This is a genomic window from Diplocloster modestus (assembly GCF_019042245.1).
Lineage (GTDB): Bacteria > Bacillota > Clostridia > Lachnospirales > Lachnospiraceae > Diplocloster > Diplocloster modestus.
In genome coordinates, this window is the sequence record NZ_JAHQCX010000008.1 from 115344 (window position 1) to 205685 (window position 90342).

A 90342-nucleotide genomic window follows, 5' to 3' on the forward strand; every position below is an offset into this window, starting at 1 on the left:
AACAACCAGGAATACATGATATTCTCTTCGCCTTCCGGAATCAAAAGGTGGGCTTTTACCATGAATTCAGGATCCAGTCCTACATATGCCTCTGCATGATACATTTTTTTCCATCTGGTATCATATACAGCGTCCATGGTCATTTTATCTAGTTCATCACAGTTCACATTGGGTTCGCCGGCAATTCTTCTTGCAGCAGCGTAACGTCCGGTAATGGAACCGTCATTAAATAACAAAACCTTAGCGTCGGGCTCAAGGCCGAATTCTTCACCTCTGTAAACCGGCATGTCTGTAACAACGGTTCCAGGAGAATTCTTGGCCAGATTATAAGCCTCTTTTAAGGTGTTAACCTTAATCACATTGTTCCCATAGAAAGCAGCTTCGATGATGGACCTGGTTTTCGCAAAGCCAACCTTGCCAGCGCCGATTTCGTTTCTGGGATAAAACGCTTTTGTTGACATATCTTGTCCTCCTTTAGTTCTATAGATCCGGCATCTTTTCATTCTTCCCGGCCGGAATATGCAACTGCGATAAGATTCGCAATTTGGATCTATTATCTCATTTCACAGTTTAAAAGTCAAGCTATTCCGCGGGGAATTGTGAAATATTTGACAAGTAATAGTTACTATTCACGGCTGATTTTTGTGGAAAAATGGGGATTTAGTTTACTAAGGTCCGGGCTGAGAGGGAAGGGGCGGACCTTGGGGCGCGGGCGGCAAATCTCGCGGGGCCAAATCACATCGGCCGGATCTAAGAACGGCTAACTCCGAAGGCGGGAGAACCTCTTATTGGCAGGGTCCGGAACAAACTCGCCAAAGGGCGGCTCGGACAGTGTTCCGGGCCCTGCGAGGTTCTCCCGCCTTCTGCGTAAGCCGTTCTAAGGTCCGGTCTCAAGTGATTTGGCCCCGCGAGATTTGCCGCCCGCGCCCCAAGGTCCGCCCCTTCCCTCTCAGCCCTGCTGTACGAAAAGCCTTTTTCCATGTTCCTACAGTCTGCGTGGCGTCATATACCGCAGATCGACTGGCGACTGTTTGGAAAAATTAGAGGTTCTTAGCTTTCACAATGGATAAGACCCTTGTATAGACCCTTGAAGGCAGTGACGGTTTGTAACAGCTTACCATTTTACCAGGGCAGACAGGTATTACAGCTATTACAGGTATTCTGAGAGACGGGAGCAGCGCTATAGTATCTGACACCCTGCGAAAAAGCCTTTCGTAAAATAGGGATGAGAGGGAACAAACAAGGGTTGGTATAACTTCCCCTTGAGCCGCTCAGCCTGATCCGGATTTTTGATCAGATTCCAGCCTAAAGGACTTCACACTCCCGCCAACGCCAGAATTCGATACTTTAAATACTTAACCCGGATAAACCGGAACTAAAATTTTGCCTTTTTGCGCAAGATTTCATGGATAAGGTTCTAACAACCTGTCAGAACATGGAAAAAAGCTTATTATAAAGCAGGGAGCAAAGGGGCGCGGGATGCAAAGCCGGGCGGAAAATCTCGCGGGGCCAAATCACTTGAGGCCAGGCCTTAGAACGGGTTACGCAGAGGGCGGGAGAACCTCGCAGGGCCCGGAACACTGTCCGAGCCGCCCTTTGGCGAGTTTGTTCCGGGCCCTGCCAATAAGAGGTTCTCCCGCCTTCGGAGTTACCCGTTCTTAGGTCTGGCCGATGTGATTTGGCCCCGCGAGATTTTCCGCCCGGCTTTGCATCCCGCGCCCCTTTGCTCCCGGAGTCCCGTGGAAATAGACTGCATAAAAATGCTGCCCCGTGTACAAAGGGCAGCACAACAATTTTTACTCAGGTGCGCGTGTTATAGTCCGCCTGGTTCCCGGCTTATATAGATTCCGAGCTCGGGCTGGAGGAGCTTGCCATCGCGGAATACTTCCTGACCGCGGAGGAATACGGTCTGGGGCTTGCCCAGGATCTCAATTCCCTCGTAGGGGGTGTAGTCTACGTTGTGATGCTGGGCCGCGGCGGTGATGGGTTCCTGGCAGTCCTGCCAGATCACGATGTCCGCGTCGCTGCCGGGAGCGATAACTCCTTTTTGAGGGTAACAGCCGAATATCTTGGCATTGTTGGCAGTCAGGATCTCGCACATTTTTTCTTTGGTGATGCGGCCGGTTTTGACTCCGTAGGTATAGATCAATTCCGGACGGTGCTCGATGCCGGGCAGGCCGTTGGGAATCTTGGAGAAGTCGTCAATTCCTAAGTCTTTTTGGCCGTGGAAGTTGTAGCTGCAGTGGTCCGTGGCTACGGTTTGAATTTCTCCGTTTATGAGGCCTTCCCAGAGGGCTTCCTGGTCTTCTTTTTTGCGGACTGGCGGGGAGCAGACGTATTTGGCTCCTTCGAAATCCGGCTGGCTGTATACACAGTCGTCCATGAGCAGATACTGGGGGCAGGTCTCAACGTAGACGGTCTGCCCGTTGGCCCGGGCTTTCCGGATTTCTTCCAGTCCCAGTTTCGTGCTTAAGTGAACGATGTGGACGGGGCAGTCGGCTAACTTCGCTATGTACAGGAGGCGGGATATGGCTTCGGCTTCCACTTCTGCCGGCCTGGAGGCCGGATGGGCTGCGGGACTTGTGTTGCCTGCCGCCAGCTGTTCGGCTACCAGCTCGTTGACCAGATCACCGTTTTCACAGTGAACGCCGACGATTCCACCCAGTTTCTTCATGTCACACAGGAGTTCGTAGAGCTCACGATCGTTGATCCGCAGATTGTCGTAGGCCAGATATACTTTAAAGGAGGAAACTCCGATCCGGAACATATTGGTCAGTTCCTGTCTGGTTTCCTCATTCCAGTCTATGATGGCCATGTGGAAAGCATAGTCACAGGAACACTTCTGCTCAGCTTTCGCCATCCACTGATAGAATGCCTCTCCCATCAGATGGCCCTTATCCTGGGTCGCAAAATCTATCAGCAGGGTCGTGCCTCCCGCGATAGCCGCCCGGCCGCCGGACGCGAAGTCATCTGCGGTTACTATTTTACCGTTATCCATATCCATATGGGTATGGGCATCGATAAATCCGGGAAATACTAGTTTTCCCTGGGCATCATAGACCGTGTCTTCTGCGGATACCGGCAGGTTCTCCCCCACCTGCGCGATTTTTTCTCCTTCAATACGGATATCCTGCATGGCACTCTGGGTTGGTGATACAACCGTACCGTTTTTGATGATAACTGCCATTGTTATAACCTCCCTCTATCCTTCTTATATTGATGAGATTATCTTTCTCTCATATCACTATTTTTACTTATATAATCTGGTTGAACAGTTGATGAACAGCTTCTTTTTTTATGGGTCATTTCTTAGCTGCAGGCTCTTTTGGTACGGCTGGCTTTTTGGCTGCTGACTGTTCCTTGATGCACAGCCTGTGGTTTACCGCTTCCCGAAACAGGCAGTAAAGGACCGAACAAAGTGGAACGAATACCAGCATACCGATAACGCCGAACATGCTGGCGCCGATCGTAACCGCCAGAAGCACCCAGATTCCGGGCAGTCCCACGGAAGTGCCCACCACTTTTGGATAGATCAAATTTCCCTCGATCTGCTGAAGCACCAGGAAAAATATAATGAAAATCAGGGCTTTGATCGGGCTGACGATCAAAATCAGGAACGCGCCTACCGCACACCCAATGAATGCGCCAAAAATGGGAATCAACGCCGTGAGACCAACAAGGGCACCGATAACCAGCGGATAGGGCAGCTGTAAAAGGAGCATACCCAGCCAGCACAGTGTTCCAAGAATTACCGCTTCCGTACATTGTCCGCTGACAAAGTTACCGAAGATCCGGCTGGACAGGCTGCATACATAGAGAAATTGATCCGCTTTTTTCGTGTCGATAAACGCCCGGAGAAATTTGCGGATCTGTCCGCCCAATTTTTCTTTCGCTGCCAAAATATAGATGGCAAAGATAACCGCAAGGAAAAAATTGACGACTCCATTTACGATGGAGGTGGTGACTCCTATGGTTGTATTCAGCACAGTAGTCGCCCCATCCTGCAGAAACGTGACCGCCGTACTGATCATCTTATCCCAGTCAATGGATATATTCTGGATGGTGTCGGCGGATATGTCAAAATCTTCCGCCAATTTTATGAGCCAGTTTTGTACATCATTCACAAAGGCCGGGATGCTTCTGCTCAGTATGGTAAAGGTTCGAATCAGTTCCGGCAGCACCAGGAACATGACAAAGAATACAATCGCCAGTATAATGACCATGGATAAAACCATACATACCGGACGGCAGATTTTATTCCATGTTTTTTTTCCCTTCAGGCCCGCAAACACTCTTTCTTCCAGAAAGCGCATGGGAATATTTAAAATAAAAGCTATGCAAAGGCCCAGAAGAAACGGCCAGAACAGACCCAGGATCCAGCCTGCAGCACCCGCAACAGCGCCCAGATTTTCCATTGCGACAAATAGAATGATTCCAAATGCAATAAATCCAAATATCTTTCGGGAATTTTTTTTGTTCAGGTCCATACGCAGACTTCTCCTCATCCTTTTATCGATGTTATAATTACTGCTATCATACTACAATCTATTTCATTTCGCAAGAATAGCCGGATTACATTTATTTCTTTATAGTTCCTGATATTATTTCATCCAGTTCCCTGTATTATTTCATTCCAATTTTCTGCAGTCTACAGCTGTAAATACAAAAACTGCTGACCAATAAATTCATCCCATCTCTGTAATATTACACAGCGGGCGAATGCATTGTTCAGCAGTATCCGATCTCAATATTATTCTTTATATGATATGATTCTTCTATAATAGATATATATTTCCTATGGAACAGGTAGATAGATATGTGCTATACATAGATCAGAATACCAGCCGAAGCCAGTCTCTTCCTGAGTATTGCCCCAACAACATAAGCTAATACAAGTGAAATCACGTCCTTGATCAGATAGGGGACAGACGCGATTAACAATGCCTGACCTATGGATGTGGAAGTGATCATGGAAAACTGCAGCGCTCCGGCCAAATGACAGACAGACAGTCCAAGCAGGCTGAACAGGATTGCGAGGGGTTTATCTTTTTGTCTTCCTCCAAGCCCGCACAGTACGGCCATACCAAGGAAGCCAAAGATAAAGCCGCCCGTCGGCCCCACGAGGACCTGAAAACCTGCTGTAAAATTGGCAAAGACCGGAACGCCGACTGCTCCTAGCAATACATATACGACTACCGCCCCCAGTCCCCGCTTCCACCCCAGCACATATCCCGCCAGTGCGATTGCAAATGTCTGAAGCGTGATCGGCACCTGTGACGGCATGGGAACAGATATCTGTGAAAGGACTGCAATCACAGCGGCAAATACTCCCACGGCAACGATAGATCTGGTTGATATCTTCTGTTTCATCATTCTTTCCTCCATTTTATGTATCCATTAGTTTCAGCAATTGTTAACCATATATCTTATGGGTTGATTTTATTATATAGATTCACCGTCAGATTGTCAACCTCTATTATTTTTAGTTAACTTTATAGTGTAAAAAACAGCGCACATGATCTGTCCATTCCATGTATCTCCATTACACATCTGTCCATTTCATGAGCACTGCTGCAATAAAAGCACAATATGAACCATTATAGATTCTCATCCATAAATTTGCGCAGAGCCTCTTCGGCTTCATCCTCATCCTCGCCTTCAACCTTTAACTTGATCTGCTGTCCCTGTTTTACACCTAAACTCATCACACCCATAATCCTTTTTACATCCACTTCTCTGTCGTTACAGCAGATCAATATCTGGCTTTTATATCCGGCTGCCAGCTTAGCCAGCATCCCCGCAGGTCTGGCATGAATCCCTAATTCATCTTTTACCGCATACACAAATTCTTTCATTCGTTCCTCCAGTACTGATTGTTACGTAAATATTTACCGATCCTCTGTGTTTTCCTCAACTCATTCAGGAAACACAGAGGATTTTTCCTGTTTCCCGTAGTTCTTATTCAGTATCCCCCAATTCTTTCTCTTTTATTGACAGGACTGGAACATTTTATCCTTTACTGAACCGTTTTTTATTTCACAGGAGCACTTTCCTGCGAAATAAAAAACCGGCCGGCCCAGACAGTTATCCTGTCCGGCCGGTCGGTTCCTCTATGCACAAACACAAACAAACCTAAATTAAAGTACGTACAAATTCTTTGGAAGGGCTCGGTATCACTGCATAATCCAGTACCAGGCCTTCCTCTTTTATCATTGAAACGCTGGATTCCACAGCCTCTGTCACTGCCGCCACGGAACCGGTCAGCAGCACATAGGATTTTCCGCACATACCTCTGGCGATCCGGATCTCGAAGATATCCACTTCCGCCGTCTTGGCCGCGTGATCGGCCGCTACGATCGCAGAAGCACCTGTGAAAGTTTCCACAATGCCCAGCGCATTTACATCATCGATCTGTGCTGTGCAGGACAGTGCCTTAAAGATGGAGTCATGAGGATTACCCAACACGAATTTGTCTATCATGCTCTCCGGGAACTGACGTTCTGCCGCATCCACAGCCACGCGGACCGCACTGATATCACCGGAAAATAAGATAATGAATTTACCGGGACATACGGTCTGGGCCTCAATCAGCGTCACATCCGATGTCTTCACGATCAAATCCGCCGCCTGTATACCGGAAGAAACCGTTTTGTATTCTACCATTCCTATTGCTCTATTCATCGCTTTCATCTCCACACTATGCCTTAATGGTTATAAATTGATCCGTAACTGCCGTAACTTTACCGCCGATACTTGCATGCAGGCAGGTACCTAATGCTTCCTTCGGTGGTCTTGCGACGGTCTGTCCTTGTGTTACGGAATCTCCCACCTTAACCTCCGGAACACAAGGGGCGCCGATGTTCTGACGGAGCATCAGTTTCACCTCTTTGAATTCCTTCTCGCATTTTACCAGTGGTGCCGGAACATCAAACTGGTGTAATCCCAGACGGTGAACCAGACGATGCTCGGGGACTCTTCTCTCTTCCCGAAGCGGGCTTGCCACACCTTTTCCTGCTTTGTCCGGAATCTTAATTCCTTTGGCGCGCATCTTGCCTTTGTACTCATCCATCAGTCTTCTGGGGGACAGGTCCTGGTGGCAGGAATACATCTCACACAGGCCGCAGGAGCAGCAGAAGAATGTATTCAGATACGGTTCCACATTGTCCGTCAGGCCGTTTGCGATGGACCGCATAAACTCATGAGGCTTAATGGACTGTCCCAGAAGGTTTCTCGGGCACAGGCTTGTGCACATGGAACACTGGGAACATACAGACATCGCGTTACGGATATCCAGACGGCTCTCACGACGTCTCTTGGCGATCGGAGGGCAGTCAGGGGGCAATATAAGAATTGCTTTTGTAGTCTTGGTCACGATGTCGTGGGCAGAACAGATCCGTCCCGTCATAGGACCACCCATTAAGATGGCGTAGTCTTGTGTTGACACTCCGCCGGCCAGATCGATCAGTTCCTGTACTGTGATGCCTACCGGAACTTCAACGGTCAGGGGATTGTTTACCAGACCGGCTACCGTGACGAACTTGGATGTAACATCTTTATCACTTGTTACCTTATTATATAGATTCAGCACTGTCTCCACATTGACGACAACACAGCCTACCAAGATAGGAATTTTACCCTGCGGGACGATCTTACCCGTGGTCTCATAGATCAGCACCACCTCATCCCCGGCCGGATAGATGTCCGGCAGTATATGTAACCGCAATTTCGGATATCCACCGATGCGGCTTTGCACTGCCTCGATCGCCGCCGTATAAGATTTCTTCACTGCCAGAATGCCTTCTTCTGCTCCCATGGTGTCCACCAGCATCTGCATACCGGAAAGAATCTCTTCTGCATGGGCCATGATCAGCTGCCGGTCAACTTTGATCAACGGTTCGCATTCCGCACAGTTCAGGATTACGGTTTGTGCTTTGTCCGACAATTTTGCGTAGGTCGGGAATCCTGCTCCGCCTGCACCTACGACACCGCCTTCATATAGCGCTTCCTTCATCTGTACCAATTCCATGTTATTCACACCAACCTATTCTACAATAACGATTTTCTGCGGATCATCTACGATACCTACGACGCAGGCATCTACGGGAGAGTTCTCATCCCCACAGCCGACACGCGCCGCACTGCCTCTGGCTACCAACACAATTTCACCGATACCGGCTCCCACATTGTCCACTGCCACTATTCTGGATTCCATCTCAGATGCCATTTTCTCCATGGGATCTATTATGAGGAACTTATTCCCAACCAGATGATCATTTTTTCTGGTACAAATAACCGTACCTACAACCTTACCAATTATCATGTCATCTGCGCCTCCCCGGCACTCTTCGCTTTCAAACTCTTATTTTATCAGAATTCCCATTTGCTTTCCAATCCCCAGTCCGTTTGCCTCATCGGTATCGATATGCATTTCCAGCGTAAAGGTCGGATGCACCCGGATCAATACATCTTCAAAAATCCCCCCGCGCTCGCTGCCGAAACGTACCTTGACAATCTGCCCGTTTTCCACTCCGAACTTCTTAGCGTCATCCGGAGACATATGGATATGACGCATAGCTACGATACAGCCCTCACTTAAGTAAACCACACCTTTGGGGCCCACCAGGGACACCGGTGCGCTTCCCGCGATCTTACCGGACTCCCTGACCGGAGGATTTAAACCTAAGCGGATCGCATCGGTCTTGGATACTTCCACCTGTGAAGCCTTTCTTTCCGGTCCGAGGATACGGACATTTTCAATGGCACGCAGTTTCGTTCCCACCAGAGTCACACACTCGTTGGAAGCGAACTGGCCGCCCATCAGATCTTTTTTCTTTGTGAGCTGATAACCCTTGCCAAATAATATATCGATATGTTCCCTGCAAAGATGCACATGTCTTGCGGATACGCCGATGGGAACTTTGTTTTCTTCATTATACACGTCAACGTTCTGAAGCTGTTTTAATACGTTCTGGGTAATTTCCTGTATAAATTGTTCTTGCATGGTTTCCTCCAAACGTGCATTTTTCTGCACATATAGGTATGGATGAACATTCGTTCAGCCTTTCCTCCAAACGTGCGTTTTTTCTGCACATATAGGTATGGATGAACATTTCGTTCAACCCTTCATCCCTTCCTTAGGGTTTAGTTACAATCCACAGAGAAGAAGGAGCCCTCCTTCTTCTCTGTTTCGTAACAATTGTCTTATCGATTATTTGATCTGGGGAAGAATTTTCTCCACATCCGAATGAGGTCTCGGGATTACATGTACAGCAATCACTTCACCTAATTTTGCAGCGTTGGCGGAACCTGCTTCTACAGCAGCTTTTACAGCACCTACGTCGCCGCGGACCATAACACTTACCAGTCCGCTACCGATTTTCTCGGTACCAACTAATACTACGTTTGCAGCTTTTAACATTGCATCGGCTGCCTCGATCGATGCTACCAAACCTCTGGTTTCTACCATTCCTAATGCCTGAAGATCCATTCTTTTTTCCTCCTTAATTTCGATTTGTTTTGCCTGTCTCGTCTTTGTCTGTGCCATTTTGTTTCCTCGTGAACCGCTCTGAAATTTCATCTTTGACGCTTAATCAAATTTGAATTTATATTTCCTGCGGCTAGTCTCTACCAGCTTCATTGTTTCTTCATGAGGGTTTGCGATTACCGCGGAAGCAACGACCCGGCCTGTACCGCAGTTCTTAGCCCGTTCTACAGCTTCGGTGACGGCGGATACTTCCCCCTGGACGAAAATGGTCACTAACCGGCCGCCCAGTTTCTTTTCCCATGTAAGAAACTTCACATTCGCCGTTTTCAACATCTGGTCTAACACGACGATTGCGTCCGTACAATTCGGTAATTCCACCAAACCTAAAGATTTCATACGCATTCCCTGCTTTTATTATTTAATGATCGGTAAAATTTTCTCAACGTCCGTATGAGGTCTCGGGATTACGTGTACAGCTACTAATTCTCCAAGTCTTGCAGCAGCTTCTCCGCCAACTTCTGTTGCAGCTTTTACCGCACCTACATCGCCGCGAACCATAACGGTTACCAGTCCGCTTCCGATTTTCTCAGTTCCGATCAGAGTAACGTCTGCAGCCTTAACCATTGCATCGGATGCCTCAATTGCTGCTACTAAACCTCTGGTTTCTACCATTCCTAATGCTTCCTGTGTCATAATTAAAAATCCTCCTTAAGGGCGTTTGCTTTTCATTTACTATACATTCTATTTCAACATCATATCTTATATTGCACTGATTTTCAACATCTTCTCCGTATTCTCATCCGGAGCCGGAATAATATATTCGGTAACTACCCCGGTGATGCTGCTGGCTGCAGCCTTGGCCGCCTCCATGGCAGCTCTTACATCTGCAACCGGACCGCGGATTTTCAGGCACATGATCAGCGGTACGGGTAGTGCGTCTGCATTGGCCGGTTTGTTCTTATCCAGTGATTCAATGGAAACATTGCCCGCCTTTGCCGCTGCATCTGCCGCTACAAAAGCCGCTACACAGCCAAATACTTCTAACAATCCAACTGCCTGACCTGCCATAGCTCATCCCACCTTTTTTATTCGTTGATGATGGCGATCTTAAGTCCTTCCATCCTCAGGTTCGTGTGATGTGCCTCATTGATCTGGTCTAACGGGAACTTGTGGGTGATCAGCTTGTTGATCGGAAGGCCGATCTGTTTCGCACTCTTTAAGAAATCGAAGGTGGTCGCGTAATCTCTCAGGGTATATACCCAGGAACCAACCGTTGTGATCTCTTTGGAGCAGATATCAAAGTGAGGATTGATGGTAGCGTCTCCACCGTTGATGAAGAAGCCCAGCTCACAGAGTCCGCCGCCGTTGCGGATGAATTTGTAGATGTTCGCATGAGCCACCGGAGATCCGGTACACTGGAATGCAAAATCTGCCAGGTATCCGCCGAAAGCATCCTTCACAGCCTCGGTCAGCTCTTCAATTCCCTTGTGATCCTTGAAGTTGACGCTGGCGGAAGCTCCCAGTTCTTTTGCGAAGTCCAGACGCTTCTGTTCTCCGTCGATGGCTACGATGTTCTGGATTCCCATAGTCCTCAAGATCGCGATGCAGATCAGACCGATCGGTCCGCAGCCCTGTACGGCTACTCTGCTGTTGAATCTTAAGATTCCGGTGGTTTTCGCACGCTCTACCGCGTGGATCAGAACGGCGCAAGGCTCGATCAGGATTCTGGAATCCAGATCCAGGTCGCTTACATTGAAGATACTGGATCCGCCTCTGACTACCAGGTAGTCGGCAAACCATCCGTTCAGATGGATATCATCATCGGGAAGTAATCCGTATACATCGGCTCCGCCCACATTCTGCTTGTTCAGGTCGAACATGGTGATGTCCGGGTTGTCTTTGAAAATCATACAGGTAACAACCTTGTCACCCAATGCCAGAGGTTTTCCGGCGCTGTCCACTTTCACATTCTTACCCATTTTCACGATCTCGCCAGTACCCTCGTGTCCTAAGACAACCGGGATCAGTCCGAAGGGATCTCTCTTAAATTCATGGGCATCGGTACCGCATACGCCGCAGCCTTCCACTTTAACCAGGATATCGTCGTCACCCAGTTCCGGGATCGGATATTCCTTGATGTCGTAGTTTTCCAGGCCGGTCAGCATCGCTACTCTGGAGGTTTTCGGGATGGCGCCTGCAGGTGCTGCACTCCTGGCGGGAGCGGCCGCCTGGCTGCCTGCGCTTCCTTTCATCTCAGATAATACCTGTTTTACGATTTCTTCTATATTTACCTGTTCCATATCTGTTTTTCAGCCTCCTATCGTATGCACAGTGCATCACACATAACACAGCGTCTTATTTTGGTAAAGGTCTTGGCGGATGTCAGTCCTTCACCGGTTCTGCTGGCGATCGTAAAGGTCGGATATCCTTCTCCTCCGAAGCCTAATGCCGCGTAGGAAGGACCGTTCTTTACGAAGATCGCGGTGTCGATCGCTTTGCCGTATCTGGTCAGGTTCACGACACTGGTGGAATGCATATGTGCGGAATGACGGTTGCCGTGTTCCAGTTCCACTGCGATGGCGATTCCCTCATCCACGTTCTTCACACGGACTATTCCAAGGATCGGCATCATCAGTTCTTCCCAGATCAGCGGATTGGTCTTTTCCCCTTCGAAGATGATGCAGCGGATCTCATCACCCACCGTAACACCGATCTTCTCCAGCAGTACCTTTGCGCTTCGGCCAACACATTTTCTGTTCAGAATCTTTCTTCCGTTTTTCTCGATGAATACGGTCTCGATTAACTTCTGTACTTCTTCCGGACTTGCTTTGTAGCATCCGGCCTGCTCCATATGGTAAATCAGTTCGTCTGCGATCAGATCCACGGCGACTACTTCCTTCTCCGCGATACAGGGCAGATTGTTATCAAAAGTACATCCGTTTACGATATCTTCGGCTGCTTTCTGCACATTTGCAGTTTCATCTACCAGAACCGGAGGATTTCCGGCTCCTGCTCCCAAAGCCCTCTTTCCGGAGGAAAGAACGGTGGTAACTACGCCGGGGCCACCGGTCGCTACCAGAAGCTGAATGTCCTTGTGTTTGAAGATGACCTGGCTTACTTCCATGGAAGGCTCATAAACCGCCGTAGCCAGATTCTCCGGTCCGCCTACTTCCACGCTGGCTCTGTTTACCATGTCAATAGCCAGATTGGAGACCTTCTTAGCCGCCGGATGAGGAGCGAATACAACCGCGTTTCCGGCTGCCAGCATTCCGATGGAATTACAGATGACGGTTTCCGTCGGGTTCGTGGAGGGAGTTACCGCTCCGATGACACCCCAGGGCCCCTGCTCGATCAGAGTCAGGCCTCTGTCCCCGGACCATGCGACTGTGCTTAAGTCTTCGGTTCCCGGTGTTTTCTCCGCTACCAGCTGGTGCTTCAATATTTTATGTCCCACATTGCCCATACCGGTTTCTTCTACGCCTAATTCTGCAAACAGCTTCGCATTTTCAAGCGTTTTCTTACGGATATTGGCAATGATCTTTTCCCGAAACTCTAAAGGCATCGGCTGAATTTCTTTCTGAGCTTTCTTCGCCGCTGCGATAGCATCTTCTACATTCTCGAAGATACCCATGAGCTGTTTGGGCTGTGTGGTATGTACCGGCTCCGGATTCACAGTTTCTGCTGCTCCGGACATACTGCGCAGTACACCGCGTACAATGTTTTGGATCTCCTGTTCACTTACAGCCACGGGAACACCTCCTTTATTTTATATTTTTAGAATATTTCTGCGGAATCTTATTGACCTGCGGTCAATAAGCATCGAATATTTGCTCGCTAATCGCGCTCGCAAACATTCTCTATTTCATCTGTTCGAGGATTTTTTTGGTTACTTCTGCTACGATCTTTTCCACATCTGCAGTATCATCTTTCTTTTCTGCGCCGCAGCTGCATGCGCCGTGGCATCCGCCGTCACATTTGCCGCCTAATTCTGCACACAGGTTCGCGGGATGTTTGCCGGGCAGACCCATTTTTCTTCTGATCTCGTACAGTTTCGCGATCTGATCTTTGTCGAATTCCTTCGGTCCTCCAAGCATTCTAGACTTGTACAATAATTCCGCATAGAACTCTACGGATTCCATCTTTAAGTATGCGCTTAACAGATCTCCTGCATAGCTTAATGCACCGTGGTTCTCAAGTAATACTGCGTCATAGTAAGGCAGGTATTTTTCAACAGCATCCGGGATCTCATCGGTAGAAGGGGTGCCGTACTCAGCGATCGGTACACAGCCAAGTGCGATAACAGCTTCCGGCATGATCGGCTGGGTCAAAGGAATGCCAGCGATAGCGAAGGAAGTCGCAAAGGTAGGATGAGCATGTACTACAGAACCTACATCAGGTCTTAATTTGTACACTCTCATGTGCATCTTGATCTCAGAAGAAGGACGGAAGTTTCCGTTTGCCTGCAGGCAGTTACCATTTTCGTCTACTTTACAGATATACTCAGGGGTCATGAAACCTTTGGATACACCGGTAGGGGTACACAGGAACTCATGATCGTTCAGCTTTACGGAAATATTACCGTCGTTTGCTGCAACCATATTCCGGTTATAAATTCTCTTACCGATATCACAGATTTGTTTTTTAATTTCATACTCGTTAGCCATGAAATAAATCCTCCTTAATATGTTTGTTTGTGTTGTTTTGTTTTGACTTTAAGCTTATTCTACCACTTGTTTATTCAAAAATCAACACATTTATAAAGAATTTTCGGGTTTTTCGTATGAAAATATTGGCATTGTGTCATACTCTAAGCGAGGTGACTTACATGGACTCTCTTTGGATAAAAAATTCTGGGAAATCAAAAAAAGATTTTCCAGTTCTGGATCAGGATCTGGATACGGAAGCAGTCGTCATCGGTGCCGGCATCGCCGGAATACTGACGGCCTATCACCTGGTGAAACAGGGCATCAAGGTGGTGGTTCTGGAAGGGAATACGGTAGGCAGCGGCACTACCTCCCACACCACCGCCAAGATCACCGCGTGCCACGGTCTGATCTATGACCGTCTGCTGCACCAGGCCGGAAAAAAACTGGCCGGCTGTCACGCCATAGCGAATCAAAAAGCGATTCTTGCCTACCGGGATCTCATCGACAGTGAACAGATCGACTGCGGATTTGAAATGTTACCCTGCTATCTCTATACAACCGGAGATACAACCGCCCTGGAAGCGGAATATAAAGCCGCCGCTTCTTTCGGCCTTCCCGTATCTATGGTAACCAGCACCGAGCTGCCCTTTCCTGTAACAGGGGCGATCCGCTACGAGGATCAGGCTCAGTTTCATCCGCTGCAGTTTCTTTGGCAGCTGGCTTCACACCTGAACATCTATGAACATACTATGGCCACAAAGGTCAAAAAAAATACGGTATATACTTCTTCCGGATTTCAGGTACATGCCAGACATATCATTGCAGCTACACATTATCCGTTTAAAAATATGCCCGGACTCTATTTTACAAGAATGCATCAGGAACGCTCCTATGCGCTGGCCATATCCGGTCCCCCTGCCTTGTCGGGTATGTACGTGAACACATCCAAGAATGGCTGTACGTTCCGTTCTTATGGGGATTATCTGATCATTGGCGGCGGGAATCACCGTTCTGGAGAAAATAACCAGGGCGGCTACTATGACAGGCTCCGGGCGGAAGTAAGGAGACTCTATCCGGAAGCCAGGGAGCAATTTCACTGGTCCGCCCAGGATTGTATTACCCTGGATGGTCTCCCTTATATAGGAAGATACTCGATCTTCACTCCCGATCTTTATCTGGCCACAGGTTTCCAGGAATGGGGAATGACTTCCTCCATGGTTGCCGCCAGGCTTCTGACGGATCTGATCATCGGGCAGCCCAACGACTGCCATGACCTGTATTTACCAAAACGCTTTGATGAACTTTTTGAGTTTGGAAATTTTGCCAATGAGATCGGCCACGCGGTCCGCGGTCTGATCGGACGTAAGGCCAAAAAGAATGCATTAAAAATAGAAAATTTGGAAAACGGACAGGGTGGTGTAGTGGAAAAAGACGGTGAACTGCTTGGGGCATACCGGGATGATGAGGGCAATGTATCGCTGGTTCATCTTCGATGCCCGCATCTTGGCTGCACCCTCAGTTGGAATCCTGACGAAAAGTCCTGGGATTGTCCGTGCCATGGAACCAGGCTCGATTGTAAGGGAAACATTATCAGTAATCCTGCAATAGAGGATCTGAACCATACAGAGAAGCATTTCTCATAATTGTTTCGCAATATTCTATAGAGTATATCTAAGTACTCTATAGAATATTTTTTAATTAACTTTTTTTGTTACACTATATATGATGACAGGAACAAGCAAGGAGCGATCACGTGGAGATAAACAAAGATTTTAACTTACTAGTTGGACTCCGAATACGGGAAGTCCGCGAAGCTCTGCAAATGTCAAGAGAACAGTTTTGCGAGAAATGCGATATTTCAGAAAGTTTTCTGGCTGCAGTGGAGAGTGGAATAAAAAGTATCACTTCCAAAACAATTTATAAAATATGTTCCGGGTGCAATATATCTGCCGATTACCTGATCTTTGGTAATCACGCCGGGTATCAGAATGATATGATTCTGGAATTACTGAATTCGCTAGATGATGCCTCCCGGGAATCTGCCATACGCATATTAACCGAGTTTATTAATGCAATACGCAGAAAGCCTTCTCCGTAAACATCATACAAATTATACTATATTATAATGAAACCTTTCCTTATATAAATAGCTATACAACGTATATATTTCATTCCACCTATATTCAGCTCTTAACCCTCTTTTGTGCGCTATATCTTACTATCAAAATTATCTTCCATAAATTTTTTGACAAGTTTTAATCGGTTTCTGCTCACCGGTACTTTATCAGCGTTTTCCATTTCTATATAAGAGGTCTGTACCTCTTTCATTTTCTCCATGTTAACGATCCAGCTCTGATGGCACCGTAGAAAATACCATGGGAGACGTTCCTTCAGCTCGTCCAGCTTACCGTAACACTTCCATATACTCTCTCGGCCATAGATCGTGATCGTATGTCTGCAGCTCGCAATGTTCTGAATCTCCTCACAAGGGATAATTTCGATTCCCGATTGATTTTTAACCAGCAGGGATTCCCTGTATTTCTCCTTCGTCCGGCTCATCAGACGTTCCAGAACGCCTGCAACTTTTGCCGGCTGAAATGGCTGCTTCAAGCATGCGGCGGTATTCACCTGAAAAACTTTCCCCAGTTCATGATTGAAATCCATGAGAAAAATGTATTGGATCTTCTCATATGTCTCCTGAATCTGCTTCGCCGCACGGATACACTCGTCCATATTACCGGTTATATTTAAAACAGCAATATCCGGTGGCCAATGTAAAAGCAGTCCTACCCGGAATTCCTCGAGATCCGTATAGCCCCTGACCGCAATCTGGTAACCATATCTCAATCTTAAAGTGTACAGAATCCGGTTTACTGCATCTGCCTGTTGATCATAAACCGCAATTTTTACCATCTATTCTCCACATTTTCCACTATGGTTATTTCTACTGATTATTAGTAAAATTATATACCCATATTTTAAGGTTGTCAACTCTATAGAATATATTATCACACTCTATAGAATCAATTTATTTGCTTTCGGTCAGAAATTATACCCGTTAATTTGACAACCATAAGTAAGTGAATTAAACTATAAAAAGGGATCGCGAGAGGAAATCATTTAAGGAAGAAAGAAAAGAACTGGAACTTTTAGAAACCGGAAAAGTCTAATCAAATCACCGGCCAAACCGGATCGTTTCGGCAGAATCGTACGAAAGACGAGGTACCTCATGACACCAATATCGTATCCACGGACATACAAATTAAAAATCCAGGTTTTCAACGAACAGCCTGACTTCGGGCCAGGGGTAGCGACCATACTCTCCCTGGTAAAAGAGACCAATTCCCTTCGCCAGGCTTGTGCAGCCATCCATATGTCCTACAGCAAAGGCTGGAAAATAATCGGCCGCGCGGAACAGGACCTGGGATTTTCACTCTTGGAGGGAACCGCCGGCGGCAGCCAGGGCGGAGGCTCCCATCTGACCCCTGAGGCGGAAGAAATGCTGGAACGCTACAGCGCTTTTATGGCCGAAGCCCAAGGCAGCGTCGACGCGCTGTTTCATAAATATTTTACTTGATTACTAATTAAAATAGGTATCTACCATCTAATAAATAAAATCCTGTATCGACAAGTAATACAATAGCAATCATTATTAGTATGCCATAGAGCGCATAAGTGACAGGCCTTATATTTTTCTCTTTAGATTTAGGCTGTTGGCGGCATAGACCCATTCTATCATTCCACAAGGCATAGTAAAAGCGGGAAAGAAGTCATTGACCTCTTTCCCGCTTTACCTCAAACGATTACAAGTTCGGCCGTATGATCTTCGGCCGGTAACCGTTTTTCTCCAGGGCCTTGACGATCTGGTTCTTGTGATCCGTGCCGAAGGCTTCCATGGTTATTTTTAATTCCACTGCAGCATTCCGGTTCACGGCCACGAACTGGTTGTGATCCAGTTTGATGACGTTCCCCTGCTCTTTGGCGATAATACCGGCTACCTGGACCAGTTCGCCGGGCTTGTCGGGCAGGAGTACCGACACGGTAAAGATCCGGTCTCTCTGGATCAGGCCGTGCTGGACGACAGAGGCCATGGTGATCACGTCCATGTTGCCGCCGCTTAGGATGGATACGACTTTTTTCTTTTTGGAAGGCAGATGTTTTAAGGCAGCTACGGTCAGCAGACCGGAATTCTCCACGATCATCTTGTGGTTTTCCACCATATCCAGGAAGGATACGACCAGTTCGTCATCCTCCACAGTGATAATATCATCCAGATTCTGCTGTATAAAAGGGAAAATATTGCTGCCGGGGGTCTTGACCGCGGTACCGTCTGCGATGGTGTTCACAGCAGGGAGGCTTACTACTTTGCCCGCCTTGATGGATTCCTGCAGACAGTTGGCTCCGGCCGGTTCCACGCCGATTACCTGGATCTTCGGATTCAGCAGCTTGGCCAGGGTGGATACGCCGGTGGCCAGTCCACCGCCGCCGACAGGTACCAGAATATAGTCCACTAACGGAAGTTCTTTGACAATCTCCATCGCGATGGTTCCCTGTCCGGTCGCCACGGCCAGATCGTCGAACGGATGGATAAAGGTATAGCCATATTCCTCCGCCAGCTCATAGGCCTTGGCGCAGGCTTCATCATAGACATCCCCAGCCAGCACCACTTCGGCCCCATAACCTTTGGTGCGGTTCACTTTCATAAGCGGTGTGGTGTTTGGCATCACGATGACCGCTTTACAGCCAAACTCTTTGGCCGCATAAGCCACCCCCTGGGCGTGATTGCCGGCGGAAGCGGTGATCAGCCCCTTGCTTCTTTCTTCTTCCGTAAGCGTGCTGATTTTGTAGTAGGCGCCGCGGATCTTATAGGCTCCGGTCACCTGCATATTTTCCGGTTTAAAATAAACCCGGTTCCCGGTTCTGGCGCTGAAATAATCGCTGTATACCAATTCCGTGGCAGTTGTGACCTTCTTGACGACCTCTGATGCTTCCTCAAAACTTTCCAATGTTAACATAGCTTATCCTTCCTGCGCTTCCACATGGAATAACGCGTTTACAAATTCATCCGGGTTAAATTTCTGTAAATCGTCGATGCTCTCTCCCACACCGATATATTTCACCGGTATTCCCAGTTCGGACTGGATCGCCACCGCGATTCCGCCTTTCGCCGTTCCGTCCAGTTTTGTCAGAATAATACCGGTAATATTTGTCACGTCCCTGAACTGCCGGGCCTGAGACAGGGCATTTTGCCCTGTAGTGCCATCCAGTACGACTAACGTCTCCCGGTAGGCGTCCGGGAATTCTTTGTCTATGATCCGGTCTATTTTCCGCAATTCTTCCATCAGGTTTTTCTTGTTGTGCAGACGGCCCGCCGTATCACACAGCAGCACGTCCGCGTTTCGGGCCTTAGCCGCGGCAATGGCGTCATACACAACCGCCGCGGGATCTGCCCCTTCTCCGGCGCTTACGATGTCCACTCCGGCCCGGAAAGCCCACTCTTTTAGCTGTTCTCCTGCCGCGGCCCGGAAGGTATCCGCTGCCGCCAGAACGACTTTCTTCCCCTGATCCTTTAATTTACCGGCCAGTTTTCCGACGGATGTGGTTTTCCCCACACCGTTGACTCCAATGACCAGCACCACGGATTTGCGGTTCTCAAATTCGTAAGCGGTATCTCCCACGTCCATCTGCTCTTTAATACTGTTAATCAGCAGCTGTTTACACTCGGCCGGTTCCTTGATCTTGAGTTCTTTCACCTTCTCCTTCAGATTTTCAATGATGGATGTGGTCGCATTGATACCCAGATCTCCCATCACGAGTATCTCTTCTATCTCTTCATAGAAATCCTCGTCAATCGCTGAAAATCCACTGAAAATATTGTCAATTCCAGCTACAATATTATCTCTGGTCTTGGACAGTCCGTTGACCAGACGCTTAAAAAATCCTTTTTTTTCTTCTGCCATATCATTCTCCCTCCTGTAACAGCCTTTGAGGCACTTCTCTATTTATCCAGGTTCCCTTCGATCAAATCTACAGAAACCAGAGTGGATACTCCCTTTTCCTGCATCGTGATTCCGTACAGCCGGTCGGCGGCTGCCATGGTACCACGTCTATGTGTAATAATAATAAATTGCGTGTTCTTTGTCAACTTATGCAGATAATGGGCAAATCTGCCCACGTTGGAATCATCCAGCGCAGCCTCGATCTCATCCAGCAGACAGAACGGCGAAGGCTTCAGGTTCTGGATCGCAAACAGCAGGGCGATGGCGGTTAACGCCTTTTCCCCACCGGAGAGCAATACCATGCTCTGAAGCTTTTTCCCCGGCGGCTGCGCGATAATGCGGATACCGGCTTCCAGGATATCCTCATCCTCCGTCAAAGCCAGCGATGCCTTGCCGCCGCCGAACAGTTCCTTAAAAGCTTTGTCAAATTCCAACCGGATCTGTTCAAATTTTTCCATAAACTGCCTGCGCATTCCCTCGTCCAGCTCGGCGATGATTCCCATCAGGGATTCCTCCGCTTTCTCAAGATCATCATGCTGGGTTTTCAGGAACACATACCGCTCCGACAGATTTTTAAAGTCTTCAATGGCGTTTACATTGACATCCCCAAGTTTCCGGATTTCTTCCTTTAATCGGTTGATTCCCCGCTTGATCTCAGCCGCTGACTTAAGCTCCTCGTCGCGCATCGGCGCCGCCATACCATAGGTCAGTTCGTACTCCTGCCACATATAGTCCGATTGCTGAAGAGACAAATCCTCCAGCTTCTCTTTCTGGCTGCCGAGCCGGTATGTCTCCTTATCTAACAGGCTGATCTGCTCGCTTAATTCCTCCCGTTTTACAAACAATGCTTTGTGCTGCTCATTCTGCTGTTCTTTTTCCCGGGTCAGCGTTTCTATTTTCTTATCATATTCGTTAAAAGAGCCTTCCGTCTGCATGATCTTCTGCTGCAGCGTTTGGATCCGTTCTTCCTTCTCCCTGATACCGTCCGCGGTCTCGCCCACATTTCGTGAGAGTTCGGATTTTTCAGCCAGCAGTTTCTTCATTTCCGCATCGATACGGCTGATATTCTGGGTGATAAATTCATCCTTCTGCTTTAAACTTACGTACTCCAGACGGATTGCTTCCGCCTTTTTGCTGCGCTGTGCTTCCTGTTCATGGAACGACTCCAGACGGGCCTGGCCTCCCAGGGTCTGCGCCTCCAGTTCTTTTTCCCTGGCTTCTGATTCCGCGATCTCTTTCTGGATCTCCCGTTTGTTTTCCTGGATTTCCTGCAGCTGTACTTCGATCTGCTCACCTTCGGACTTCAGAGACAAATATTTGTTCTGCAGCTCTTCTTTTCTGGTCTCAGCCTGGCTCTTATTCAGTCCCGCCGTATTGCGCAGGATATATTGCTCCTGGATCTGCCCTTTGATCTCATCGATCTGTGTATACAAAGAAGCCCGGTTCTTTTTTGCCTGCTCAATCTCCTGGCCCGCTTTCTCCAGGTCTGCCTTTAACAGCTTAACATTGGCCTCCAGCTCCTCGATCTCCCGGCGTCTTCCCAGCAGATTGCTGCTGTTTTTAAAAGCACCGCCGGTCATGGAGCCTCCCGGGCTTAAGGACTCTCCTTCCACCGTAACGATCCGCAGGGAATAGTGATATTTTCTGGCCAGCGCGATCGCATGGTCAATATGGTCCGTGACAATGGTGCGTCCCAGCAGATATCCCGCCAGTTCCCGGTATTTTTCTTGCGTATGGACCAGATCACTGGCCAGTCCGATGACACCGGGTTCTTTCAGCGCCCTCTCATTCTGAAACTGCTCACGCCGTTTTATGCTGGTCAGAGGCAGGAAGGTGGCCCTTCCGTATTTATTCTGTTTTAAATATTCAATCATCCGTTTAGCGGTTTCCTCGTCATCGGTCACGATATTCTGGATACTGCCGCCCAATGCCGTCTCAATGGCTGTCTCATAGGTTTTCTCCACCTTGATCAAATCAGCCACAACGCCGTGAATTCCCTTTTCCCGGTCTTTTTGCTCCATGACCCGGCGGATACTGTTGCCGTATCCGTCATAGCGCTCTGTGATGTTGCGGAGTGCTTCCAGACGGGACACTTCCCGGTGATACGCGCTCTGCCCGACAGCTTGCTGCTCGTTCTGCCTGCTCAACTGCTCCTGGAGCCGCTCGATCTGTTCTTCCGCTTCCTGACGCCTTGCATTTAACTGCCCGATCACACCGGTTACCTGATCCAGCTCTTCCTGAAAACTATGTATCAGACTGTCCTGCTCTGTCTTATGGCTCCGGTTGCGCAGTAATCTCTGGTTTAACTCAGCCCTTCTGATCTGGATCTGCTCCGTCATGGTATCATAACGCTGCAGCTTTCCCTTCGTGGAGGCCCGCTGGTTCAAAAGCTCGATCACTTCACTTTTCCCCGCGTCGATCAAAGCAGTTGCCTGAGCGATCTGCTCCTGGACCTCCAAAAGAGCCGCCTCCGCTTCCGTGCGTACCTGTCCGGCCTTTTGCAGCTGCTCATCCATCCTAGTCTTGTCCTCTGCAAATTCAGACCGGGAGGCTTCCCGCTCCCCGATCTCCTTTTCAATCGCTCCTATCCGATTCTGCAAATGCTCGTCGTTCATCCGGTCCGTGTTGATCTGCTCTTTCAGGACACCGATCTGCCCTTCCATCTGCTGTTTTTCCAGATGAGCCGTCCCGGCCTGTTCCTTTAAGGTTTCGATTTCACCAGCGATCTGCTCGATCTTGGTTTCGATCCTCTCATATTCCTGTTTGCTGCCCTCATACCGGCTTCTGGACTGCTCCAGGTTGGTCTGGGCATTTTTCAGATTTTCCTCTATTTTTGAAAGCTCCCCGCGAATCCGCTCGGACTCCATCAGGAACATATTCACATCGTATATTTTTAACTCTTCTTTTTTCTTCAGATAGGCCCTGGCGATCTCAGACTGTTTCTCCAAAGGCCCCAGCTGCTTCTCCAGTTCAGACAGAATGTCACATACGCGGACCAGGTTCTGTTTCTCATCCTCCAGCTTTTTCTGCGCCGTAGCCTTTCTCCGTTTAAACTTCACGATCCCGGCCGCCTCATCGAACAGTTCCCGCCTCTCCTCCGGCTTCCCGCTTAGGATCCGGTCGATCTGGCCCTGTCCGATGATAGAGTACCCCTCTTTCCCGATACCGGTATCATAGAACAGCTCATAGACGTCTTTCAGACGGCAGCCGGAACCGTTGATCAGGTATTCGCTCTCCCCCGAACGGTACACCCGCCTGGTAACCGTCACTTCCTCGTACTCGATCGGCAGCTGATGATCGGCGTTATCCAGCGTGATCGCCACAGAGGCGAATCCCAGAGGCTTACGGTTCTCGGTCCCGGCAAAGATAACGTCCTGCATGTTAGAACCCCGCAGCTGCTTCGCCCGCTGCTCACCCAGCACCCAGCGCACCGCGTCGGCCACATTGCTCTTACCGCTTCCGTTTGGCCCGACGATTCCGGTGATCCCGTTGTGGAATTCTAACACGGTTTTATGGACAAAAGATTTGAACCCCTGTACTTCAATACTCTTTAAATACATAAGTCACCTACTTATTTCCCTTTAGTTTTACGATCGCCAGATAGGCTGCTTCCTGTTCGGCGGCTTTTTTGGTACGGCCCGATCCCTCGCTGATCACCTCATCACCGATCTTCGCCCGCACTACGAACTTCTTATTGTGATCCGGCCCCTCTTCCGCGACCAGTTCATAGGAGAGACTCTGCGTGTAATTGCTCTGTACAATCTCCTGCAGGATAGTCTTGCTATCAAAAAAGAGCTGCTTATGTTCGATATCCGTTACAATAAACCGATGGATAAACTCTTTCGCATTAGCAAAACCACCATCCAGATATATCGCTCCGATCAATGCTTCCATCGCATCGGAAACGATAGAACTTCTCTCCCGTCCGCCGGTCATATCTTCCCCTTTGCCCAGCAGCAGATACTTACCCAGTTCAATCTCCCTGGTACAAAAAGCCAGCGTCTGCTCGCAGACGATACTGGCACGCATTTTCGTAAGATCCCCTTCCGGCAGCGTATCGAACTTTCGATACAAAAATTCACTGGTAATAATCTCCAAAACCGCATCGCCCAAAAACTCCAGCCGTTCATTATTCGTCAGACGGTTTAAGCGGTGCTCATTGGAATACGAACTGTGGGTCATTGCCTGCCGCAGCAGCGAAGCATCCTGAAAATGATAACCGATCCTTTCTTCCAGTTCCTTGAAATCTTCCTGATTCATAGTTACCTCCTTTTCTTTGTGAGAGTGTTGGGTAATCAGCCCCCGGGATAAGAGACTCCTGTGGGGGGATTGTGTAGGGGCCCCGGGATGAGAGGGACACGGCGGCGGGCTGGCGGTCTCTGGGCGCTTACGGCTGGGACGCATGGGCGGTTCCCGGGGCATGTTTCCGGCGGCCGGGTCCTTTTGTGTCTCCCTGGGAGAGCATAGGGCGGCTGAGCATCAGCTTAGTGAAATCGGAAAGTCGGGTTCAGGATGCACGGCGGACTTCACGTCCGACGGACAAGAGCCTCTGAACCGGGAACACTTCATGTGTTCCTGGTGAATAGGCTCGGTTCCTGAACCCGGCTTTTCGATTTCATTTAGCTGATGCCAGCGCAAGCCCTTTGTTCTCCCAGTGAGACACAAAAGGACCCGGCCGCCGGAAACATGCCCCGGGAACCGCCCATGCGTCCCAGCCGTAAGCGCCCAGAGACCGCCAGCCCCCAGCTCCCTCCGTCCCTTTATTAAACCATCTAATTCACCGCATTCTTAATCTGCTCAACCGCATCGCTGACTGTAACGATCTTCTCCGCATCCTCGCTGGCGATCTCGATATCGAACTCCTCTTCGATCCCCATGATGATCTGGAATACATCCAGGGAATCTGCACCCAAATCATCTACGAATGTGGTTTCCATCGTGATCTCATCCGCATCCACATTTAATACTTCCGCGATAATCTGCTGTAATTTTTCAAATTCCATTTTTGTTACTCCTCCTTATTTTCCCTCAACACGATTTTTTCTTTGATTTTCTCGTTGATTCTCTGTTCTTTAAATACGACACACTGAATGATGGAATTCGTTACTTCCTTTGCCTTGGAACTGCCGTGTGTCTTGACAACCAGGCCTTTTAATCCTAACAGCGGCGCACCGCCGTACTCCGAAGCGTCAAAGGATTTTAACACCTTTTTCAACGAAGGCTTCACCAGGAGAGCCCCGATCTTGCCTCTTAATGAGGACAGCATGGCGCCTTTGATCTTACTGATCAGCGTGGCTCCCACTCCTTCGTAGAGCTTCAGTATCACATTTCCGACAAAAGCCTCACAGACGATGACGTCTGCGCCTCCATGGGGAATTTCTCTTGCTTCAATGCTTCCGATAAAGTTGATATCGTCGCATTCTTTCAGCAGCGGAAATGTCTCTTTGACCAGCGCATTTCCTTTTTCCTCTTCTGCACCGATGTTGACTATCGCAACCCGGGGGTTCTTAATGCCCATCACATGTTCCATGTATACCGAACCCATTTTGGCAAACTGCACCAGATGGGAAGCTCTGGCGTCTACGTTAGCACCGCAGTCGACTAACAGGGATACTCCGTTTTGCGTCGGGATCAACGGCGCAAGAGGCGGTCGTTCCACTCCTTTGATTCTTCCCACAAGCAGCTGTCCGCCTACCAAAATGGCACCGGAACTGCCTGCTGAGACAAAGGCATCCGCCTCCCCTTTTTTAACCAGATTCATGCCAACAACGATAGAGGAATCCTTTTTCTTCCGTATAGCCATAACCGGCGGTTCCGCCGTATCAATGACCTCTGCGGCAGGAACGACCACTATCTGCTCTTTCTCATAAGTATATTGTGCAAGCTGGCCATTCACTACCTCTTCCTGCCCTACCAGTAACACTTGTATATCCTTTCTGGTATTGGCAGCATCCACAGCGCCTTTGACGATCTCGCCCGGCGCATTGTCACCACCCATGGCGTCTACCGCCACCTTGATGAATTCCTGCATTTGTCTTCCTCCTTGCATATCTATTGTAAAATATACTATATCTGTTTCTATAAATCAATATGTAATTTCGTGCCGTGGTGGAAAGTGATGGGGAAGATAGTTACTATAGGATACTATTGTAAATTTTCTCTGATAAGTATATAATTTATTCTAACATTTATTTATAGAGATGCATTAATTTGTATACTAAGGAGGATTCTATGGAAAGTGAAAAAAAGATGCCCAGCTGCCCCGTGGAGATGACGCTTCAGTTGATCGGTGACAAGTGGAAGGTTCTGATTATCCGTGATCTGATGGAGGGTACAAAGAGATTCAATGAGCTCATGCGCTCTGTAACCGGAATCTCGCAAAAAGTTCTGACCAGCCATCTGCGCGCTATGGAAAAGGCGGGGCTTGTGAACCGGAAAGTTTATGCGGAGGTCCCTCCCAGGGTGGAATACTCGCTGACAGAAACCGGGTTTAGCTTAAAACCGATTCTGGATTCTATGGTGGCCTGGGGGATGCATTATAAAGAGACTTTGGAAAATTAGGTTGATGTTATTTCTCCTAAAAATCCTTTAGAAGAATAAAGAATGGATTTATGCGAGAGAACCATTAACTTATTACAAAAAAAATCAAGTATTCAATTTTTATTGAATGCTTGATTTTTTCTGGTTTTTTAATTAATCCTGAGCAATGATCTCTTTTTTGTTGTAAGAACCACAGCTCTTGCATACTCTGTGAGGCATCATCAGTTCTCCACATCTGCTGCATTTTACCAGATTGGGAGCGCTCATTTTCCAGTTAGCTCTTCTTTTATCTCTTCTAGCTTTGGAAGATTTATTCTTCGGACAGATTGACATAGGTTACACCTCCTCATCATCGCGATTCTATCGTGAATTATTGAAAATATCAAATATTTTGGCCATCCTGGGATCCAACTCCGTCATGTCGCAATCACAGGCGCCCTCGTTTAGATTTTTTCCGCATTTGCGGCAGATCCCCTTGCAATCCTCCCTGCACAGAATCTTCATCGGCCAGTTCAGTATGATCTCATGAAAGATCATAAGATCCACATCCAGCTTATAACCATCCAGAAAACCGCATTCATCTAATTCCCTGCGCCGGGTTTCTTCTTCTACCTGAAGATCAAATCCTCTGCTGATGCTCAGATGAAATCTCCGATCCACATCCGCCAGACACCGGTCACATGGAATACGAACCGTTACATCTACCGCTGCTTCAATCAGGACTTCCTTCTTACCGACGTGGGTTACCGTCAGTGAAACAGGGGTTTTCGCAACAACCTGAAATTCTTCCCGCTGATACGTAACCGCGTTCAGCTCTAACGGGATTTCTTTCTGAATAACTTTATTTTCACCGGATAGTACTTCTGTCAAGTCAAATAACATGGTTATCTCCTACACACCTACACAATTATACATAGCCCTGCTTCGTTTGTCAACATAATTTTCCAGTCGTTGACAAACAAAGAGGCTGTTTTTGTTTTATTTCTGTACCAGGGCCAGAGTTTCTCTTGCGATGGCAAGTTCTTCATTGGTAGGGATGACCATAACCTTCACCTTGGAATCGGGAGTGGAGATCACCAGATCCTCGCCTCTCTTGGCGTTCTGCTCTTGATCCAGCTCGATGCCCAGATATCCCAGATATGCGCAGATGTCGTTGCGGACATAGCGGTTATTCTCGCCCAGTCCTGCGGTAAAGCAGATCACGTCTACACCGTTCATAGCCGCCGTATAAGCGCCGATGTATTTCGCTACACGGTAAGCGAATACCTTCATGGCGCGGATCGCATCCTGATTTCCTGCCAGATATGCATCCTCCAGATCCCGGAAGTCGCTGGTCATCTCAGAGACACCCAGAACACCGGATTTTTTGTTTAATACGTTCATCATCTCATCGATATCCAGGTTTTCCTTCTTCATGATGAATTCCATGATAGCCGGATCGATGTCTCCGGAACGGGTTCCCATGATCAATCCTTCCAGAGGGGTCAGTCCCATGGAAGTGTCTACGGATTTGCCGTTCTTTACTGCGGATACGGATGCTCCGTTGCCCAGGTGGCAAACGATAGTCTTTAAGCCGTCATAAGATTGCCCCAGGACTTCAGCAGCCCGTTTGGATACATAGCTGTGGGAGGTTCCGTGGAAACCGTATCTTCTGACTTTATATTTTTTATAATATTCGTACGGAAGTCCATACAGGAAAGCTTCTTCCGGCATGGTCTGATGGAATGCGGTGTCAAATACACCAACCATGGGAGTATTGGGCATGATCTCCTGGCAGGCTGCGATACCGATCAGGTTTGCGGGATTGTGTAAAGGAGCCAGCTCGTTGCACTCTTCCACTGCTTTGATTACTTCGTCATCAATGATGGTGGAACAGGCGAACTTCTCGCCGCCGTGTACCAGACGGTGTCCTACCGCTCCGATCTCGTCCATGTTTTTCACTACACCAGTCTCGGGGTTCGTAAGCGCGTCGATTACCATCTTGATTGCCTGGGTATGGGTCGGCATCGGGGATTCTGTCACGGTCTTCCCACCGCCCGCCGGCTGATAAACGATCCTGCTGCCGTCGATTCCGATTCTCTCGCAGAGACCCTTGGCGATTACTCCCTCGGTATCCATATCGATCAACTGATATTTTAAAGAAGAGCTTCCGCAATTGATTACTAATATTTTCATTCTATCTTCCTCCTGGAATTCAGATCCTGTTTTTTTAATCTCTATCTTCTGTCCCTATTTATAAGGAGACCTGCTCTGCCGTCCGGTTTCTTATTTTACCTGTGCCTGTACGGAAGTAATCGCTACAACCCCTACGATATCCTCCGCGGAGCAGCCTCTGGACAAATCATTGACCGGTTTCGCTATCCCCTGGGTTACCGGGCCATAAGCCTCCGCTTTCGCCAGCCGCTGCACCAGCTTATATCCGATATTTCCGGCATCCAGATCGGGGAATACCAGAACATTCGCTTTTCCCGCCACCTCGCTGCCGGGCGCTTTAGAAGCCCCTACACTTGGAACGATGGCTGCGTCTAACTGAAGTTCTCCATCCAGTTTCAATTCCGGATGTGTTTCTTTTGCAATTCTGGTCGCTTCCACTACCTTGTCCACGTCCGCATGCTTAGCGCTTCCCTTGCTGGAATGAGAAAGCATCGCAACGACAGCCTCTTTTTGTACCAGCAGTTCAAAAGACTCTGCGGAGGAAGCAGCGATCGCCGCCAGCTTCTCAGGATCCGGATTCTGCTCCAGGCCGCTGTCCGCAAATATAAAAGTGCCGTCCGCGCCATATTCACAGTTGGGAACAACCATCAGGAAGAACGCGCTGACCAGTTTCGTTCCCGGTTTTGTCTTCAGGATCTGAAGGCTAGGGCGCAGAGTGTCTGCGGTAGAATGACAGGCACCGGAAACCATTCCGTCTGCATCTCCCATTTTAACCATCATCACTCCATAATATAAGTAATTATTCAATAATAATTTTTCTGCCTCTTCTCTGGTCATGCCTTTTGCCTGTCTTAGCTCAACCAACTTGTCAATATATGCGGGCGTCTTATCCGACGTGGCCGGATCAACAATCACAGCACCGGTCAGATCCAGACCTTGTCCCACTTCTGCAACCGCTTTTTCGCTGCCAACCAGAATCAGGTCTGCAATCCCCTCTTTTAAAATCTGAGCAGCAGCTTCGTAAGTACGCCGGTCTTCTGTCTCCGGCAAAACGATCGTCTTTTTGTCCGCCTTTGCCCTCTCTTTAATCGTGTCAATAAATCCCATAATCAATATGGCTCCTTTCCTTCGACCCCCATCACAGGGCCCCTTTTATCACAGTTATCAATATTATACCCCTTTTAAAATAGAACGTAAAGGCAAAACCTTGTATTTTTCGCAGTACGCTATAGGATTTACTGCTTGATATTTACTGCTTGGTAAATTTGCTGCTATAGGGGCGGGAAGAGGGAGACGCGGCTGCGGACTGGCAGGGAGGGGCAGATCCCGCGGGGGCATATCGCTTCGGCCGGACCTAAGAACGGATAACTCCGATGGCGGGAGAACCTCTTATTGGCAGGACCCGGAACAAACTCGCCAAGGGACGGCTCGGACAGTGTTCCAGGCCCTGCGAGGTTCTCCCGCCATCTGCGTAATCCGTTCTAAGGTCCGGCCTCAAGCGATATGCCCCCGCGGGATCTGCCCCTCCCTGCCAGTCCGCAGCCGCGTCTCCCTCTTCCCTTGGGCCTTAATGGCTAAGTTTCATGGTCAAATGAATCCCTTTATCTCATGCTTCATTAACGTAGGAGCGTGCAGGCGCAGGGAGCGGTTCCGGGGGCCGGACTTTGCAAGTAATGGAAGCCTGATCGCTTGAAGACAGGCCTTAGAACGGGTTACGTAGATGGTAGGAGAACCTCGCAGGGCCTGGAACACTGTCCGAGCCGCCCTGTGGCGAGTTTGTTCCGGGCCCTGCCAATAAGAGGTTCTCCTGTCATCGGAGTTATCCGTTCTTAGGTCTGGCCGATGCGATTAGGCTTCCATTACTTGCAAAGTCCGGCCCCCGGATCCGCTCCCTGCGCCTGCACGCTCCGGCCCCCTAATGATAATAAAATCATTTAATCCATCTTATCCTGGAAAAGAGTGTTCTCCACAATCTGGGCTGCCATGGCGACTAACTCTGCGCAGGGACGTTTCTGGTAGTATTGGGGCGTACGTTCTTCGGGGGTGGCGCTTGTTTCCGGCTTGCTCAGGCCCAGGAGCTCATGACAGACGATAGAACCGTTTTGCTCTTTGAATTCTTCCGCCATGCGGCGGACCAATTCGTAATTTTCTTTTTTGGCCTGCTGATTTTTGCTGTCGGGATTGCCGTTTGACATGCCGGCCAAAAGGGTCATGCCTGAGACGGTTCCGCAGACTTCCCGCATGCGGCCGAAGCCTCCGCCGAAGCCGCAGGATATCTTAAGAGCGGTTTCCTGGTCTATGTCGAAAAGGTCTGCGTATGCTGCGAAAACTGCCTGGGAACAGTTGTAGCCTTCCTTGAACAGACGGACGGCTTCGTTGACTCTGCTTTTCATTTGTTTCCTCCAGTGACGCATTTACAGCGTCATTTATTCTTATATTTATGCGGCATCTTTTGCATCTTTTTTTGCAATATATAGGCAGTGTTGAACATTAGTACCGGGTTGATATGGTTACATGTTGCCTGCGAGTTTGTCTTTGATGACGCCAAAGCACTCGCGAACCATGTAGTTGATCTGCAGGATCGGATCTCCGGGAGCGGGGATACCACTTATTTGGGTCAGTCCCTGTTTTCGGCCGATGCTGACGGCCCGGTAGATATGGAAGTTGTTTGTAACGACGGTTGCGGATGGATTTTCTCCCTGCATGAGCGCTATGCTGAATTCCAGGTTTTCGGCGGTGTTGGTGGACCGGTTTTCCTGCAGCATGTGGGACGCCGGGATGCCTCTTTCATATAGGTAATCGTACATGGCCTGGGCCTCGGAGATATTTTCCCCTGTCCCCTGTCCGCCGGAGAGGATCAGGATAGTGTCCGGATGCTCCTGGTAGTAGGCGTAGGCCGCATCCAGACGGTGGCGGAGGGCTTTGCTGGGAACGCTGCCTCTGACCTGGGCCCCCAGCACTACGGTGTAATCCACGGTCTCTGTGGTCTCCTGGCTCATTCCTCCAATGATAAAACCTTCAATGATGCCGAAGATCAATAGAATGGCAACGATGAAGGTTATGAGGCTTATGCCCGCCCAGTTTGGAAGCTTTATGGATAGAGCATGGTGTTTTTTGTATTCCAGCAGCGCGTATATGCCGATGAAAATGATTCCGCCGGCCAGCCAGAGCCAGGAAAAAGAGGCCCGCCAGCCGGCGTATATAATTATAGTAATATAATATAGAAGAAACACGATTCCGGATAGGAGAAAGAAAAGTCCCATCTTATCTTCCGCAGCATTTCTTGTATTTTTTACCGCTTCCGCAGGGACAGGGATCGTTGCGGCCGACTTTGGGGCCTTCCCGCCGGAATGTCTGGGCTGCCTTCTGCTCTTTATAGTATTGCTTTAATTGTTCCTCTGTGAAGATTTCTTTCCACTGAGGCAGTTCATAGAGCCAGTCTGCTTTGGCGTCTACCATATTTTTATAGAGCTTTTCTTTGTCGAATTCCAGACTGACCCGGGTGTCCTCTTCCATCTCCTCAATCGGATTAGGGTTCTTTAAGCTATCGTTGATTCCATCCAGGAATCCTACCATAGTCATTACATCGATCTCGTATTTTTCTGCCAGCTCTTTGACTGTTCCGGTTACCGTAGTGTCCGGGTCATTCAGGAGCTGCTCATAGATTCCTTTTTCAATCTGGAAGTACTCGGTCCAGAAATCCTGTAATTTTGCTTTGTCGGCATTCTGATCATATGCCCTGTCTCTCCATTGATCTAATAATCCCATATTTCTTACTCCTTCGTGTCTCCTATGAGCAGCCAGACGGCAGTCATAAGATTAGATTTTGATTAACGGTTATAGTATATACCATTTTACTTTATTTTTCAAAAGATATTTCACGGTTCAGTTCACCTCGGAAATCTTTTCCGTATTTATCCGTGACCGCGGTGTAGTAGACATCGGATGCCCAGATGTCCTGTTCCAGCATCCGATAGAAATTTTCATCCATCTGACTCCTGGCTCCAGACAGTTTGGTAACCATGGGGATCTCGCTTTTTTCCTTGATGGCCGATAACAGTTCCCCGGCGGAACGGCGCAGTCCAAGGACTTTAGCGTAACCAATGTAACCATTCTGCACCCACTCTGTCACATCGTCCCTTCGGATCTCCAGCAGGATATGAAGGAGTGAACGGCAGACACGGGTATAGGTAAGCTGCCTGGTTTTGATGTGGTCCGCAAAGGAACTAAAACTTTTATAACGGTTTAGTTCATTTTGAATACGGTATGACAGATCGCCGGAAATATCCTGATACTCACTGATGGGAGTCTGTCCTCTTAAGAGCAGCTTGTATTTTAACATGGAGGAAAAGTCATCCTCGTAGATCGGATAGGTGCTCCTGTATTCCTGCCCCAGGATTTCAAATACAGATTCCGGAACCTGGCCTCTGAAATCTTCGGGTATTCCGCCGCTGTGCAGGGTTTCGCGGATAGCGGTGGCGGAACAGACCGGCTGGTCTATGGACCTGTCGTGGTAACCGGCGCAGATGCGCTTTACCGATATGGGAGTGATCGAACTCTTTCTATTATATAGTGCTTTCCGGTATTCCAGGGCCAGAATATTGTTCGGCTGATCCAATATACAGGCAAGCTGTGGATTATCCAGGCAGGTGGTAAGGGCCTGGCTTCTTGCAGCCGGATAAGTCAGTCCCTCCTTTAACGCGGATCGTATGAGGCCGGAGATTTCTTCCGGTTCATCTGCCAGGATGGCAGCCGCTTTGCTTAGAAGGGTATCCTCCTCCGTCTCGCAGCCAAAGCACAGGTAGTCCACCACGTGCAGTTTGTCCAGAAGCGCAACAGCGCCGGATGCAAAATATTCGGCACTGCCGGCAGCGTAACAGACCGGCAGCTCAATCACCAGGTCTGCTCCGTTTAACAACGCCATCCTGCTGCGGGCATATTTATCTATGAGCGCAGGAACTCCGCGCTGCAGAAAGTTTCCGCTCATGATTACGACTACATAGTCGGCCCCGGTCTTTTCTTTAGCTGCTTGCAGGTGGTACAGATGGCCGTTATGAAACGGATTGTACTCCGCGATGATTCCTACTGTTTTCATGGTTACCTACTCCGTTTCTCTCCGATTGACTTAGGGTGCAATTATCCTGAACCGTGGAAAATGATCTAAGATGTTATTATCTTATTTCTTTCTATTTATGCTGTCAACGCGGGGAAAAATAAATTTTTTAATTTTTTTTACAACTTTTGTATAAAAGTCAAAAAATCTTCCTATAATATGATTAATCTCACAGATGATTTGACAGCGAAGTCAGGTTGTTTGTAGATTAACAATTGCGTATGCTCTTTGCCGCTGCCGCATCCCCCCCTTAGGCAGCGGGAAATACGAAAGACAAATTAATACTTATCCTCCCCTTTTTTTAGCGGAACCCTTGATTTATCAGGGGTTTCGCTGTTTGTACGGGCAAAAGTGCGACCAAAAGTGTAAGTTCGATCTGATACTTTCCTTATCCTTCTTATCACTGCGTTTATAATAGAAATCTAAGGTAACCCTGACATCCATAATTATGCTTCGTAAGGCCGTCAAACCGAAACTTCTTGTCCTGTTCATCGGTATCTGTACCGTGGGCATCTTAATCGTTGGCTATCTGTTTCATGCGTTTCAATTTTTGTTAATCTAAGGAGGAATCTACAATGGGACTGTTCGGAAAAAACAAAGAAGGGAAAAGGGCGTGCTGCTGTGATATCACCTGTGATGCTAACACTTCAAGATGAACGTTGGAAAAAGTATTCTATACGATATCGCCTCTGTATGGAAGGACAATCGCTGCTGCTTCCCGCATCCCCAGTCTGCTTAAATATCGTGCGACATACCCGGTCTCTGCAATCTGTAACTCCTCCAGGCAGGCGGAGAAGCCGGCCGTGTCAGCACGGGCCAGGAAATCGATCAGCGACTCCAGATAAGGAAGATAGTAGCTGTTGGTCTGCTCCCTGTCCCCATGCAGATTCCGCAGCGGGAAGCCCCATAAAAGCTGGCGGGTCAGCTCGGCATATACCGCACAGATTGCCGGATAGGGGGCGTGAAGAGAAATAAATTCATAGTTAGTATATATCAGATTGTCATAGATATCGGATTGCTTGATCTTCTCCAGCTTTTGAAGCCACTGCCCACGGGAACGGCCGCTGATGGAATCTAAGGTAATTTGGGCGCAGTCCCGGCAGGAAAATGCTAAAATATGGAGGCTCTGAAGAAACTCCAGCAGACGTTTTTGAATCAAAGGGTCCATAAAGTCGCAATTTTCAGCACCGTTCAGAGGCGGCAGCACCTTTGTTCCCACTCCATTGACAGACATCGTGGCACCGAGCTTATTGAGCAGTGCTATTGTCCGGCGGACAGTATTGAGGCTGACCTGCTTTTCCGCGGCTAGTTTTTTGGGGGAGGGCAGGTAACTTCCGACAGGATAGACCCCCTCATAGAACGCCAGCAATAAATCCATGCACAGTGAATAGCAGACCTGAGAAGTCTTTTTATAAATACTCCAGCTAAAATCAATTTGTTTGCAACTGCTATGTTGAGGGATATATTTATTATAAAATATGCGCAGGCCGTCAGAATACTTCTCCGTGCTCAATTTCACAGCATCCCAGAGTGATTCCCAATCGTTTTCCCGAACCGAGCTGATCATATTGAGGAAAGGACTGGTGCCCGCGTTTATTGGTTGTAAGTTTTGACTGATGCTGACGAGAGGCGCTTGAAAGTACAGGAACATCTGCCACAAAAGCTGCAGAAGCAAATCGTTGCCCAGTGGACTATAAAGCAGCTGCAGCTGTCGTGACATTCTGTATATCGGTGATATATCTTTTTGTCTGGAGAGCCGTTCTAACTCATCGAGATTCTCCCGGGTGGCAATCTTTAACGCAAACCACTGTGCAAAATTAGCCAGTATCCCTACCGACTGCGAAAAAACCAGTAGTGACTCCTTCCGGCAGGAAAAGTAGTAACCGAAATTCTGCCGGATTTCCTCGTCCGTGTACTGAATCTTTACCGTGGCTCCCACACAGGTTCTCAGGGTAATATATCCTTCTTCCTTCAACCGCAGGTATGCAAGACGTACGGTATCAATCGAAGCCAAAAAATAGGTGCTCGCATCTTTAATCGTTGGAAGAGAATCTCCGTATCTATGCATCCCGAACTCGATCTGCGTCTTCAGCAGCTCATAAATAATTTGCTGTAACTCTCTACCTTTTGACAAAGTAATCTCCTCCCTTTGTTTAAATCAAGGAAATTATACCATACTTAACTACCTTTTTGAAGAATTTTAGGTATATTCCCGAACCCAAGGAAGAATCCTGCTGCATGGTCATGATCCTTTTTTTTAACCTATATTTGTACAGTTGCTATTTGTATCCTGATTTGTTATACTTTATTGGTAAGTGAGTAAGGAAAGCGTATACCGATTTCCTTTTAAGAGCTTTTGCCCATATCACCAGCAGGGGTCTTTGGGGAATTCTAACATAAGGAGGCTGCATATGGCTCAACCATTGAAAAACAACTGTGGGGTGGAACTGACCGGCGGTGATGTATCTGAGGACTATGAGCTGCTGATGAACACCATGCAGGTGAGTGTCAGTAAACATATTCTGGATGAACATTTTACTGCTATCTGGAGTAACGCCTTTTACTATCAGCTCATCCGTTATCCCAAGGCGGAATATGAGGCTTTATTCCATAACCGTCCGGACCTCTATTATCCATACCATCATTACGAGGAGGAGCTGCATAAAATTCAGGAAGTCGTACTGGATGCCATTGAAACGGGAAAAACAGAGTACGGCCTGACTACCCGGATGCCGGTCAAGGGAGGCGGGCACATCTGGGTACAGCTGCACGGTGTAATTACCAAAAACATGTACGACGGCTATCCGGTTGCCTATTCCGTACTTGTTAACATTGATGACACGGTAAAGATGCAGCAGGCCCAGTCTATCACCTACAACAATATTCCCGGCTTCGTGGCTAAATATCTGATCAGGGATTACCTCCATATAGAGCTTCTGGAGGCAAATAAACAATTTACAGAGTTTTTTGGGACTACCCAGACCCGTTCTTCGGACGATCAGCTCTTTCGGATGAATGTGGAGTCCAACAGGGAATCGATCATCCCACAGATGGAACAGGTGAAGCGAGGCGAACACGTCCGGTTTCTTGCCATCCTCCAAAACCAGAAGGGAAAATCTCTCTTCATGCAGGCCAACGGCGACTGTGTAGACTGGATTGATGGCTCTCCGGTCTATTTGCTGACCTATATCGACGTGACCGACCTAACGGAGCTGCGTCAGATGCAGGAGAAGCTAAAGGAACAGAAACAACAGTTGCAGGACGCCCTGTTCAGTGCGCAGAAAGCCAATGCCGCCAAACGGGATTTTCTGTCCCGGATGTCCCACGAGATCCGTACACCGATGAATGCCATCATCGGTATGACAACCATTGCCGCAGTACATCTGGATGACCAGCACCGCATTGAGGATTGCCTGGAAAAAATCAGTTTCTCCTCCAAACATCTATTGGCTCTTATTAACGACATTTTGGATATGTCCAAGATCGAGGACGGTAAGCTGACCATCAGTCATGCTCCTTTTTATCTCAAGCAGGTGTTAGATTCCGTCTCCACGATCATTTATCCTCAGGCGGCTGCGCGGGGGCTCGGCTTCAAGGTATCTGTGCAGGATATGGCGGAGGAAGAACTGTTGGGAGATTCCATGCGGGTCAACCAGATCTTAATCAATCTCCTGTCCAACGCGGTGAAATTTACGCCGGAGCATGGAAAGGTACAACTGGAGGTAAAAAGACTTAAGCGGCACGACAACAGCATAAAGCTGAGCTTTACCGTCAGTGACACGGGCCGGGGCATGAGCGAAGAATTTTTAGAACGGCTCTATCAGCCATTTGAACAGGAAAACACCATCGGCGGCACAGGACTTGGGATGCCGATTACGAAGAACCTGGTCGGCCTTTTGGACGGTACCATCTCTGTGAGAAGTGTGTTGGATCAAGGTACTACCTTTACAGTGGAGCTTCCCTTTGGTTTATCCCAAAGACAGCCGCCTCTGACCTATCCCACCATGGGTACTCTGCGGGTCCTGGTGAGCGATGATGATCCGGATGACTGTACCTATGCCACCCTGCTGTTGGACAAATTCGGCATCAAACCCAAATGGGTGCAAAGCGGCAGGGAGGCGGTTGCGGAGATCCGCCAGACTTATGACGCGGGGGAAAACTACGATATCTGCCTCATTGACTGGCAGATGCCGGAGATGGATGGCATCGAAACCACCCGCCAGATCCGGCGGATCGTCGGGTCGGATACTCTCATCATTATTATTACAGCTTATGACTACAGTGAAATCGAAACGGCTGCCCGGGAGGCTGGTGCTAATCTCTTCCTTTCAAAGCCCCTGTTCGCGTCCTCCCTGTATAACGCTCTGATGGCCGCAACCGAGATGGGAGCGCCGCTTCCCAAACCTCATGCATTGTTCAAAACGAATTCGCTGGCCGGAAGAAAAATTCTTGTGGCGGAGGACAATGATCTGAATCTGGAAATTGCTGTGGAGATTTTGAGTATGGCCGGCGCGGCGGTGGACTGTGCTCACACGGGGAAGGAAGCGGTCGATTGGTTTCAAAGCTCTGAAGGGAGAACCGGTGACGCGATCCTGATGGATATCCAGATGCCCGAGATGGACGGTTACCAGGCGGCCAAAGCGATTCGCCGCTGCGCTTACCCCAATGCCGGCACGATCCCGATCATCGCCATGACCGCCAACGCCTTCCGGGAAGATGTGGATGCGGCGTTGGCCGCGGGCATGGACGCCCATGTGGCAAAACCCATTGATGTGGAAGAACTGTACCGGACATTGGGGAAATGTTTGAAAGATATTAGATGACAATGAAATGATCATAGTAAATTTCCATGGGATTATACCCGCTCCTGCATTCCTCCGCCATAAAATATCCCAGCAAAGACCATCCCCAGAATGGGTTCAGTCCCGTCCCTTCTCCGGTTTCGGTGATATAATATTCCCGGTCTCCGGATTTATCAATCAGTTCCCGTGTCTTAACCGCAATCGTCAGCGCAATATCCGGATACCCATATGCCATCAGTCCATGCATAACCATATAGTTTGTGGGTACCCAGGTATCGGCCCGCCAGTTACAGCCGATATCCCCGTCCAGGTGAACCGGACTGTAGCCAGGCTCGGATGCCGCCAGGGCCGGCAGCGGATATGGACGCCAGAATTCCTCCGTATTCAGGATATGCTGCTCAACCAGCCGGCCCGCCTGCTCATGATCAGCGATCCCGGCCCATAGCGGCAGCAGTCCGGATATGGATTTGACCCGGATCGCCTCGCCGGACCGCATATCCCGGTCATAAAAGTAACTGTCCTCTTCGTCCCACATCGAAAGTACCGCTGTTTTTCTAGTTTTTGCGATCCTCTGGTACTTCTCAGCTCTCTTCGTATCCCCGCGGAATGTGCAGATCTGGGCCAACGCCAGACACTCCCTGTACAGGTGGCAGTTCAGGTCCACTCCCTCACAGTAATCAGACCGCCATACACCAGCCCGCTCGTGCTGATCGTCCATACCGGTTTCCACAGAGCTTCTCCAGTATGACAGATTGTTTTTATCCGGGTCCCTTGCATAAAGCCAATAATCCAGGGATCTTTGCAGTTTCCTGTAATTCTCTTCTTCCAGCCAGTCCAGATGCCCGTCATGACGCAGACATAACAGCGTAATCTGGGACAGGAACGGTTTTACCATTTCGAAATCCTCTTCCCCGGAATAACCGTTTTGTATCGCCCTTTTGGTGAATCCATCCTCCTGTTGGAAGGCCAAATAAACCAGGACCGCATTTCTCATACGCACCGTATCCTGCCCCATATATAGCTGTACGATTCCTTCAAAATATTGATCCCAGTCATATAACGTAGTGTTGGCATAGCCCGTATAATACGCAAGCCCTGTTTCCTTATTTACTGCCAAGCCGTTTTCCATCAGTTTCTCAATCCGGATGCGCTCTTTTTCAGTCAGGCCGGACGCTATCTTCTCCATCCTCGTTCGTTCCATTTGCTCCATCGTCTGCTTCATCATCTGCTCCATCCTTTGCACCATCCTTTGCACCATTTTCTTCCCGCGCCAAACGCCATGCCCGCGGCGATTCCATTAACCCCTGTGGCAGCAGTACATAGCTATCCTGCCACTCCTGGCCTTCTGTCAGAAATGTTTCCGGGCCGTAGGCATACGCCCTCCCGGGCAGTCGGTGGAGGGGACCGAATGTATTTCGTCTCGTCAATTCCACCCGCATTCCGGTTAAATCCTCTACCGTTCTGTCATACGGCGGCCAGGCTGCAAGCTGCCTGTCTTTCCCCTCATACACGAGACAGGCCCCTTCAAATTCCGGGCTGCCAATCCTGATACATTCTCCCATAAGATTTGGAATCCGGTAAATCACCCCTCCGGAATAAAAAGGCAGTCCCTGGACAACAATGTCACCGGATTTCAGCTCTTGCGGAAGCTCATCCAGCACCACCTTTGTTCCCTCTTTGATATAGACACCGAATGTACCCAGCAGATATACGGCTTCGATGCCGGAGCCGGCTCCGTAGTATCGTTCTATTCGGATCACATTCCGTCCTTTTCTCACCACATGCGCAGGAATGTCTATTTTTTCAAAACAGATATCGATCCATTTCCCGCATAATATCGATCTGTCTTAGCAGTTCCTGTTCCTCCAGTTTTCCATTCCAGGCCCAGAATGGCCTGGCATAATATTCCTTACCGGGATTCCGGAACTGCTGCAATATCTCTTTTATGTGTGAGGGCCCACCGCTTCCGATGGAATCTCTGCATTCTGTCCGGTCTATGATTGTATGATCTTTTCTTACCATATGACCTCCTATTCCCAGCAGATTCCCGGCATTTTTCGGATCTCGACTTCATCCGGCGCGCTCACACTGGCATGTATCGTACCGTCCTCATCCTGTCTGGCCTGAATGCAGACCTCACCGCAGGGAGTCGGAAAACTTCCTTTCACCCATTTCAGATCGCCCAGTTTTGGTTCGGCCTCGATCAGTCTGCACCCGGGCTCCAGCACTTTCAGGCCCAGGACGTTCTCTGTCAGCCAGGGAGTGACGCCCGACGCCCATCCATGACAGAGGCTGTGCCGGTACCCTTTGTAACAGTATCTCCCGAAGGTCCCGTGAATGTCCACCTCCTTTGGACTATGGAGCAGACTGTCAATCGGAGCCGCATGCTCCATCCATTCCACATCAAAATCCTCCCAGAATGTCGTGGCTCCCAGCCGGAGCATCCCGCCCCAGTAATCCCGGACGCAGTCCAGACATCCCGTAAGATCCCCCGCCATCGCCCGGGCAGTCAGAATATAATATCCCATAAAGGTAGACATTCCCTTTGCCCCGCCTGCCTTTAACAGTTTCTCGTTGGCGGTATTTGCGTCCAGGAGTCCTGCCATGACCAGAAGAGCGGCGGCCTGTTTGGACTCTTTATAATCGGCCGGATATTTTTTCAGTCTCATCAGATCTTCCCCGCAGCGCAGCTCATGCTCTTTTTCTCCCAGGATCTGAAAGATCCTCTTAAGCTTCTGTGCCGCAATCGTATGCAGTGCCTGGAGTCCGGCATCCACCACCACAGTGTCCGCATGGGAGGGCCAGTCCAGGAAACGGATCTGCGGGGTGGTATCTTTGCCGTTTTCATCGATGGACGCCGAGAGCTGATCACTGAGTCCCAGCAGGTACTCACGGTTGGACTTTAAGTATTCCAGGTCATTGGTGTGCAGGAAATAATCATGGAGGATCAGAATCCACCACATGGAGTAGGCCGGGTAACCGTTCATCCATCCCGGCAGCGGTGTCTCTGCTTTTACGAACTCCAGGCTCCTGGTGATACTTTGATCGGAACCAAATACCGCCTGTATCGTAGTGATCTCCGGATGCATGTCTCCGACCCACACCAGCCGGTCCCTTTTAATCCCGTCCCATATATAATCCTGCATGTTCAGATGGACCGTATAAGCTCCTGTGTACCAGATGCGGTTCAGCAGCTCGTCGCTGCTTTGAAAGCTCCCCCTGTACGGAACATCCTTGATAATCAGCACTGCCTTCACGGTTTTTAAGACCAGTTCTGCCTGCTCTTCCATCAGGTCCAGCCGAACGAAGCGGAATCCTGTCTCCCCCACCGGTGTCATGCTCATACTGCTGATATTCGTGATAATATCCCGATTGGCATGATCATTGGTAGCATTCTTGTCATCTCCGATATCGCTCATGGCTTCCATCGCAGATTCCCCGAAGCGGACCCTGACTTTTGTCCCCGCTCCCTTATTCTCTTTCCAAGCGGATATGATGATCCCCCCATGGATCTCCACACCAAAGTCCAGCAGCACACCGGCCTTTTTCCCGTTATTTCTTAGAATACAGGGATTCGTAGCCTCTAAAGAGATCTGCACAGACCGGTCCAGCAGCAGCGCACCGCTGTTTTCCACCTGCGCACCGTCCTCTTCTGTCTGCCACAGTATTTTCCGGGGACACAGATAGATGCGTTTTCTTACATCCACATCCGCAGCCGGCCGGATATTATTATCATTGAAGTCAAAAAAACTTTGACCCCCATTACTTTCCATCTTCATTATTATATTTTCCTCCAGTAGCGCATTTACTGCGCTTTAATTCAGGTATGGATGAACTTCTGTTCAGCCGTTCCTCCAGTAGCGCATTTACTGCGCCTTATTTCCACTTCAGCATCCGGCGGGCATAGCATACGGAGCCCAGAATCAGGATCCCGGAAATGATCATATTGATCTGCATAGAACCAAAGACCATCCTGCCGATCACAAGCGTCACCTGCTCCATCCAGGAAATCAGCCTGGAACCGGTAAAACTCCCGATAAATCCTCCGCAGGCGGTTACCGCGGTGGCCAGTCCCAGATAGGCCATAGCCCGTTCCGGTTTTATATAATCATAGGGTATCATAAACTGAGAGGTAACCAGCCCGGTAGAGATTAGTCCGCTGGTGAGAAAGATCACCAGGATCAGCCCCATTGACTGTGACGTCACAAGAGGCCATATGAAAAACTGGACACCCAGTGCTGCGGTGGTAACCAACAGAATCCGGTTCCAATGAATCCGGTTGGCGATTCTCCCCCATATCGGCGCGACGAGCATCTGTGTCAATACCTGAAGTGATGTCAAAAGCATCACGTGGGTAAATGATAAATGCAGCTGATCCAGCATATATGCGTTATAATATGGATTTGCCATATTGGTGGCAAAGTTTAGCCAGAACATATAAAAAAGGAACATCCCGAACCGCCGGTCCGACCGAAGGCAGCCCGTATACTTTAGAAAAGATTGCTTTTCCTGTACCGGGTGCATTTCCACATAGGGAATCTTCCGGATAATGGCATAATCCGCCGCGGCAATCACCGCAGCCGCCAAAAACACCGCAGCAAACCCAATGTATTCCCTCTCATTTGCTTTCAATTCATCAATCAGAATACCGCCCAGGAAAGACAGCACGGTAGTAATCACAACCACGATCCGGTCCCGCCTGGCGAAAAATGTTCCCTGTATATCGGCATCCACCATATTTACCATCCAATAATTCAAACGGATACCGGAACTGGCGGCGATCGTGTAGGCAAATGCCAGGATTACTCCCGCCATCGCAGTTCGGGCGCTTAGTGAGCCTGCTATCAGCACATCCTGGCCCGGAAGGAGCAAAGGGATCAGGATAATACTCAAGATCAGCATTCTTCCCGTGAATACCAACCGGTTAATGGTCCTGCCGGAGTCCGGAAGCCTCGACCAGATACGTTCCAGCATTAACTGAAAAATATTGGCCAGCAGAGGGATAGACAGCACGACACCTACTTTTGAAGGCGCCACGCCCAGATACAGCAAAAAACCGGTCATCAAAACCCCGGAAACCAGGCTGTTATATACGGATGCCATCACCTGGGAAGCAAGAAACCGTTTCTGTTCCGGACGGAATGGCCCCGCGTCCTTCTGACGCTCACTTTTCATACGCTTAACCCTTTACGGCTCCCACCATCATTCCTTGTACATAATATTTCAGGCAGCTTGCCGTCGCGATCAGCAGAGGAATGGTACCGATGATAAAGGCGGCGGCGATCAATCCCATATCGTTGGTCCCTTTTCCGGCTGCGTTGTTGAATACGATCTGGCAGAAGGTCTTAACATCATCACCACCGGTAATGGCGATGGTGGGCCAGATATAGTCATTGTACATAGCGACTACCGAGGTGATTCCCACGGTAATCAGGATCGGCTTGGACAGCGGCATGGCGATTCTGGCGAACATACCGAACTCTCCCGCTCCGTCGATCCTGGCCGCCTCGAAGATATCACCGGGCAGTTCCCGGAAGAAGGATTCCGCCAGAATAATACCCATCACTTGCTGGCCGGCCACGTAAGGGATGATCAAAGCCCAGAACGTATCCACAATGTGCAGCCCTTTTACAATGTGGAAGTTCGGAATGATCAGCAAAGTATAGGGGATCATCATGACCGCCAGGATCAGGGAATACAGCACTTTTCTGCCTTTGAATTCCATCCGTCCGAACGCGTAGCCGGAAAGTGCCACGATGATAATAATAAAAAACAGGGAAATTCCGCACACATAGATCGAATTTAATACCGGTTTGAAGATAAAATTCATCGCTTTTTCGAAATTAATCCAATACACAGGATTCGGAAGGCCCAGAAAATCATTGGTAATCATGACATTGGGCTTTAAGGACATATTCATCAGCATCAAAAACGGAAATGCCGTAGTAATCAAAAGCAGTATGACAACCAGCCTGGACACGACATAGCCCGGCGTTATTTTTCTCTTTACTCCCACGTCAGTCACCATCCTTTAACAATTTTCTGGAAATCATGGTAAGCAGTATGATCACAAGGAACAAGACCACTCCCAGCGCGGAAGCGTATCCAAAGTTCCCGTCTCCGAACGCTACCTTGTACATCTGAAGGGCGGGTATCATGGTCGCAAAGCCCGGCCCTCCGTTGGTCGTGGCCGCCACCAGGCCGAAGCCCGACAGGCTGTTGATCAGGGAAAGGGTCACTACGATTTTTGTATAAGGTCTGACATTGGGCAGATGAATGTCTTTTACCACATTCCAACTCGTCGCTCCGTCCACGATGGCTGCCTCATAGAGTTCCTCCCCGATCATGTTGATCCCCGAGTGAAAGATCAGGAAATACATGCCGGATACAAAGGGAAACCCGATCAGCACGATGGCGAACAGCGCTGTTTTTTCATCGTTAAGCCAGTTATGTATCCATCCGTCGGCGCCGATTTTCTGCAGAATGGTGTTAAATCCAAAGTTCGGGTTATACAGATATTTCCAGATCAGAATTACCACAATGGAGGGAACCAGCATCGGGATGACAAACGCGGTCCTCAGGAAACCTGATATTTTCTTATGTTTGATAAAAAACAGCAGTTCCGAAGCCAAAAGCGGGAAGAACACGCTGAAGAATACGGCTGCCACTGTAATCACGACCTGATTTTTAAAGGATGTCAGAAACATGTCATCGTGAAACGCATCCACATAATTCCGAATTCCAATAAAATTTGAGCTTTTATCCGTAAAGGAGGTAAATACGGCGTTTCCTATGGCATAGTAAGAGAATACGGCCAGCAGAATCACCGTAGGTGCTATAAACAGATAAGGAATCATCTTTGCACAAAATGTTTTTTTCATAAACTCCTCCAGTGCCGCAGTTCCTGCGGCCTATCTGCATCCGGTATTACCATTTCACAGTATTACCGTTTTCCAGTTGCTTCTTTTTATCGTATTTGCTATAATAAACATGCTGTTCTCTTATGGGTAATCGTTCCACCGGTCCCAATATATTGTGAGAGCAGTTTTTTATAGCTCCTGCCCGCGAAAGGCAGGAGCTATTTTTTATTTCATAGGAAAGTGCTCCTATGAAATAAAAAACGCTCCGCGGGGATCGCACTGCGGCGGAAAGGAAGATGCCGCTTGCGCGGCCCGCCGCAGGCGGAGAGTTTCGCAAGCGAAACTCTTTTTCATTCATCAGGAAAGTGAATCACTTTTTTATTTCGCCGTATCCAGGGTCGCGGGGTCCAGATCAAATCCGGCACTCGCGATGCCCTCATCCGAATACTTGTCATAATAGGGCTTTAACTGCTCCAGGAATTCGCCAGCATCAATTTTTCCTCTGCTCAGGGAATTCACCAGATCATAAAATTTGGGCATATCCGCCTGGGTAACTCTGGTGAATCCGGTCAGGCCGTCCCAGTCCCTCGCGGTTCCCTCCGGTACGAAGCCGTCTAACTTTTCCTGCAGTTCCGCGCTTAAGGTAACCCCCGCAATTACACTGGGGCCCTGGATAAAGTTTCCACTCGCCAGTGTTTCTTCATAGGTGGTCTGGGCCTGCTTCGGAGAATACCAGAATTTGTAGAAATCCTTGACTCTGGCCATATGGTCCTCGCTGTCTTTTTGAACGACCGCCATCTCATTCCCCAGTACGAAGAGTCCCCTCAAGGTATTTTCCAATCCCTGGGGCGCATCTTTGAAGGATGGGAACTGGAAGGTGGACCACTGGAACTGCTTATCCGCCGGCAGCTGGTTGATGTCGTCCAGGATCTTACCCGCATTGAAACTGCCCTGCAGCAGCATAGGGGAGTTCCCCATCTCGAAGTCGGTGATCATCTGGTTGCTGTCCACTCCCACCCAGTTTTCCGGGAAGAATTTTGCAACCTTGCTGAAGGTATCCCAGATCGTCTTGTTCAGTTCCGTGTTCACACTGTTTTCTTTCCGGTACATAGCGATTCTCTCATCGTTATTGACGATGTCTTTATCGCATTTCAAATTGCTGGGATCCCATTTGAATCCCTCGTTGGCTGTCATGGTCGCTTCATCCCACACCGCATCCCCGGGCTGTGTCAAAAACTGATCTTCTATGATCCGGTATCCGGAGTCCGCGATGGAATTCAGGAACCAGCTGGATTCCAGGCCGGCTGCGATCGGATTCTGGTATCCTTTGGATTGGAATGTCTCACAGGCCGCGATCAGATCCTCGAAGGTCTCAGGTACCGCCACGCCTTCTTTCTCAAAGATATCTTTATTGTAGAAGAATGCGACGCCGATTTTATCAAAGGGCAGGATTCCCATTTTCGATCCGCCTGTTTTATTCAGTGCTATGGCCAGGTCGTTGGGGTCAAATACGTCCCGGACCAGTTTGCCGTCGTTATAAGGATTGACTTCGTCCAGCATAGGAGCCAGATCCGTCAGATAGCCTTTTTCAAACGCCACGTTCCAGCTGCTGGCAGTCAATGCATTTACCACAAAGTTACCATGTACGATGTCCGGCGCATCATTCTGATCCGCGCTGAACGCAGTCTGCATTTTGGTCATATAGGCATCGTTATCCGATACTACGTCCACTACGACTTTCGTCTCCGGATGAAGTTCCATATATTCTTCCGCCAGTTTTTTCTGGCCAGCCGTATAGTAGTTGTTGATGACGCTCAATACAATGGTATCTTCCTTCGAGCTGTCCCAGGCTGCATCAGAAGCCTGTGCGGGTGCCCCGGTCTGTTCTGCCGTACCTGCTGTTTCCTTCGGCGTATCTGTGTCAGGCGTTTCACTTTTACTTCCACAGCCCGCGAGCATGGCCGATACGGTCATAGCCCCCACTAACAAAAAAGCTAAGCTTCGGTTTCTTTTTCTCATTTTTCTTCTCCTTTTCTCTTACGGGCCTATCGCATCTTTTCTTTCACTGGCTTACTTGGTAATCGTTCCACCGGTCCCATGATACAGTGCGCGCAGTTTTCACCTCCTTGTGGTATATTTGCCACCCGTTTCTTTTTTATATCATCTGCATTTTGCAGTTGACTGCCCTTCCATCAGTTCCAGATCGTTCTGAAAATATCCTGTGCTGCCGCGGCTCATATTTGTATAGAGCAGCTCGAATGCTTTCTTCCCAAACTGAATCTTATCCATGGACATGGATGTAAGTATCGGCTCCCAGTACTGTCCGTAGGCGATCCCGTCGAATCCCATCACCGATACATCTTCCGGAATCCGAAGTCCTCTCGCCTTCAGCGCCTTCATGGCTCCTAATGCCATCAGGTCATTGACACAGATGACCGCTGTGAATTCCCTTCCGGAGTCCAATAATTCATTCGCATAGTGGTAGCCATCCATCATATCCGTGGAATAAGGGAATTTACCATCGAACAGCAGACTGTCTTTGCAGGGGAGATGTAACTTTTCCACCATCTCCCGGTATCCGATACTTCTTAAGTCATAGGGTAAGTTTCTTCCCAATCCGCTCAGATAAGCGATATCCCGGTGTCCCAGGTCATACAGGTACTGCATCGCGATATGCATAGCCTCGATATGGTTATTTTCTATCGATGACACTTTTCTGAAATCAGCCCCCACATTGCCGCTGACGATCACTTTGATCCCTTTGTCCACCAGATGGTATAGTTTTTCGATCTTGAACTTATATGGTATCGCCGTGACAAACACACCATCCAGCCGCCGGATAATAAAATTATCAAAATAATCGTCCAATTTATTAAAACCGGTACAGATATTTACAAAATATCCCTTCTCATTGGCCGCGCTTTCGAACCCCCTGACAATATCCCCAAAGAATGGATTGGAAATATTCTCCAGTACGATACCGATCTGCATGGTTTTCTTCATTACCATACTCCTGGCGATCATATCCGGCCGGTAATCCAGCTCCTTAATCGCAGCCCGGACCCGGACCGCCGTCTCTTCTTTTACCTTATTGTTCTCGTTCAATACATTTGATACAGTCGCGGAAGATACTCCCGCCAGCTTTGCCACATCCGCTCTCGTCACTTTCAAGATCGTCACCATCCTCCAATAATTTATGCGTGTAAATTATTTTCAAAAAGAAAAGAAGATCTATATTCTCTTCATTCTTTATATCATCCCTATATTTTTCACAAATCATCGTGTTTTTACACGATTTTTAAGTTTAATTATGGATATATTTATGTATTTTTATATTTAACATCGTAATTATCATAGCATTTCACGTAATCTTTGTCAATGCGTTTTTTACACGTGTATATTTTAATTGACTTTTTTCCAGCAGCATGCTACTTTCATCTTATATCGCGGATAAAATATTCTAAAAAAACAGGAGGAATGTATTATGAATCCATTATTACCTATCCGGCATTTTGTTCCGGACACCGAAGCGCGGGTCATGCCTGACGGCCGGCTATATCTTTACGGTTCTTATGACATCAGCCGGGAAACAACCTATTGTTCTGATATCCTGCATGTTTTTTCCACCGATGACCTGGTCCACTGGACAGATCACGGCGCTGCGCTGCGCAGCCAGGATATTCCCTGGGCTTCTGAAGGGCATCTTCTGTACGCTCCGGACTGCATATACCAGGACGGAACCTACTATCTGTACTTTTGTATGACCGGTTCCTATGAAGGAGTCGCCATATCCGACAGCCCGGCAGGTCCTTTCCATCACCCGGTTCCGATCACCCCTGCCGACCGGGACAGCATTGATCCCGCGGTATTTATCGATACCGACGGACAGGCTTATTACTTCTGGGGACAGTTTCATTTACGCGGGTCAAAATTAAATCCGGATATGATAACCCTGGACGTATCCACCCTGAACACCTGCATCATAGATGAGAAAAATCACGGCTTCCATGAAGGCATCTCGATCAGAAAGCGGAACGGCATCTACTATCTGTTATACACTGATATTTCCAGAGGTAAGGCAACCTGCATATCCTACGCCATGTCCGACTCTCCCCTCGGTCCTTACAAGAAAGGAGGCGTCATCATTGACAACATCAACTGTGATCCCAACACCTGGAACAATCACGGCTGCATGGCGGAATACAAAGGCCAGTGGTACGTATTTTACCACCGTTCTTCCCAGAATTCTAAGTTCAACCGCCGTGTATGCATAGAACCCATCTTCTTTGACGAACGAGGATACATAGCGGAAGTCCCCATGACCAGTCAGGGGGCTGAGCCTCCCCTCTCTGCCGGAGTCCCCATATCTGCGGCCCTCGCCTGCCAAATGATGCATGGTCTGTTTATTTCTCCTGCCGCAGATAACACAACGGAAATCCTGAGCCACGCCACCAATGGCAGCTGGGCAGCCTACCGCTACCTTTCCTTTGATGCCCCCAAAAGTTTCTCCATAACAGCGGCCGCCGCCATCAACGGCGGGACCGTAGAAATCTGGGCCGACTCCCTGCTTTTGGGCTCCTGCCTAGTCACCCCCACCGGAGGCTGGGACATTTACCGTACCTTCCGCTGTCCCTTAACCCCCGTCACCGGAGTAAAGACTCTGTATCTGGTCTTTCGGGGAAACGACCTTAAGAGACGGCTTATGGACGTGAAGGAATTCTGCTTTTATGGAGACTGTGGAAGTGGAAATGCTGACTAACACAGTAAACGGCGGTACCGCCCGGCTGGCAGTGGATGACGGAATGCGAATTATCGCTGCCTCCGAGGGCTATTACCGCATGACTGGATATTCCGGGGCCGAAAGCCTGGAAGCTCCATTCTACCGAAAAGGGGTTAAACTTGTTCTGCCACAGGATCTGCCTGTTATCGCATCCGCGATCGAAAATCTTACCCGGGATGAACCTATCCAAATTACATACCGGATTCGAAAAAAGGACGGTACCATCGCCTGGAATATCCCGGCCGGTGTGCTTCGGGCTTCTGTAGACGACGGTATCTGTGTACTGTTCGCCAATCACGAATTTTACCGCCAGATTGGATACACACAGATAGAATTTGCCGGGAAAGATATAAAAAATCAATATCTTTGTTCATGTACTGGGTGATGAAGTGCTGAAGAATATTGCCGCTATCCTGCAGGCTGAATTCCGCTCCTCGGATCTGTTCGCCCGGATGGGCGGTGATGAGTTTGCAGTTTTTGTGATAAATATATCTTCTGCGGAAGCGACCTTTAAGATTGCCGACAGGCTGCGCGTCAAGATCGGCGGTCTGACCGGGCTGACCGGGCTGACCGGTCTTACACGCCAGATTACCATCAGCCTGGGCATGTCCACTTATCCGATGGATGCAGCCACTTTCGAGGAGCTCTATAAGGAAGCCGACCAAGCTCTGTACGAAGTGAAACACAACGGCGGCAACGGGTGTCTGCGTTATTTTTGATACGCTATTCTTTCAGATCCGTTTTCCAGATAAATCACTCCGCAGCGCGTGAAACCATTCTTTTCCAGAGCCCGCTGCATCGGGATATTCTGCCTGTGGGTATCGATCCTTATGCTACCGCACCGTTCACAACACCATCCAATACAGAAGGAGGCTACGCCTTTGGTCCCTTGTTTTGAGGTAATCCGGTGAATGATACCGTAGGGCATTTCATTGAGCCAGCTTCCCTCATAGATCTTCCGGTAAGCTGGCTCCACTCCCTTTTTAAAATAAAAGGTTCCAACGATTTCCCCGCCGTTCTCACATACATAGCTGTTTCCCTCTTTTATATCGGCAATCATCAGTTCCATTGGCGGATAGGCAGTTCCCCATTGATCGGGGTTTCCATTCTCTGCCATGAAGTTTCTTGCTTCCTGGAATAATAATGCAATGGTGTCCAGGTCGTTGATTGTGGCTTTTCGAATCTCCATAAAGTCCTCTTTTCTACAGCTGGGCTGTCTTCGTTTATTCTTCTTATTACTATTTGTCGTTTATCTCAGGGCTTTTGTAATTGAATGTCTTTTTGATTCAGTGTACCGATATAGCGGCCGATTCTCTTAAATTTGTAATTGTTGGTGATATCGATATCTTCCTCCTCGTCGTACAGGGCTTTTAATAGAATCAAATTCTTATTTTTATAAACACGCCGGGCCATGAGATACCCGTCTTTTAGAAACATCCAGATTTCTCCGTGTTTGGGAAAATAATCGTCTATATACTGGAAACACAAAATGGAATCTGGGAAGAAAAAGGGCATAAACTTATCCGTATTCATGTAGACACAGAAGGTCGTCTGCACAGTCAAAGCATTGTAATCCGTTTCAATCATATATAATTTCTTGCCCGAACATTCCGCTAATTCACCCCGCCAGTTCAGGAATTCATAGCAGGTGATCACGGTTTTATCCTTGTTTTTCAAATATATCATGCGGTCGTATTCCACATTAATTAAAAATTTTATGTAATCCTGTCTGTGTTTTGGCAGCTTATTATAACGGTAATAATATTCTTCCAGTTCATAAGGGACACTTGTCTCTCTGTCAAACAGCTCATCCATAGAGCACCGAAGCGCATTTGAAATCGCCTCTATGGCCTGGCAGCCTGGATTTTTCGTAATCCCGCTTTCAATTTTAGCCAACGTACTCAACGGAATTTGACTGGCATGTGACAGCATATCCAGCGTAAATCCTCTCGCTCTCATGATTTCTTTCAATTTTTTATGATCCATTTCCTTTGTCTCTCTTTCTTACGCATCCTCAGTATTCCAAATTTGGACAATTTTTAACAGTTGTAGTCATTGACTTCATTATAGTACTTTTCTTATAATTAAATCTATTCCTACAATAAATCTATAAGTTCCAAAATGAATCTTAATGTCCTATTTTGAATCTTTAAGTCCTATACGTAAGAAGAACGTACGAGAAAGGAGTTTTTGCTATGGTCATTAAAAACATTCAGCTGGTAGTCCCTGAGGATTCTTCCTTGCAGATCATTGTCTTGTGCCAATCGGGAGACCGGCTCACCGTGTTGGAACTTCCGAATACCACCTCAGCAGAACTGCCGGATCATTCGCTACTTCTTTCGAAGGAACACACTTCATCCTTGGAGATTGCCCCCATCATCCGAAAGCTGGGATTGCCGCCCAATTTAAAAGGCTATGGCTATCTGCGCAAGGCAGTCGAAATATCTCTGCATTATCCGGACACTGCTATCAGTATTACAAAGCTGATCTATCCGGAAGTAGCCCATACTTTCCGTACCACGGAGGCCAGTGTAGAGCGTTCGATCCGCCATGCCATACAGGTAATCTGGACAAAAGGAGACCGGGATTTTTACCGGCAATTGTTTCCATACAGTGCGGGACACAAACCAACCAACAGTCAATTCATTTCCCTTTTTACCGAATACTTGAAAAGGCAGGAAGGCCGCACAATTCTAACTTATCAACCATCGGATTTGTAATACAGATTATATACATCATTCATCGTCTATTGACCAAGCTTACATTCTTCAGGCTTTTTATCCATTCTAAGCCCTTTGAAAACGGGCTGCCGCAATCCCCCGCGGGCAGTCCGTTCCATATATTTTACCACACATACCAGCTTTGGTTCAATCCAGCAGGCTTCCTCATTACCTCTGGGAACTCTCATCCCCCGGGGCGGCTCTGACAGCCGTTCCATCTGGCGTATACGGGAAAAATCAGGACCGGACACTCCCAGTGTCACATGCCCCTGATAGATCAGTTCTTTACCCTGAAACTGGCCCAGAACCAGGCTGCTCACATGATCTGATTTATCAATCCAACCGCAGACCACAAAGTCTTCATCCAAAAGATTTTTCATCTTGATCCAGTCTTTTGTCCTTTTTCCGGGAATATAAATACTGTCTTTTAATTTAGCGACGATTCCCTCCAATTGGTTTTCTTTCGCCAGCCGGAAAAATTCCACTCCCTTTTCCTCAATAAATCGTGACAGTGCCACTCTCTCATTTTCCTTCAGATTTTGCGCTAGCAATTCTTTTCTTTCCAGGAGAGGCCGGTTCATGACCGCTTCTTCTTCATAGTAGATCAGATCGAATGCGACAAAACTAGCCGGAAACCTTTTGGCTTCCAGCTCGATTTTGAACTTATTTGACATCAGGCTTCGACGTTGGATAGCGGAATAATCCGGACGTCCGTTCACCATCATCATAAGTTCCCCGTCCAAAATGCACTTTTTTTGCACCTGCTTATACATTTCCGCCAGTTCAGGAACCTTGGGAAGCATTTTCAGATCCCGCTTATTTTTAAGTTCCGTTAATCTGGCAGCCGGATCCAGATAGGCCACACACCGTTCGCCGTCCATTTTCAACTCATAAATATAATCTCTGCTGTCGAAAGCGTCGGCGCTTGCACCGATCAGCATGGGCTTTAAGCTTCTCGTCTCAAACAGGTCTCTCATGCCGGTTCCGCTTTCTTTCTGGTTCTCTTCTTTTTCGGAGAATTATCCTGATCTTCCACCTGGCGGATACTGGCCTGCAGCGCATCCATCAGGTTGATCACATTAGCCGGCTTTTCATCCGGAGGAGTGACGATCTCCTTCCCGGCGATCTTATCCTCGATAATCTGGCGCAGCCGTACCTGATATTCATTCTGGTACTGCTCCGGTTCAAAGGGTTTCACCATGCTGTTGACCAGAGTTTTTGCCATGGTCAGTTCCGCATCGTTCAATTCCGGATGCTCCGGCTCTTTGGGCATTTCCTTAATTTCATCATAAAAAAAGAGAGTTTCCACCAGAATACCGGTATCCGTGGGAATCAGCGCCAGAAGTTTTTCCGTCTGCCCAATCACGGTTTTGGCGATAGCCACCTTCTCTTCCGTCAGCATGGCCTTACGCAGCAGTTCATAGGCCTTATCGCCGCCTGCCTCCGGTACCGCATGATAAGTTTTATCATAATAAATCGGACGAATATTTCTCATCTCCGTAAAATGCAGGATGTGGATCGTCTTATCCTTTTCCGTCTTCGCCTTCTCAAAATCCGCGTCGGTCATAGTTATATACTGGCCGGGAGAAAATTCAAATCCCTTGATTATTCCATCCGACGCCACTTCCTTGCCGCAATTCGCACATACTTTCTTATACTTTACCCGGGAACCGTCCTCCCGGCAAAGCTGATTAAAGTGGATATCATTATTCTGTGTTGCCGTGTGAAGCGCCACCGGAATGTGAACCAGACCAAAAGAAATCGCTCCTTTATGGGATGCTGCCATATTTTATCACCTCGGCCTTAGTATGTGCAGAGGCAGCTTTTTCATTCTGAATCGCTGTTTTTTCTTTTTTACTTTGGAGGGAATGTTGACTAAGGGCCGGGATGAGCGGGAAAGGGCGCACCCGATCGGCACCCGGCGGCAAATCCCCTGGGGCCAAATCACTTCGGCCGGACATAAGAACAGCTAACTCCGAGGGCAGGAGAACCTCTTATTGGCAGGGTCCGGAACAAACTCGCCAAACTACGGCTCGGACAGTGTTCCGGGCCCTGCCAATAAGAGGTTCTCCCGCCTTCGGAGTCAGCCGTTCTTAGGTCCGGCCGAAGTGATTTGTCCCCGCGGGATTTGCTGCCCGGCTCCCAAAGGCACACCCCTTCCCGCTCAGCCCGGCCCTTAGTAAGATAAAATGCTATTTTCCAGATCCTGTTACTATTATTACGGGGAAATAGCTTGTTCTATTGGTTCAATTATGCTAAGATGATGATAAATTTTTTAAAGGAGTCTTTTTTGTGTTATCTGTTTACAGAAATGAACTGAAGTATTTGTTGAGCTGGGAACAGGCCGTGCAGTTGGAGGAGCAGATCAGTCAGGTTCTGGAACCGGATGAATTCTCCAGCGATGGGGTTTATCGGGTAAAGAGTCTGTACTTTGATACTATTTATGACGCGGATTTTAATTCCCGTTATTATGGTGAGTATTATCGGAAGAAAATTCGGCTCAGGATTTATGATGAAAATGAGCCATTTGCTAAATTGGAACTGAAGGAAAAGGAAGACCATTATCAGCATAAGACCAGCCTGACTTTGTCCAGGGAACAGGCCGTTCGTATTATGGACGGGGACTATAGCCTGCTGCTGGATCTGGATGAGGAGGCCGCGCTGCGCCTCTATTCTTTGATGATGGGCGAGGGGTACCGTCCGGCGGTCATCATCGAGTATGATCGCCGGGCCTTTGTGTATCCGTTGTTTCATACCCGGATTACATTTGATTCCGCAATTAAGAGCAGCGAGATGGAACTGGATCTCTATCAGAAAGAACTTCCCTGGACCCAGGTCAGCTCGGAACAGGTCGTGCTGGAGGTAAAATATGACCAGCAGCTCCCGCCCTTTCTGTCCAGTCTTTTCCGCAAATATTCCCTGTCCAGGCTTTCCGTCAGCAAGTACGGAATTGGACGTCCTATCTATCAAGAATATATTTTTTAAAGGAGTGTATGTATGTCAAAAAAAGATATCCTGTCCTGGTTTTATACCAACAGCACAGCCCTGACAGCCCGAGACATCGCGATTATCCTGTGTATCGGCCTGCTCTGTTCCGCGGTTATTTTCCTGACTTATAGATTTACCTATAATGGGGTAACCTATAATCCGAAATTCAATTCTTCCAATGTGATTATTTTGCTGATCACCGTCGTGATCATGCTGATGATCAGCAGTAATATTGTTATATCCCTGGGTATGGTGGGTGCGCTCTCCATCGTACGGTTCCGGACCGCGATCAAAGACCCCAGAGATACGGTTTTTATTTTCTGGTCCATCGTGGAGGGACTTTGTGTGGGTTCCCGAAACTTTAAGCTGGCTTTGATATCCGTATTGTTCATCGCCCTGGTTATATTCGCCTTCCATCTATATGTTCGGAAATGGAATTCTTATCTGCTGGTCATCCGCGGTACTCAAAAGACCATGGATGCCGCCCGGATTCAGGCGGTCCTGAAACCGACGGTCACTTCTGTGCGGGTGAAAGCGGTGAATCAGACGGATTCTTCCTGTGAAATGATTTTGGAGACGAAGGTAAAGGGAGCTCTTACAAAGGAAAATCTGGAGGTTTTACATAGCATCGAGGGAGTGAAAAGTTTCCACTGGATGCTGCAAACCGGAGAAACCATAGGATGATGCATATATGAAGGAAAAACTGCTGAAATTTTCAAATCCCAGAAACAAAAATTGGTGGCTGTTTACAGGTGCCCTGGTTATCTTTGTGCTGGCTGTGGTCTTGTTTACCATGACAGAGGAGAAGGACGCCGACAGTCTTCAGGAATATGTGAAAAACGGAAGTGTGGAATTCAGTGTTTCCGATACATTCCTGTCTGAAGATACCGAATTGGCGCTTACAGCCGATGCGGTTTACAGTTCGTCCTACGATATTTATTATACCCTGGACGGCAGCACGCCTGACCTGGAATCACCTTTATATGAGAAACCGCTTCTGCTGGAAGCCGGGGATACGGTTCGCGCGGTACCGGTAAAAGCCCGGGTATGTTATAAGAATACCTTAAGCGATGTGGTTACCAAGACCTATTTCGTCGGCAAAAACGCGGACCAGCGCTATACAACTCTCATCGCCTCCATTACCACGGATCCGGAAAATCTCTATGACCCGGTCACAGGCATCATGATGGAGGGCCCGAATACGGAGTACGGCTTTAAGAACTTTGATCAGAGGGGCGACGAATGGATCCGCGGCGCTAACGTGGAAATGTTCGACGAGACCGGAAATAAAATCATTGATCAAAAGATCGGGCTGGGAATTTCGGGAGGATACAGTGCCAATTATTTTCCCAAATCCTTAAAGCTGGATGCCAACGAGATCTATGATAAAGAGAACCCCAAATTCGAATATCCTTTTTTTGCCTCGGAAGAAACGGTATCTTTGCAGTCCTCCGGCCGCAAGTTCAACCACCTGGTCCTGCGAAACAGCGGCAATGATCTGTATTCTACTCTGATTCGGTGGAATCTGGCCAGTTCGCTGGCCAAGGAAATCGGAATGGCCCCGGTAATGTCCGCAAGACCCGTGACCGTGTACTTAAACGGCGAATATTACGGCCTGCTGCAGATGCAGGATTCCTATTCCTCCTATAATCTGGCCCAGCAGCTGCATGTGGAAAAGTATGAGGTGGAGAAATTCGAGAGCTCCGAGCGGGAATGCGCCGAAGCCGCCGGCTATGCAGAATATCTGTATTCCGATCTGAACGTGGCTTCGAACCGGGAACATCTGGAAGAACTGGTGGATATGGATAATTTTCTAACTTATTACGCCTTCCAGCTCATGGTAAATAACTTTGACTGGCCGCAGAAAAATTATGCCGCTTACCGGACTAATAAAGAAGGCGCCGATAATCGGATCCGGTTTCTCCTCTTCGACACCGATTATATGTACAACCTCTATGATACCCCCGACCGGGCGCAGGAGCTCTTTGGGGAGATGCTGGTGTACCCGGAAAATGACAACAACGCCCTGTCCAACGTATTAAAGTATCCGGATTATGAAACCCGTTTTGTCAATATCATCACTTCTCTTATGAGCAATATTCTGGATCCGGAGCATCTGTTGGAGCTGATCAACCGTTATAGTCAGGAGATCGCGGTGGAGATCGAATATATGGAAAAAGAAAGTCCGGACGCCGAGATACGAAACGTAGCCGAAAATTGGGATTCCGAAGTAGCCCGTCTGAAGCATTATGCAGAAGTCCGAAACGAGGAGGTAGCCGACTGGCTGGACACGCTGTTTGAAGTGGAAGATCTCTATACCGTGACGATGGCGCCTTCTGAGGGTGCGGATCTCATTTTTGGAGCTGTCCGGCTGACACCTGAAGATCCTGAGTGGAACGGATACTTTTTCCTAAGTCATCCTCTTACGGTGACCTGTGAGACCTACCCGGGTTACGAATTTGATCACTGGGAAGTGAATCAGCAGATTGTCACGTCCAGGGATCTTGTCATTTCTCCTGATTTGATCCTCGAAGGGGATAACCAGATTCGTCTGGTCACCCGCCCGATAAGCGGAGAAGGACCGGTCATCAGCAAGGTGTCCGCAGCCAGCGTGGATGACTGGATTGAGCTCTATAATCCATATACGAATACGATACAGCTTCGGGATTTTTATCTTTCCGATGACCGCAGCGATTTTTTGAAATACCGCTGTCCGGATACGGAACTGGAGCCCGGGGAAACCCTGGTTCTTTACGGTAAAACCAGTCCTGTGTTAAATCATTATCTGGTGAACTTTAATTTGAAAAAAGGTGAGGTTCTGACGTTATCCGATGCCGATGGAACGATCCTGGATCAGGTACGTATTCCAAAGATGGCGGCGGATGAGAGTTATGGGCGTTATCTGTATGGGAATACCTGGAAATTCTTTGTAGAGTTGGTCCAATAAATAATTACCTGATTATATTTGAGGACTTATCCTTTGAGAATAGTTCTTCCCCGCTGCGTATTTCTCTGTTATAATAATGGCTGACAGATATTTTACAGATATAGTGAATGATACATGGGAAAAACAAGGAGGATACGCAAAATGATCATCAAGGGATTTAAGATGAAACTGTATGAGGGTATGGCTGAAGAATATGAGAAGCGCCACAATGAACTGTGGCCGGAGATGAAGGATATGATCCATGAACATGGCGGCCGGAATTATACGATTTTCTGGGACAAGGAGACAAATATCCTGTTTGGTTACATCGAGATCGAGGATGAGGAGAAATGGGCTGAGGGGGCGGATACCGCTATTAACCGTAAATGGTGGGATTTTATGGCTCCAGTCATGGAAACGAACCCGGATAACAGCCCGGTATCGGTGGATCTTAAAAATGTTTTTCATTTGGATTAAGCGAAGTAATGCAATAGAACTTGTTAAGGATAGTTGGCAGTCATAAAGCATGGACTATATTTTGGCTTTACAATGGACCCTGTTGGTGATACGGTTTTATACAGCGTATCACCAACAGGGTCCATTTTCCATTTTTGCTTTTCTTTATTTATTGCGGCTCAATGTTGTGAATATCCCGGTCAAGCCCGCTTTGTTTACTCTGCAGCGGATCTTTTCAGCATCGGTTGTATATAGATCCAGCTTTTTCATACGGGTGAAGTAATAAGAACCGGAGAAAGTGTACTTTCTGCCCATTCCCGCATCGGTTGCCATCTCTTCTTTTACAAATGCTATGGCATCTCCTATCGCCAGTTCACGGGGGAGCTCGAATAGCTCAAGCCCTTCCGCGCATCTCACACTGTTGTAACCCGCCAGCGCTCCTGTAACGATTGCTTCGGTATGGCCCACCAGAAGTCCCGCTTTCTCCCCGGCGCAGAACAGGTTTTCAGTCTCTGTTACTTTCAGAGTATTTTCCCTTGGAGCCATCGCAAAGTACCGCATGGAGTTACCCTTTCCTCCCGCATAGGGGTCCTCGTACCGGGCATTTTGAAATCCCGGAATCTGATGCAGCTTCTCTAATGGATAATAGGGTGTCATAAGTTTCGCGTGCCCTGTGTCCAGCAGAATAATATTGTCTCTGAATTCAGGTAATGCATATTGCTGACAGCATTTCAAGTCCAGGTGGTCATCGATCAAGTCTCTGGGTACGGGAATGATGCAGACGCCTTCCTCATCCAGCTTATGGCTGATTTCGGGGGAGAGGGATTCTTTTAAGAGCTTGCAGGAACCGCTCATGGCGCCGACGGATCCGTCTTTTTTCCTGCCTTTGTACTCTTCTATGCCGGTCAGCCCGGTCAGGGATACTCTTCCACCGAAACTTGGACAGCGCAGTACACACATTGCACAGCCGTTTCCGTATTTTGTGCAGCAGTTCATGGGGCCTGCCGTACCGGTTGCGTCGATGAATACGTCTCCCTCATAGTTTCTGTTTTTGTCATCTGTGGCTTTTTCGATCCTTCTGTTTTCCATTTGGATGTGTGATATACGGGCCTGAAAGACCAACCGGATATCTTGATCTTCGAGATACCGCCTTACAGCGCCCTCGATCCTGCCGATATCGTACAGATCCGCGTGCTCATGGCCCGGAAATCTGATGTTTCTATGTCTGATGTTCTGATCAATCACCTGGAACAGATCCCCGGCACCCAGCGCGATCAGCTCTTCTGTGGCGGTAAAGCGGCCGTTGTTGCGCATAATCCCGCCCGCGAGACCGGTACCTAACAGCATATCTGTACGCTCCAGCAAGGTAACGGATGCCCCCAGCTTGGCTGCTTCCACCGCAGCCGCGCAGCCGGACCAGCCTCCTCCGGCGATAACCACTCTTTTCATAATTTTCTGCCTGCTCCTCTCATTGTTGTCCCAGATCCGGAAACCCTTTTTCTTATATCCGGAAGAGCCTTTACGAATATTATATGAAAGAATGACGGCTAATATTTATGACTTTATATTTGTGACTTTATATTTGGCTTTATGTTTGTGGCTTTTTCTTTATAAAGGCATATTTCGGATCAATTCTACCATAGCCTGCACATTTTCTCCGGTTGTCGCCCAGCTGGTGCAGAAACGTACCGCCGTGTTTTTCTCATCGATGGGCTCCCATATTTCATAGGCCGCGCCTTCGGAAAAATATTTCATCTGAGCCTGACTTAAGATCGGGAACTGCTGATTTGTCCAGGAGCTTACATAGAACGGGATACCCTTTTCTTCCAGCGCACAGCGGATTCTAAGAGCTGCGTCTACCGCGTTTTTACAAATCTTATAGTACAGATCATCCTCAAACAGGACATCGAACTGAATTCCCAGCAAACGGCCCTTTGCCAGCATACCGCCATGCTGCTTGATTATGTAACGGAAATCTTTTTTCAGGCTCTCCCTTGCGATCACGACTGCCTCCCCAAAAAGAGCTCCGCATTTTGTGCCGCCGATATAGAATACATCGCAGAGCCGGGCGATATCGGGAAGAGTAAGGTCGTTCCTGCTGCTGGCCAGTCCGTAACCAAGTCTCGCGCCATCCAGATACAGGGGCAGACCACACTTGCGGCAGGAGGCATACAGACTGGTCAATTGTTCCTTCGAATACAGCGTTCCGCTCTCTGTGGGAAATGAGATATATACCATGCCGGGCTGTACCATATGTTCCCTGCTGGCGCAGGCATCGTGAGCATCACAGTATGCTTCTACCTGATCACCGGTAATGGTGCCGTCTTCGGATGGCAGGGTCAGCACCTTGTGCCCGGCTGCTTCGATAGCCCCTGTCTCATGACATGCGATATGGCCGGTGTCGGCGCTGATCACTCCCTGATGGGCTTTTAAAATGGATGCGATCACCGTCGCGTTCGTCTGCGTACCTCCGACCAGGAAATGAACATCCACATCTTCTCTGCCGCAGGCTTTTCGGATTTTCTCCCTGGCGCTGCCGCAATAGGCGTCATTTCCGTATCCCGGGGTTTGTACAAAATTGGTCTCCGCCATTTTTTCCAGTATCTTGGGGTGGCATCCCTCTACATAATCACTTTGAAAATAGATCATTCTTTCCTCCATACGTGCGTTTTCCGTATCCCCATTATACAACAGGAGAGGGCTTCCCACCACCGGAAAAATTCTAAACCCGGCAAATACTTTTAAAACCAGCGGTAGTGAGGCTTGGCCTCCCGGAAGAACCAGTACCTCAGGTAATCATCCAGTACTATTCCTACGAAAGATAGAAAGAACCACAGAATGGTAAACGGCAGGCAGATCTGCCCCATCAGGTTAAACGGCACCGCACCATAATCCCAGACATTCCAGCCCAGCTTGATATTCAGCAGCCAGCCGGTGATGAATTCCAGTGCTGTTATGATGCCGGCCGAGGCCAGCATCTGCGCCCACACCGGAAAGCGCAGTGAATATTTGGCATCCAGCAGGCCGATCAGCACAAAACAGATCCCGCCCAGAACTGCCATACTCCAATGGGAATACCCACGGAACATAATTTCCATCAGATAATACACGCCTCCGCCAATGCCGAATAAAAATGGCAGCTTTGAAATTTGTCTCCACATTGCCTGTTCTCCTCCTTTTTAATCATTTTCTCCCTACAGCTGCGGAACCATTACGGTAATTTAAACCAATTTGAAACAGAATTGGGTTGCTTTGCATTTATTTCCATACTATAATGAAAAAAGAACCGCCAATACATAGAGGATCAGGTGTTATCATGAAAAACAACAAAATACACAGAAACAATACCGATGGTTTTACTTTAACAGAAATGATTGTGGTTCTGGTTATCATTGTCATCCTTATCGCTCTTTTGGTACCCACGCTGGTGGGTTATATAGACAAGGCGAAGGAAAAGGAAGCTATCGCGGAATGCCGCAGGGCAGTCGTCTCCACCCAGACTCTGGCTTCCGAAAAATATGGTTCGGACAATGAAGTATCCGGCGGTATTGCATTTCTGGCCAAATATAAAGATGAAATTTTTGATCTGGCTGAGCTGCCCGAGAAGGCCGTGATCAGCTACCTGTCCTTCGAGAATGAAGGAGCTTCCGCAGATGGCGCCTCCCGTTCCATCGCTGTGCTCAAATTCACATCCTCCAGCAAAATCAAAGTAATCTATGACGCCTCTAAGGATCCCAAATATACGATTGACTGGGAGAATTCCGGCGCGGGGAAATATCTGTCCAACGCGCAGGCATTGTGGGGGTCAAACGATTATATTAATAACGACAAACTCTGGGACGCATTTATTAAGGACAACAGCGACGCCCCCCTGACAGATACCGAAGTCCAGCTGATGAACGAATTCGCGGAAAAATTTGGCTGTACCCTGAAAATAGATCCAAATACCCTGCAATGGAGGCCTGTGCTGATCCGGGGAACCGATACGGTCCTGCTGTTCACACCTTCGGATCCTGTCACGCATAAGAACCAGAATACTCCTGTATTCTATGACGGAAATAATTTTTATTATTATGTCCGCAAGGATTATAAGGGAAATCTCGAGATAAACCAAAGTGCCGTGACTATGGATAATGCCCAGCGTCTGATCGATAATGCCTTGTCCAGCAAGACATGGAACACGGATGATATCGCTCCGAATCAGGGTGCCTGGGTCAGATATGAGCCGTAACGGTTTGTGGTTTCATAACATAATGTAGTTCGGTTTGCAATTCCGGCAAAATATACCCAAGATTGAAATGTATATAAGCCATGATTTCCTTTTCACAGGTTATCATGGCTTATTCTTTTATCTGACTACAGTATCCTTTTGTCTGCTTCACAGTATTCTTTTGTCTTTTTCACTTTCACATTTCCCTTTTTTCATCCTCATCTCCCGCAGCAACCATAAGAGACATTGTGATTACTCCAAGACAAGCCCCGCCAATCAAACAGAGTATATAGCCCATGGCATTTCCTCCTTCTCCATCGTTATCATCTTCCGTAAAAAAGGAATAACGAACACCGGATTCGCTGGTCCTTATATAATATCTTATCTGTTCCATCCAATAATATGAGTCTTTCAAATAGCAATATTTAACTGTTTGTTTTTTCTTTCTAAAAATTTTCACAGACTCTTGACACGTTGATCACATATTCTACACAAATGGAGCGTATATTATGAATTGCAAAAGCAAATAGCTTTTTCATCCTAACACTTTCTTTTTCATATAAGGCGGCATCTGAAAAGATGCCGCTACCCCCTCTTTTTTCCAGTTTCCCAGCCCAAAATTGATTAAAATATTCTTAACGACATCTTAGCGTGCAAATGAACAAAGTTTGTATATAATAGAATTATAAGGAGGCGGTTAAAATGTTGGAGACCTTGCTTGTTTCTTTCACATTACTTATCGTCTTATCTAAATTTGGTATTCCTCTTGTCTATTGGCTCAATCAATGTTCCCGCCATTGATTACCAAGAAAAGTGCCGGCAGCTTCCCGCCGGCACTTTTTTAATCCGCATGGATTTTGCCCTATCGGTTAATATGGCATTTAATACCAGTTTTTTCATGTTAGGTTCTTCTGATTTTGGATGGATTTACCCCCATATATTTTTTAAATATCTTGACAAAATACCTGGTATCCGTAAAACCAACGTTCTCCGCGATTTCATAAATTCTCAGATTGGTGGTCAACAGCTGTTCTTTCGCATATTCCACTTTATGTCTGTTGACACAGTCGATAAAGGATTCCCCATATTCTTTTTTGAAAATATAGCCCAGATAGGAGGGATTTACATAGAATGCAGCAGCGATTTCTTTTAGAGACAGGTTGTCCCGGTAATGTTCTTCCAGATACTGCAGAAGATCACCGACCAGTTTACTGTATACTTTGTGGGGAACACCCCCATTTTGTTCTTCCAGACTTTTTTTCGCCTCTTGAAAAGAACATGCTACCTCTTCGAGTTCTTCCACCTCTACGCCCATGCCGGATCTTACCTTTACCTTAAGGACCCGTGCCAGCGTCCCACGGACTTCCTCCTCAAAGGACCTGATCTGTTCCAGGGTCTGATGATGATCATAGAGCAAGATCACATAATTTTCCATACAGGAAAACGACAGACCGTACTGCCGCTCCTTCATCAGTTCATCGCAGACATTTGCTGCCGCGTATATCATCAGTGAGATTCCTTTTTTATCTGTGTCTTCTCCGGACAGAATCTGGAACACACTGATCCTGTAGGTACCCTTGTTAATCTGGATATTGAGGTTTTTCAATTTATCTTTTAACTCATTGATTCCGATATTTCCCTCGATCAGCCGCAGAAAGGTATTCTCCCGCAGCAGGTTCTTACCGGCCCGGGCCAGCGCGTCCCCACGGCGCTTCATGCGGATTCTGGAGACAGCCGTACCGATCACTTCATGTAATTCCTCCGGGTCCAGCGGTTTTAACAGGTAATCTGTCACCTCCATGCGGATCGCTTCCTGGAGATATTCAAAATCGCTGTATCCGCTCAGGACGATGATAATGGGCTGGGTACTCTCCTCTCTGAGCTCCTTGATCAGTTCCAGACCATTCATCCGCGGCATCTTGATATCAGTAATGAGAATATCCACCTTTGTCTTCCGGTATTTTTCAAGCGCCTGCTGCCCGTCATTTGCCTCTTCGATCTGCTCCACCCCGTGATTATCCCAGTTTACCGAACGGATGATCCCCTGACGTACCAGGGGCTCGTCATCCACGATCATTACTCTGTACATTCCTCTTCCTCCTGTCTTCCCGCCGGTAAATATAATGCCACACAGGTCCCCCTCATCGAGCTGCTGTAGATCCTCAGTCCATAGCTGCTGCCCAGCAGCAATTTCATCCGCTCATTTACATTTTTGATTCCGATATGATAGAGATTCTCCTCTTCCGAATCCGTCTCTATTTTTTGCTGCAGAAGTTCCCGGGTGGCCGCGTCCATGCCGATTCCGTTGTCCTCGATCAGAATGCAGACCCCTTTTTCCGCCTGGCTTTTTCCATGGATCCGGATCCTGCATACCTCCATCTCCTGGTTAAACGCATGGTTAATACAGTTTTCGATAATCGGCTGCAGGGTCAGCTTGGGAACCCGAAGCTCTTTTTGTTCCAGATCCAGGAGCTCTTCATATTCCAGTCTCTCCCCAAAGCGCAATTCCTGCAGCTGCATGTAATAATCAACATACTGAAGCTCATCCTCGATCAGCACGATATCCGGATGTCTTAAATTCCAGCGGAACATATTCCCCAGAATCGTTAACATCTGCGCGGTTTTCGGGTCGTCTCCGGATATTGCCATAGCCCGGATGGATTCCAGGGTATTGAACATGAAGTGCGGATTGATCTGGATCTGCAGCGCCCGAAGCTCCGCTTTTTTCATCTTGATGTCTTTTACATAGATCGTGTCGATGTATTCTTCCAACTTCCGGCTCATGTCGTTCAACCCATTTTCCAGCACGGCAATCTCATCGTCTCTCGTAACCTCCAGCCTCTCATCCAGCCTGCCCTTCTGAATCTTCCGGATATGTCTGACGATCCGCGTGATCCGGCTGCCTAACAGACAGGCGATCAGGAGTCCCGCAGCCAGACACAGCAGCAGACAGATCACCAATACCGGCAGTACCTGCTGCAGTGTCAGCCGGTAGACCTCCCGGTATAACACTCCTTTGTCTATGATATGGATATAGGACAGCCTGCTCCACGAGACCAGATCCGCCTTTTTCACCACGAACTGTTCCTGCTCCTTCCGGGGCAGCGCCGTGGTCTGTTTCAATAGATAATCTAAGCTCTCATCTCCTGTCCGGTAATATATGACACCTTTGGGATCGACGATATAGGTGGTCCCGATCTGCTGTTCTCCCGGACTGTCGTAGATTTCGAAAAACGCTTTTGGATCAATATTGATAATCACCGCCCCGCATTTCGGACTCTTCTGCATGTTATAGATATCCACGATATTCATATAGACACTGATGACGTCGTCCTGTTCTTTTAAATAATCGGACCGGTACACAGGCGTCATAACGATCTCATTTTCATACTTCTTCACTTCATTCAGGAAATCTGAATGAAGAAAATCCACCTCCTTGTTCCAGTCCTGAAACAGGCTTTTGGCAATCAGATACGTCTTATTCCTCTGATAATCCACCAGGATTATCTCTTTGACGAACTGGTTGCCATTGCTGGATGCCCGCAGGAACTGGTTGATGAACAGCTCCCGCTGATAATCATCCTGTTCCTCCCGCAGCACATCCGTAATATTTTGATAATCATATTCTTTCAGATAAAGGTTGGTAAAGATATTGCCGATGGACTGGAGCCGCCCGTTGATATCCACCTTCATCTTATCCATCAGCTCCGCCTCGTAGTTTGTCTGGGTCCTGATCATCTGTTCCGCCATGGTATTGGCGATAAACCAGGATGAGGCCCCCAGACCCAATACGATAATCAGCGAATACATGACCAGCATATTGCTGACAAATCTGTTTTTTTTCATCCGCTTATTCACTCACAATTCGAAGCTCCCTGCTGTCCGGCAGTTTTGGAAAGCTGGTCCCTCCCAAAGTCTGATACCAGTAACACACCGTAAACAGGTCGTCTCTTCTGGCCAGGTAGAGATCCTTCCTGGTCCATCCCAGATCCTGTATCTCGATCCTGATATCCGACTGGAAACGGATCGCGTCCTGCACATGCCAGCGGTACATGGAAAATCTGGGCTGGATATTGTACAGCCCGTCCGGCTTCCGGTAATAATGCATGCCCAGATACGGCGTACTGTACGTGGTATAAGCCCCGTCCACTTCGAAGTTAAAAGAACCCCCAAAGTAATCTTCCGTGCCGGTGTAAACGATGGAAGGGGCTTCCTGATCTTTGTCCAGGTAAATCTTCAACTCCCCTTCGCCCCACCAGCGTCCATCCCCGTTTAAACCGATGCTCATGGCCAGTCCCACATATTTTCCCTTTCCCTGCACCCCATTAAGGACTGTATGCACCTCTCCCTGGCGCAGTGGTTTGGACTGCCGGTACTGGGCGTGGAAATATCCGATGTTCTCCGGCAGGCTGGTCCGGATATAATTAATCTGATAAAAACACATGTACCCCCGTTCCGTCCGGTTTTCGATGGTCATCCGGCAATGCCTGCGAAACGGCATCTTCCAGAAGCAGTTCAGCCCCCGGATCGGTCCCACTACCACCTGGGAAGAATTCAGTGTAAAAAAAGGGCCTTTCATCCATTGGTCATCTTGCGTTTCCGCCCAGCCGTAGGCGAAGAAGTCCGGCAGGGGGCATTCCACGGAAGGCTCTGCCGATTCGTCCCAGTAGATTCTCAGGATGTAATTTTTATCAACCACACCGCCGAACCACATACTCTCGATCATACCGCTGCCATCCATATCCGCAAGCGTAAGCGTCTCCCCGGGTTTGATCAGTTCACACGGATGGATCTTCCACCCTTTTCCCAGTTCCCGGGCAGCACCGGCGCCGAAGCCTTCCGTTGCCATGGCGCCCTTTCCCTTTTCCCCTTTTGGATTCTCCGGGGAGATACTATAGCTCACCGCGTCATCCAATACCATCATATCTGATCTGTCATCCATCTGCCAGCTCCTCATGTAATTTTATTCTTATTCTTTTATAATTGTTGTCGGCATACTCTCTTATAACCGTCTCAACTTGTAATTATTTCTGTCCCTTTTTAAACGTTTCGACGATATCTTCGGCAACAATCTTGTTTCATCATTGCTTAAAGTAATGGCACAATCTTCTCCACGCCGCAGAACCTTCCGGATTATCCCTTGATGGCTCCCGCCACCATACCGTGCCGGAACTGTTTCTGCATACACAGATACAGGATCACGATCGGTACCGAAGCCCACATGACCGCGCCAAACACAATATCCCAGTTCGTCGTATACTGCCCGATCGCCCGGTAGATACCCGTGGTGATCGTACTGCCGGTCTTGGCATCCAGGATATACAGCGGCGGCAGGAAATCATTCCAGATCCACATACCGGAAAAAATAATCACGGTGGAGGTACATGGCTTCAGCAGCGGCAGTAAAATCGAGCGGAAGATCACAAACCGGCTGGCTCCGTCGATCTTCGCGGACTCTTCCAGTGAAGTGGGCAGCGTCTTAAAGAATTCCACATAGAGGAAGAATGAAACGCTGAAATAGACCGCGCAGTTGAACAGGATCATTCCCGGCATCGTCCGGAGCAGATGAAAGAAAGATAATGTCTTGATGCTGGGAATCAGGATCATCTGGACCGGTATCATCAGTCCCATCAGGAAAAAAACATAGATGCCGTTGTAGAATCTGGTCTTGTTCCGAGCCACAATATAAGCAGCCATGGATGCTACCAGAATCAGTAATACCAGTGAGCATCCGGTGATCAGGATACTGTTCAGATAGAGTCTGGGTATTCCCGCGCTGTTCCAGGCAGCGATAAAGTTCTGCAGGGTAAAGGAGGCCGGGGGGGCAAGCGGTTTCATAATGATATCTTCGTAGGGTTTAAATGCGTTCACCACCGCGATATACAAAGGCAGCGCAAAGATTACGGTGAGCGCTACAGCCCCGATTCTGGAAATGACGGAGACTTTTTTTCTCCTCTTCATCAATAATCCACCTCCATCTTTTTCAGAATCAGGTACTGAACCGCCGTCACCACAGCAATAAACAGGAACAGAATCAGAACGATCGCCGAGGAATATCCCAGCATATTATAGTCCGTCATTCTGGAGACCGCATTGACCGCGATCGTCTCGATGGTCTGCGGTGTCATGATCTTTACAAAATCATACTGGCGGAGCGCGTTAATCACGGAAAAAATAATGGATATCGTAAGTCCCGGTACCAGCAGCGGTAATGTGATGCGGAAAAATTTGTGGAAAGCGGATGCGCCGTCCACCTGGGCCGCCTCATACAAATCTTGCGGAATCGTCTTCAGCGAGGCATCGTAAACCGTCACATAAAATCCCAGTCCAGCCCAGGAGATCGCCATGGTAACCGTCAGCGTCGTGACAAACGGGGAGGCGAAGAAATCTACATTGGCGCCTCCGAAAAAGCCGATGATCTCATTGATCACGCCTCCGTTTCCCTGTGTCATATAGGACCAGATAAAGGACACCACCACACTGCTCAGCACACAGGGAATAAAAATAACCGCTTTACACAAATTGTAGGTTTTCTCTTTTTTGTCCATCCAGACCGCGATCAGTACCCCGAATACGTTGACAAAGATCACATTGAACGCGGTCAGGATCAGAGTCGTTTTCACCGAATCCCAGAATGCCTGGTCCGTCATTAGATTAACGAAGTTCTTCATTCCGATAAACTTATAGGTGGGGCTGATTCCATCCCAGTTCGTAAAACTGTAATAAAAGCAGACTACGATAGGTACCACCATAAAGACTAGATAGATCAGGCTGCCCGGCAGCAAAAACAAAAAGTCAGATAGTTTCGTTTTCCAGTTTTTCATACAGGCCCCTTCGTTACTGGGCGTTATCCAGCAGCTTGTCAAACTCCCGGTCCAGATTCTCCAGTTCTTTTTGCATATCCGCATTTGGATCCGAAGCCAGCTTCAATGTAAATTTAATCAACAGGTCGGATCCGCCTGCGATCCAGGCATTATCGCCAACAGTGTCAAAGAAATTGGGAATTCCCTTGTATTCATCCATCATTCCTTCGATCTCTTCGTGCAGCGGTGTCTTTTCATACTTCACTTCTTCCTTCAGCGGTGTAAATAACTGTTCTGTCTGAAGGAACTGGGCTGACCATGTGGGATCCTGAATAAAGAATTTCACAAAATCCTTGGCCACCTCCGGATACTTGGTCTGAGAGCTGACGGACAGGCCTTCATTTACCCATAAGGGCATCACCTTATTGGAAGCGTCATCTCCTGGTATGGGGAAGAATCCGACTTCGAAGTCATGAGGCATATTCATCTCGTCCCCCTGGGTCCAGGAACCCATCATATACATGGCGCTTTTTCCGCTGAAGAAATATTCATTGCTCTGGGCATAGGTCATGCTGGACCGGTCAGAGGTATTGTATTTTGTCATAAGATCGACAAATTTTTCCACGCCTTCCACAAATTCAGGCGTATCGGCAAAATTCACCTTCTTCGCCATTCTCTGCTGCGGCCAGTCCGGTGTCTGGGAAAGCAGATCAACTGCCTCGATACACTGGAAGGGAAGGGTATGTGCCCAGCCGTCTTTTAATCCCATCACAGCCGGAGTAACTCCCTTGCTGTTGAACGTATCACAGATTTTTACCAGTTCCTCCCAGGTCTTTGGCACTTCCAGATTGTTCTCTTTGAACAGATCCTTATTGTAGAACACGCCGCCCACCTGGATCTTATAGGGTACGACATAGATCTTGCCGTCTATCCTGGATACGTATTCCGGTTTGACCATGTCCACATCGCTGTCCTCAAAAGGCAATAAAGCGCCTGACGGAACGAAATCACTGGGGGTGGTCATCACCATAACGTCGGGGAACTGGCCGGTGGACAGCAGGGTCTTCGCATGTTCCCGAACCGTAATATTGGAGGATGGCTGGAAGATCAGCTCGATATGCACATTGGGATGTTCCTCCGTGTAGCGGTCAACCACCACCTGCCAGAAATCCCTGGTGAGAATAGGGGTCTCATTGGCCAAAAACTGGATATTCACCTCTTCTTCCCCGGCAGTTTCCGGTGTGGTTTCCGGCGTTTTCGCATCCTCCTCTGCCGGAACGGCGGCCGGAGCAGCCGAAGGTGCGGCCGCCGGTTCTTCTTTTGTTCCGCAGCCGGACAACAAAACAGTACTCATACACAGACATAATACAATAGCAACTAACTTTTTCATATACCTCTTCCTCTCTTTCTGCTTTTGATGGTATCATTATAGCATTGGAAGCTGTGTATGATAATGCCATGGATTCTATATTTAAGGACACAAATTCTAGGATTTTGGGCGCGGTGCTAAAGGGCTGGGATTGCCTCCATTTTTAATAGGTTTCGGAGGCTCAGCCGAAAGTAAGCAGGACCTTCCAACGCAGTGCGATCCGATCCCCGCGGAGCATTAATTATTTCATAGAAGCTGTATTGCTTCAAAATAAAAAAGACTGGATTTATACATAAGGATATTCAAACCCTCATATATAAATCCAGCCCGGTACTCTTAGTATATCATCCAATACGTATTCACCAATGTTATTTCACATACATCTGCATCGGATAAGAGAGATATTCCACTGGCTCCAGCTGCTCTACAGTTACATACCCCGCCGGTGCGTTCAGGATCGTGGGGATCCTGTTGACGATTGTCGCGCAGGTGTGTTCCACGGTTGCCGGTTTTTGCACATAGAAGGTGACATCCGGCTCGCCGATGATCTTCCAGTCACACATATCTCCGTCGTCGGGTCCGTATACTTTACCGATACACTGGGTCTCGATCACAGGTCCCTGGAACGTTTCGGTGGTGACCACAGCGCTCATGCCGATGCAGTTGCCCTTGGGAATTGTTCTTCCCAGCGTGGAAGAATACAGATCCGTGTCATAGAAGTAAGGGACACATTTCTGAGTCTGGGATTTGATCGTCCATCCCATCTTTGCGCACAATGATTCATTGGAATTCCATACATAGGCAGGCTCCAGTGTGGTCGGATGCGCTATCTTTTCCTCGAACTCTTCCGGCGTAAATCCCGCGCCGTGGGCCTCTGCCAATGCCAGCCCATAGTCTTCCACATTGTAGCTGACCGCTCCCTCGATCCGGTCGATCCGGTGAACGCCGCCGGCTACACAGCCGATCATATTGATCCAGTAGATATCCTGCATTCCAGCGCCCACGATGGTACAGTTATTTTCTTTCGCCAGTTTGTCTAATTTATTGGTAATCGCGGAGGCAGTTGTCCACGGGTAGATCGCCTCTTCACAGGTCGTAACCACATTGATACCGCGTTTCACGCAGCGCTCAAAATGCGGATAAACATCGTCCATAAAGCTAAACAGGGTTAACACGGCAATATTTGCATCACAGTTGTCCAATACGGCATCCGCATCACTCTGGATCGTTACTCCCAGCTTAACGCCTAATTCAGCCCAGTCACCCACATCCATGCCAACCACTTCTGGATTGACATCGATCGCACCGACGATCTCCGCACCTTTTTCATACAGATAGCGGAGTGAATATTTGGACATCTTTCCACAACCATACTGCACTACTCTTACTTTTTCGTTATACATTTGCGATACCCCTTTCCTGTCGCTCCCTTATACACATCCCAGATACTGCCCGCTGTTTTTCTCCCTGCGGACCGCACAGCACAGCGGATCTGGTAGGATCTCGTAGGATTTTGTATGGAAGCCGCTTGTCTTTGTTATCTTACGGCTCCATTGTAAACTTTATAACAGGAATAGGGTCAATACTGCAATTGTTACAAATTTAACGATATTTTATTGGTACTTGTAACCGCAGGAACATCCCCCGTTCCTCATACTCCATCAGCGGAATTTCCGAAATCACTTCACAAATATAATCCCCGCAGATCACATATCCCTTCTCTTCCACTTCGTTCAGCAGCCGGCCGGCATATTCCAGTTCCTGCTCAAAGCCCTCGCAGTAAATACACAGATAGGTATTGCTGGGAATTCTGGTAATCAGTGATTTATCTACGTAATCCTGGTCTACAAACACAAAGACCACTTCCGAATAAAAATTCCGTTTCAGGATGTTTTCCCGGGAGACGATTGATCCGGCATTGCAGAAATAGATCTGAGGCAGCTGATTTTCCATAAGACTGTCCTTCAATTGCCGCAGAACCTTTTCATACATTTCGATCCCATAGTCATAAAAATTTTCTTTTGACTTCACACAATACATCTGCCTCTCCCGAATGAATTCGGTCAGGATCGTCCCTGTCTTTGGGGCATTTTCATATTGTTCAAAGCTGTCCAGAGTGCGTTCGATCGCTCGTCTTTGATACTTCAGTTCCCGGATCTGCCTTTCGATCTGGCTGCTTTTCTGGCGGAGGACACTCTTCATCATATCAATATTTTTATCTTCCATGTGCATTTTGATATCTTTGAGGCTCATACCCAATGATTTCATATACTGAATCATGTCCAGTTGTGCGCACTGGCGCATATCGTAATATCGATAGCCATTCTCTCCAACACGGACAGGGCTCAAAAGCCCCATGCGGTCATAGAGCCTTAAGGTCTGTTCGGAAATGTGGTTTAATCTGGCCATCCTGCCAATCGTCATCTTATCCATAATTTCCTCCAGTGCCGCATTTACTGCGGCTTAATTCAGGTATGCGCTATGCGCGTTCCTCCAGTGCCGCATTTACTGCGGCTCAAATTCAGGTATGCGCTATGCGCGTTCCTCCAGTGCCGCATTTACTGCATTCTAAATCAAATAGATCTTGCGGCATAAAAATCATTAACCTTATACTTGCTATAATGTTTTCGACATTTATCGGCATCAAGGAACACACTGAACACAAAATAACCAGACTTTAAAATTTACCGAACATCCAGTCCGGCATTTATAAAATTATAACATATCTCCGCCTGTTTTCGATAGAATATCCTTTTAAAATATTTACACATAAGCAGCGATGGCAGATAGTAATCCAGCCGCTACCCAAATAACAGTTTTTTGACCACTTGTATTCGGATAATAACCGGCTATCGAAAATTTGTTGTAAGCAATTTTTATTTTTCCTATAATAACATCAGGAAGGGGAGATGGATCTAATGCAAATCGAAATAAAAATTGACCGTTCGTATAAGGAACCCAGAATCATTGTATTAACAGATTCGCTTACAGAGGAAGTGAGTCATATTCTAAAAAAATTATCCGAGGATGTCCCGCAGATCATTTCCGGTAATAAAAATGAGAAAATTGAAGTGTTGGAACAAGCAGAATTGATTCGAATTTATGCGAATACCGGAAAAGTTTTTGCGGTTACCGAGAAAGGGGAATACACTTTGCGGCTCAGACTGTATGAAATAGAAGAACGGTTGAATACGCATCAGTTTGTACGCATCTCAAATTCAGAGATTATTAATTTAAAAAAAGTCAATAACTTTGATTTAAGTTTAACAGGTACGATCTGTGTTCGAATGTCAAACGGAACAACAACTTATGTTTCAAGACGATATGTCTCCAAAATCAAAAAAATATTAGGAATATGAGGTGAAGAAAATGAAAAAGAAAATCATTTCACGCAGTGCTTTAGGGTTTCCACTTGGAATTGCGATAGGATATATAATTACAATATTTATTTCCCTCGGATGGGCAAACGGATCTTACTCGCCTTGTGTGCCTGAACTGGTATCTGTCATGGGAAATGAAATCTATGCCGTCATTTTGCAGGCGCTGCTTTGCGGATTATTGGGCGCGGGATTTGCAGCAAGCTCTGTGATATGGGACATAGAGCATTGGAGCATTGTAAAACAGACCGGAATTTATTTTGGAATCATTTCTGTTATAATGATGCCGATCGCTTATCTTACGTACTGGATGGAGCATAGTATAATAGGATTTTTAAGTTATTTTGGAATATTTGGCCTGATTTTTATCATTATCTGGATCGTACAATTTATGACCGGCAGGCACACGGTTAAAAAAATGAACGCCAATTTATATAAATCAAAGGAGTGAAGGATGTGCAGGAACAATTCCATTTCTATTTTCTTACCGGCTTCCTTCCTCGTTGCATTTTTCCGCGTTTAAGCTCTCCGCCACCTGTTTGATTGCAGCTTCAAATTTACTTTCGTATATCTTCATGGAGCAGGCGAACATCAGATTGGCCGGATAGTTAAAATTCTCTACATTACTGCCCGTCATATCCCGGTACTCAGCTTCTTCGCCCAGATGGGGGATTTTTTCAATACAAGGCCGCGTATCCTGCATATATCCAAACAGCTTCTTCTTCAGCTCCAAGCCCACGCCGCACTCGAATCCCACATCATTGGCGCACTCGTACCCCCGATAATTATTCAGGTCCGCCACTACCGCATCGCATTCCCTTATTAATTCCAGATAATTTTCGGTCAGATCGGCAGCCTGCGTGTAGCGATTTGGACTCTGCACCCACTCTCGGCCCTGCGCCAGATCCAAAGGAGTAAGCGCTTCCAGGCCATATCGCCGGCAAAGCTCTTTTCTTTTTTCATATATCTGACCGGCCCCTTCCTCATAGCGGACCAAATCCGCCAGGTACACAATCGGCCGCCCGCTGCTTCCCTCACCGGTCATTCGAATACACTTTTCTGACGTTTGATCCGGTTTGCTGCTGTTCTGCGGAAATTTCCCATTTCCCCTTCTGCCTTCGGCTTTCCATTCTTCCTCCAGATCTGCCATCAATACCTTAAGACAGTCGAAGAAATCACCTTGTATGATTTTCGTGGAACCCACTATCGTCGGAGAAAAAGGGAGGTCAAAGTAGGGTGCCGGCTGCTTTTTTTCATTATATACTTGTTTATCCCTTATGAAATATTGCTGATCTTTCCAGGCCAGAGGCCTTTTATCCCTGGTATATCCGTAGCAGCGGATCCCATTGGCATAGGCCATACCGATCTCATATATGGTACCGCTGTCCGCCTCTGAGCCCCGGTAAGCTTCCAGGTCAGCGATAATCACGGTAGTCTCTTTTATGGCGCGCTTCAAATCGGCAAAAATACAGTCCGCCCTCTTTTGAAGATCCGGGTTATCCATATCCAGCGGATGATCGTTAGGCAGTGTCACACCGAATCCCTGGCTCTCGGCGTACCGCCTCATGGCAGCCAGCATCGTATACCCGTTTTTGTAGAAACACTCAGGCCCCGCAATATAGATTCTTTCCTGTTCAAACATCGCTATGTACACTCCTTTTCAAGCCAGCACCAGATCCATCAGCATGGCCAGGAACCGCTCATAATCAGCCTTTGCCCCAATATTCACGATCGGCAGATCCACCCACACATGGTGATGCCTCCGGTCCAAAACTGTCATTCCCAATGTCAGGTTACTGTGTGTCTCGATCCCCACATGCCCCCGAATCGTCTGAACCAGTGTCGGATCGATCGCATAGGCCACCGCCATGCAGTCGATTACCGCACAGTATGCCTCGAATCCCCGTCCGTTCACAAACTGAATCGCCTTTTTTAAGAAACCGGCTTCCGGTCTCGTGCTTTGCTGCAGCCGTTCCATATCCTTTTCCGTCAGGTTTACGTCGAAGTGGGTGGCCACATCTAACCCCAATGCCACCAGGCTGACACCGGAGCGATAGACGATATCCGCTGCCTCAGGATCCACATAGACGTTCCATTCACTCTGGGGTGTATCTCCTGTTGCATTGGTAAACGCGAATTTATTCAGGCCGAATGCTCCGGATATGGCGTAGATCCCCGCGATTTTTTCTTTTATCCCTGGTTCCTGCTGAAATGCCATGGCAAGATTGCTCATGGGGCCGGTACAGACGATATATATTTCTCCCGGATTTTCTTTCACCATTTTGATCATCAAATCCACCGCGTTTCTACCCCACAGCGGGGTGGACGGCTCCGGCAGATTGTTTTCCCCCTGTCCGTCCCGGCCGTGCGTAAACGGATCTTTCGGGGAGCGCCGCACCATCGGCTGCGACATTCCTCTTCCAACGGGGATATCGGTACGGTTGATCATTTCCAGCGTTTTTAACGCATTTCTGCTTGTAATGTCTACCGGATAATTGCCATTGACCGTGGTAATCGCCATCACCTTAAGCGCAGCCGATTTACATGCCATCACAATGGCCATGGAGTCATCGATGCCGGGATCGCAGTCCAGGATGATCTTTTTTACGAATCCGCTTTTTTCGCTCATTCGAATCTCCTTCCTACCCTTTTTACTGTGAAGCCATCTGCAAGGACAGCTCCGGAATCCACTACGAACCCGGCGCCTCCGCACCGGTAACTGCTATCGCATCCGGATACCACCGTTACCCCGTCCACGGAAAATGCAAGGCTGTCTCCGTTTACCGTGAATTCTAATTCATAAACACGGTCCAATTGATAATCGAATGGTACCGAGGCTACCGGGATCCTCTTCTCCTCTTCCTGCCGGTAGATACATGCTTTCCCATCCGTAAGTACCGCGCCATAGTACCTTCTGTGTCCCTTGGCCCTAGCTGCCAGTCCCGCTCCTTCCTGGTGAGATAATGTGAGCTTGGATGTCACGGAATAATTATCCCAGTCCAGGGTACCCGTCGTCGCCAAGCCATTTTCTGCCGCATGGGAGATGGAAAATGTGGTCGTATAATCCGGACAGAAATGATCCGCGGAAGCCACAAAAGTCTTCAGCCAGGCTGTCTGCGTCGTCCATGGGGTCAGGGACGGCGTCATCTGCACCGCGCGTCCCAGCCTGTATTCCTCCGGTGTGTTGCTCCAGTCCAGGGTTTTCAAAACCAGGCAGCCATCCAGCCGCTTCTCGCTTCGCAGGCGGATCCCCAGGCGGTAAATGGCATGTCCGCCAAGGTCAGGGATGGTCCAACTCAGCACCTGGTCTCCCCGGGTAAGCTTATGAGGATCATGGTAAAGGGCCCGCATCCGGTCTTTCCCGTCAAAGTAAATTAGGAAAAATTCAAAGGAGGGATTCTCCTCATCGGGAGCAAATACTCTCGCCGTCACTTCCTGTCCGCTGTATAGGGCCGGCGAACACAGCACGTCAAAATAACTGGTTCCCTCCTGTCCCTTCGGCTGTAGGTCAATAAATGTATCGACACAGACAGAGGCGTGTACTCCCGGTCCAAGGCCTTTGTATGATATTTTACAGCCAAATTCCCCGGATTCCTGATACCAGTTTTCTATCCCGGCCAGCACCTGTTCTTCCCGGTCCAGATCGCAGGGTATTACTCCCTGTACCGCTCCCGGATACTCAAATGCCAGGCGCTCAGCAGGGGAATCCGATTGTTCGCCTTCCAGCCGGCAGGCTGCTTCCAATATTTTTCTCGTCTCCTGCACTGCGTCAGAGATACAGGAACCCCCGTCACTGGTGACTACGTAGAGCCTGTCTGCCACCGCTTTTCTCAGATCGGCCCCCCCTGAGAACCCGGGCAGGCCCAGCCGGATCCCATTGAGGCATCCCACGTTTCCGGCGTTGCAGTCCGTATCCCATCCGGAACTACATGCGATCATGCAGGACTTCTGAAAATCATCGCCGCCCATAATCAGGGACATAAGCACGACCAGATGATTTGTGACCATCGGACAGCTGCCCGGATATTTGTCATATCCATGGCTGCCGGCGATCCACTGCCTCACCTCCCGCCAGTCCTCTGACACCTGACAGCGCTCCCTCAACTCCCATACAAGTTTCTCAAAGGCTGGATTCTGTACATAGGTAAGGCCGGCATCCAGCAGCTTCTCCATATCTTTTTCCACAAAGGCCATGGCTTCCATAGCCGCCAGGTAAACCGCCGCGTCTGCCGCGATCCCGTCATGGCTGACGCTTGCCGCCGCTCTCGCCATGACGGCCGCCCGCATCGGATTTCCCGGATTGGCCAATGCCCATGCGTCGATAAAAATCTCTGCCCCGATCTGTTCCGCCATGCTCTGCCCATTCAGTTCCACGGAACCGCTTTTAGGCGCCCGGATTCCGTTTTTCAGCCGCAGGTATGCAGTATGTTCCGTGCTCCTGGAAAGTCCGCCCCACCAGAGAATCGTCTCATTTTCTATGATGTAGTTCAACCAGGTGTCCCCGATATCCTCCGCCCGGATATTCGGGTCATAGCCATGGTCCTCCAGACTTCTGAAAAACGCAAAAGTCCCGGAGATATCGTCGTCGGGCACGATCAGCGGTGCGCCGGTTTTGTGATTCTTATAATAATTGATTTCCCCAAACTGCTCTCTGATCTTTTCGTAGCTCCATCCCTCGACCGGTCTCCCCAGATAGACGCCGATTATTTTGCCAAGGACGCCGGCGTAAATGTCATTCTTAAAACGGATGATATTCTTCATGATGTTTACCTTCCTTTCCCAAGGGCACTTATCATTTTCGTATTCCTATTCAAATCTATATCCTGTTCTGTATCTTATCCTGTTCTGTATCTTATCCTGTTCTGTCACCTTTTTTGTACTGCCGCTCATTTTGTTCTATTTTTGATAAATATTTGATAAATATATTTATTAATTTTATTATAGCACTTTATCATTTTTTGTCAACTGATAAAACAGCGTCATTGCCCACATAATACAAAATTAGCAGATTCTATTTCCTGACTAGTATAAAAAGAGCGAATCATCAGCTGTCGTATGATCCGCTCTTTTTTCAAAACATTTTATCTCATATTTATCATCTTGTATTATCTGTTTTATCTTTAACCATCCAAGAGAAAATTTAGCTCCATGAAACCATTCGTACGGATTCCCGCTCCTGAATATAAGGGGTAAAATAATAGTTTCTGGCCGGTTCCTGTTCCTCCTCTTCCTGTATCTCGACCTGTTGAAGAATCACCTCCACCGCCTTGGAAGCCATCGTTCCGGCATTCTGATCGATACTCGTCAGGGGAGGAACCATCAGTTCACACAATTCCGTATTATCATAGCCGATCACCGAAAGATCCCCGGGCACCGAATAGCCATGTTCTCCGGCGAATCGGTATAAACCATACGCCATCAGATCATTTCCGGCAACGATGGCAGTTACCCCCTGGTCCAGTAATTCTTTCGCGCCCGCATATCCGGATTCCACATCAAAATGACCATAATATACGCAATTTTTTTCAAATGGTATTTTTGCGGCTGCCAAGGCTTCCCGATATCCTTCCACCCTTTTCCTGGAGGTATAGACATTGGCATCCCCTACCATACAACCGATCTTTGTGTGTCCCTGCCTGATCAGATATTCCGTGGCGATCCGGCCGCCATGTTTATTATCCGCAGTTACGAAATCGCAAAAAACGCCGTAGGCCGCACGGTCCAGCAGCATAAGCGGAACCCTGCTTTTCTGAACGGATTTTAACAGCTTTACATTTTCCTTATCCATCGTTCTCGGAGGAATCACGATGATGCCGTCCACATTCTTGGACATCAGACTCTCAATCGCCAGATAAAAGCTTTGGATGTCATCCCCCGTCCCGCACTGAAACAGCGTATAGCCACGGAGAAACGCGCAGTCGGCCACTTCTTCCGCCAACCGGTCATAAAAGGGATTTTTTTTGTCCGGCACAATCATCCCCAGTGTTTTGACTTTCCTGTACTCTGAAAAATCCACTTCCGAGGCCATCTGAAACTGCATCTCCCTGGCCACCCGGAAAATATGCTCTTTCGTATCATCCGCGATTCTGGACGGTTTGTTGTTCAGCACCAAAGATACGGTTGTGGGGGACACTCCTGCCACTCTTGCAATATCTTTCACCTTCACCTTCAATTCCTTCACCACCTTTTGATTATCATTTGATAAATTATTTTATCATAATAATAAATGATTTCCAAAAGTACGTCAACATCTTTGTCCAGGAATCAAAAGAGTTCATGGAGACATCCACAAGTGTATCCGGGTACCGGAAAGGGCGCGGTGCTCCATTACTGCGGTATAGGAAAACATTTTATTCTGTTATTCTCTTTATACTCTGCCATCATTTCTTCGAAAGCAGGTCTGCTGTCATACATGCAGCTTTCATAGCACTGTGCCAGTTCAGGGTAGTCCGAGGCGATAAAGCGGATCATCCGTTCTTCCTGGATCGTCCCTTTTTGTATATCCAGAGGGTCCATGTACAGTGGAATCCTCCCATCCAAATTCCGTAGAATCATATCCGGATTCGTAATTCCGGGAAGGTAAGGCGCAAGGGTAGCCCACACTTCGATTCCCGCTGCCGAAAGCTCATTAGCCACCTCAATATTTGTGCTGGGCACACCTTTTTTCAGTAAGGCGATCTGGTCTGGGCGGCACAGTTCGGCGACCACGCGCAGCCCGCGCATTTTCTTCAGCAGCGGTACATCCCGAAGAATCAGCCTGTTCCGGATACTGGACACGACCGTAAGCGGCAGGTCATGAGAGCGGATTATCTCCAGGCACTCCCTGGTTATTCCATAGACATCTTCGATCCCTTCCATATAGGGATCACAGTAGCTCCCAATGAACAGACGATCTGGTTTTAATCCGTTTCTTAATGTTTCTTCCAGCACCTGAGGAATATTCTGCCGTACTTCGATCTTATTTTCCCATCCTCCGAAGCTTAACCAGTAGCAGAACGGGCATCCGGCCGTACAGCCATAGTAGGGATTGATGTAGGCTTCCTGTTCCGGCGTATATTCGATGGCCTGATTAACACGAGTTTCAATAATCCGCATCTGTTTGTCTCCTTTTCCTCCCCGGCAGGGTGGGTACCGGTTCTAACTATTTACCGGGCTCTTCCACCTTGGGGACCAGGCCTTTTTCAAACTCGCCCTTAAAGATTTCCGCTACATGATCCATAAATTCCTGAGCTGTAGTCTCCCCCATCCACACAGTATCAATATTAGTCAGTTCATCTGCTGTCGCCGACGGGAAAAATGTGGAACTGTAATAGCCGAATTTTCCTTCCTGTACCGCTTTTGCCAACGGCACCATAGCCTCTGTGCTCTGTCTGCCCAGTACGGACATGCCGCTTGTATCGATATTGGAAAAATCATTGAGGGCACCGGTCCAGTATCCCGGCCAAACAGCGGTCATTTCCTTGGTAAATTCTTCAGATACCAGGATATCCAGCACTGCGGCGGCGGCATCTTTACATTTGGAGTTCTCATTGATGGACCAGGTCGCCGTGGTAGCCAAAATGTATTCCGTATCCCCGGTCAGGGACGGAAAGGGGAGGAATCCAACCTTATCCTGGTCATCTCCCAGGAAAAAAGTTGCCATTCGCTGGTACCCGGAAGAACCATTCAAGGCAAATGGGGAGGCCCCATCCAGCAGCATCTGCGCACAGTCACTGCTGCCGATCGCATACATATCTTCCGTAAAGTAACCCTTTTCATACCATTCCTTGGAAATTTCAACCGCCTTGACCATTTTTTCATTATTAAAACTTTCTTTTCCGGTCAGGCAGTCGTAGATCATTTGCGGTCCCGCGTATACATTCAGGAATGCGGAGACAACGATATCCAGTGACGGCTTCCAGCCGCTGATGCCGAACAGCATGGACTGCAGTCCCGCAGCCTGCGCCTCATCCATGATCTTGGTCAGTTCATCGACGGTGGCGGGCACTTCCCAATTGTGCTCCGCCAGCACATCCTTATTATAGAAAATACCCGCGCAGTACATGGCGCTCGGCAGAGAATAGAGCGAATCCTTCACAAAACCCGTATTATAGACCGGCGGCGTCAGCTTATCCTCCCAGCCGTACTGTTTGGCGTATTCATCCAGATTCGCCAGTCTACCAGCTTCCGCGTAGTTCATGATAAACGCAGGCCCGCTGCCATAGATGATATCCGGTCCTTCCCCAGCTGCCAGGGCTACGGCGATATCATCATCCACGGAATTCCGGTATTCCAGGACCAGTTCATACTCGTCCTGGGAATTATTATAGGTTTCCACCAGACTCTTGTTCAGCACTTCCTGTTGTTCCGGAGAAGGTCCCCAGAACCACATGGATACCTTCTGCTTCTCACCGCCCGCATCCTTTGCCGGTTCCTTCGATTCCTGTGCAGATTGTTCCGCCGGTACCGCTGTCTTTTCCGGCGCCGCACCGCTCTGGTCCGCTTCCTTTTTCCCGCATCCCGTAAACATGGTGCATACCATAGCTGCAATCAGCATCCATACGGTTACTCTTTTCATACTTCTTCCTCCTTTTTGTGCAGGTGCCATATAGGTACCTTTTGTTTCGTGAGTTCTCTATGTATCAGGGCGCTTACCCACCTATCAGGGTGCTTACCCTTTTACTGCTCCATTTACCAGACCGTCGATAAAATACTTCTGTACCAACAGGAAGAAAATCAGAATCGGTACGATCAATATGGATGCGCCCGCCATCATGATCCCCATGTTGCTCGATTCCAGACCGTTCAGTGACAGAAAGCCCAACACTGCGGTAAAACTCCCCTCTCCCTGTAAAAAGGTCGAGGACAGCATATATTCATTCCAGGTCGATAAACCTACCAGTACACTGACCGTAATCATCGCTGGAGATATGATGGGCACCATCACCTTCCAGATAATCGCCCAGGTCCCGGCTCCATCCAGCTTCGCCGCCTCTTCCAGATCCCTTGGCACCTTCAGGAAGAAGGTCCGCATCAGAAAGACCGACAGAGGCATCTGTCTGGCCGCCATAATAACCGAAAGAGCATATAGGTTGCTCAGCAGGCCCAGTTTGGAAAAAAGGGAATACAGAGGGAACAGGAACATCTGAATCGGCACCGTCATCGCCAGCATGAAGTAAATAATCACCGGGGCTGTCCGCTTCATCCGCTCTCCAGAAAGAGCATATGCGGCAAGCGTGGCGCAAAACAGCACGATCAGTATGGTACAGCCGGTCAGGATCAGGCTGTTCTTAAAACCAACCGCAAATTTTCCGTATTTCCACGCCGTTATATAGTTCTCCCAGGAGAACAGTGCCGGCATGGAAAAGGGATTGATCACAATCTCCCGGTGGGACTTGAAACTGTTCAGAAACACCAACAGGATCGGTCCGACCTGCGCCAGCGCGAAGAAGATCAAAACCGCGTGAACCACCGTGTTCATCTGAATTCTTTTTCTTCTGGAACGTACCATATCAGTCCGCCTCCTCCTTTCTGCTAAGAGCTGTATAAAAGCAGGAGGCAATCATACCAAAGCCGCCCGCAAACAGCGACACAACTGCCGCCTTCCCTGTCTGATACGTGGAGTAGGCCAGACTGTACGCGTATGTACTGAGCATCTCTGTGGCATGCGCCGGCCCGCCGCTGGTCAGCAGCCACACATAATCAAAAGTGAGAAATGAGGTGATCATAATCATGATAAACATCAATCGGAACGTAGCCCGCATATTCGGATAGTAGACATAGCGGAACACCTGCAGCGCATTGCACCCCATCACCCGCGCCACCTCGATCTGATCATCCGGTGTCTGCCGCATGGAGGCCAGATAGACGATGGCCAGATATCCCCAATAATGCCAGATATCCACCGCAGCCACTGCAAACAGAGCGGAATCCATGCTGCCTAAGGGACTCGAGGCAGCATACCCCATTTTTCGGAGCCATCCCACCATGCCTGCGGATGGGTTAAAGATAATACTCTTCCAAAGCATAGCGTTCACCGCCGGAGCCAGAACGTAGGGGATCAGGAACAACACCTGATACAGACTTCTCGTGTGCTTCCTGTTAATCAGTAGCGCCGCCACGAAAACGGATATGGCCACTGGAATAGTCAGGTAGATCGCCGTCCATTCCAGGTTATTGTAAAATGATTTCCAGAATACTTTATTGGAGAACACCTCCTGAAAATTCTGGAGTCCTACGAAGTTCAGGTCATTTAACGAGGCAACTCCGTTCCAGTCCGTAAAGGATACCACAATCGTAAGCAGCCCGGGCACCATGATCAATACAATACTCAACAGCAGGGCCGGCCATACAAGCAAATATGCTTTTGATCTTTTTTTCCGTTTCATCTGTCTTTCCACCATCCCAGGATTGATCCATATTTTCTACTGGCTGTTTCTTGATTTCTTATATTTCTCTTATTCCTTGTGTTCCTTGTGTTTTCTTTGAAATGCTGTTAGATAAATTTTTGGTAAATTTATTGTTAAATTCATTATATCATTTTATCATTTCTTTGTCAACTGACAGATATCTAAACAAAATACAAAATTTTTATCTAAATTTTATCCAGTTATGAATCTTATTTGAAATTTTAATTTTCTTCTCGATCACATCATATATTATCGCCTTCCCAATTTCTTTGTTTCTCTTTATACATTGTTCTTCAAACTATTATTGCGAATCAACTCTGAACAAGACCGTACTCTCCACAACCTTTTATGATATCTTTTTACAATGTTATCTCTCCTCGTAAATATCCTTTTTATTGGCTATACTCAGATTAGATAAATTAATTTATCTTATCAGTTCCATCTATCATTTTTTCAAAATACAGACGAAACTTATATCCTCAATTTCCAAATCATCAAACTGTTTATTCCTTCTTCTTTTGTTTCACAGCAAAACAAACACGCCTCTGATAACTCGGAAAAGGCAGGCTTATATGCCAAACCTATCTCTGTTAACAGGGCGTGTTCTTAAATTTACCGGCTTTCTTTATTTTATTTCACAATTCTCACGAATCTTTTCTTTCCTATTTTTAATACGTCACCGTTTGCCAGTACATAATCAAAGTCCTCTGTCTTCTCACCATTTAACTGGACGCCCCCCTGGGCCGCCAGTCTGCGGAATTCGCTGTTGGATGCGGTATATTTAGCTTTGGTAAGAAGAGGAATTATATCCGCCAGTCTGTCTTTCTCCTCTTCTATAATCAGTTCCGGTATTTCCTGCGGAATACCCTTTTCTTGAAATGCGGCCGCATAGTAATCTTCTGCCTTTCTTGTATTTTCCGCAGTGTGGTAGAGGGAAGTGATAATTCTCGCAAGTTCCAGTTTTACATCCCGCGGATTTTTTCCCTGTTCCAGATCCCTTCTGATTACTTCCACCCGGTCCGGATGAACATCGGTAGCCAGCTCAAAGTATTTCAAAATCAGACTATCGGGAACCTCCATCACCTTTTTAAACATGGAAGGGGCATCTTCATCGACTCCGATATAATTTCCCAGACTCTTACTCATCTTCTCCACACCATCCAGGCCTTCCAGAATGGGCATGAACAGAGCTGCCTGCGGTTCCTTCCCCAATGTCTTCTGAAGCGTGCGGCCCATCAATATATTAAAAGTCTGATCCGTCCCGCCAAGTTCCATATCCGCATCGATGGCGACTGAATCATAGGCCTGCATCAGAGGGTAAAAGAATTCGTGCAGACCAATCGGCACCTCATTTTTATAACGGTTCTGAAAATCGTCCCGCTCCAGTATTCTGGCAACCGTGGTGGTGGCTGCCAGCCGGATCACCTCTTCGAAATTCATCTTTCCCAGCCAGGCACTGTTAAAGAGCACCTCCGTTTTATCCCGGTCCAACACTTTAAAAATCTGTGTCTGATAGGTCAGCGCATTTTCCTGCACCTGCTCCTTACTCAATGCGTTCCTTCCTTTAGACTTTCCGCTGGGGTCTCCGATCTGTCCGGTAAAATCACCGATGATAATGATCGCTCTGTGACCGAGATCCTGCATCTGTCTGATTTTGCGAAGCACTACGGCATGGCCCAGATGAATATCCGGTGCGCTGGGATCTAATCCCAGTTTGATTCTCAATGGTCTTCCAGCTTTCTGCGCGTCACTTAATTTTTGTTTTAATGTTTCTTCACTTACTACCTGCTCCACACCTTTCATAATAATCCGAAATTGCTCTTCTACTGATACTGTCATAACAGACCTCCTGATAAAATAATAATGTTTCTTTAATACCGCAAGGTCTATAAGATTAAATCCACAATTTACCCAAACTTACAGGATTTGATCTTTGTGTCCTGCTGATAGGGTGTCTTCGATCACCCGGAGGGCTTTTTATTTCATAAGATGAAATAAAAAAACTCCCGTCCTGTTCTAAGGACGAGAGTGTATCTCGTGTTACCACCTTAAGTTCATAAACAGCTCACACTGCTTACCTCTTCAAGTACGGCCGGATATTCTGGCGATACTCTAGCACTATAACGTGTGCGGGATCCGTCGCAGCCTACTGTACTCATTCAGTGCGAAGCTCAAAGATGTATTCGCAACAAGTTTCCCATGCGCCTCTCATCACCCGGCAGCTTTCTGTATGTTTCACTTGTCACTACTTTTTCTTTTCATTGCTTTTCTTAATCATATACTCCGAATTATGATCTATAATTCTTCGTCATGCGGTTTATTAAATTGATGTAATTATAGCCGGGTTCCTATAGGATGTCAAGGAGATTTTCATATATTGTTTTCTTTTCATTTTCATATATTGTTCCACATTGATTTTACATATTGTTTCTTGCTTATAGATGTAAAAAATCTTTGCAGCGTCAGCTAACAAGGTTGTTTTATTTTTATTATTTGGTAAAATAAGGTATGTGATGTAAACTAAGGTATTTAAAAAATACTAAGATAAAACGGGTGGCATATATGAAGGTGCTGATCGTAGACGACGAGGCATTAACAAGAGAATGTTGATATCGAGTGTAGACTGGGCTTCTTTGAATATAACAGAAATTTTCCAAGCCGACGATGGAATTCACGGCCTGGAACTGGCTGGTACGGAAAAACCAGAGATTATCCTAAGTGATGTGCGCATGCCGCGTATGGATGGTATACAGATGGCGGAGAATCTTCGGAAAATTTTGGAGGTTAAACAGTGGTTGAATTTAGTGGTTTAGTTAAAATAAACTTTTTTAAAAAGGAAAATTTTACCGGTTCATGCGGTGGGATGTGTTTTAAAGTTGAGAGTAAAGATAAAAACTCCGCGTTGTTGGCTACTATCTGGCCTGGCCCTTATAGTTCAGACAATACGCCTGATGAAAAAAAACAATATGCAGAATTTCCATTCAGCCCCGAAGGAGTAGAGAAAGTCCAGGCATGGCTGGAGGAACAGTATCAGGCCCAGAGCGCTTTATGGAAACCGGTTCGGATTGGGTAAATTAGTTATGGGATAGGTTTCATGGTATAGGTTTCATGTTTTAGGTTACACTGTTTTTGGAGGTAATTGCTATGGATGATAATTATCGAATTGCTGATCTTACTTCGGAATGTGTCGCTGAAATTAATGATTTACAGGAAAAATTGAAAGAACAGACTAAGGAAGATATCGTGTTAGTCGCATATAAAGCCGGGGAGTAAATCCTCGGCTTTATTGCACCTATATTTTGATATCAGCATACATTTCTTCTAAAGTTCTAAAAACATTTACGCATCACTATTATTTTAACAACGATCGTATGGCCAGGGGACCGCATATTTTATCAGGCGTTATTCCATATCGTGTTTGATATTTTTCTACGGCACAAGCTGTGATAGTGCCATATTTTCCATCTTCCAAAAGCGCTGTATCCATTTTCTCGTTGAGCCCCTTCTGCACCCAGTCCGCAGTCACTCCTTTTGTTCCCGGTTTTAGGTATATTTTATTCACGGCATTTTTTTATGCGGACCATATGTACCATCCACTGTCAACATCCTTCCGCATTCATCTCTGTAACCATCGGCGTTTCGTGATACCTGCTGCTGGTATATTGCCAGATATCCGCGTTTTCGGTCCTGTATTTATCTCTAACACAGCCATCATTTTTTGCCGTATCCAGCCAGACCCGCATCTTTGCTTCTTGCTTCTTTTCCTTTTAATAATCTTATTACTTTCCAATTCGTTCCCGGTACCCTGTATCGTTGTATCGTACATATATACATAGACGTCTGGGTTGAATTCCTTTTATCATGGTCCGCTCTTCCTTTAGTACCGTATTTACTAAGGTTTCTATTTATGTTCGTGTATACCTATATTTTCTTATTCATCCCTGGGTTCCTTATAGGTCAAAGCCTGTTGGCTGTCTTTTATTCCAGCTGTTGTAGGATCTGTGACTATACCCAGTAATACCAATAGGTTAATAATCATGCCGGCTGTTGTCACCAGATCTGATTCTGCTATTGGCGGAACTATCCCGAGTAAGCCACAGATCTGATAGATCAGGGCAATCGTTGCCATGATGATGGCCGTTAGCGTGGTTTTGTTCTGAATCCTGACTTTCCAGTTTATTTGTTTCATATTCCATCCCCCTTTACTATTATTTGATCTATTCTGTGGTGGGCGGATTTTGTTGACTGCTCTACGATTACAACTCGCTCCGTCAATCCCTGCACATCCCGTTTGACTGCTGATATATCATATTTTATATCTCGGACATCGTTTCCGATTTGGTCCAGTTTTACATTTATTTCTGCGGATTCTTTTGCTTTTCTCTCTGCGTCTGTCTCGTCTGCATGCCTGGCGTTTCTTAGGCCCATGTATATGGCGAAGGCTGCGGAAACGAAGGCGATTAATGTTGAGATCGCGGTTATGGTTGTGGATATGGTTATCACATTAGGCACCACCCTTTCTTTGATTGGCTTTGGGGTTGTGTTGAGGTGGAAGGATGGCTTTGGGGATTGTGAGATGTGTAATAGGTATGGGATAAACAATAATTTGGCGGATAGTATTGATACGACAAATAGCGATTTGGCGGAGTTAAATAATAATTTAGCTGGCAAGGCTCCCGTCAATCATACCCATGCGTGGTCAGCTATAACGAGTAAACCGTCAACTT

At 47.9% G+C, this 90342-nt stretch carries 89 protein-coding genes, 1 pseudogene and 1 other annotated feature (1 of these 91 cut by a window edge); of the genes and pseudogenes, 21 read left to right on the plus strand and 69 right to left on the minus strand.

Annotated features, from left to right (window positions below):
- The 16 genes from KTH90_RS13140 to KTH90_RS13215 all read right to left on the minus strand — a co-directional run.
- Nucleotides 1-461, minus strand: the beginning of a protein-coding gene (locus KTH90_RS13140) for a phosphoenolpyruvate carboxykinase (ATP) (protein ID WP_158354137.1). The gene continues 1213 nt to the left of window position 1, outside the view; 461 of the gene's 1674 nt are visible here — the first part of the coding sequence; it begins with the start codon at nucleotides 459-461; its stop codon lies off the left edge, out of view.
- 1352 nt (nucleotides 462-1813) lie between these two features.
- Nucleotides 1814-3187 (minus strand): dihydropyrimidinase, encoded by a 1374-nt coding sequence (gene hydA / locus KTH90_RS13145; protein WP_158354136.1) that lies wholly within the window; start codon nucleotides 3185-3187, stop codon nucleotides 1814-1816.
- 115 nt (nucleotides 3188-3302) lie between these two features.
- A complete protein-coding gene (locus tag KTH90_RS13150) occupies nucleotides 3303-4487 on the minus strand; it encodes an AI-2E family transporter (protein WP_158354135.1) in 1185 nt (394 codons plus the stop codon).
- Nucleotides 4488-4821: 334 nt separating this feature from the next.
- Nucleotides 4822-5373 carry a biotin transporter BioY gene (locus tag KTH90_RS13155; protein WP_238726920.1) on the minus strand — a complete coding sequence of 184 codons (552 nt, stop codon included), beginning with the start codon at nucleotides 5371-5373 and terminating at the stop codon, nucleotides 4822-4824.
- Between the two features lie 224 nt (nucleotides 5374-5597).
- Nucleotides 5598-5855, minus strand: coding sequence for an HPr family phosphocarrier protein (locus KTH90_RS13160; RefSeq protein WP_158354133.1), 258 nt, complete (start codon nucleotides 5853-5855; stop codon nucleotides 5598-5600).
- A 277-nt stretch (nucleotides 5856-6132) separates the two neighbouring features.
- On the minus strand, nucleotides 6133-6681 hold the full coding sequence (locus KTH90_RS13165; RefSeq protein ID WP_158354132.1) for a BMC domain-containing protein: 549 nt from the start codon (nucleotides 6679-6681) through the stop codon (nucleotides 6133-6135).
- Nucleotides 6682-6697: 16 nt separating this feature from the next.
- Complete coding sequence (locus KTH90_RS13170) at nucleotides 6698-8026, minus strand: SLBB domain-containing protein (RefSeq protein WP_158354131.1); 1329 nt, start codon at nucleotides 8024-8026, stop codon at nucleotides 6698-6700.
- 15 nt (nucleotides 8027-8041) lie between these two features.
- Nucleotides 8042-8320, minus strand: coding sequence for a EutN/CcmL family microcompartment protein (locus KTH90_RS13175; RefSeq protein ID WP_158344876.1), 279 nt, complete (start codon nucleotides 8318-8320; stop codon nucleotides 8042-8044).
- 39 nt (nucleotides 8321-8359) lie between these two features.
- Entirely contained in the window at nucleotides 8360-9001 is a 642-nt protein-coding gene (gene pduL / locus KTH90_RS13180) for a phosphate propanoyltransferase (RefSeq protein WP_158354130.1), read from the minus strand.
- 207 nt (nucleotides 9002-9208) lie between these two features.
- Nucleotides 9209-9487, minus strand: a complete 279-nt coding sequence (locus tag KTH90_RS13185; RefSeq protein ID WP_158344894.1) for a BMC domain-containing protein — start codon at nucleotides 9485-9487, stop codon at nucleotides 9209-9211.
- A 99-nt stretch (nucleotides 9488-9586) separates the two neighbouring features.
- Nucleotides 9587-9880, minus strand: coding sequence for a BMC domain-containing protein (locus KTH90_RS13190; RefSeq protein ID WP_158344872.1), 294 nt, complete (start codon nucleotides 9878-9880; stop codon nucleotides 9587-9589).
- A gap of 18 nt (nucleotides 9881-9898) precedes the next feature.
- Nucleotides 9899-10177 (minus strand): BMC domain-containing protein, encoded by a 279-nt coding sequence (locus tag KTH90_RS13195; protein WP_158344870.1) that lies wholly within the window; start codon nucleotides 10175-10177, stop codon nucleotides 9899-9901.
- A 66-nt stretch (nucleotides 10178-10243) separates the two neighbouring features.
- On the minus strand, nucleotides 10244-10552 hold the full coding sequence (locus tag KTH90_RS13200) for a BMC domain-containing protein (protein ID WP_158344868.1): 309 nt from the start codon (nucleotides 10550-10552) through the stop codon (nucleotides 10244-10246).
- Between the two features lie 17 nt (nucleotides 10553-10569).
- Complete coding sequence (locus tag KTH90_RS13205; RefSeq protein WP_158354129.1) at nucleotides 10570-11784, minus strand: zinc-dependent alcohol dehydrogenase; 1215 nt, start codon at nucleotides 11782-11784, stop codon at nucleotides 10570-10572.
- 17 nt (nucleotides 11785-11801) lie between these two features.
- Nucleotides 11802-13232: an aldehyde dehydrogenase family protein gene (locus KTH90_RS13210; RefSeq protein WP_158354128.1), complete on the minus strand. Its 1431-nt coding sequence runs from the start codon at nucleotides 13230-13232 to the stop codon at nucleotides 11802-11804.
- Nucleotides 13233-13341: 109 nt separating this feature from the next.
- A complete protein-coding gene (locus KTH90_RS13215; protein ID WP_158354127.1) occupies nucleotides 13342-14148 on the minus strand; it encodes a class II aldolase/adducin family protein in 807 nt (268 codons plus the stop codon).
- Between the two features lie 161 nt (nucleotides 14149-14309).
- Between KTH90_RS13215 and KTH90_RS13220 the strand changes: the two genes are divergently transcribed.
- Both KTH90_RS13220 and KTH90_RS25465 read left to right on the plus strand, forming a co-directional pair.
- On the plus strand, nucleotides 14310-15773 hold the full coding sequence (locus KTH90_RS13220; protein WP_158354126.1) for an FAD-dependent oxidoreductase: 1464 nt from the start codon (nucleotides 14310-14312) through the stop codon (nucleotides 15771-15773).
- A gap of 110 nt (nucleotides 15774-15883) precedes the next feature.
- Nucleotides 15884-16228 carry a helix-turn-helix domain-containing protein gene (locus KTH90_RS25465; protein WP_158354125.1) on the plus strand — a complete coding sequence of 115 codons (345 nt, stop codon included), beginning with the start codon at nucleotides 15884-15886 and terminating at the stop codon, nucleotides 16226-16228.
- A 110-nt stretch (nucleotides 16229-16338) separates the two neighbouring features.
- Here the strand turns inward: KTH90_RS25465 and KTH90_RS13225 are convergent, their stop codons facing one another.
- Nucleotides 16339-17043, minus strand: a complete 705-nt coding sequence (locus tag KTH90_RS13225; protein WP_158354124.1) for a LytR/AlgR family response regulator transcription factor — start codon at nucleotides 17041-17043, stop codon at nucleotides 16339-16341.
- Nucleotides 17044-17359: 316 nt separating this feature from the next.
- On the opposite strand from KTH90_RS13225, the gene KTH90_RS13230 reads away from it, so the two are divergent.
- On the plus strand, nucleotides 17360-17707 hold the full coding sequence (locus KTH90_RS13230; RefSeq protein WP_158354123.1) for a winged helix-turn-helix domain-containing protein: 348 nt from the start codon (nucleotides 17360-17362) through the stop codon (nucleotides 17705-17707).
- 226 nt (nucleotides 17708-17933) lie between these two features.
- On the opposite strand, the gene ilvA is transcribed toward KTH90_RS13230, so the two are convergent.
- From ilvA to plsX, 6 genes are all read right to left on the minus strand, one after another.
- Nucleotides 17934-19145, minus strand: a complete 1212-nt coding sequence (gene ilvA, locus KTH90_RS13235; protein ID WP_158354122.1) for a threonine ammonia-lyase — start codon at nucleotides 19143-19145, stop codon at nucleotides 17934-17936.
- A gap of 3 nt (nucleotides 19146-19148) precedes the next feature.
- Nucleotides 19149-20090: a signal recognition particle-docking protein FtsY gene (ftsY, locus tag KTH90_RS13240; protein WP_158354121.1), complete on the minus strand. Its 942-nt coding sequence runs from the start codon at nucleotides 20088-20090 to the stop codon at nucleotides 19149-19151.
- Between the two features lie 38 nt (nucleotides 20091-20128).
- The gene (gene smc, locus KTH90_RS13245) at nucleotides 20129-23689 is read right to left on the minus strand and encodes a chromosome segregation protein SMC (protein ID WP_158354120.1); all 3561 of its coding nucleotides are present in this window, start codon (nucleotides 23687-23689) and stop codon (nucleotides 20129-20131) included.
- A gap of 7 nt (nucleotides 23690-23696) precedes the next feature.
- Nucleotides 23697-24389 carry a ribonuclease III gene (gene rnc, locus KTH90_RS13250; RefSeq protein WP_238726921.1) on the minus strand — a complete coding sequence of 231 codons (693 nt, stop codon included), beginning with the start codon at nucleotides 24387-24389 and terminating at the stop codon, nucleotides 23697-23699.
- A 512-nt stretch (nucleotides 24390-24901) separates the two neighbouring features.
- Entirely contained in the window at nucleotides 24902-25132 is a 231-nt protein-coding gene (acpP, locus tag KTH90_RS13255; protein WP_158354118.1) for an acyl carrier protein, read from the minus strand.
- 5 nt (nucleotides 25133-25137) lie between these two features.
- Nucleotides 25138-26160, minus strand: a complete 1023-nt coding sequence (gene plsX / locus KTH90_RS13260) for a phosphate acyltransferase PlsX (RefSeq protein WP_158354117.1) — start codon at nucleotides 26158-26160, stop codon at nucleotides 25138-25140.
- Nucleotides 26161-26360: 200 nt separating this feature from the next.
- Here plsX and KTH90_RS13265 point away from each other — a divergent pair, with 200 nt between their 5' ends.
- Complete coding sequence (locus tag KTH90_RS13265; RefSeq protein WP_158354116.1) at nucleotides 26361-26690, plus strand: winged helix-turn-helix transcriptional regulator; 330 nt, start codon at nucleotides 26361-26363, stop codon at nucleotides 26688-26690.
- 132 nt (nucleotides 26691-26822) lie between these two features.
- Here KTH90_RS13265 and rpmF read toward each other — a convergent pair whose 3' ends face one another.
- The 8 genes from rpmF to KTH90_RS13305 all read right to left on the minus strand — a co-directional run bounded on the left by rpmF (nucleotide 26823) and on the right by KTH90_RS13305 (nucleotide 33918).
- A complete protein-coding gene (gene rpmF / locus KTH90_RS13270; protein ID WP_158344836.1) occupies nucleotides 26823-27002 on the minus strand; it encodes a 50S ribosomal protein L32 in 180 nt (59 codons plus the stop codon).
- A gap of 27 nt (nucleotides 27003-27029) precedes the next feature.
- Entirely contained in the window at nucleotides 27030-27551 is a 522-nt protein-coding gene (locus KTH90_RS13275; protein WP_158354115.1) for a YceD family protein, read from the minus strand.
- Between the two features lie 96 nt (nucleotides 27552-27647).
- The gene (locus KTH90_RS13280) at nucleotides 27648-28844 is read right to left on the minus strand and encodes an acetate kinase (RefSeq protein ID WP_158354114.1); all 1197 of its coding nucleotides are present in this window, start codon (nucleotides 28842-28844) and stop codon (nucleotides 27648-27650) included.
- 90 nt (nucleotides 28845-28934) lie between these two features.
- On the minus strand, nucleotides 28935-29930 hold the full coding sequence (gene pta / locus KTH90_RS13285) for a phosphate acetyltransferase (RefSeq protein WP_158354113.1): 996 nt from the start codon (nucleotides 29928-29930) through the stop codon (nucleotides 28935-28937).
- 827 nt (nucleotides 29931-30757) lie between these two features.
- A complete protein-coding gene (locus tag KTH90_RS13290) occupies nucleotides 30758-31216 on the minus strand; it encodes a C-GCAxxG-C-C family protein (RefSeq protein ID WP_158355212.1) in 459 nt (152 codons plus the stop codon).
- Nucleotides 31217-31333: 117 nt separating this feature from the next.
- The gene (locus KTH90_RS13295) at nucleotides 31334-32086 is read right to left on the minus strand and encodes a YdcF family protein (RefSeq protein ID WP_158355210.1); all 753 of its coding nucleotides are present in this window, start codon (nucleotides 32084-32086) and stop codon (nucleotides 31334-31336) included.
- Between the two features lies 1 nt (nucleotide 32087).
- Nucleotides 32088-32591 carry an SEC-C metal-binding domain-containing protein gene (locus tag KTH90_RS13300; protein WP_238726922.1) on the minus strand — a complete coding sequence of 168 codons (504 nt, stop codon included), beginning with the start codon at nucleotides 32589-32591 and terminating at the stop codon, nucleotides 32088-32090.
- A 91-nt stretch (nucleotides 32592-32682) separates the two neighbouring features.
- Nucleotides 32683-33918 carry a nucleotidyltransferase gene (locus tag KTH90_RS13305; protein ID WP_158355207.1) on the minus strand — a complete coding sequence of 412 codons (1236 nt, stop codon included), beginning with the start codon at nucleotides 33916-33918 and terminating at the stop codon, nucleotides 32683-32685.
- A gap of 445 nt (nucleotides 33919-34363) precedes the next feature.
- On the opposite strand from KTH90_RS13305, the pseudogene KTH90_RS25330 reads away from it, so the two are divergent.
- Nucleotides 34364-34498, plus strand: a pseudogene (locus KTH90_RS25330) (permease); the annotation flags it as partial.
- A gap of 111 nt (nucleotides 34499-34609) precedes the next feature.
- On the opposite strand, the gene KTH90_RS13315 reads toward KTH90_RS25330, so the two are convergent.
- Nucleotides 34610-36070 (minus strand): GntR family transcriptional regulator, encoded by a 1461-nt coding sequence (locus tag KTH90_RS13315; protein ID WP_238726923.1) that lies wholly within the window; start codon nucleotides 36068-36070, stop codon nucleotides 34610-34612.
- A 277-nt stretch (nucleotides 36071-36347) separates the two neighbouring features.
- Between KTH90_RS13315 and KTH90_RS13320 the strand changes: the two genes are divergently transcribed.
- Nucleotides 36348-38759, plus strand: coding sequence for a response regulator (locus KTH90_RS13320; RefSeq protein ID WP_158355203.1), 2412 nt, complete (start codon nucleotides 36348-36350; stop codon nucleotides 38757-38759).
- Here the strand turns inward: KTH90_RS13320 and KTH90_RS13325 are convergent.
- The 9 genes from KTH90_RS13325 to KTH90_RS13365 all read right to left on the minus strand — a co-directional run bounded on the left by KTH90_RS13325 (nucleotide 38752) and on the right by KTH90_RS13365 (nucleotide 48781).
- Nucleotides 38752-39972: an MGH1-like glycoside hydrolase domain-containing protein gene (locus KTH90_RS13325; RefSeq protein WP_238726924.1), complete on the minus strand. Its 1221-nt coding sequence runs from the start codon at nucleotides 39970-39972 to the stop codon at nucleotides 38752-38754. The genes KTH90_RS13320 and KTH90_RS13325 overlap by 8 nt on opposite strands.
- Nucleotides 39896-40498 (minus strand): hypothetical protein, encoded by a 603-nt coding sequence (locus tag KTH90_RS13330; RefSeq protein ID WP_238726925.1) that lies wholly within the window; start codon nucleotides 40496-40498, stop codon nucleotides 39896-39898. The genes KTH90_RS13325 and KTH90_RS13330 overlap by 77 nt, the downstream gene beginning before the upstream one ends.
- Nucleotides 40499-40541: 43 nt before the next feature.
- The gene (locus KTH90_RS13335) at nucleotides 40542-40760 is read right to left on the minus strand and encodes a hypothetical protein (RefSeq protein ID WP_158355195.1); all 219 of its coding nucleotides are present in this window, start codon (nucleotides 40758-40760) and stop codon (nucleotides 40542-40544) included.
- A gap of 8 nt (nucleotides 40761-40768) precedes the next feature.
- Nucleotides 40769-42517, minus strand: coding sequence for an alpha-L-rhamnosidase-related protein (locus KTH90_RS13340; RefSeq protein WP_238726926.1), 1749 nt, complete (start codon nucleotides 42515-42517; stop codon nucleotides 40769-40771).
- A gap of 97 nt (nucleotides 42518-42614) precedes the next feature.
- A complete protein-coding gene (locus tag KTH90_RS13345) occupies nucleotides 42615-43913 on the minus strand; it encodes an MFS transporter (RefSeq protein ID WP_238726927.1) in 1299 nt (432 codons plus the stop codon).
- A 4-nt stretch (nucleotides 43914-43917) separates the two neighbouring features.
- Nucleotides 43918-44754, minus strand: a complete 837-nt coding sequence (locus tag KTH90_RS13350) for a carbohydrate ABC transporter permease (protein WP_238726928.1) — start codon at nucleotides 44752-44754, stop codon at nucleotides 43918-43920.
- Nucleotide 44755: 1 nt separating this feature from the next.
- The gene (locus tag KTH90_RS13355) at nucleotides 44756-45619 is read right to left on the minus strand and encodes a carbohydrate ABC transporter permease (protein WP_158355188.1); all 864 of its coding nucleotides are present in this window, start codon (nucleotides 45617-45619) and stop codon (nucleotides 44756-44758) included.
- 357 nt (nucleotides 45620-45976) lie between these two features.
- Nucleotides 45977-47617 (minus strand): ABC transporter substrate-binding protein, encoded by a 1641-nt coding sequence (locus tag KTH90_RS13360; protein WP_238726929.1) that lies wholly within the window; start codon nucleotides 47615-47617, stop codon nucleotides 45977-45979.
- A gap of 141 nt (nucleotides 47618-47758) precedes the next feature.
- Nucleotides 47759-48781, minus strand: a complete 1023-nt coding sequence (locus KTH90_RS13365) for a LacI family DNA-binding transcriptional regulator (RefSeq protein ID WP_158355184.1) — start codon at nucleotides 48779-48781, stop codon at nucleotides 47759-47761.
- 301 nt (nucleotides 48782-49082) lie between these two features.
- On the opposite strand from KTH90_RS13365, the gene KTH90_RS13370 reads away from it, so the two are divergent.
- The 3 genes from KTH90_RS13370 to KTH90_RS13380 are packed head-to-tail and all read left to right on the plus strand — an operon-like array spanning nucleotide 49083 to nucleotide 51097.
- Nucleotides 49083-50357: a family 43 glycosylhydrolase gene (locus KTH90_RS13370; protein WP_158355182.1), complete on the plus strand. Its 1275-nt coding sequence runs from the start codon at nucleotides 49083-49085 to the stop codon at nucleotides 50355-50357.
- Nucleotides 50326-50763: a PAS domain-containing protein gene (locus KTH90_RS13375; RefSeq protein ID WP_158355180.1), complete on the plus strand. Its 438-nt coding sequence runs from the start codon at nucleotides 50326-50328 to the stop codon at nucleotides 50761-50763. Before KTH90_RS13370 ends, KTH90_RS13375 begins: the two co-directional genes overlap by 32 nt.
- Nucleotides 50764-50767: 4 nt before the next feature.
- Nucleotides 50768-51097 (plus strand): GGDEF domain-containing protein, encoded by a 330-nt coding sequence (locus KTH90_RS13380; protein ID WP_238726930.1) that lies wholly within the window; start codon nucleotides 50768-50770, stop codon nucleotides 51095-51097.
- Here the strand turns inward: KTH90_RS13380 and KTH90_RS13385 are convergent.
- Together KTH90_RS13385 and KTH90_RS13390 are read right to left on the minus strand one after the other, a co-directional pair.
- Nucleotides 51088-51567 (minus strand): GNAT family N-acetyltransferase, encoded by a 480-nt coding sequence (locus KTH90_RS13385; protein WP_158355176.1) that lies wholly within the window; start codon nucleotides 51565-51567, stop codon nucleotides 51088-51090. The two genes, KTH90_RS13380 and KTH90_RS13385, sit on opposite strands and share 10 nt — an antisense overlap.
- 65 nt (nucleotides 51568-51632) lie before the next feature.
- A complete protein-coding gene (locus tag KTH90_RS13390) occupies nucleotides 51633-52364 on the minus strand; it encodes an XRE family transcriptional regulator (RefSeq protein WP_158355174.1) in 732 nt (243 codons plus the stop codon).
- 209 nt (nucleotides 52365-52573) lie between these two features.
- Between KTH90_RS13390 and KTH90_RS13395 the strand changes: the two genes are divergently transcribed.
- Nucleotides 52574-53098, plus strand: a complete 525-nt coding sequence (locus KTH90_RS13395; protein ID WP_158355172.1) for a sporulation initiation factor Spo0A C-terminal domain-containing protein — start codon at nucleotides 52574-52576, stop codon at nucleotides 53096-53098.
- 26 nt (nucleotides 53099-53124) lie between these two features.
- Here KTH90_RS13395 and KTH90_RS13400 read toward each other — a convergent pair whose 3' ends face one another.
- Together KTH90_RS13400 and ku are read right to left on the minus strand one after the other, a co-directional pair.
- Nucleotides 53125-54075 (minus strand): ATP-dependent DNA ligase, encoded by a 951-nt coding sequence (locus tag KTH90_RS13400; protein ID WP_158355170.1) that lies wholly within the window; start codon nucleotides 54073-54075, stop codon nucleotides 53125-53127.
- A complete protein-coding gene (gene ku / locus KTH90_RS13405; RefSeq protein WP_158355168.1) occupies nucleotides 54072-54884 on the minus strand; it encodes a non-homologous end joining protein Ku in 813 nt (270 codons plus the stop codon). The genes KTH90_RS13400 and ku overlap by 4 nt, the downstream gene beginning before the upstream one ends.
- A gap of 506 nt (nucleotides 54885-55390) precedes the next feature.
- Here ku and KTH90_RS13410 point away from each other — a divergent pair.
- From KTH90_RS13410 to rhaM, 4 genes are all read left to right on the plus strand, one after another.
- The gene (locus KTH90_RS13410) at nucleotides 55391-56083 is read left to right on the plus strand and encodes a polyphosphate polymerase domain-containing protein (protein ID WP_158355166.1); all 693 of its coding nucleotides are present in this window, start codon (nucleotides 55391-55393) and stop codon (nucleotides 56081-56083) included.
- A gap of 12 nt (nucleotides 56084-56095) precedes the next feature.
- The gene (locus KTH90_RS13415; RefSeq protein WP_158355164.1) at nucleotides 56096-56770 is read left to right on the plus strand and encodes a DUF4956 domain-containing protein; all 675 of its coding nucleotides are present in this window, start codon (nucleotides 56096-56098) and stop codon (nucleotides 56768-56770) included.
- A gap of 7 nt (nucleotides 56771-56777) precedes the next feature.
- Nucleotides 56778-59033: a CotH kinase family protein gene (locus KTH90_RS13420; RefSeq protein WP_158355162.1), complete on the plus strand. Its 2256-nt coding sequence runs from the start codon at nucleotides 56778-56780 to the stop codon at nucleotides 59031-59033.
- 141 nt (nucleotides 59034-59174) lie between these two features.
- Complete coding sequence (gene rhaM, locus KTH90_RS13425; RefSeq protein WP_158355160.1) at nucleotides 59175-59489, plus strand: L-rhamnose mutarotase; 315 nt, start codon at nucleotides 59175-59177, stop codon at nucleotides 59487-59489.
- Between the two features lie 144 nt (nucleotides 59490-59633).
- Here the strand turns inward: rhaM and KTH90_RS13430 are convergent, their stop codons facing one another.
- The 3 genes from KTH90_RS13430 to KTH90_RS13440 form a co-directional block, all read right to left on the minus strand.
- Nucleotides 59634-61022 (minus strand): FAD-dependent oxidoreductase, encoded by a 1389-nt coding sequence (locus KTH90_RS13430; protein ID WP_330656009.1) that lies wholly within the window; start codon nucleotides 61020-61022, stop codon nucleotides 59634-59636.
- 54 nt (nucleotides 61023-61076) lie between these two features.
- A complete protein-coding gene (locus KTH90_RS13435; RefSeq protein ID WP_158355156.1) occupies nucleotides 61077-62117 on the minus strand; it encodes a threonine aldolase family protein in 1041 nt (346 codons plus the stop codon).
- Between the two features lie 92 nt (nucleotides 62118-62209).
- Nucleotides 62210-62629, minus strand: coding sequence for a putative ABC transporter permease (locus KTH90_RS13440; RefSeq protein ID WP_158355154.1), 420 nt, complete (start codon nucleotides 62627-62629; stop codon nucleotides 62210-62212).
- A 155-nt stretch (nucleotides 62630-62784) separates the two neighbouring features.
- Between KTH90_RS13440 and KTH90_RS13445 the strand changes: the two genes are divergently transcribed.
- Nucleotides 62785-63699: a prepilin-type N-terminal cleavage/methylation domain-containing protein gene (locus KTH90_RS13445; RefSeq protein WP_158355152.1), complete on the plus strand. Its 915-nt coding sequence runs from the start codon at nucleotides 62785-62787 to the stop codon at nucleotides 63697-63699.
- Between the two features lie 175 nt (nucleotides 63700-63874).
- Here the strand turns inward: KTH90_RS13445 and KTH90_RS13450 are convergent, their stop codons facing one another.
- From KTH90_RS13450 to KTH90_RS13490, 9 genes are all read right to left on the minus strand, one after another.
- On the minus strand, nucleotides 63875-64138 hold the full coding sequence (locus KTH90_RS13450) for a hypothetical protein (RefSeq protein ID WP_158355150.1): 264 nt from the start codon (nucleotides 64136-64138) through the stop codon (nucleotides 63875-63877).
- Nucleotides 64139-64579: 441 nt separating this feature from the next.
- Nucleotides 64580-65767 carry a response regulator gene (locus KTH90_RS13455; protein WP_158355149.1) on the minus strand — a complete coding sequence of 396 codons (1188 nt, stop codon included), beginning with the start codon at nucleotides 65765-65767 and terminating at the stop codon, nucleotides 64580-64582.
- Nucleotides 65755-67524, minus strand: coding sequence for a cache domain-containing sensor histidine kinase (locus KTH90_RS13460; RefSeq protein WP_158355147.1), 1770 nt, complete (start codon nucleotides 67522-67524; stop codon nucleotides 65755-65757). The genes KTH90_RS13455 and KTH90_RS13460 overlap by 13 nt, the downstream gene beginning before the upstream one ends.
- A gap of 4 nt (nucleotides 67525-67528) precedes the next feature.
- Entirely contained in the window at nucleotides 67529-68620 is a 1092-nt protein-coding gene (locus tag KTH90_RS13465) for a glycoside hydrolase family 172 protein (RefSeq protein ID WP_238726931.1), read from the minus strand.
- A 191-nt stretch (nucleotides 68621-68811) separates the two neighbouring features.
- Complete coding sequence (locus KTH90_RS13470; protein WP_158355143.1) at nucleotides 68812-69639, minus strand: carbohydrate ABC transporter permease; 828 nt, start codon at nucleotides 69637-69639, stop codon at nucleotides 68812-68814.
- Nucleotides 69639-70502, minus strand: coding sequence for a carbohydrate ABC transporter permease (locus KTH90_RS13475; protein WP_238726932.1), 864 nt, complete (start codon nucleotides 70500-70502; stop codon nucleotides 69639-69641). Before KTH90_RS13475 ends, KTH90_RS13470 begins: the two co-directional genes overlap by 1 nt.
- Before the next feature lie 13 nt (nucleotides 70503-70515).
- Entirely contained in the window at nucleotides 70516-71871 is a 1356-nt protein-coding gene (locus KTH90_RS13480; protein ID WP_158355139.1) for an ABC transporter substrate-binding protein, read from the minus strand.
- Nucleotides 71872-72218: 347 nt separating this feature from the next.
- Nucleotides 72219-73253 (minus strand): NAD(P)H-dependent amine dehydrogenase family protein, encoded by a 1035-nt coding sequence (locus KTH90_RS13485; protein ID WP_158355137.1) that lies wholly within the window; start codon nucleotides 73251-73253, stop codon nucleotides 72219-72221.
- Between the two features lie 199 nt (nucleotides 73254-73452).
- The gene (locus tag KTH90_RS13490) at nucleotides 73453-74283 is read right to left on the minus strand and encodes a MerR family transcriptional regulator (protein WP_158355135.1); all 831 of its coding nucleotides are present in this window, start codon (nucleotides 74281-74283) and stop codon (nucleotides 73453-73455) included.
- Nucleotides 74284-74768: 485 nt separating this feature from the next.
- Between KTH90_RS13490 and KTH90_RS13495 the strand changes: the two genes are divergently transcribed.
- Nucleotides 74769-75209: a LytTR family DNA-binding domain-containing protein gene (locus KTH90_RS13495; protein WP_158355133.1), complete on the plus strand. Its 441-nt coding sequence runs from the start codon at nucleotides 74769-74771 to the stop codon at nucleotides 75207-75209.
- A gap of 10 nt (nucleotides 75210-75219) precedes the next feature.
- Nucleotides 75220-75678, plus strand: coding sequence for a DUF3021 domain-containing protein (locus tag KTH90_RS13500; RefSeq protein ID WP_158355131.1), 459 nt, complete (start codon nucleotides 75220-75222; stop codon nucleotides 75676-75678).
- A 33-nt stretch (nucleotides 75679-75711) separates the two neighbouring features.
- On the opposite strand, the gene KTH90_RS13505 is transcribed toward KTH90_RS13500, so the two are convergent.
- The 9 genes from KTH90_RS13505 to tyrS form a co-directional block, all read right to left on the minus strand.
- The gene (locus KTH90_RS13505) at nucleotides 75712-76869 is read right to left on the minus strand and encodes a nucleoside 2-deoxyribosyltransferase (RefSeq protein WP_158355129.1); all 1158 of its coding nucleotides are present in this window, start codon (nucleotides 76867-76869) and stop codon (nucleotides 75712-75714) included.
- Between the two features lie 18 nt (nucleotides 76870-76887).
- Nucleotides 76888-77856 (minus strand): nucleoside hydrolase, encoded by a 969-nt coding sequence (locus KTH90_RS13510; RefSeq protein ID WP_158355127.1) that lies wholly within the window; start codon nucleotides 77854-77856, stop codon nucleotides 76888-76890.
- Nucleotides 77853-79988: an ADP-ribosylglycohydrolase family protein gene (locus tag KTH90_RS13515; RefSeq protein ID WP_158355125.1), complete on the minus strand. Its 2136-nt coding sequence runs from the start codon at nucleotides 79986-79988 to the stop codon at nucleotides 77853-77855. The genes KTH90_RS13510 and KTH90_RS13515 overlap by 4 nt, the downstream gene beginning before the upstream one ends.
- Nucleotides 79989-80367: 379 nt before the next feature.
- Nucleotides 80368-81393 carry a LacI family DNA-binding transcriptional regulator gene (locus tag KTH90_RS13520; protein WP_238726937.1) on the minus strand — a complete coding sequence of 342 codons (1026 nt, stop codon included), beginning with the start codon at nucleotides 81391-81393 and terminating at the stop codon, nucleotides 80368-80370.
- A 161-nt stretch (nucleotides 81394-81554) separates the two neighbouring features.
- Nucleotides 81555-82322: an SPL family radical SAM protein gene (locus KTH90_RS13525; protein WP_158355121.1), complete on the minus strand. Its 768-nt coding sequence runs from the start codon at nucleotides 82320-82322 to the stop codon at nucleotides 81555-81557.
- 46 nt (nucleotides 82323-82368) lie between these two features.
- Nucleotides 82369-83784 carry an ABC transporter substrate-binding protein gene (locus KTH90_RS13530; RefSeq protein ID WP_238726933.1) on the minus strand — a complete coding sequence of 472 codons (1416 nt, stop codon included), beginning with the start codon at nucleotides 83782-83784 and terminating at the stop codon, nucleotides 82369-82371.
- Nucleotides 83785-83877: 93 nt separating this feature from the next.
- On the minus strand, nucleotides 83878-84717 hold the full coding sequence (locus tag KTH90_RS13535; protein WP_158355117.1) for a carbohydrate ABC transporter permease: 840 nt from the start codon (nucleotides 84715-84717) through the stop codon (nucleotides 83878-83880).
- A 1-nt stretch (nucleotide 84718) separates the two neighbouring features.
- Nucleotides 84719-85594 carry a carbohydrate ABC transporter permease gene (locus tag KTH90_RS13540; protein WP_158355115.1) on the minus strand — a complete coding sequence of 292 codons (876 nt, stop codon included), beginning with the start codon at nucleotides 85592-85594 and terminating at the stop codon, nucleotides 84719-84721.
- A gap of 651 nt (nucleotides 85595-86245) precedes the next feature.
- A complete protein-coding gene (tyrS, locus tag KTH90_RS13545) occupies nucleotides 86246-87454 on the minus strand; it encodes a tyrosine--tRNA ligase (RefSeq protein WP_158355113.1) in 1209 nt (402 codons plus the stop codon).
- Nucleotides 87455-87630: 176 nt separating this feature from the next.
- Nucleotides 87631-87886: a binding site (T-box leader), on the minus strand.
- Between the two features lie 332 nt (nucleotides 87887-88218).
- Here tyrS and KTH90_RS13550 point away from each other — a divergent pair.
- From KTH90_RS13550 to KTH90_RS24910, 3 genes are all read left to right on the plus strand, one after another.
- Nucleotides 88219-88428 carry a response regulator gene (locus tag KTH90_RS13550; protein WP_238726934.1) on the plus strand — a complete coding sequence of 70 codons (210 nt, stop codon included), beginning with the start codon at nucleotides 88219-88221 and terminating at the stop codon, nucleotides 88426-88428.
- Complete coding sequence (locus KTH90_RS13555) at nucleotides 88407-88688, plus strand: hypothetical protein (RefSeq protein WP_158355111.1); 282 nt, start codon at nucleotides 88407-88409, stop codon at nucleotides 88686-88688. The genes KTH90_RS13550 and KTH90_RS13555 overlap by 22 nt, the downstream gene beginning before the upstream one ends.
- Nucleotides 88689-88759: 71 nt before the next feature.
- Nucleotides 88760-88888 (plus strand): hypothetical protein, encoded by a 129-nt coding sequence (locus KTH90_RS24910; RefSeq protein ID WP_275061401.1) that lies wholly within the window; start codon nucleotides 88760-88762, stop codon nucleotides 88886-88888.
- Between the two features lie 79 nt (nucleotides 88889-88967).
- Here KTH90_RS24910 and KTH90_RS25470 read toward each other — a convergent pair whose 3' ends face one another.
- The 3 genes from KTH90_RS25470 to KTH90_RS13565 all read right to left on the minus strand — a co-directional run bounded on the left by KTH90_RS25470 (nucleotide 88968) and on the right by KTH90_RS13565 (nucleotide 90118).
- Nucleotides 88968-89177 carry a peptidoglycan-binding domain-containing protein gene (locus KTH90_RS25470; RefSeq protein ID WP_158355109.1) on the minus strand — a complete coding sequence of 70 codons (210 nt, stop codon included), beginning with the start codon at nucleotides 89175-89177 and terminating at the stop codon, nucleotides 88968-88970.
- 369 nt (nucleotides 89178-89546) lie between these two features.
- Nucleotides 89547-89804: a phage holin gene (locus tag KTH90_RS13560; RefSeq protein WP_158355107.1), complete on the minus strand. Its 258-nt coding sequence runs from the start codon at nucleotides 89802-89804 to the stop codon at nucleotides 89547-89549.
- The gene (locus KTH90_RS13565) at nucleotides 89801-90118 is read right to left on the minus strand and encodes a hypothetical protein (protein ID WP_158355105.1); all 318 of its coding nucleotides are present in this window, start codon (nucleotides 90116-90118) and stop codon (nucleotides 89801-89803) included. Before KTH90_RS13565 ends, KTH90_RS13560 begins: the two co-directional genes overlap by 4 nt.
- Between KTH90_RS13565 and KTH90_RS13570 the strand changes: the two genes are divergently transcribed.
- The coding region (locus tag KTH90_RS13570) for a hypothetical protein (protein ID WP_238726935.1) at nucleotides 90108-90342 on the plus strand (235 nt) is incomplete at its 3' end. The genes KTH90_RS13565 and KTH90_RS13570 overlap by 11 nt on opposite strands.

What these genes read in the sequence shown, in the direction of transcription:
- hydA (WP_158354136.1), bottom strand. Translation starts at nt 3,187, where the DNA reads ATGGCAGTTATCATCAAAAACGGTACGGTTGTATCACCAACCCAGAGT.
- KTH90_RS13150 (WP_158354135.1), bottom strand. Translation starts at nt 4,487, where the DNA reads ATGGACCTGAACAAAAAAAATTCCCGAAAGATATTTGGATTTATTGCA.
- KTH90_RS13155 (WP_238726920.1), bottom strand. Translation starts at nt 5,373, where the DNA reads ATGATGAAACAGAAGATATCAACCAGATCTATCGTTGCCGTGGGAGTA.
- KTH90_RS13160 (WP_158354133.1), bottom strand. Translation starts at nt 5,855, where the DNA reads ATGAAAGAATTTGTGTATGCGGTAAAAGATGAATTAGGGATTCATGCC.
- KTH90_RS13165 (WP_158354132.1), bottom strand. Translation starts at nt 6,681, where the DNA reads ATGAATAGAGCAATAGGAATGGTAGAATACAAAACGGTTTCTTCCGGT.
- KTH90_RS13170 (WP_158354131.1), bottom strand. Translation starts at nt 8,026, where the DNA reads ATGGAATTGGTACAGATGAAGGAAGCGCTATATGAAGGCGGTGTCGTA.
- KTH90_RS13175 (WP_158344876.1), bottom strand. Translation starts at nt 8,320, where the DNA reads ATGATAATTGGTAAGGTTGTAGGTACGGTTATTTGTACCAGAAAAAAT.
- pduL (WP_158354130.1), bottom strand. Translation starts at nt 9,001, where the DNA reads ATGCAAGAACAATTTATACAGGAAATTACCCAGAACGTATTAAAACAG.
- KTH90_RS13185 (WP_158344894.1), bottom strand. Translation starts at nt 9,487, where the DNA reads ATGGATCTTCAGGCATTAGGAATGGTAGAAACCAGAGGTTTGGTAGCA.
- KTH90_RS13190 (WP_158344872.1), bottom strand. Translation starts at nt 9,880, where the DNA reads ATGAAATCTTTAGGTTTGGTGGAATTACCGAATTGTACGGACGCAATC.
- KTH90_RS13195 (WP_158344870.1), bottom strand. Translation starts at nt 10,177, where the DNA reads ATGACACAGGAAGCATTAGGAATGGTAGAAACCAGAGGTTTAGTAGCA.
- KTH90_RS13200 (WP_158344868.1), bottom strand. Translation starts at nt 10,552, where the DNA reads ATGGCAGGTCAGGCAGTTGGATTGTTAGAAGTATTTGGCTGTGTAGCG.
- KTH90_RS13205 (WP_158354129.1), bottom strand. Translation starts at nt 11,784, where the DNA reads ATGGAACAGGTAAATATAGAAGAAATCGTAAAACAGGTATTATCTGAG.
- KTH90_RS13215 (WP_158354127.1), bottom strand. Translation starts at nt 14,148, where the DNA reads ATGGCTAACGAGTATGAAATTAAAAAACAAATCTGTGATATCGGTAAG.
- KTH90_RS13220 (WP_158354126.1), top strand. Translation starts at nt 14,310, where the DNA reads ATGGACTCTCTTTGGATAAAAAATTCTGGGAAATCAAAAAAAGATTTT.
- KTH90_RS13225 (WP_158354124.1), bottom strand. Translation starts at nt 17,043, where the DNA reads ATGGTAAAAATTGCGGTTTATGATCAACAGGCAGATGCAGTAAACCGG.
- KTH90_RS13230 (WP_158354123.1), top strand. Translation starts at nt 17,360, where the DNA reads ATGACACCAATATCGTATCCACGGACATACAAATTAAAAATCCAGGTT.
- ilvA (WP_158354122.1), bottom strand. Translation starts at nt 19,145, where the DNA reads ATGTTAACATTGGAAAGTTTTGAGGAAGCATCAGAGGTCGTCAAGAAG.
- ftsY (WP_158354121.1), bottom strand. Translation starts at nt 20,090, where the DNA reads ATGGCAGAAGAAAAAAAAGGATTTTTTAAGCGTCTGGTCAACGGACTG.
- smc (WP_158354120.1), bottom strand. Translation starts at nt 23,689, where the DNA reads ATGTATTTAAAGAGTATTGAAGTACAGGGGTTCAAATCTTTTGTCCAT.
- rnc (WP_238726921.1), bottom strand. Translation starts at nt 24,389, where the DNA reads ATGAATCAGGAAGATTTCAAGGAACTGGAAGAAAGGATCGGTTATCAT.
- acpP (WP_158354118.1), bottom strand. Translation starts at nt 25,132, where the DNA reads ATGGAATTTGAAAAATTACAGCAGATTATCGCGGAAGTATTAAATGTG.
- plsX (WP_158354117.1), bottom strand. Translation starts at nt 26,160, where the DNA reads ATGCAGGAATTCATCAAGGTGGCGGTAGACGCCATGGGTGGTGACAAT.
- KTH90_RS13265 (WP_158354116.1), top strand. Translation starts at nt 26,361, where the DNA reads ATGGAAAGTGAAAAAAAGATGCCCAGCTGCCCCGTGGAGATGACGCTT.
- rpmF (WP_158344836.1), bottom strand. Translation starts at nt 27,002, where the DNA reads ATGTCAATCTGTCCGAAGAATAAATCTTCCAAAGCTAGAAGAGATAAA.
- KTH90_RS13275 (WP_158354115.1), bottom strand. Translation starts at nt 27,551, where the DNA reads ATGTTATTTGACTTGACAGAAGTACTATCCGGTGAAAATAAAGTTATT.
- KTH90_RS13280 (WP_158354114.1), bottom strand. Translation starts at nt 28,844, where the DNA reads ATGAAAATATTAGTAATCAATTGCGGAAGCTCTTCTTTAAAATATCAG.
- pta (WP_158354113.1), bottom strand. Translation starts at nt 29,930, where the DNA reads ATGGGATTTATTGACACGATTAAAGAGAGGGCAAAGGCGGACAAAAAG.
- KTH90_RS13290 (WP_158355212.1), bottom strand. Translation starts at nt 31,216, where the DNA reads ATGAAAAGCAGAGTCAACGAAGCCGTCCGTCTGTTCAAGGAAGGCTAC.
- KTH90_RS13295 (WP_158355210.1), bottom strand. Translation starts at nt 32,086, where the DNA reads ATGGGACTTTTCTTTCTCCTATCCGGAATCGTGTTTCTTCTATATTAT.
- KTH90_RS13300 (WP_238726922.1), bottom strand. Translation starts at nt 32,591, where the DNA reads ATGGGATTATTAGATCAATGGAGAGACAGGGCATATGATCAGAATGCC.
- KTH90_RS13305 (WP_158355207.1), bottom strand. Translation starts at nt 33,918, where the DNA reads ATGAAAACAGTAGGAATCATCGCGGAGTACAATCCGTTTCATAACGGC.
- KTH90_RS13320 (WP_158355203.1), top strand. Translation starts at nt 36,348, where the DNA reads ATGGCTCAACCATTGAAAAACAACTGTGGGGTGGAACTGACCGGCGGT.
- KTH90_RS13325 (WP_238726924.1), bottom strand. Translation starts at nt 39,972, where the DNA reads ATGGAGCAGATGATGAAGCAGACGATGGAGCAAATGGAACGAACGAGG.
- KTH90_RS13335 (WP_158355195.1), bottom strand. Translation starts at nt 40,760, where the DNA reads ATGGTAAGAAAAGATCATACAATCATAGACCGGACAGAATGCAGAGAT.
- KTH90_RS13340 (WP_238726926.1), bottom strand. Translation starts at nt 42,517, where the DNA reads ATGAAGATGGAAAGTAATGGGGGTCAAAGTTTTTTTGACTTCAATGAT.
- KTH90_RS13345 (WP_238726927.1), bottom strand. Translation starts at nt 43,913, where the DNA reads ATGAAAAGTGAGCGTCAGAAGGACGCGGGGCCATTCCGTCCGGAACAG.
- KTH90_RS13355 (WP_158355188.1), bottom strand. Translation starts at nt 45,619, where the DNA reads ATGAAAAAAACATTTTGTGCAAAGATGATTCCTTATCTGTTTATAGCA.
- KTH90_RS13360 (WP_238726929.1), bottom strand. Translation starts at nt 47,617, where the DNA reads ATGAGAAAAAGAAACCGAAGCTTAGCTTTTTTGTTAGTGGGGGCTATG.
- KTH90_RS13365 (WP_158355184.1), bottom strand. Translation starts at nt 48,781, where the DNA reads ATGGTGACGATCTTGAAAGTGACGAGAGCGGATGTGGCAAAGCTGGCG.
- KTH90_RS13370 (WP_158355182.1), top strand. Translation starts at nt 49,083, where the DNA reads ATGAATCCATTATTACCTATCCGGCATTTTGTTCCGGACACCGAAGCG.
- KTH90_RS13375 (WP_158355180.1), top strand. Translation starts at nt 50,326, where the DNA reads ATGGAGACTGTGGAAGTGGAAATGCTGACTAACACAGTAAACGGCGGT.
- KTH90_RS13385 (WP_158355176.1), bottom strand. Translation starts at nt 51,567, where the DNA reads ATGGAGATTCGAAAAGCCACAATCAACGACCTGGACACCATTGCATTA.
- KTH90_RS13390 (WP_158355174.1), bottom strand. Translation starts at nt 52,364, where the DNA reads ATGGATCATAAAAAATTGAAAGAAATCATGAGAGCGAGAGGATTTACG.
- KTH90_RS13395 (WP_158355172.1), top strand. Translation starts at nt 52,574, where the DNA reads ATGGTCATTAAAAACATTCAGCTGGTAGTCCCTGAGGATTCTTCCTTG.
- KTH90_RS13400 (WP_158355170.1), bottom strand. Translation starts at nt 54,075, where the DNA reads ATGAGAGACCTGTTTGAGACGAGAAGCTTAAAGCCCATGCTGATCGGT.
- ku (WP_158355168.1), bottom strand. Translation starts at nt 54,884, where the DNA reads ATGGCAGCATCCCATAAAGGAGCGATTTCTTTTGGTCTGGTTCACATT.
- KTH90_RS13415 (WP_158355164.1), top strand. Translation starts at nt 56,096, where the DNA reads ATGTCAAAAAAAGATATCCTGTCCTGGTTTTATACCAACAGCACAGCC.
- KTH90_RS13420 (WP_158355162.1), top strand. Translation starts at nt 56,778, where the DNA reads ATGAAGGAAAAACTGCTGAAATTTTCAAATCCCAGAAACAAAAATTGG.
- rhaM (WP_158355160.1), top strand. Translation starts at nt 59,175, where the DNA reads ATGATCATCAAGGGATTTAAGATGAAACTGTATGAGGGTATGGCTGAA.
- KTH90_RS13435 (WP_158355156.1), bottom strand. Translation starts at nt 62,117, where the DNA reads ATGATCTATTTTCAAAGTGATTATGTAGAGGGATGCCACCCCAAGATA.
- KTH90_RS13440 (WP_158355154.1), bottom strand. Translation starts at nt 62,629, where the DNA reads ATGTGGAGACAAATTTCAAAGCTGCCATTTTTATTCGGCATTGGCGGA.
- KTH90_RS13445 (WP_158355152.1), top strand. Translation starts at nt 62,785, where the DNA reads ATGAAAAACAACAAAATACACAGAAACAATACCGATGGTTTTACTTTA.
- KTH90_RS13455 (WP_158355149.1), bottom strand. Translation starts at nt 65,767, where the DNA reads ATGTACAGAGTAATGATCGTGGATGACGAGCCCCTGGTACGTCAGGGG.
- KTH90_RS13460 (WP_158355147.1), bottom strand. Translation starts at nt 67,524, where the DNA reads ATGAAAAAAAACAGATTTGTCAGCAATATGCTGGTCATGTATTCGCTG.
- KTH90_RS13465 (WP_238726931.1), bottom strand. Translation starts at nt 68,620, where the DNA reads ATGGATGACAGATCAGATATGATGGTATTGGATGACGCGGTGAGCTAT.
- KTH90_RS13470 (WP_158355143.1), bottom strand. Translation starts at nt 69,639, where the DNA reads ATGAAGAGGAGAAAAAAAGTCTCCGTCATTTCCAGAATCGGGGCTGTA.
- KTH90_RS13475 (WP_238726932.1), bottom strand. Translation starts at nt 70,502, where the DNA reads ATGAAAAACTGGAAAACGAAACTATCTGACTTTTTGTTTTTGCTGCCG.
- KTH90_RS13480 (WP_158355139.1), bottom strand. Translation starts at nt 71,871, where the DNA reads ATGAAAAAGTTAGTTGCTATTGTATTATGTCTGTGTATGAGTACTGTT.
- KTH90_RS13485 (WP_158355137.1), bottom strand. Translation starts at nt 73,253, where the DNA reads ATGTATAACGAAAAAGTAAGAGTAGTGCAGTATGGTTGTGGAAAGATG.
- KTH90_RS13490 (WP_158355135.1), bottom strand. Translation starts at nt 74,283, where the DNA reads ATGGATAAGATGACGATTGGCAGGATGGCCAGATTAAACCACATTTCC.
- KTH90_RS13495 (WP_158355133.1), top strand. Translation starts at nt 74,769, where the DNA reads ATGCAAATCGAAATAAAAATTGACCGTTCGTATAAGGAACCCAGAATC.
- KTH90_RS13500 (WP_158355131.1), top strand. Translation starts at nt 75,220, where the DNA reads ATGAAAAAGAAAATCATTTCACGCAGTGCTTTAGGGTTTCCACTTGGA.
- KTH90_RS13505 (WP_158355129.1), bottom strand. Translation starts at nt 76,869, where the DNA reads ATGTTTGAACAGGAAAGAATCTATATTGCGGGGCCTGAGTGTTTCTAC.
- KTH90_RS13510 (WP_158355127.1), bottom strand. Translation starts at nt 77,856, where the DNA reads ATGAGCGAAAAAAGCGGATTCGTAAAAAAGATCATCCTGGACTGCGAT.
- KTH90_RS13515 (WP_158355125.1), bottom strand. Translation starts at nt 79,988, where the DNA reads ATGAAGAATATCATCCGTTTTAAGAATGACATTTACGCCGGCGTCCTT.
- KTH90_RS13525 (WP_158355121.1), bottom strand. Translation starts at nt 82,322, where the DNA reads ATGCGGATTATTGAAACTCGTGTTAATCAGGCCATCGAATATACGCCG.
- KTH90_RS13530 (WP_238726933.1), bottom strand. Translation starts at nt 83,784, where the DNA reads ATGAAAAGAGTAACCGTATGGATGCTGATTGCAGCTATGGTATGCACC.
- KTH90_RS13535 (WP_158355117.1), bottom strand. Translation starts at nt 84,717, where the DNA reads ATGGTACGTTCCAGAAGAAAAAGAATTCAGATGAACACGGTGGTTCAC.
- KTH90_RS13540 (WP_158355115.1), bottom strand. Translation starts at nt 85,594, where the DNA reads ATGAAACGGAAAAAAAGATCAAAAGCATATTTGCTTGTATGGCCGGCC.
- tyrS (WP_158355113.1), bottom strand. Translation starts at nt 87,454, where the DNA reads ATGACAGTATCAGTAGAAGAGCAATTTCGGATTATTATGAAAGGTGTG.
- KTH90_RS13550 (WP_238726934.1), top strand. Translation starts at nt 88,219, where the DNA reads ATGTTGATATCGAGTGTAGACTGGGCTTCTTTGAATATAACAGAAATT.
- KTH90_RS24910 (WP_275061401.1), top strand. Translation starts at nt 88,760, where the DNA reads ATGGATGATAATTATCGAATTGCTGATCTTACTTCGGAATGTGTCGCT.
- KTH90_RS13560 (WP_158355107.1), bottom strand. Translation starts at nt 89,804, where the DNA reads ATGAAACAAATAAACTGGAAAGTCAGGATTCAGAACAAAACCACGCTA.